The organism is Paenibacillus sp. 22594, from assembly GCF_052044425.1.
Lineage (GTDB): Bacteria > Bacillota > Bacilli > Paenibacillales > Paenibacillaceae > Paenibacillus_AQ.
This window is the reverse complement of record NZ_JBQENA010000015.1, coordinates 1-103447: the sequence shown is the minus strand read 5'-3', so window position 1 is coordinate 103447 and position 103447 is coordinate 1. Positions and strand designations below refer to the sequence as shown.

At 49.4% G+C, this 103447-nt stretch carries 80 protein-coding genes, 1 tRNA gene and 2 pseudogenes; 63 read left to right on the top strand and 20 right to left on the bottom strand.

Annotated features, from left to right (window positions below; genetic code table 11):
- The 5 genes and pseudogenes from ACTJKB_RS29140 to ACTJKB_RS29120 form a co-directional block, all read left to right on the top strand.
- A partial coding sequence (locus tag ACTJKB_RS29140) for a hypothetical protein (RefSeq protein ID WP_440837786.1) occupies window positions 1–771 on the top strand: 771 nt, incomplete at its 5' end.
- Window positions 772–773: 2 nt separating this feature from the next.
- On the top strand, window positions 774–1238 hold the full coding sequence (locus tag ACTJKB_RS29135) for a hypothetical protein (RefSeq protein ID WP_440837790.1): 465 nt from the start codon (window positions 774–776) through the stop codon (window positions 1236–1238).
- 64 nt (window positions 1239–1302) lie between these two features.
- The gene (locus tag ACTJKB_RS29130) at window positions 1303–1473 is read left to right on the top strand and encodes a hypothetical protein (protein WP_440837785.1); all 171 of its coding nucleotides are present in this window, start codon (window positions 1303–1305) and stop codon (window positions 1471–1473) included.
- Between the two features lie 291 nt (window positions 1474–1764).
- A pseudogene (locus ACTJKB_RS29125) lies at window positions 1765–2034 on the top strand (SMI1/KNR4 family protein); the annotation flags it as partial.
- Between the two features lie 419 nt (window positions 2035–2453).
- Window positions 2454–3212 (top strand): hypothetical protein, encoded by a 759-nt coding sequence (locus tag ACTJKB_RS29120; RefSeq protein WP_440837789.1) that lies wholly within the window; start codon window positions 2454–2456, stop codon window positions 3210–3212.
- A 136-nt stretch (window positions 3213–3348) separates the two neighbouring features.
- On the opposite strand, the gene ACTJKB_RS29115 is transcribed toward ACTJKB_RS29120, so the two are convergent.
- Window positions 3349–4743 carry an RsmB/NOP family class I SAM-dependent RNA methyltransferase gene (locus ACTJKB_RS29115; protein ID WP_440837784.1) on the bottom strand — a complete coding sequence of 465 codons (1395 nt, stop codon included), beginning with the start codon at window positions 4741–4743 and terminating at the stop codon, window positions 3349–3351.
- A 184-nt stretch (window positions 4744–4927) separates the two neighbouring features.
- On the opposite strand from ACTJKB_RS29115, the gene ACTJKB_RS29110 reads away from it, so the two are divergent.
- From ACTJKB_RS29110 to ACTJKB_RS29100, 3 genes are read left to right on the top strand one after another with little or no spacing between them, the layout of a single operon-like run.
- Window positions 4928–6064 carry a glycosyltransferase family 4 protein gene (locus ACTJKB_RS29110; protein ID WP_440837783.1) on the top strand — a complete coding sequence of 379 codons (1137 nt, stop codon included), beginning with the start codon at window positions 4928–4930 and terminating at the stop codon, window positions 6062–6064.
- 4 nt (window positions 6065–6068) lie between these two features.
- Complete coding sequence (locus ACTJKB_RS29105) at window positions 6069–7454, top strand: metallophosphoesterase family protein (RefSeq protein ID WP_440837782.1); 1386 nt, start codon at window positions 6069–6071, stop codon at window positions 7452–7454.
- Window positions 7451–10873, top strand: a complete 3423-nt coding sequence (locus ACTJKB_RS29100; RefSeq protein ID WP_440837781.1) for an AAA family ATPase — start codon at window positions 7451–7453, stop codon at window positions 10871–10873. Before ACTJKB_RS29105 ends, ACTJKB_RS29100 begins: the two co-directional genes overlap by 4 nt.
- A 547-nt stretch (window positions 10874–11420) precedes the next feature.
- Here the strand turns inward: ACTJKB_RS29100 and ACTJKB_RS29095 are convergent.
- Window positions 11421–12542: a YkvI family membrane protein gene (locus ACTJKB_RS29095; protein WP_440837780.1), complete on the bottom strand. Its 1122-nt coding sequence runs from the start codon at window positions 12540–12542 to the stop codon at window positions 11421–11423.
- A 180-nt stretch (window positions 12543–12722) separates the two neighbouring features.
- Here ACTJKB_RS29095 and ACTJKB_RS29090 point away from each other — a divergent pair, with 180 nt between their 5' ends.
- From ACTJKB_RS29090 to ACTJKB_RS29080, 3 genes are all read left to right on the top strand, one after another.
- Window positions 12723–13295, top strand: coding sequence for a xanthine phosphoribosyltransferase (locus ACTJKB_RS29090; protein ID WP_074085100.1), 573 nt, complete (start codon window positions 12723–12725; stop codon window positions 13293–13295).
- A 104-nt stretch (window positions 13296–13399) separates the two neighbouring features.
- Window positions 13400–13717, top strand: a complete 318-nt coding sequence (locus tag ACTJKB_RS29085) for a hypothetical protein (RefSeq protein WP_039309077.1) — start codon at window positions 13400–13402, stop codon at window positions 13715–13717.
- A gap of 116 nt (window positions 13718–13833) precedes the next feature.
- Window positions 13834–14052 carry a hypothetical protein gene (locus ACTJKB_RS29080; protein WP_440837779.1) on the top strand — a complete coding sequence of 73 codons (219 nt, stop codon included), beginning with the start codon at window positions 13834–13836 and terminating at the stop codon, window positions 14050–14052.
- Between the two features lie 75 nt (window positions 14053–14127).
- On the opposite strand, the gene ACTJKB_RS29075 is transcribed toward ACTJKB_RS29080, so the two are convergent.
- Window positions 14128–14583: a hypothetical protein gene (locus ACTJKB_RS29075; protein ID WP_440837778.1), complete on the bottom strand. Its 456-nt coding sequence runs from the start codon at window positions 14581–14583 to the stop codon at window positions 14128–14130.
- A gap of 178 nt (window positions 14584–14761) precedes the next feature.
- Between ACTJKB_RS29075 and ACTJKB_RS29070 the strand changes: the two genes are divergently transcribed.
- Window positions 14762–14845 (top strand) — tRNA-Leu (locus tag ACTJKB_RS29070).
- A gap of 72 nt (window positions 14846–14917) precedes the next feature.
- Here the strand turns inward: ACTJKB_RS29070 and ACTJKB_RS29065 are convergent.
- Entirely contained in the window at window positions 14918–15613 is a 696-nt protein-coding gene (locus ACTJKB_RS29065; RefSeq protein ID WP_440837777.1) for a DUF7002 family protein, read from the bottom strand.
- Between the two features lie 82 nt (window positions 15614–15695).
- On the opposite strand from ACTJKB_RS29065, the gene ACTJKB_RS29060 reads away from it, so the two are divergent.
- From ACTJKB_RS29060 to ACTJKB_RS29030, 7 genes are all read left to right on the top strand, one after another.
- Window positions 15696–16598 (top strand): GNAT family N-acetyltransferase, encoded by a 903-nt coding sequence (locus ACTJKB_RS29060; protein ID WP_440837776.1) that lies wholly within the window; start codon window positions 15696–15698, stop codon window positions 16596–16598.
- Window positions 16599–16768: 170 nt separating this feature from the next.
- Window positions 16769–18415, top strand: a complete 1647-nt coding sequence (locus ACTJKB_RS29055) for a response regulator (protein WP_440837775.1) — start codon at window positions 16769–16771, stop codon at window positions 18413–18415.
- 55 nt (window positions 18416–18470) lie between these two features.
- A complete protein-coding gene (locus ACTJKB_RS29050; protein WP_440837774.1) occupies window positions 18471–20324 on the top strand; it encodes a cache domain-containing sensor histidine kinase in 1854 nt (617 codons plus the stop codon).
- Between the two features lie 216 nt (window positions 20325–20540).
- Entirely contained in the window at window positions 20541–21401 is an 861-nt protein-coding gene (locus ACTJKB_RS29045) for an ABC transporter permease (protein WP_083607059.1), read from the top strand.
- 22 nt (window positions 21402–21423) lie between these two features.
- Complete coding sequence (locus tag ACTJKB_RS29040; RefSeq protein WP_440837773.1) at window positions 21424–22299, top strand: carbohydrate ABC transporter permease; 876 nt, start codon at window positions 21424–21426, stop codon at window positions 22297–22299.
- A gap of 37 nt (window positions 22300–22336) precedes the next feature.
- Window positions 22337–23875 (top strand): extracellular solute-binding protein, encoded by a 1539-nt coding sequence (locus ACTJKB_RS29035; protein ID WP_440837772.1) that lies wholly within the window; start codon window positions 22337–22339, stop codon window positions 23873–23875.
- Window positions 23876–23890: 15 nt separating this feature from the next.
- On the top strand, window positions 23891–25303 hold the full coding sequence (locus tag ACTJKB_RS29030) for an FAD-dependent oxidoreductase (RefSeq protein WP_440837771.1): 1413 nt from the start codon (window positions 23891–23893) through the stop codon (window positions 25301–25303).
- An 8-nt stretch (window positions 25304–25311) separates the two neighbouring features.
- On the opposite strand, the gene ACTJKB_RS29025 is transcribed toward ACTJKB_RS29030, so the two are convergent.
- The gene (locus ACTJKB_RS29025; RefSeq protein ID WP_440837770.1) at window positions 25312–26157 is read right to left on the bottom strand and encodes a YihY/virulence factor BrkB family protein; all 846 of its coding nucleotides are present in this window, start codon (window positions 26155–26157) and stop codon (window positions 25312–25314) included.
- Window positions 26158–26315: 158 nt separating this feature from the next.
- A complete protein-coding gene (locus tag ACTJKB_RS29020) occupies window positions 26316–26648 on the bottom strand; it encodes an HIT family protein (protein WP_440837788.1) in 333 nt (110 codons plus the stop codon).
- Between the two features lie 159 nt (window positions 26649–26807).
- On the opposite strand from ACTJKB_RS29020, the gene ACTJKB_RS29015 reads away from it, so the two are divergent.
- The gene (locus ACTJKB_RS29015) at window positions 26808–27758 is read left to right on the top strand and encodes a hypothetical protein (protein WP_440837769.1); all 951 of its coding nucleotides are present in this window, start codon (window positions 26808–26810) and stop codon (window positions 27756–27758) included.
- Here the strand turns inward: ACTJKB_RS29015 and ACTJKB_RS29010 are convergent.
- A complete protein-coding gene (locus tag ACTJKB_RS29010) occupies window positions 27725–28582 on the bottom strand; it encodes an SDR family NAD(P)-dependent oxidoreductase (protein ID WP_440837768.1) in 858 nt (285 codons plus the stop codon). The genes ACTJKB_RS29015 and ACTJKB_RS29010 overlap by 34 nt on opposite strands.
- A 198-nt stretch (window positions 28583–28780) precedes the next feature.
- Between ACTJKB_RS29010 and ACTJKB_RS29005 the strand changes: the two genes are divergently transcribed.
- From ACTJKB_RS29005 to ACTJKB_RS28995, 3 genes are all read left to right on the top strand, one after another.
- Entirely contained in the window at window positions 28781–29236 is a 456-nt protein-coding gene (locus ACTJKB_RS29005) for a MerR family transcriptional regulator (RefSeq protein WP_440837767.1), read from the top strand.
- A 111-nt stretch (window positions 29237–29347) separates the two neighbouring features.
- Window positions 29348–30451, top strand: a complete 1104-nt coding sequence (locus ACTJKB_RS29000) for a glycerol dehydrogenase (RefSeq protein WP_440837766.1) — start codon at window positions 29348–29350, stop codon at window positions 30449–30451.
- 86 nt (window positions 30452–30537) lie between these two features.
- Window positions 30538–31464, top strand: coding sequence for a divergent polysaccharide deacetylase family protein (locus tag ACTJKB_RS28995; RefSeq protein WP_440837765.1), 927 nt, complete (start codon window positions 30538–30540; stop codon window positions 31462–31464).
- Here the strand turns inward: ACTJKB_RS28995 and ACTJKB_RS28990 are convergent.
- Window positions 31451–32179, bottom strand: a complete 729-nt coding sequence (locus tag ACTJKB_RS28990) for an N-acetylmuramoyl-L-alanine amidase (RefSeq protein WP_440837764.1) — start codon at window positions 32177–32179, stop codon at window positions 31451–31453. The genes ACTJKB_RS28995 and ACTJKB_RS28990 overlap by 14 nt on opposite strands.
- A gap of 235 nt (window positions 32180–32414) precedes the next feature.
- Here ACTJKB_RS28990 and ACTJKB_RS28985 point away from each other — a divergent pair, with 235 nt between their 5' ends.
- The gene (locus tag ACTJKB_RS28985) at window positions 32415–32603 is read left to right on the top strand and encodes a YqzE family protein (protein ID WP_440837763.1); all 189 of its coding nucleotides are present in this window, start codon (window positions 32415–32417) and stop codon (window positions 32601–32603) included.
- 168 nt (window positions 32604–32771) lie between these two features.
- Here the strand turns inward: ACTJKB_RS28985 and ACTJKB_RS28980 are convergent, their stop codons facing one another.
- The 4 genes from ACTJKB_RS28980 to ACTJKB_RS28965 are packed head-to-tail and all read right to left on the bottom strand — an operon-like array spanning window position 32772 to window position 36899.
- Entirely contained in the window at window positions 32772–33854 is a 1083-nt protein-coding gene (locus ACTJKB_RS28980; RefSeq protein ID WP_440837762.1) for a hypothetical protein, read from the bottom strand.
- A gap of 60 nt (window positions 33855–33914) precedes the next feature.
- The gene (locus ACTJKB_RS28975; RefSeq protein WP_440837761.1) at window positions 33915–34088 is read right to left on the bottom strand and encodes a hypothetical protein; all 174 of its coding nucleotides are present in this window, start codon (window positions 34086–34088) and stop codon (window positions 33915–33917) included.
- Window position 34089: 1 nt separating this feature from the next.
- Window positions 34090–35157: a YqhG family protein gene (locus ACTJKB_RS28970; RefSeq protein WP_440837760.1), complete on the bottom strand. Its 1068-nt coding sequence runs from the start codon at window positions 35155–35157 to the stop codon at window positions 34090–34092.
- Window positions 35154–36899, bottom strand: a complete 1746-nt coding sequence (locus ACTJKB_RS28965) for a DEAD/DEAH box helicase (protein ID WP_440837759.1) — start codon at window positions 36897–36899, stop codon at window positions 35154–35156. The genes ACTJKB_RS28970 and ACTJKB_RS28965 overlap by 4 nt, the downstream gene beginning before the upstream one ends.
- Window positions 36900–37435: 536 nt before the next feature.
- On the opposite strand from ACTJKB_RS28965, the gene ACTJKB_RS28960 reads away from it, so the two are divergent.
- Window positions 37436–40093 carry an adenosylcobalamin-dependent ribonucleoside-diphosphate reductase gene (locus ACTJKB_RS28960; protein WP_440837758.1) on the top strand — a complete coding sequence of 886 codons (2658 nt, stop codon included), beginning with the start codon at window positions 37436–37438 and terminating at the stop codon, window positions 40091–40093.
- Window positions 40094–40281: 188 nt separating this feature from the next.
- Here ACTJKB_RS28960 and ACTJKB_RS28955 read toward each other — a convergent pair whose 3' ends face one another.
- Both ACTJKB_RS28955 and ACTJKB_RS28950 read right to left on the bottom strand, forming a co-directional pair.
- Window positions 40282–40494, bottom strand: a complete 213-nt coding sequence (locus ACTJKB_RS28955) for a hypothetical protein (protein WP_440837757.1) — start codon at window positions 40492–40494, stop codon at window positions 40282–40284.
- 72 nt (window positions 40495–40566) lie between these two features.
- Window positions 40567–40887, bottom strand: a complete 321-nt coding sequence (locus tag ACTJKB_RS28950) for a carboxymuconolactone decarboxylase family protein (RefSeq protein WP_440837756.1) — start codon at window positions 40885–40887, stop codon at window positions 40567–40569.
- A 168-nt stretch (window positions 40888–41055) separates the two neighbouring features.
- Here ACTJKB_RS28950 and ACTJKB_RS28945 point away from each other — a divergent pair, with 168 nt between their 5' ends.
- The 20 genes from ACTJKB_RS28945 to ACTJKB_RS28850 all read left to right on the top strand — a co-directional run bounded on the left by ACTJKB_RS28945 (window position 41056) and on the right by ACTJKB_RS28850 (window position 70568).
- On the top strand, window positions 41056–41904 hold the full coding sequence (locus ACTJKB_RS28945) for a DUF3737 family protein (protein WP_440837755.1): 849 nt from the start codon (window positions 41056–41058) through the stop codon (window positions 41902–41904).
- A 100-nt stretch (window positions 41905–42004) separates the two neighbouring features.
- Entirely contained in the window at window positions 42005–42820 is an 816-nt protein-coding gene (locus ACTJKB_RS28940; RefSeq protein ID WP_440837754.1) for an MBL fold metallo-hydrolase, read from the top strand.
- Between the two features lie 127 nt (window positions 42821–42947).
- Window positions 42948–43385 (top strand): MerR family transcriptional regulator, encoded by a 438-nt coding sequence (locus ACTJKB_RS28935; protein WP_440837787.1) that lies wholly within the window; start codon window positions 42948–42950, stop codon window positions 43383–43385.
- On the top strand, window positions 43345–44583 hold the full coding sequence (locus ACTJKB_RS28930) for an MFS transporter (protein ID WP_440837753.1): 1239 nt from the start codon (window positions 43345–43347) through the stop codon (window positions 44581–44583). The genes ACTJKB_RS28935 and ACTJKB_RS28930 overlap by 41 nt, the downstream gene beginning before the upstream one ends.
- A gap of 48 nt (window positions 44584–44631) precedes the next feature.
- Entirely contained in the window at window positions 44632–45375 is a 744-nt protein-coding gene (locus ACTJKB_RS28925) for an SDR family oxidoreductase (RefSeq protein WP_440837752.1), read from the top strand.
- A 14-nt stretch (window positions 45376–45389) separates the two neighbouring features.
- A complete protein-coding gene (locus ACTJKB_RS28920; RefSeq protein WP_440837751.1) occupies window positions 45390–46565 on the top strand; it encodes a MalY/PatB family protein in 1176 nt (391 codons plus the stop codon).
- A 33-nt stretch (window positions 46566–46598) separates the two neighbouring features.
- Window positions 46599–46955, top strand: coding sequence for a cyclophilin-like fold protein (locus ACTJKB_RS28915; RefSeq protein WP_440837750.1), 357 nt, complete (start codon window positions 46599–46601; stop codon window positions 46953–46955).
- 109 nt (window positions 46956–47064) lie between these two features.
- Complete coding sequence (locus ACTJKB_RS28910) at window positions 47065–47958, top strand: helix-turn-helix domain-containing protein (protein ID WP_440837749.1); 894 nt, start codon at window positions 47065–47067, stop codon at window positions 47956–47958.
- A 193-nt stretch (window positions 47959–48151) separates the two neighbouring features.
- Window positions 48152–48697: an NAD(P)H-dependent oxidoreductase gene (locus ACTJKB_RS28905; protein ID WP_440837748.1), complete on the top strand. Its 546-nt coding sequence runs from the start codon at window positions 48152–48154 to the stop codon at window positions 48695–48697.
- Window positions 48698–48765: 68 nt separating this feature from the next.
- Complete coding sequence (locus ACTJKB_RS28900; protein WP_440837747.1) at window positions 48766–49728, top strand: aldo/keto reductase; 963 nt, start codon at window positions 48766–48768, stop codon at window positions 49726–49728.
- A gap of 35 nt (window positions 49729–49763) precedes the next feature.
- The gene (dmpI, locus tag ACTJKB_RS28895; RefSeq protein ID WP_440837746.1) at window positions 49764–49946 is read left to right on the top strand and encodes a 4-oxalocrotonate tautomerase DmpI; all 183 of its coding nucleotides are present in this window, start codon (window positions 49764–49766) and stop codon (window positions 49944–49946) included.
- Window positions 49947–50154: 208 nt separating this feature from the next.
- Window positions 50155–51213, top strand: a complete 1059-nt coding sequence (gene selD, locus ACTJKB_RS28890; protein WP_440837745.1) for a selenide, water dikinase SelD — start codon at window positions 50155–50157, stop codon at window positions 51211–51213.
- 57 nt (window positions 51214–51270) lie between these two features.
- On the top strand, window positions 51271–52311 hold the full coding sequence (mnmH, locus tag ACTJKB_RS28885; protein ID WP_440837744.1) for a tRNA 2-selenouridine(34) synthase MnmH: 1041 nt from the start codon (window positions 51271–51273) through the stop codon (window positions 52309–52311).
- 576 nt (window positions 52312–52887) lie between these two features.
- Window positions 52888–61005: an S-layer homology domain-containing protein gene (locus ACTJKB_RS28880; protein ID WP_440837743.1), complete on the top strand. Its 8118-nt coding sequence runs from the start codon at window positions 52888–52890 to the stop codon at window positions 61003–61005.
- Between the two features lie 364 nt (window positions 61006–61369).
- Window positions 61370–62407, top strand: coding sequence for a LacI family DNA-binding transcriptional regulator (locus ACTJKB_RS28875; protein ID WP_440837742.1), 1038 nt, complete (start codon window positions 61370–61372; stop codon window positions 62405–62407).
- Window positions 62408–62458: 51 nt separating this feature from the next.
- The gene (locus ACTJKB_RS28870; RefSeq protein WP_440837741.1) at window positions 62459–64759 is read left to right on the top strand and encodes an AraC family transcriptional regulator; all 2301 of its coding nucleotides are present in this window, start codon (window positions 62459–62461) and stop codon (window positions 64757–64759) included.
- Window positions 64760–64985: 226 nt separating this feature from the next.
- Window positions 64986–65906, top strand: coding sequence for an ABC transporter permease (locus ACTJKB_RS28865; protein WP_440837740.1), 921 nt, complete (start codon window positions 64986–64988; stop codon window positions 65904–65906).
- A 15-nt stretch (window positions 65907–65921) separates the two neighbouring features.
- Window positions 65922–66857 (top strand): carbohydrate ABC transporter permease, encoded by a 936-nt coding sequence (locus tag ACTJKB_RS28860; RefSeq protein WP_440837739.1) that lies wholly within the window; start codon window positions 65922–65924, stop codon window positions 66855–66857.
- Between the two features lie 98 nt (window positions 66858–66955).
- Window positions 66956–68524 carry an extracellular solute-binding protein gene (locus ACTJKB_RS28855; RefSeq protein WP_440837738.1) on the top strand — a complete coding sequence of 523 codons (1569 nt, stop codon included), beginning with the start codon at window positions 66956–66958 and terminating at the stop codon, window positions 68522–68524.
- A gap of 145 nt (window positions 68525–68669) precedes the next feature.
- A complete protein-coding gene (locus tag ACTJKB_RS28850) occupies window positions 68670–70568 on the top strand; it encodes an RICIN domain-containing protein (RefSeq protein WP_440837737.1) in 1899 nt (632 codons plus the stop codon).
- Between the two features lie 108 nt (window positions 70569–70676).
- On the opposite strand, the gene ACTJKB_RS28845 is transcribed toward ACTJKB_RS28850, so the two are convergent.
- Complete coding sequence (locus ACTJKB_RS28845; RefSeq protein WP_440837736.1) at window positions 70677–73820, bottom strand: alpha-mannosidase; 3144 nt, start codon at window positions 73818–73820, stop codon at window positions 70677–70679.
- A 230-nt stretch (window positions 73821–74050) separates the two neighbouring features.
- On the opposite strand from ACTJKB_RS28845, the gene ACTJKB_RS28840 reads away from it, so the two are divergent.
- From ACTJKB_RS28840 to ACTJKB_RS28810, 7 genes are all read left to right on the top strand, one after another.
- Entirely contained in the window at window positions 74051–75877 is a 1827-nt protein-coding gene (locus ACTJKB_RS28840; protein WP_440837735.1) for a sensor histidine kinase, read from the top strand.
- A 4-nt stretch (window positions 75878–75881) separates the two neighbouring features.
- Window positions 75882–77438, top strand: a complete 1557-nt coding sequence (locus ACTJKB_RS28835; protein WP_440837734.1) for a response regulator transcription factor — start codon at window positions 75882–75884, stop codon at window positions 77436–77438.
- Between the two features lie 252 nt (window positions 77439–77690).
- On the top strand, window positions 77691–78620 hold the full coding sequence (locus ACTJKB_RS28830; protein WP_440837733.1) for an ABC transporter permease: 930 nt from the start codon (window positions 77691–77693) through the stop codon (window positions 78618–78620).
- A 24-nt stretch (window positions 78621–78644) separates the two neighbouring features.
- Window positions 78645–79598 (top strand): carbohydrate ABC transporter permease, encoded by a 954-nt coding sequence (locus tag ACTJKB_RS28825; protein WP_440837732.1) that lies wholly within the window; start codon window positions 78645–78647, stop codon window positions 79596–79598.
- Window positions 79599–79668: 70 nt separating this feature from the next.
- Window positions 79669–81201, top strand: coding sequence for an ABC transporter substrate-binding protein (locus tag ACTJKB_RS28820; RefSeq protein ID WP_440837731.1), 1533 nt, complete (start codon window positions 79669–79671; stop codon window positions 81199–81201).
- Between the two features lie 40 nt (window positions 81202–81241).
- A complete protein-coding gene (locus ACTJKB_RS28815) occupies window positions 81242–83893 on the top strand; it encodes an endo-beta-N-acetylglucosaminidase (protein ID WP_440837729.1) in 2652 nt (883 codons plus the stop codon).
- Window positions 83894–84135: 242 nt separating this feature from the next.
- On the top strand, window positions 84136–85383 hold the full coding sequence (locus tag ACTJKB_RS28810; RefSeq protein ID WP_440837728.1) for an MFS transporter: 1248 nt from the start codon (window positions 84136–84138) through the stop codon (window positions 85381–85383).
- A 168-nt stretch (window positions 85384–85551) separates the two neighbouring features.
- On the opposite strand, the gene ACTJKB_RS28805 is transcribed toward ACTJKB_RS28810, so the two are convergent.
- Window positions 85552–86391 carry a YheC/YheD family protein gene (locus tag ACTJKB_RS28805; RefSeq protein WP_440837727.1) on the bottom strand — a complete coding sequence of 280 codons (840 nt, stop codon included), beginning with the start codon at window positions 86389–86391 and terminating at the stop codon, window positions 85552–85554.
- A gap of 103 nt (window positions 86392–86494) precedes the next feature.
- Between ACTJKB_RS28805 and sbnA the strand changes: the two genes are divergently transcribed.
- Entirely contained in the window at window positions 86495–88771 is a 2277-nt protein-coding gene (gene sbnA / locus ACTJKB_RS28800) for a 2,3-diaminopropionate biosynthesis protein SbnA (protein WP_440837726.1), read from the top strand.
- Between the two features lie 24 nt (window positions 88772–88795).
- Entirely contained in the window at window positions 88796–89761 is a 966-nt protein-coding gene (locus tag ACTJKB_RS28795; protein WP_440837725.1) for a 2,3-diaminopropionate biosynthesis protein SbnB, read from the top strand.
- A 3-nt stretch (window positions 89762–89764) separates the two neighbouring features.
- On the opposite strand, the pseudogene ACTJKB_RS28790 reads toward ACTJKB_RS28795, so the two are convergent.
- Both ACTJKB_RS28790 and ACTJKB_RS28785 read right to left on the bottom strand, forming a co-directional pair.
- Window positions 89765–89930 (bottom strand): annotated as a pseudogene (locus ACTJKB_RS28790) (IS1182 family transposase); the annotation flags it as partial.
- Between the two features lie 227 nt (window positions 89931–90157).
- Window positions 90158–90634: an SAM-dependent methyltransferase gene (locus ACTJKB_RS28785; protein ID WP_440837724.1), complete on the bottom strand. Its 477-nt coding sequence runs from the start codon at window positions 90632–90634 to the stop codon at window positions 90158–90160.
- Window positions 90635–90787: 153 nt separating this feature from the next.
- Here ACTJKB_RS28785 and ACTJKB_RS28780 point away from each other — a divergent pair, with 153 nt between their 5' ends.
- The 5 genes from ACTJKB_RS28780 (at window position 90788) to ACTJKB_RS28760 (ending at window position 96633) form a co-directional block, all read left to right on the top strand.
- Window positions 90788–91039, top strand: a complete 252-nt coding sequence (locus ACTJKB_RS28780; RefSeq protein WP_440837723.1) for a hypothetical protein — start codon at window positions 90788–90790, stop codon at window positions 91037–91039.
- Window positions 91040–91263: 224 nt separating this feature from the next.
- Window positions 91264–92829 carry an acyl CoA:acetate/3-ketoacid CoA transferase gene (locus ACTJKB_RS28775; RefSeq protein WP_440837722.1) on the top strand — a complete coding sequence of 522 codons (1566 nt, stop codon included), beginning with the start codon at window positions 91264–91266 and terminating at the stop codon, window positions 92827–92829.
- A gap of 26 nt (window positions 92830–92855) precedes the next feature.
- Complete coding sequence (locus tag ACTJKB_RS28770) at window positions 92856–94091, top strand: L-lactate MFS transporter (protein ID WP_440837721.1); 1236 nt, start codon at window positions 92856–92858, stop codon at window positions 94089–94091.
- A 45-nt stretch (window positions 94092–94136) separates the two neighbouring features.
- Complete coding sequence (locus tag ACTJKB_RS28765; RefSeq protein WP_440837720.1) at window positions 94137–95081, top strand: DUF561 domain-containing protein; 945 nt, start codon at window positions 94137–94139, stop codon at window positions 95079–95081.
- A gap of 139 nt (window positions 95082–95220) precedes the next feature.
- A complete protein-coding gene (locus ACTJKB_RS28760; protein ID WP_440837719.1) occupies window positions 95221–96633 on the top strand; it encodes a sigma-54 interaction domain-containing protein in 1413 nt (470 codons plus the stop codon).
- A 20-nt stretch (window positions 96634–96653) separates the two neighbouring features.
- Here the strand turns inward: ACTJKB_RS28760 and ACTJKB_RS28755 are convergent, their stop codons facing one another.
- The gene (locus ACTJKB_RS28755; protein WP_440837718.1) at window positions 96654–97976 is read right to left on the bottom strand and encodes a sugar phosphate nucleotidyltransferase; all 1323 of its coding nucleotides are present in this window, start codon (window positions 97974–97976) and stop codon (window positions 96654–96656) included.
- Between the two features lie 14 nt (window positions 97977–97990).
- Window positions 97991–98803 carry a DUF6492 family protein gene (locus ACTJKB_RS28750; RefSeq protein ID WP_440837717.1) on the bottom strand — a complete coding sequence of 271 codons (813 nt, stop codon included), beginning with the start codon at window positions 98801–98803 and terminating at the stop codon, window positions 97991–97993.
- Between the two features lie 208 nt (window positions 98804–99011).
- Here ACTJKB_RS28750 and ACTJKB_RS28745 point away from each other — a divergent pair, with 208 nt between their 5' ends.
- The 4 genes from ACTJKB_RS28745 (at window position 99012) to ACTJKB_RS28730 (ending at window position 103284) form a co-directional block, all read left to right on the top strand.
- Window positions 99012–99767, top strand: coding sequence for a YheC/YheD family protein (locus ACTJKB_RS28745; RefSeq protein WP_440837716.1), 756 nt, complete (start codon window positions 99012–99014; stop codon window positions 99765–99767).
- A gap of 285 nt (window positions 99768–100052) precedes the next feature.
- Window positions 100053–100523, top strand: a complete 471-nt coding sequence (locus tag ACTJKB_RS28740) for a DUF6323 family protein (protein WP_440837715.1) — start codon at window positions 100053–100055, stop codon at window positions 100521–100523.
- On the top strand, window positions 100523–101959 hold the full coding sequence (locus ACTJKB_RS28735; protein ID WP_440837714.1) for a DUF6179 domain-containing protein: 1437 nt from the start codon (window positions 100523–100525) through the stop codon (window positions 101957–101959). The genes ACTJKB_RS28740 and ACTJKB_RS28735 overlap by 1 nt, the downstream gene beginning before the upstream one ends.
- A gap of 122 nt (window positions 101960–102081) precedes the next feature.
- Window positions 102082–103284, top strand: a complete 1203-nt coding sequence (locus tag ACTJKB_RS28730; RefSeq protein WP_440837713.1) for an NAD(P)-dependent malic enzyme — start codon at window positions 102082–102084, stop codon at window positions 103282–103284.
- Window positions 103285–103447: the final 163 nt, after the last annotated feature.

Below are 103447 nucleotides of genomic sequence, written 5' to 3'. Positions count from 1 at the left end.
GCCAAAAAGCTCCAGGGTCTGGTGGACCGGATTCTGCAGAAGTTCAAGTTCAAGCGGTTCAAGCTGGAGCGCAAGGGTAAGCATATCCGTCTATATGGCGAGGTTAATCCTTGGGTGCTGCTGATTGACGGGGAACTGCGGGACATCAAGGAGCAGAATCTTGAAAAGGAATTAAAGAAACTTGAACTCGATGGCAAGAAACCGATCAAGCTTAGTGATGCGGAATATAGTAAACTCAGTAAGCTAGAGGATACAGAACTTGAAAATATCTCTAAGAATGCAGATGGAGATAAAAGCAAGATTGATTTTAAAAGCGTTAAGGGGACGGGTGAAACTGCACCTGCGAAGAAAACCATTCCGGATTGGATTAAAGAGCGATGGGAAGCCGGAAATAATTTTAATAAGGAGAATCGCCCTCATTACCCCTATAATGAAGTAGAGTTGGAAGCAAAAGAAGCGGGGGGCAAAAAGTACGTAGTTGACTCATATGTTCCCAATAAGCAAATAGTATCGAGAAAGTTTACCCAACTAAGTGAAGTTAAAGAAAGTACGGCTATAGGTTATTTGAAAGAACTTACCCAAAAATATTCTTCCGGTTCAAAAATATCGAAGGGTGTTTTTAATCCAAATGCTCTTAAAGGTGGACAACTTAAAGGTCAATTGATACTGGAAGTACCTATCCAAAACAAACCAATTCCACAAACAATTCTTGATGAAGCAACGAAGAATAGGATACTAATTAAGGATATAAATGGGAAGGTGTATAATTGATTATGAAAATTTATTATTGTGACGAATGGTCGGACATCAAAAAAAAGCCTTGGAACCTTTTTGATGAACACACTGCATTTTTATATCATCAAAATAAACAATCATATACTGCAGTTATAACTGAAGACGAAAAACCCAAGTATATAGTAAATGTGACAAGTGGTTGGGTTTCGGTGGGTTTTTATGATGAAGTAATTCGCAAGTATTTAAACTATGATTTTGAAGTACTGGGTAATGGCAAACTTTTTTTAAGGACAGTCATGTTTTGGGAGTATGAAGAAGATACCGACAAAGAAGAAAGTAGTTTAATTTTAGGCTATCAAGAAGATGGCTATATAGCGATGGAAAAAAGAGATTTTAAGACTGACTCTGTTGAGGAACGTGAGAGTAGAGATAGTCTAGAAAAAAACTGGGATGTATTCCCTGAGTTTGGTCAATACCTTCATTTGTGCAAAGAGGAAAGGTAACCTATAAGGGGGAACTAGTGCCGAATAAACCCATAATTCAACCAATAACACAAGTAAAGGTGTTATGCGAAGAATAGGACTTTGTCCGTATCACGATGTATCTGCAAAGACCGTAGCGGGTGCAGGAGTCAAAGGCATCAAGAGCCTGCAAAAAGGGCTTATGAAGGGGGCCAAAAAGCTCCAGGGTCTGGTGGACCGGATTCTGCAGAAGTTCAAGTTCAAGCGGTTCAGCTAGAGCGCAAGGGAGATCATGTTCTACTCTACGGAGAAGTTAATCCGTGGGTGTTGCTGGCTAATGGGCGAATCAAAAAAGCAGACGATATGGACGGTAAAAAGGCTGGAATAAGTACTCAGGCTGAGTAAGACAAAATCAAGAGTCTGAAGCCTTCTGAGAGAAGAGAAGTTTATAACAATGCAGTAGTTAGATGAACCACCTGAAGGTTATGGATGGCACCATGTCGAGGATGGAGAGTCCATCAAGAATTTACCCGTAGTGAAGGAGTTTGAATAACCTCTCTCGGAACAGTACAGAAGTTTTTTACGCGAATATAACGAGGGACGCCCTATACCGAAAATGTTCAAAATATCGGATGAACAGGGACCAGATATCGTGAGGATTTTTGAAGATAGACTCCCTATAGGATTTGTTCCAATTGGTAGTGATCCTAGAGGTAATGTGCTCTGTATTGGAACGGATGATGAGTTTACAGGTAGAATTTATTTCTGGGATCATGAGGAAGAGCGCAGGCACGATGGAGCCAAGATGTTCGGAGCGGTCAACTACGAAACCGGATAGGTTCATCACAGAAAAAAAAGAAAAGGCCGATGTGGTCAACAAGGTTTTCTTTGAATAATCTACAAGATTAAGCTTTATGTGGGCCCATTTATATTGCATTTTAATAAAATCCCTTGAAGAGAATGTTAATTGTCTTCAAGGGATTTTTTATGCTCCATTCCTGTAATTTAGACTCTTTTTGACAAAATGCGATATTACTTTATATATAAAATATGTTACTTATTTACTATTTACAGAGATCTCAATAAAAGTTATTGTATTAAAAGGAAATGATTGTATTTCCGGAAGTTACATTTTATTTTCAAAAAACATTAAAGGAGGGATGTAAGAAGAACAACGCATACAAAGGTATGTCTTCCTTGTCGGCTCAGACTCAGGTGTAAAAATTTAAAATTCGAGGAGAGAGAACTGTGAAAGCAATGAAAAAACTTTTTGCTGGATTGATGATGTTTACTCTGATTTTTGGTGTATCTTTTGCCGGATCGGCATTTGCCAGCGGTAATGAGGTCAAGCTTATTGACTCGGATGTCGGCGTTATTTATAAACCTGGATATGTTGGATTCAGCGGCAATATTGATGTTGCTAATCTGGGACCTGTGAAGAATGTGAGTGTACATTACACGACAGATAATACAAATTGGTATGATACGACTGCATCTTATGTTGGTCCAGGGGATGTAAACCGTGAGAAATGGCATTTTGCAATTTCCAGAACGGATGCTTCAACAGATCATTTAGAGTTAAAGAATCTGAGCTTCATCAAATTTGCGATTAAATACGAAGTGAATAACCAGATCTATTGGGATAACAACGAGGGAGCGAACTATTACAATGAAGTGAATTATACAGTTCCCCTGAGATCTGTAATTTTGGGAGCACCAAATGTGCTTAACGCAAATAGTACTCTGAGTAATGGTGAATTTACCGGAAATATCTATGTGAAAAACCTGAATCCGACGAAAACAGTAAAAATACTGTACACCACGGACAACTGGGCAACGACTCGTGAGGGCTTAGCCACTTATTCTGGTTCCATGAATAATTTCAATAGTGTTGAGAACTGGAGCTACAGTTTCAATGTTCCGGGTGCAACAAATGTTAAATATTCGATTTCGTATACAACGGGCGGACAAACGTATTGGGATAATAACTATGGTCATAATTACGAGGTATTCTAATTCATTTTAATATATATTTAATGGAAGGATCTCAGGCGGCCTATTATACCGCTCTGAGATCCTTTTCTCTGTGGCGGATTTTTCATACGATTAGTAACAGCTTATGCGAAGTAACGTAGGGTGAACGGGTCAGCCGCTATTCCTCGTCGTTCTGGGATCTTAGTATACGCAGCCCCTTGGGTAGATGGTTCTTCAACTGCCCGGAGCTGGCTTTGCCCCAACTAACAGGCAATCCGTCCACGGTTACCAACGTCCATCCGTGCAGCTCAGGAGGAACAGGAAGACCTTCGCCGCGCAGCCAGGCCTGAAGATCCAGACTGTCTGCTGCCAGATCGTAGCTGCGTGCCGCCTGTTCGGGCTGGAGTGCCATGGCCAGGGCATGTGCCGGTTCAATGCGGTTTTTTTTCAGATGCGCAACGTGCAGTCCTGCACGCGGCACCTTCAGGCCATCCAAGAGGCCTGTATGCAAGCTGGTGTTGAACGCTTCCGGGAGCAGATACAGGGATTCTCCGAAGAGCAGAGGTATACCCTGCCCGGTAAACCCCGGCAGCTCGCCAGCCGCCCAGTTCATAAACTGCTGATAGGCATCGCGGACGGAGGAAGGCAGCTTGGGTCCGGTTTTGCTTCGGCCACTACCGCGTTTATTGCGGATTGGCGCAGCTTCTTCGGAAGCCTCCTTACGGAGCAAGGCGACGAAATGGCCTTCGCCTTTTTCCAGATGAGGCCAAAGACGTTTTGTTTCGATGAGTTCCATATCAGGATAGCTGTCCAGAAACCTTGATATCGTATCTTCATTCTCCTTATGGTTGAAAGTGCAGGTGGAGTAAGCCAGAATGCCCCCCGGCTTCAGCATAATGTAGGCATCCTGCAGGATATCCCATTGTCTGGACGCGCACATCTCTACATGTTCCGGGGACCATTCGCCGATGGCTGCAGGGTCTTTACGGAACATGCCTTCTCCTGAGCAGGGGGCATCCAGCATAATCCGGTCAAAAGTCCCAGGGAAACGGCGGGAGAGATCTCCCGGGGCAGCGCTCGTTACAACGGCGTGGGGAATGCCGAGGCGTTCCACATTTTCCGCAAGTATTTTAGCCCGCTCCGGGTGAATCTCATTGGAGATGAGCAGGCCTTGTCCCTTCATGAGAGCCGCGATATGGGTGGTTTTTCCTCCTGGTGCGGCAGCTAAGTCAAGTACAATTTCACCGGGCTGAGGTGCCAGCAGTTCGGCTGCGGACATTGCGGAGGGCTCCTGAATATAATATAATCCGGCGGTATGATATGCATGCCGTCCCGGCCGGGACGGTTCCTCGTAATAATATCCCGAAGAGCACCAGGGCACGGATGTCAGACCAAATTGGATTCCTGCGAGCTTCGCTGCTGCGTTGCCTGAGGCGGAGGTGCTTTTTAGCGTGTTAAACCGCAGACCCTGGGTCCGCCGCGCAGTGTAGCTCTCCAGAAAAGCGTCCGCTTCCTGCCCCAGCATCTCTCTAATGCCGGCAGTAAAAGCAGCGGGCAGCCGTTCTTCATTCATACATCATTTCTCCTCTAGTTAAAATCTAAGAATAGTTTCGGGTTCTTCTTAGTTGCTGTTTCAGGTGGATACCGATAAAATCAAGGTATGGGACCTTAACCGTACCTGTAAATCTACATATATAACTATATCATAATTGCCGGGTCTCACCGTATACAGGGCAATTGTAAAGGGGATGTGCCTTATGAACTTGCTGCAAGCGCTATTCTTCCCTCCGGAACAACCCGGCGGTGTATCTTCCATGATCCCTTATCTACAGGAACGGTTTCGTTCCAGCCGCTGGGAAATGGATTTGTTCTGGCTGCCTAAGCGCATCCGGGGCAAAGGCCACGAAGAAATTAGTTTTGAAACCTTTGACTGGACGTTCTATGGCGAAAGCCCGGTTGTGCAAAAATATATTCAAACCTACAGGGATTATATATGGTGGACCAAGCTGCGCATGACCAAAAAGTACGACCTGATTCATGCCCATCATCCGATTGCAGGGTTGGCAATGAAAAAGATTTATCCCGAGATCCCGCTTATTCAAACCTTGCATTCCAGCTATGAACGTGAGCTGATCTTGAATGGAGCGATTATTGAAGGTGGCTTGGAGCATCAATTTCTCGTTTCGATTTACCGTGAGCTGGAGCATGTCAGCGACCGGTTGATGACCGTGTCCCGCTCATTTGCCGACTACTTGGCTCCCTATATTGACCGGCCGGACGGCGTTGGAGTCATTCCGAACGGCTTTGACGAAAAAAGATTCAAGCCGGTGCCGCATGACAACGACATTCCGCAGTTGGTAACCGTAACCCGTCTCGTACCGGCCAAAGGAATCGACACGTTGTTCAGGGCGTGCGCCGAGCTGAAAAAACGCAATCATGAATATGTGCTCCATATTATCGGGGATGGCCCTTGCCGTGCAGAGCTCGAGCTGCTGGCGCAGAATCTCGGTATTTATAATGAAACTATTTTTTATGGATATACCCTGCACCCGGAAGAATTCATGCCGTTTTTTGATATTTTTGTACTGCCGTCACGGGCAGAAGCGTTCGGGTCGGTCTTTGCAGAGGCAGCACTCAGCTGTCTGGCGCTGGTAGGTACCAATGTAGGCGGGATTCCGGAACAGATTGAAGACGGGGTAAACGGGTTGCTGGTTGATCCCGATGATGAGCTGGCCTTGGCAGAAGCCCTGGAAAAGGTGATCACCGATCCGGGCTATCGTTACGAGCTGTCGCGTTCAGCCTGGGATAAAGCCAAAAGCTTGTATTCCTTGACACGGGTAGCCAATGAGCTCAAAAAAACATATCTGCAGTATCAGCCGGGATTGAAAGGGTGAGGTTATGATTCCTTTTCGTTTCCTGCATGCTGCAGACCTGCATCTGGACAGCCGTTTTGCCGGTCTGGCACAGCTTCCGCAGACGATCCGCTCCTACTTAAGGGAGTCCACCTTCGCCGCCCTCGGGCGGCTTGTTGGCGTAGCTGTTCAGGAAAAGGTTGATTTTGTGGTCATCAGCGGAGATGTCTACGATATCTCTGACGCTTCACTTCAGGGCCAGTTGCGCTTTCAGGAGGCGCTTCAGGAGCTGGGCAGACACGGTATCGCTGTATTCCTGATTCATGGCAATCATGATCCGCTCGATGGGCCGCGTCTCTCGTCGGAGCCTCCGGCTCATGTGACCGTATTTGGCAGCGGGGAACCGGGACAAGCGATTGCCTTAAGACGCAGTGACGGTCAAGAGGTGGCTGTAGTCAGTGGAATATCGTACCCTACGGCCAAAGTGACGGAGAATACGTCCCTGCAGTTTAAACGCCTGCCGGGAAGCGAGCTGTTCCACATCGCTCTTTTGCATGGAAATGTCGATGGAGATTTACAGCATGAGACCTATTCACCCTGCAGCCGTAAAGATCTGATTGGCCGGGGTTACGATTATTGGGCACTGGGACATATACATAAACGCAGTATTCTGCATGAGCAGCCGCCGATCGTATATCCCGGAAATATCCAGGGGCGCAGTGTCAAAGAGACTGGACCAAAAGGATGTTATGTCGTAGATGTGAATCAGGAAGGACGGGCGTCCCTCCAGTTTCACGAATTGGATGCTGTCCGCTGGCATGTCCGTGAGCTCTCCATTGAAGGACTTGTAGATGAAGCGCAGTGGACTGAGGCCGTGGAAAAGAGGGTTGAGGAGATCAGGGATGAGCTTCCGGAACGGATGTCAGTGGTGCGCTTCCGGCTGACAGGAAGAGGGCCCGTGCACAGAGTACTGGCGGAGAAAGGTGCCGCAGAGGATCTGCTTGCTGAGCTGCAGCGGCGGGAGGTTGTGCGTGCAGAACGCAATGAGTACGCTGGTCTGGTGTGGACGGAAGGATTTGCGCTGGAAACAGGCCTTGCTATCGACCGGGAGCGTCTGGCTCAGGAGGACAGCTTCCTTGGCGAAATGCTGCGGCTGGCAAGGCAGAGTGAACAGTCCTCAAGCATGCTGGATGAACTGATGGACCGTGCGCTTAAACCTCTAATGGAGAACCGGGAACTGCGCCGGATGCTCGCTTCTGCCTCTCAAGAGGAGAAGCTGGGCTGGCTGAGAAGTGCGGCGGAGCTCGGAATTACCCTGCTTGCCGGCATGGATGATCATGCAGAAGCTGGGATTTTAAGCGAAATCGAGATTCGGGCAGAAGGGGCAGGAGCGGAGAGGCCTTTTCAGGGAGATCGGGGGAATGCCGGATGAGGATCGAGGAGCTGCAGATTGGCGGTTACGGCCGTCTGCATAACCGGGAGTTGAAGCTGGATAGTGGTATAAGCTTGCTCTACGGGCGCAATGAAGCTGGTAAAAGTACTACCTTGCAGTTCATCCGTGCCATGCTCTTCGGCATTCCGGGGAGAGCTAATCTACTTGAACGTTATGAGCCTGCTCAAGGGGGACAACATGGCGGAATGCTGGCTGCACGTGACCGGGAAGGCTCACTTTGGAGGATCCGCCGGTATATGGCAGGTGGAGAGGTACAAGGCAGAAGTGAAAAGCTGCACATCACCGTCAGCCACCTGGACGGAACAACCGAAGAACGGAGCCAGGCAGAAATGGAGCGGCGACTTCTCGGGGGCATCTCCCGGAGCATGTTCCGTCAGCTGTTTGCTGTCTCACTAGACGAGCTGCAAGAGCTAGGTGCATTGCAATCTGAGGAAATGAGCAGCTATCTCTTCCATGCCGGGATGGGAGGCGGCGGAGAAATTATGCGGGCTGAGCGGCGCCTGCAGCAGGAGGCCGATAAGCTCTACAAGCCGCGCGGCAAGGTGCAGGAGGCAGCCAAAATCCTGAAGTCGATTGAGAAGCTGGAGAGGGAGGCGGCTGAAAGCCGTTCCTATCTGCCGCGCTATAATCAGAACACAGCGGCTCTGGAAGCCGCGGAGCTGCAACTGGCGAAGCTGGAAGAGCACCGCCGGTCGGCAGCTGGCAGACTGACTGTGACGCGCAAAGCCCAGGAGATTCGTGAGCTGTGGCTGAAGTGGAGCGAAGCCCGGCTCGAGCTTGCGGAGCTTCCGGTAATCCCTTCTTTTCCGGAGAATGGCGCTTCCCGCTGGCAGTCGCTGCAGCTGGAATTGCGCGGCGCAGAAGCTACGGTATTCCGTCTTCAGCGTCAGTACAACGAGCTTGCCGCTGAACTGGCGAAGAATCTGCCAGACGCGCTTCTTCAGTCGCAGGGACCGCGTCTTGAAGCACTGGACCGCCGTCGCAGCAGTTATGAGGACAAGAAAGCTGAAGCGGAACGTCTTGCAGCGGAAATGGAAGCACTGGAGGGGCACCTGGAACGGGTTCTGCGCGGAATCGGTGCAGGCTGGGGCACCGCCGAACTGGCCGGATTCTCTGGAACGGCGGCGGATCGTGAAGCCGCACGGCGCTTTGCGGCGGGCTTCAGCGCGTATGACCGCCGCATGGAAGCCCGGGAAGCGGAGCGGCAGACGCTGCGCTCCCGCCTAGCCGCTGCCGCTGCTTCGCTGCAGGCGGCAGAACGGGCCCTGGCGCGCGAGCACGCCGCCGGTGCCGCCGATTTTGCGGGCCTCGCTGCGCGCAGCCCGCGTGAACTGCTGCAGCTCTGGGACGAGCTGCAGCTGGCTGCCGAGCGCTGGCGCGAAGCGCAGCTCGGCGGGGAGCCGCTGCGCGGCCGCGGCGCCGCGGGCAGCGGCGCTGACGGGCGCCGGGCGCAGCGCTACCGGCGCCTCTTGCTGGCGGGCGCAGCGCTTACGCTGCTGCTGCCGCCAGCGCTGTGGCTGACCGGCGCCCCGCCGGTCAGCGCCTGGGCCGCGCTCGGCCTGCTGGCCGCAGCGGACCTGGCCCTGTGGGCTGCCCTGCGCGCGGAGCGCAGGGCAGACGTTGCCCCGCCGGAGCATGGCGGCGGGGCGGGTAATGCAGCCGCAGCGGAGATGCGGCGGCTGCGCGGGCTGTTGCTCTCCGGCGCGGAGCCGGAGAGCGGGCTTGGCCGGCCGGGACGACGGCCGGCGGAAAGCGCCAGCCCTGATGCAAGCGGGCTGGAGGCTGGAATGAAGGAGCTTCGCAGGCTCATGGAGGCCTGGAACGCCTGGCGGCAGCGTATCGAACGGCTGGCTGCCGAACGGGAGGCCTGCCGGATAGAGGTGGATTCGCTGTCGGGTCAGGAGCGTGCACTCGCCGCAGAATTAGAACAGGCCGAGGCGGATTTCACCAAGCTGGCCGGACGCTATGAAGAGTGGCTGCAGGAACGCAAGCTGCCTGAAGGGCTGTCGCCCGAAGGACTGCCCGATATCTTCGCGATGGTGGATCAGGGCAACGAGCTGCTGCGTCAGGAGCACAAACTTTCAATGCGTCTCAGAACATTGGAATCGGAGTGCTCTGTTTTTGAGCAGGAAGTGTTGGCACTGATAATTGAAGCCGGAGCTGGGCAGACGAAAGGGGCTGGAGTGGATTGGGTGGCGCCTGCTGATTCAGATCACGAGGGGGTGCCGTCAAGCAGCGATTCAATGATGGAATTAGCGCATTCTGACCCAATCTTAGACGGTTTAGTTGGCTCGAACCGGCCACATATGGCCTTTACGCCTGTATTGGCCGAATTTGAGCATTCAGACTTGGATAGTGCAGCTCCCGACATTACTGCTCTTTCGCTTTCACAACCGTTTGAAACAGGCGGATTATCCCTCCTCAGCTGGCTGGAACTGAGAAAGCGGGATTGGGATCTGCTGCATATGGAAGTCCTACGCCGGGAAGGGATGAATGCACGGCTGCTGGAGCTTCAGGAAGAGCTGGCGCTGAGCACCAGGGACCTGGAGGATTTGTCGCGGCGCTCCGGCGAACTCTTGCACGAGGGCGGTGCTGCGGACGCAGAGGATTTTCTGCGGCGGTCATCTGCTGTGCAGCAGCGCATCGAGCTGACGAAATTGATCCGTCAATGGGAGCTGGCCATGTTCGGAGGCTGGGAGACTCGATCCACGGCTGAGCTTTTGGCCCTCCTGGAGCATTACGATTCGTACACTCTGGAACAGGAAAGGAATGCTGCGGAAGAGGCTGCGGTACGCATTGAGGAAGACCGTAATGCCTTGCTTCAGCATCGCGGGAAGCTCCTGCAAGAGCGGGAATACTTGAAGGAGCGGGGGATGGAGGACTCAGTCCCCCAGCAGCTGGAAGAACAACGGGCGGCGCTGAGAGGAATAGCAGGCCAATATGCGGTGACTGCACTTACTGCCGAGCTGATGGGGAGGACGCGCCGTATCTATGAACAGGAAAAGCAGCCGCAGGTGCTGCGGCTGGCCTCTGAATATTTTGCTAAACTTACCGAAGGTGAGTACCATCGGGTAGTAATGACGCTCGGCAACAAAGAGCTGAAGGCGGAGCACAAGAACCTTGGACTGCTTGACAGCGGCTTGCTTAGCCGTGGTACGGCAGAGCAGCTGTATCTGGCCATCCGGCTTGCTCTTGCGGAGACGATGACACATCAGGCGAATCTTCCACTGCTGTTCGATGACTTGTTTGTGAATTTCGATGAACGCCGGCTGCATGCGGCGCTTAGCCTGCTTGGAGAACTGTCAGCAACCCGGCAGATCATCATGATGACCTGTCACAGACATGTGACTGAAGCGGCATCCCGGATTATTCCCGCCGCCTCGGTAATCTCCGTCTAGAGCACAGCAATGCGGATTTTACCGTCAGGCAAGCGAAGATATGCCTGTGAGGGTCTTTCGGTGGCGACGCTCGGAGCAATCAAAAGTAAAAATACCATTGAATGAGCCCCACCCGCCGGAAATGGGACAATCAAAGGTAAAAATACCTTTGATTGGGCCCTACCTGCAGGAATGTGGATATTCAAAGGTAAAAATACCTTTGATTGGGCCCTACCTGCCGGAATCGGGATATTCAAAGGTAAAAATACCTTTCAATGGACCCCACCCGCGGGAATTGGGACAATCAAAGGTAAAAATACCTTTGAATGAGCCCCACCCGCCGGAATCGGAGTAATCAAAGGTAAAAATACCTTTGAATGGGCCCTACCCGCAGGAATCGGGATATTCAAAAGTAAAAATACCTTTGAATGAGCCCCACCCGCGGGCATCCCCAATCCGCATTACCTGCCGTATTGAGCAGCCCGTCCGGTTTATTGCTCCAAAGTTCAGCATTGCAAGGTTTCCTTCGGTTCCCAATATACAACCTGCCGTTATCCACAGGCAGCAGCTATTTCCGTGTAATCCGGATCACTGGCTTAACGGCAACAATCGTGGTCCCTTTAATGTCCGTGGCAGGGGGATCACCTTTTCTTGGAGGCGGCGACATCGGAGCTCGGAGCAGCATTACGACCCATACCAGAGACACAGCACCGAAGATGGGATAGAAAATGGAGAGTAGCGAGCTGAAGCCAAACTGGCTGAACACATAGCAGATTAACATGAGGATCGGGGTCACCAGGGCGGGGGCGATGGGCAGACGCTGCTGAAGCTGTGTACCGACGCCATAAATATCAGCTACAAAGGTACTGAAGATCTCCATGAATATCAGCATCAGATAGATCCCCTGCACCACTGGACCGAGGCGGACCGCGATGCTGCCCATTGGAATCTCAAACTGAAGAATGCCCGGCATCTGTGAGCTCATGGCAAAATGTGCAGCAAGCAGCATGAAGCCGATGCCAATCCCCCCGAGAATGCCGCCTCTCCGCAGTGCAGTCTCATCATTCGTATGCCGGGCCAGCGGTACCAGTACCGCTTGTGCCATGCCCAGATTAAAGGCAGTGTAGAGAAGCGGCGACATCCAGGCGCTAAAGGGGCTGTGATCCGTCGGCAGAAACAAGAAGCGATCTGCACCCGGCACTCCCAGCGTATTAAAAATTATAATTAGCGACAGAGTAAGCATTAACGGCACAACCAGACTGTTGATCTGCAGGATGCCTGAAATCCCACGCTTCAGCAGCAGATAGGACCCGAGAATCGTCAGCAGGAGTCCCGCCTGATAGGGCATTCCGAGATGCTCCTGGAAAATAGCTCCTGCCCCGGCCAGCATAATGCTGTTGACGCCAATCAGGATGATCATCGTGAACAGGCTGATGCTTTTGCCGACGCGCTCACCGAAGAGATGGCGGTTGAAATCCTCATAAGAGTCTGCTTCGATGCGCCGGCCGATAATCATCATTTTGGTGCCGAGCCAGATGAACAGGGCTGTGGAGAGCAGGATGGTCAGCACTGCCCAGTGCCCATATCTAGTAAAGAACCGAAGGATCTCCTGACCGGTGGCGAATCCGGCACCTACAATGGTGCCAATATAGGTGAAAGCGATTTGCAGAGTACGGACATGGGATTTCATGGCTCCCCTCCTTAATTGTGCTGCAAAGATAAAAATGGCTGTGCCAAAGGATAGCCTTGTGCAGTCCATATAGTACAGGTTATGATGATGAGCAGAAGGACATGACTTCCGCCTAATGCTTATATAGGGTTATTACAGTGGAACGTCTGGAATTATAAAGGGTAATGGAGGTTCAAAGTCATGGAATTATTGAAACAACGGATTTTGCAGGAAGGGGTTGTCCTTTCCGATCAGGTGCTGAAGCTGGATGCGCTGCTCAACCACCAGGTTGATCCTATGCTGACGATGGAAATGGGACGGGAGTTTGCCGGGAGATTTGCTGATGCTGGAGTTACACGGGTGGTTACCGTGGAATCCTCGGGTATTGCCGTGGCATTTGCCACCGCTTACGAAATGAAGGTGCCTCTGGTGTTTGCCCGCCGCAAAAAAACACTGTTAGCTGATCCGGACGCACTGTGCGAGAGAGTGCCTTCGTTCACCAAAGGCATTGTTACAGACATCATGCTCTCCCGCCAATTTATCTCTGCGGACGACAAGGTGCTGTTCATTGACGATATTATCGCAAATGGCGACGCCGCACGCGGTCTCATCAAAATCATTCAGCGCTCCGGCGCCGAACTGGTCGGACTCGGTGTAGTTGTGGAGAAAAGCTTCCAGGCCGGAGCCAGAACCATTAGAGAACAGGGTATCCGTCTGGAGTCACTTGTCCGGATTATGTCTCTTAGTGAAGGAACCATTGTCTTTGACGAATAAAGGGTGACAATAAGAGGAACTTAGCCTATTTTTTTAACAACTGCTTTTCACTCTATAAGTTTTCCTTTATAATAAAAATTAGACATGAGAGAGGAGGCGTCACAATGGGGAAAGAACCGGTGACAGAGCAATTTTTTATTGATAAACTAACCGAGGCCAAGGATCATTTCGAGCGTGCGCTGGATTGCAAACATACGGAATTCGACGACCTGTATCCCTATATGATTGAACATCCTCAGTTTTTCTGGTACAAACGTTACGTCGCTTGGTCTGAACTTTTGACGATCACAAGTTTGTGTGAAGAATTGTCCTTCAATTGGAGACAGAAATTCACTGATCATCAGGTGGAATATTTGGAACAACGTGTGATGTCCGCTAAAGTTCTTGACTTCTGGTTTGAGAAGAATGAAGCGCTGATATAGAACTTCATAAGATATAAGGTTAGAACTGCAAGTAACTAGACCCGAATGATTACTCATTGGGGTCTTTTTCACGGGTGGATAAGGCTAGCAATGTGTTGAAAGGAGACTTGAACTTCATGATTAGTGACGAACAGCTGGATGCCTACCGGATTTCCGGTGAGAAGATCCGTGTTGTACGCGATGCACTGGAGAGTAATGATGTAAAAGGTATTGTGCTTGCCTGGGACGAGTCTCAGGTGATGGTACGCCGTCCCAATAAGCGGATAGTGAAGCTTGACCGTAACTATGTGTACCAGCCCTTTGCCGAACCCAGACAAGAGCCGGGGGATGTATAATGTATAATGTATAAACCTAGCAAGAACAGCCCCCTCCATAGCGGAGGGGGCTGTTTCTTATGATAAGTACAGGTCTTATATGGATAACGCCATCTGCTCCACAGCTTCTTCCCGGGGGAGAACAGTTAGCTCAGGTGTCAGGCCGAGGTAAGCACGCATCCGCAACATCATCTCATTACGGAATCCGGGCCAAGGGATATTCATCTCGCCAACGTATCCCCGGCAGGAATACTGGGCCTCTACACCCCGTTGATCTTGACGGATGGTCGTGATCTTCAGATGATGCGAGGTAAGCTCACGGGTGACCTCCTGGAGCATCAGTGAGGTCTTCTTTGTTGCACCGGATACCAGCTCCATGTACAGCTGCGGTGTCTTGAATAATCCGCTCTTGCCGATGACCCGGCAGTCGCGTTCAAATACTTTATGAATGAACGTAAGCAGCAAATAGCTTCTGACAAGGGACGTTTCGTCTTTGGTTATATCTTCGGGAATTGTTGGTGTAGTTAGTGGATTTCTCTTGGTAGTCGCCATATAAATCACCTCATTTATAGTATGCGAACCTTTGTTCTCATTATACCCCGTATTCGCAAATAAAAGCAATATTTATACAAAAATTTATGTATTAAAAATAATCGCATAAAAATATTGACTTAGTCATTTTCGAATGGTATGATCTATCTTGTGACTGCGAAAGTAAGTCATTGAATATGCGGTCATGGCGGAATTGGCAGACGCGCTGGCTTCAGGTGCCAGTGATAGCAATATCGTGGAGGTTCGAGTCCTCTTGACCGCACTACGGTTTACACAAGCATCCCTTCTTTTGAGGGGATGCTTGTTTTTTTATGCTCGAATGATCTCACATTGCTTAGGAATGCGGAGTTGCAGGCAAAACCAGAGGTTCATGGATGGCCCTCCAAGCTGCTGGCACCAGCTCCTGATTGGAACAGTACACCGTCTGCAGATAGCGGCTTAACGGAGTAAGTGAATACTCTACAAGCACCTCTTTGATCTCGGAGGGCTTTCCCGGAATCGACGGCCCACTCTCTGCCATGAACTGTCCGATGGGCAGCAGCATCTCACAGCTCTTGCGGTAGGACATCCGGTGCGGGTATCGGGGAGAGCTCCCGGAATCATATTTGGATAGACGGATATGGTCGAAGTGATCCGTTAAGAGCTTAAGGGCATCAAATTTCAGAATGGCAAAGGTCTCGCCTGGTTCCCTCCGGGAGTACATGGACGCCATAGCCATACAGTCGCGTTCGGTTGGCCACAGGAAGACATGGCGGTCCAGACAGGTGCGGAACTGTTCAGCCGTCGTTCCTGCTTTCATAGCCTCGGGGGTTATTCGAAGATGGGCATTCAGCACTGCAAGCTGGCCATTATAGACTGCCTCTCGTGTTTCAGTCCGGCGAATGCCGTTGGCATATTTAGGGTATAGCAAGGCGGATGCGAAGATCCCATCCAGGGCAGCCATACCTTGCAGGTTGCTGGCTCTGGTGAAATGATATAGTGAGGCTCTCAGCGGACTTTTGGTAATGGCAGCAATGATACAATGGTTCATAGTTGTTTTTACCCTTTTCGGTTGATTGAACTTCTGATATTTTTAGAACAGCAGTATAACAGGCTGGAAGGATGATAAGCAAATGAATATTGAAGCGTTAAGTCAGCACAGAAGAGACGAGTTTTTGGACTTTTGCCGGAAACACCGGCCGGATATTGATGATTCCTTTTTATATGAAGAGCAGCTTGCCGAGTTTGAACTGTCGGAAGAGAACCCCACCTATGTGGCGATAAATGAGCAGGGAGCACTGGTTGCGGCCGCTTCGCTAATTTTGAATGACTATAACCGCAGAGGGCGAAAAGGCCGTTTTCGGATTTTTCAGGCGGATACCGCTGAACCTGCCATTTACCAGGAGTTGCTGCAAGCCATTCTACGGCATACAGCAGGTCTGGATAAGCTGGATATATTTGTGCCAACGGTGAATGTAAAAGAGACGCAGAATATACTTGCTGCCGGATTTGCCGTGGAGCGCTATTCCTATTTGCTTGTCCGGAATGAAGAATCCATTCCTGATTTCAGCTTGCCCACCGGATACGAAATTAAGCCCTTTCGGCCTGGAACCGATGAGCTTGTCTGGTGCGAGGTGAGAAATTCAGGCTTCGCCAAACTGAAAGGGAGCGAAACACCGGCCACACCGGAAATGGTGACGAAGATGATCTCCCGCAAGGATTACATTGAAGGGGGCCTCATGATCCTTCACCATAATGGCCAAGCGGTCGGCGTTGTCCGTGGTGCAGACGATGAATACGAAGGAACTCCGATCATGAACATTGGACCACTCGCTGTATTGCCTGAGTATCAAGGGCAAGGACTGGGGAGGATTCTGCTGAGAGCGGCATTGCGGTTCGCCAAAGAACAGGCCTATACGCAGACAGTACTGTGTGTAAATGCGGAAAATGAACGTGCCAAGGCACTGTATATTGGAGAGGGCTTCAGGCAGGTGGAGGCCGCGGCTTGCTTCGCCTACGATTTGACAGCTAAATAGCAGAAATGATGAAGCGCCCGGGAAACCGGGCGTTTTCCTTTTTCCTTTTTCCTTTTTTATAAGCTGAAGTTATAAAATTCTTAGTTACAACATTTACCTTTGAGGAAGGAGAACCACTTTTTATGTAGAAGACGACAGGATAACTAACGGGTTCAGAAAGGAGCATGCCCATGAAAACACTAATCATAGTGGATGATGAGCCGTCGGTACTGAACGGTCTGTTGAACTATGTGAACTGGACAGAGCAGGGGATCGAGCTGATTGGAACAGCGGATGATGGGGATACGGGACTTGAGCTGATCAAGGAGCTGAAGCCGGATATCGTGCTGACGGATGTACAAATGCCAGCGATGGACGGAATCCGGATGGCAGCGGAAGTGCGTACGCTGCTGCCTTTTGCCAAGATTGTGTTCATCAGCGGGCATAACGATGCCGATTATTTGCGGTCTGCTCTTCAGATCCATGCGGTAGATTACCTGCTGAAGCCCATCCGCCGCAAAGAGCTTGTCTCTGTCATGAGCAAGGTTACAGAGTCGCTTGATACGGAGGACCGGGAACGAAGCCGGGTGAAGGAGATGCAGGTTAAACTGGCCCAGAGCCTGCCGCTGCTGCGCGAAAGGTTTCTCTTGTCCGTCATTAGTGACAGCATCAATCCGGCACATATCCGGGAGAAGCTGGAGTTCCTGGATTTGCCGCTATTATCTGCAAGCGATTACATGGTTGTGGTCATTATGATTGATGATGTGCCACAGGTGCTGGATACCCGGAGCGAACAGGACAAGCAGCTGCTGTCTTATACTGTGCTGAATATTATACAGGAGTTAATCGACAAGCAGATGCGGGGCGTTACCTTTGAGAAGCAGCCTGGAGAATATGTGGGTATTCTGCTGACCCCGCAGCTGGAGGACGGAAATCCGGAAGAGGCTGAGGAGGTTCAGTCTCCGGAGCAGGAGCTGCTGCTACTGGCGGAATCCATCCGCGGCAATCTGCGGCAATGGCTGAAGCTCAGTGTAACTATCGGGGTGGGTGAAGGGGTGGACAGTCTGTCGGAGCTGCCATCGTCCTATAAACAGGCGAGAGGTGCAGCTGACCAGAAATGGTATCTGGGCAAAAATCGTATCCTGACAATGGATAAGCTGGAGTCTCGAGATTATCTTCAGTACCGGTACGAAGCAGAGTGGGGTGAACGGGTGCTCTCGGCATTGAGATCCGGGGACTGGGAGCGAACGTTGAATGAGCTGGAACAGATTTTTGCACGGCTGGAGCAGAACCGGCGGCATGGCTCACGTTATGCACAGAACGTAAGTCTGCACCTGATCTTACAGTCCGGGCAGGTCATGCTTGAATTGAACGGTATGACAGAAGACTGGGAGCAGAAGGAAATGGAAGCCTGGAAACAGGTCATGCGCCAGGAAACGATGCGGGATTTGCTGCATTATACCGCTGAATATCTGCAGGAGGTATGTGAGTACTCTCTTATGAAACGCAGTGGAAAATCCAGTGAGGTTATTGAACGGGTCCGCCTGCTGATCGGGCAGAGATATGCGGAGAATTTGAGCGCATCCGACATCGCCGAAGGTGTATATCTAAGCCCGACCTACGTCCGGCTGTTGTTCAAGCAGGAAACCGGAGAAACCTTATTTGAATATCTGACCAAGGTGCGCATAGAGCAGGCCAAACATCTGCTCAGAAATCCGCAGAATAAATTATATGAGGTCTGTTATGCGGTGGGTTATACCGATCCCAGCCACTTCAGCAAGCTGTTCAAGAAAATAACCGGAAGTACACCAAGCGCATTCAGGGAGCTGCATAAATGAGTACGGCGTCGGAAGTCTTGCGGGAACAAGCCGTGAAGACCGGGAGGGGTGTACGATGAAAAAAGCCTGGGCCTATCTGACTGGCTTGGGTCAGGGAATACTTGCTGCGAGAAAATGGCTGTTTGCCTATGTACTGCTCATTCTGCTGCCGGTTTCAATTATGCTGGGCTCCTTTTATCAGCGATCCAATGACATGCTGGAGAAGGAAGTGACCCGCACAATGCAGCTCACTCTGAAGCAGGCGGGTATGAACCTGTCCTATAAGCTGAACCATATCCGCGACAGCAGCAATTCCGTCTTCATGAACCAGATTCTGTACGACAATTTGCTGCAAAAAAACAAAATTACCGACCAGTTGGGGCAGATCAAGGAGCTGCGGAACCTGGCCGAAACCGCCCAGGAGAATCAGGATATCTTCCGTCTGCGTTTTTTTGCCGATGCTTCCCGGATATATGGCGGTGACCGGATTAATCTGTATCCTTTATCGGATATGGATCAATACCCCTGGTATGAAGCAGTAAAGGAAGCTGGCGGTGGGATTGTCTGGACGGGGGTTTATCCTGAAATTTATAACGATTATGGTGAAAAAAATATTTTCTCTGCTGCCCGTCTGCTGCGCAACCCGCGGGACTACGAGGAAATCGTCGGCATTCTGGTGATGGATATATCCGAAACTATGGTTCAGGAGATTGTGTCAGAGCTTCATTTCTCGGACAAATATGCACCGTTCCTCCTTGATGGAGGGGGCAAGCTGATCTATGGAACAGATGGGCCGGATCAAGGTGTGGATCCTGATGCAAAGGCAGAGGCAGGTTCGGGACAGACTGTGAACCACCTTCCTGAAGAACTGCTTAGCGGGATCAGCCATACCCAAGAAGGCATTATAAAAAGAACCATTGGCCGAGATAACGTGAATGTGGTATTCACCACTATTGGGACGACAGGCTGGAAGCTGGTGGCGCAGGTATCGGAAGCGGAGATCTCGCACCGCGCCACGGCGCTGGGCCAGTTCACCAGTATTGCCACTCTGGCAGGTATTACGGTAATGTTTCTTGTTCTGGTGTTTGTGCTCCTGATGTTCATGATCCAAGGCATGCAGCGCCGGGTGCAGATGATCCTTCGGATGATCCGCAAGGAGGGCATCGGGTGGCTGGAGGATCGCCGGTCGATGCCGGACGGGGATTTCCGGCTGCTGGAACGCAGCGTTGACCACCTGATTCATAAGGTCAATAACCTGATGGAAGAGTCTTATCAGGCGAAGATGCAGGAACGGGAAGCCCAGCTGAGGACGCTGCAGGCACAGATCAATCCGCATTTTCTCTACAATGCCCTGGATATGATCAACTGGTCGGCCATCTCCCATGATGCGGAGGATACCAGCGAAATGATCGAGGCGCTGGCACAGTACTTCCGGTTAAGTCTGAACAAAGGCCGCGATAACGTCAGCATTACCGATGAATTAGAGCTGGCGCGGGTATTCCTGGAGATTCAGCAGAACCGTTTTCCGTCTACGTTCACGTTCTCCATTCAGGCGGAGCCGGGGCTCTTGACATATATCATTCCCAAGCTAACACTGCAGCCGTTGGTGGAGAATGCACTGCTGCACGGTATCCGTAAGACGAAAAACAAGCAGGGAACGATAGAGATCTCGGCACGTCTGGAGAATGGTGATATTGTGCTGACGGTTGCGGATGACGGAATCGGTATGGAACCGGAGCAGGCTAACCGGCTGCTGTTCGAACCTGCCGCCGGGCAGCGGGCGGATGGATTGGACGGGTCGTTCGGATTATACAATGTAAATGAAAGAATCCGTTATTTTGCCGGGAACCGCTACGGTCTATCCATCGATACGCAGCCCGGAAAGGGCACTGCTGTAAGAGTTACCGTCAAAGCGACCCTGGCGGAATAAACCCATCCGCATTTACAGTCGCCAGAGACCAGAAATAATCAGATTACCCTCTACTAGCCGTGCCCCGTTCCTCAGTATAATCAACTCACAAGCATATGGAGGTGATTGAAGTTGGGCGCAGGTGCCACGGAGTTGAACCCGAAGAGCAGAGCAGCCGCAGCCAGAAGCAGGTCTGCCAGTAAGTGGAGACTAGCCTGGAGGAACCGGGACTATTATATGCTGCTGATCCCCGGACTTTTGTTTTTGCTGCTCTTCAAATATACGCCTTTGTATGGCGTGCTGATCGCCTTTCAGGACTTTAATATTTTTGACGGCATCAGAGGCAGTGAATGGGTGGGGCTGGAGCAGTTCCACAAGCTGGTCCAGTCCGAGGAGTTCGGACAGGTATTCATGAACACGCTGCTGATCAGCGTGTATAAGATCGTGCTGCTGTTCCCCGTTCCGATTATCATAGCGCTTGTGCTGAACGAGGTCCGGCTGATGTTTTTCAAACGAACCATTCAGACGATTATCTATCTTCCGCACTTTCTGTCCTGGGTCATTATATCCGGATTGTTCGTGACGATTCTCTCTACTTCAGGAGGGCTCGTCAACAATATCATTCAGTGGTTCGGCGGAGAGCCGGTCAGTTTCTTTGTCAGCAACCAGTATTTCCGCAGTCTGGTGGTCTTCACTGCCGGATGGAAGGAGGTAGGCTGGAATGCCATCGTCTTCATTGCCGCTATCGCCGGGATTGATCAGGAACAATATGAAGCCGCTTCCATAGATGGGGCGGGCCGAATCCGCAGAATGCTGCATATCTCGCTCCCGGGGATTCTGCCTACTGTAGTGCTAATGTTCATTCTCCGCCTGGGCTCCGTGCTGGATGCCGGGACCGAACAGATTCTCACGATGTACAATCCGGTGGTCTACGAGACGGCTGATGTTATCGGAACCTTTGTATACCGGATCGGTCTTGGCAAAATGGACTACAGCTTCAGTACGGCAGTCGGATTATTCAACTCAGTCGTTGGTTTTATTCTCATTGTTTCCGGCAATTATCTCAGCCGCAAGCTGCTGAAGCGCGGGATCTGGTGAGGAGGAAAGGAGCAGGACAACCATGACCAAACGGACTAAAGGGGATCTTTTGCTGGATACCGGAGTGTATCTTTTTCTGATTGCCATCGGACTCATTATGCTGCTGCCCCTGGCAAGTGTCTTCTCCAAAGCGGTCAGCGAAGAGTGGGCAATCACCTCCGGCAAAGTCGGCATTCTGCCTGTAGGGTTCCAGCTCGATACGCTGACGCAGGTCATTTCCTCATCCATGTTCATTCGGGCCTTCTGCATCTCCGTCGGTGTTACTGCTATCGGTACGCTAATCTCCATTCTTATGACGGCGCTTACAGCCTATCCGCTATCCAAACGCAATCTGCCCGGTATTTCCTTCATTATGGTGCTGTTCATCTTCACGATGCTTTTCAGCGGCGGACTGATTCCCAATTATCTGCTGATGCGGCAGCTGCATTTGGTCAATAATCTGTGGGTGCTGATTCTCCCGGGAATGATTAGCGTGTTCAACATGCTGGTGATCAAAAGCTATTATGAAAGCCTCCCTGAAGCACTGGAGGAATCCGCACGGATCGACGGAGCGAAGACCTACACTATTTTATTCCGTATCATCCTTCCGCTTAGTATGCCGGTGATCGCTACGATTGCGCTGTTCTATGCAGTGGGTTATTGGAATGATTATTTTGGCCCGATGATTTACATTAATGAAACCGCACTGAAGACACTGCAATTGTATCTGCAGGATGTGGTAATGGATGCAAACAGTGCAAATCTCACGAATAAAAGTGTAGACGATCTCATGAATATGTCCCCCGAGGGCATCCGCGCTGCTACAGTCGTCGCGTCTACGGTGCCTATACTGCTCGTATATCCGTTTATGCAGAAGTATTTTATCAAAGGGGTGCTGATTGGCTCGGTTAAGGGCTGACCTAAGATTTCAGAACTTATGGGGAGGTTTCATTCATATGATAAATAGAAAATGGCTGACACTTATGCTGTCTGCAGGGCTTGTGGCATCGATAGCCGGCTGTGGTTCATCCGGCAATACGAACAAGGAAGGGGCAGCCGGAAGTGCAGCGGAGCAAACGGCTGGCACGCAAACGGAAAGCGCCAAACCGGAGCTGAAGACGCTTAATTTATGGTCGAAGGATGACTACAACACATACACACTGGCCAAAGTGGTGGAGGAGAAAACCGGATATAAGGTCAAATACGAGATGCTGCCAGCCGACAAGGCCATGGATAAGCTGAATCTGCTGATCTCCTCCGCGGAGCCTTACGATGTCATTACCATCACGGGGGAAAAGGCGGTCTATACGGACTATGCTAAGATGGGTGCTCTCGTGGATCTGACCCCGCTGATTGACAAGTATGGCGAGAATATCAAAGCCTCTATCTCCCCAGAATCCTTTGAGGCGATGAAGGTGGACGGCAAAATTTACGCTATTCCGAACCGGGCCGGGGAGTTTGCCGGCAGCAGTCTGATGATCCGTACGGATTGGCTGGATAAGCTTGGCCTTAAGATGCCCACAACACTGGATGAATTAACCGCAGTCCTGAAGGCTTTTAAGGAAAAAGACCCGGGCGGCAACGGTGACAAAGGTGCGCCGCTCTCCATAGATGGCGCACTGGCCACGATGGTTAATGTAACTGGCGCTTTCGGCATCGCCACGGGCTGGAATGTAATGGATGGGAAGCTGGTTGCGGCACCGGTGCATCCGGGGTTCAAGGAGTATCTGAGCTATATGGCTGATCTGTATAAGCAGGGACTGCTGGACAAAGAATTTGCAGTGAATAAAGATGCTACACTAAAGGAAAAGTTCACGAGCGGCCGGGTCGGCGTGATCCCGCTTGCCTGGTATGACATCCCGGGCATTGCAGATGCCCTGACCAAGAACTTCCCGGATGCCAAATATGCTTATGTTCCAGCTTTGAAGGGTAAGGATGGGCAGGCGGGTATAGGGATGAGTGGCGGCTTTGACCGGCTGACCTTTATTCCGAAATCCTCGAAACACCCGGAGGATGCCATCAAGTGGATCAATGCCAAGCTGGACAAAGAAACCTTCAAGCTGATCGCCATTGGCGAGGAAGGCAAGCATTTCACTTACAAAGACGGTGTGTACAGCCCGATTCTGCCCCTGTTTACCGATGAACGCGGACTGGCGAGCAACTATTTGACCGGAATTGATGAGAAGCTGTATCCCGTCTACTGGCAGGCCCGTGTGCAGAAAGACCCGCGTTTGTTCGCAGGTTTCACCTTCCTGAACAAGGAAATTCCGGCGGAATTCCGAATCTCTGATCCGCTGGCATTGGCTCCGTCCTTACCGGAGTATTCCAAGAACAACGCTTCGCTGAATCAGATGATCAATGATTTTGCTGTAAAAGTGATTGTAGGCGAGGAATCAGTGGATGCAGTGGCCGCATTCGTTGAGAAATACAATGCCGCCGGTGGTGAAGCCAGCGCCAAGGAAGTCAATGAGTGGTATGCGTCAGTGAAGAAATAGTCGGGAGGGAAATGCATGAACAGCTACAGAATGCGGAATAACGAAATTCCGCTTCAGGATTCCTGGGATGTCATTGTAGTCGGTGGAGGTCCGGCCGGATGTACTGCGGCGGCCGCGGCAGCACGGGAAGGAGCGAAAACGCTTCTGGTTGAAGCCACAAGCAGCCTTGGCGGAATGGGAACTTCGGGACTTGTGCCGGCGTGGTGTCCATTCTCTGACATGGAATCGATTATCTATAGAGGGCTGGCGATGAGGGTATTTGAAACTCTGAAGGCGAAGATGCCGCATGTAAGCAAGGACGCTATGGACTGGGTGCCTATTGAGCCTGAGAAGCTGAAGGTGGTCTACGATGAGCTGGTTCAGGGGGCGGGTGCTAAAGTCCAGTTCATGACACAGCTGGGTGCGGTAGATACGGATGAGGACGGTAATGTGACTGCACTGATTACAGCCAGTAAAAGCGGACTTCAAGCCCTGAAGGCCAAGGTGTATATTGACTGTACGGGTGATGCGGACGTTGCTGCTTGGGCGGGAGCGGAATATCTGAAAGGAGATTCGGACACCGGTGAGCTAATGCCGGCCACTCACTGCTTCACGCTGGGCAATGTGGATGAGTATGCGTACCTTCATGGCCCGATGCTCCATAACAACAACAAAACCAGCCCGATTTATGATATTCTTAGCTCCGGCCGTTATCCCCTGATCCCGGATGCGCATATCTGCAACAATATTATCGCACCCAGAACGGTTGGTTTTAATGCTGGACATTTGTGGGAAGTGGATAATACAGATGTTCTATCCATATCGGAGGCGCTGATACAGGGACGCAAGTTGGCCGCAGCCTACAGGGATGCTCTTGCTGAATATCAGCCAGCCTCCTTCGGGAACTCGTTCGTAGCCAATACGGGATCATTGATGGGTGTGCGGGAGACACGGAGAATTACTGGAGATTATGTGCTCAGTGTGGATGATTACGTCAGCCGCCGCAGCTTCGCTGATGAAATTTGCCGTAACAGCTATTTCATTGATATTCATGGAACGGAGAAGGAGGAGAAGCAGGCTGGAGGCAAGCAGGAAGTGATTAAGCGCTATGGTCCGGGGGAATCCCATGGCATTCCCTACCGCTGCCTGACCCCCCGTTCGCTCAAAAATGTGCTGGTTGCCGGGCGCTCCATTTCCTGTGTACGTGAAGTGCAGGGCAGCGTCAGAGTCATGCCTGTCTGTCTGGCAATGGGGGAGGCTGCAGGGATTGCCTCTGCCATGGCTGCCGTACAGCCCATGCCTGACGTCCATACAGTAGACACGATTTCCCTCCGCAGACGGCTGCGGGAGGAAGGCGCATATCTGCCGCTTACGGAAGCCGAGGCAGCGGCGTCAGCCACCGCAACGGCCAGGGGTGGGGAAGGCAGCGGCGGGAACCTTTACCATTAAGCTTACATTCACTTGATGGATCGCTGGAGCGTCCGGTTCATAAGGATAGCGTTGATCTCACCGCCGGCCAGGATGATGATGGAGCTGATGTAGAGCCAGATCAGCAGCACCATGACCCCGCCGAGGCTGCCATAGGTCTCAGTGAAACTGCTGAACTGATTGACATAGACGGAGAACAGGGTAGAGGTTATGATCCAGCCGAGGGTAGCAAACATCGCGCCGGGCATAACCTCTTTCAGTCTTAGCCTGCGGCTGGGGGCAATCCAGTAGAGCAGAGTGAAGACGATGAACATGATGAACAGCGGAACAGCATATTGCAGCAAGTCCCAAATTTTCTGAAAGCCATAAGGCAGATCGACCAGCAGGAAAACCTGTGTTTTCAGCCAGGAGCCAAACACCAGCAGCAAAATGCTGAGCAGTACCACTAATCCGATGAAAAGAGTGGCCAAAAAGGCAATACCGCGTATTTTCCAGAAAACCCTGCTCTCCTCAATATCGTAGGCACGGTTGAGGCCTTTGATGATCGCATTGATTCCTTTGGAGGCGGCCCATAAGGTTGCCAGCATCCCGAAGGACAGCAAGGCCTGGCTGCGGCCCTCCGCAACATCCTTCAGAATTTCCTCGATAATCGAGATCGCCTCGGCAGGCATGATCTGTTCCAAATCACGGATTTTATCCTCCACCGAAATATGGGCATAACCAATCAGCGTCATAATGAAGATTAGAAAAGGGAATAAAGACAGGATTAAGTAGTAGGTAAGCTGTGCGCTGATCCCTTGAACATCATCAAGTTTAATCTTTTGATACAGCTGTTTGGAAAAGGAAATGGCGCGTCCGATAGCAGTCTTCTTCATAAGTCCCTCCTCTGCTTATCCTATAATATGCTTATCGCATATATTTAACTCAACTTCCCAGGTTGGAATCAGTGGGTGGAGCGGCAGAGAACGTTCGGAGGAGTCAAAAACCGCTATTCTAGGCCGAGCGGATGTAAGAAAAGTGCCAGACTCGGGATCTATCGCAGGGGTTCGCCAAAACAAATATGCCAGTGCAGATGTTTGGAATCCTGATACCTTCCCAGATTGGTAGTGACTTTGCAAGCTCCGTATTGTTCAGTCACACATGCGGCCACTTGTTGGATCACTCGTATCATCTCAAGCAGTGTCTCATTGTCGCTTTCCTGCAGCGTGAGCAAAGAAGAAATATGTTTCTTGGGAACGGCGACAATGTGAACGGGATAAAAGGGCTTTGTATGATAGTAGGCTAATACGTGCTCCGTTTCGATCACCGCTTCCACAGGCGTTTTTCCGCTGAATACTTCATCGCAATAGAAATCTTCGATCAAAATAAATCCTCCTTGTCGTTCTCTGTTTCCCTTTATATTCTATTTTTAATTTATGATCCCTGTAATGAAGGATATCATAGTATTTGAGGGTGGAGTCGGGTTAAATACAGTCAGGTGCAGAGGATGTTCATGTCTAAACCTTGTGCCCAAAGGAGAATGCAGATGGATTTATCGGAACAGGAATTCAAAAGAATCCGAAATTGGGTGTACCGCAATGCCCGGCCGGTTGACCTGGCACGATGGAAGTTTCACTTCGAGAAGGGACCAGCAGATGCTGTACTTTCTGCGTTATCGGCCTATCAGAATGAGGATGGCGGGTTCGCTCATGCCCTCGAGGCGGATTCGTGGAACCCTTGTTCGGCTCCGATTCAGACCGCTAACGCAGTAGAGAAACTGTTGGAGATACATTGGGAGGATGGATCACATCCAGTGATTCAAGGGATTCTTCAGTATCTTGACAGCGGAGCTGAGGTGGAAGGGACTACGTGGAAGAATGTTGTTGAATCAAATAACATTTATCCGCATGCGCCATGGTGGCACACAAGCTCGAATAGCACGGCCCACAGTATGTTCAATCCTACAGCCATTCTGGCCGGATTTATCCTGAAGTATGCGGATAGAAGCAGCAGACTCTATCAACGAGGGATAGAGATTGCCAGAGAATTGAGTGCATTTTTCCTCACAGACCCTGGGATTGAGATGCATCCGCTTAAATGTATTGTTACTCTCATCGAGTGTATCTCGGACGCGGGGTTGCAGGAACAATTGCCCTATACCCGGCTTCAGGCAGCTGCTGTGGATCAAATTACTGTATTAATTAAGCGGGGGGCGGGAGAGTGGAGCGGCTACAGCTGCAGACCCTCGGTATTTATCCAATCACCGGAAAGCCCGGGGTATGCAGGCAATGCCGCTCTTCTCCATGAGGAGCTGGACTATCTACTTCAGACGAGAAATGAGGAAGGCGTCTGGAATTTGACCTGGAGCTGGGATGCCTTTGAGCGGGAGTTCGCCATCAGCGAAAACTGGTGGAAGACGCATATCGTGATTGAGAATGTGCTGCTGCTGCGCGCGTTTGGCCGTTATTCGCCGTCACTTACGAATTCCTGCTCATAAATGGCCCGCACCTTCGCAAGGACAGCGGCGCTGTGGTCAGCGAACTTCAGCTCGGTGATCCGATCCTTCACCAGAAAAACACCGGGCTGCTTGCTGTGCTGGCCTAAGGCTGCATTGTACAGTAGTCCGGCACCATGGCTCGGGTGAGGGAAGAAGAGCTTAATGATCGGCTTCAGCCAGAAAGGCAATCCAGATTTTTTGCCGCTTCTAATGGTGTTATTACCTCCCGGATCTGCGCTGCGGATCAGGATGCCTTCCGCAGCCAGCTGCGGTGCAAGCTCCCGGGTCCAGAGCGAGAGGGCCAGCTTGGAGGCCGCATACGGACCAAAAAGCTTTTTAAATTCAGTGGGATGCTCCAGCGAGTCCGGGTCAAATTGCTTCATGGTCATAAATGCATTGGATGAAGTGTTGACTACGGTTTTTAAATGTCCTTTCTGGAGAAGCGCTTTGAGCTCCATGGTAATCAAATACGGCGCTACGGTCTGGAGATCGAAATGCATTTCACGTCCTTGCTTGGAGTTGCCCAGTTCAGGGAAGCTGCCGCCCGCATTGTTGAACAGCAGATCGATCCTCTGTTCCTTACTTTTAATCTCATTCAAGGCACGTCTCAGCGCGGTGAAGTCACTAAGGTCGGCTTTGTAGATCCGCAGCTGCCCGCTTTTCACGGACCCGGCGATGAATGGATCTTCAATTGGAAAACCAGAACGGATCAAGGCAATAATCTGCCAGCCTTCTGTCAGCATTTTGCGGGTCAATTCAAGTCCTATGCCGTTGTTCGCACCTGTAATAAGCGCTGTTCCGCGGTACTGTTGTCCTGTAATCATTTGTCATTTCTCCTTTGGAGTGAGTCGCAGGCTGCTGAAATGAGCTGAAGGCCTGGCGGTTAATGCGCTCAGTGTATAACTTGGAGCCGACTCCAAGTCAAGCAGAGGATTTTTAAGCAAACCCGAGATTGACTTGGAGCTGACTCCAGGTTATACAATGAATAGAAACAGTTCAAAATAACCGCGGAAGGTGATTCTATGAGCGAAGCTGGAGTGAACATCAGCGTTGATATGCTGCACGGTTATTCCATTAAACAAACCTCGGAGCTTACGGGGATTACAGAGGATACGATACGGTATTACGAGAAGATTGGATTGTTGCCCCGGGCGCAGCGTAAGGAAAACAGCCACCGTATCTACAGCGACCACGATATTGAGACCATGAAGCTGATCACCTGCCTCAAAAAAACAGGAATGTCACTGGATGATATGCGCCCTTACCTGGACCTGTCACTGGATTCCAATTTGTCTGAGTTTCCGGAACTGCATGAGAGGATACTGAACCATAAGCAGAAAATACTGGATCAGATCGCATCCTTGCAACAAATTGTAGATTTGATTGATAGCAAAATAGACCAGAACTTTCTTGGGCCGCAGGAATGTGAGCTGACCGGAGATCAGAAGAAAATGCCTGTGCGCCGGACAATCCGATAATAGGCAGTAGGCTCCAGCCCATTGGTTGGGGCTTTTTTCATTGCCGGATCCGGACAGTCTGCTTAGAATGAAAGGAATTCGAAAGACTATGCATTTGGGAGGATGTTACAAATGACACAAATGATTTGCTCTCCGTCAAAATATATTCAAGGGAAAGGGGAGCTCTCGCAGCTTGGACTCTATTGTTCACAACTGGGAGCCAAAGGAGCCTATGCGATCGTAGATCCCTATATTCTCTCTGTATATGGGCAAGAGGTTGCTGGAAGTTTTGAGCGTGCGGCTCTCCCTGTGGTTCAGCATGAATTCCGGGGGGAATGTTCGATGGAGCAAGTAGAACAACTTATTGACGGACTTGATGCGGGCATTGGTGTGATTGTCGGCATTGGTGGCGGGAAAACACTGGATACGGCAAAAGCGGTCAGCCACTTCGCGGGGTTGCCTGTGGTCCTCGTGCCAACGGTGGCTTCCACCGACGCACCCTGCAGTGCCCTGTCCGTGCTATATACGGAGGATGGCCAATTGGACCGTTACCTGCATTTGCGGCGCAGTCCGGATGTGGTGGTTGCCGATGTGGATATCATCGCCAAGGCTCCGGCCAGACTGCTCGCTGCCGGAATGGGCGATGCCTTGTCAACCTATTATGAGGCTAGAGCCTGCCGCCGCTCAGGCGCGGTAACGGAGGCGGGAGGAAGCGGATCCATTGCCGCCTTCGCTCTGGCCGGTGCTTGCCGTGACACTCTGCTGGCCTATGGAGCCGAGGCACTGCGGGATTGCCGGGAAGGCAAAGGCACAGATGCGGTTGGGCGCATTGTCGAAGCTAACATTTATCTCAGCGGCATCGGTTTTGAGAGTGGCGGATTAGCTGCAGCTCATGCCATCCATAATGGGCTTACGATGCTGGAGGAATGCCGGCATGTGCTGCATGGCGAGAAGGTCGCATTCACAACACTCGTGCAGCTGATGCTTGAGCAGGCACCGGAAGATGAGATCGTGGAGGTCATTTCATTTTGCCGGATGGCTGGCCTGCCGTTCACCTTAAGCCACCTGGGGTTGTCCAGTACTCCGGAGGAGCGACTTATGACCGCTGCTGAAGCGAGCTGTGCGGAAGACAATCCGATGGGGAATATGCCTTTTACTGTGACTCCACAGCAGGTGCTGGATGCTATTCTTGCCGCAGATCGGCGGGGACAGCAGGTCTTGGCCGGCGATTGTTAATAATTGCGTAGCCGGACTGTACATATTTATCCTTTGGGTTCCAAACAATGAGAACTATGGTTGTAGAACTCGAAGGAGGATTCCTTATGAATAAGGGCTATCGTTTGGTTAAACGCACCATGATGTGTCTTATTGCGTTAGTAGTTATACTAACCACACTGTGCATTGCTGTACCACCCGCTCAAGGGAAGGAGATTACACAAGACCCTGGCAGGATGCAGAAACATCCTGGCGTTCTGCTGGCGGAGCCCGTTCCGCCCAGTGGAGGCCGAAGTACACGAGTTCAGCCGGCAGAGAACATATCGGGTCACAGCCGTGTAGCCATGATCATTGATGATTTTGGCAACGGGATGCAGGGGACGGATGAGATGTTCGCGCTGCCTGTGAAATTCACGGTGGCAGTCATGCCATTCCTCCCGACTTCGGAGAAGGATGCAAGGCGTGCGCATGAGCAGGGCCTGGATGTGTTGGTGCATTTGCCCATGGAGCCGAATAAAGGCAAACCGGAATGGCTGGGGCCTGGAGCCATAATGACACGGATGAGCGATACAGAGGTGCGCCAGCGGGTGGAGGCTGCACTGGATAATGTTCCGTTTGCCATCGGGATCAACAATCACATGGGTTCCAAAGTGACCGGGGATGAGCGGGTCATGGGCATTATTCTGAGCGTATGCAAGGAGCGTGGCTTGTTCTTTGTTGACAGTCATACCAACTACCGCTCGATTGCCGGAAGGTTGGCTAGGGAGATGGGACTTCCTCCGGTGGAAAATCACATTTTTCTGGATGATGTCCATACCTCAGGCCATGTTGCGAAGCAAATGCGGCTTGTGCAGGAAAGGGCGCAGAGTCAAAAATATTGTGTGACGATCGGACATGTAGGCATTCAGGGTAAAGAGACCGCCGCAGGTATCGTCAGCGGTATTGCCGAATTGAAGGACAGTGTTGAATTTGTAGGAATTTCGGATCTGGTCAAGGAGCAGTGGAAATGGAATACCAGTCTCACACTTCCATAAGGTAGGCAGCGATGCCGCCCGCGATGGCTTCGGCAATTTCCTCCTGCCCTTTCGGGCTGCACAGCTTGTCCCGGTCAGCTGCACTGCTAATGAATCCCGCCTCAACGATAACCGTTGTGGCGGTTATTTTGTTGAGCAGATAAAAGGGTTTGCCTGCTCTGGGGGATTCCTTTACATCGTAGAGCTGGTTCAGCTGATCCTGAATAGACCTGGCCAGCAGGAAGCTGCGGCCCTCCTGGCGGTATAGCACCAATGGCCCATGCTTCGCCGGAGAAGGCGCCCAGTTGATATGAATGCTGACCACAAGGTTCGCAGGCAGGGTCTCGGCCAGCTCCTTGCGCTGAGCCAGATCACGCAAATGCCGGGAGGAGCTGCGCAGCCAGCGGTTTTCATCACTGGGAGCATAATCCCCGGTCCGGTTCAGAATGGCGTCAAAACCGTCACTGCGCAGCAGCAGGAACAGCCGGCGAGATATCGCCAGCGTAATATCTTTTTCCAGAATGCTGCCGTGCGAGGTGCCGCCGTCAATGCCCCCATGTCCGGCATCAATCAGAATGATCCGCTGATCGTGGCCGAGCATTTGTTGGCGTTCCGGCTTCCCGTCTGCTTTTGGAGATACAGGAAGCGGTCGTGCTCCTGCAGCCGTTCCTGACAATAACGAGAGCAGCAGTCCTGCAATTGCCAGTAGCAGCCATAAACGCCGTGTCTGTCTCAAGCAGGCGCTTGCTCTCGGTAGTATTTTCAAGCGATACGAGCTTCTCAAGTGAATAACCTCCTTGTCCGGGCTGGTCAATTGGATGGACTCTTTGTTAGATTGTGCCACAGTTGTCCAAGCTATACGGAAAAAAGTGCAAAGGTTTAGCACAAGGGATTTTGGAGCAGACTAGAAATATGAAGCTTGAAGCAAGCGTAATGGGACTTCTGAATCAGGGAAACAGGAGGTGATCCGTATGGCTTCTGGGGGAGATGATCTGGTGAAGTACATCACGGAGAAGGTAGTCGTCTATATGGAAGACCCGAAGGCTAGCAGGGAACGGAGAAAGGCTGAAAAGCAGCCCTGGTCGGAAAAATGGTTCGGCATGCTCCCGCTAGGCTGGTCCATATGGCGCAGCAAGTGGTCGCGAAGCAGCAAGAAATAGCGCAGTAACTGACTCACTTCGCTGTAACGCGTCAAGCCTAGAAGGTTCACCGGAGACATATACCTTTCAGCCTTATACAGCACATCTTAAGCAAAGAACCTTCCCATGCCTGTGCATCAGGCGTCGGGGAGGTTCTTTGTGTGTACATATGGACATGTTAGCACTACCTCATTTAGGGACAGCACCTGCTGATACTGCTCCAGAAGTGAAGCCTAGTGCGGCATTGCCGGAAGAAGGAAGCTTGTGTAAGGTACCGCTATGCTGTAGCGCCCCGAAGGGGAGATACCGTCTGCCTTCCGGTCCGGAAGCGGCGTACAGGATGCTGGAGCTAGCGCTGGCCGTACCGCTGCCGGAGGCAGCTGTCCGCCAGCTCTGAAAGCCGGTAATCATAAAGGGAGCCCCCAATGCATCATTTCGGCCTCGGGATTGGAAGGCCAAACTGCCGCCTGAGGCTAGAGTCAGGGCGAGTTTGTCGGTGCTGAGATTGGCCAGTGGCGGTGCCGACAGCCAGATCAAATCAGCATAGGGATCATCCTGCCCCTCCGTCAGGTAGACGGGAAGGGGAGAAAGAGCTGTATCCAGGCTGGATAGGGTACCGCTTCCGGCAGCATTGCCATGCAGAACATCATCCGCTTGGCTGGGACTCCAAGGCAGAACCTGTAATATCGATGCATTAATATAGAATGTCTTGTTGTCTATCGTTAATTTCCATACGGGCAGCATTGGAGCATAGAGCGCGTCAAGTTCAAGCTTTCCGGAAAAATGAGAGGGAATAAGTTCTTGCTGCACCAGAAACTGGCGCAGATCCTGCATGCTGTAGGGGAGGCCGTAGCTGCCGGCTCCATACTCACTAAGCACATAACCGCCTTGTTCTGCAGCGGTGATAATCAAATAGCCGATCCGTTGCTCTCCGTTCATCACATTAACCAGCCAGCTATGGGTTCCAGGACCGAGGGGGAAATACTCGGTGCTGGCATGTTTCCAGCCCGTGAAGGGCGGATTGGCCGACAGCTTGCTAATCGTTAGACTGGCGAAATCCTGCAAGGATTCCGGTGAGGCAACGGGTGTCATCTCAAGTAAAGGCAAATCGGCTTTGGAGACTGCTTGTGTGACGGTCACCCGGGTCCCTGTGGCTGACAGCTCCGCAGGGAATGCAGAGCTGGCTGAGAACAGCATCAGACCCAGACACAGGCAGAGAAGGAGGCGTGCCCGGTGTCCGAGAGCGTCCTTCTGCCTAGCTTTTATCTTCATTTGGCGTTCACCTTTCTTAAAATATAAGGATTAATATGTTTCACGCTATAAATCATCCTTCTATTTCTCGTTGAAACGAATACCATCCATAAAAGGATGGCGAAGCCGTTTCCACTTGTCGGAAGTACTGATTGTATTGTAGAGGACAAGCTCTGAAAAGGCTGTTGCTTGCTGTCCGCGGCGGTGCGGGAATTCCTCTGTTTTTTTGCCTGCTTTTAGCGAGCTGGGTCGCATCTTATGTGCTCCGCAGATGGAACAAGCCGTAGGTGACGGCAGAAACTGCAATCTGCGGTTCATATTGCCAGGCTGTCTCCTTGCGGCGGCGGTTGTACTGCTCAAGGATCGCCAGCCGTTTCTCCTCATCCTGCTCTTTAAGCAGCTCCTCATAATAAATATCTACAATGCTCAGCTCCAGCCTCAGCCGCTCACGCGCTTCCTCGGCCCAGGTGTAGTCCAGCAGAGCCAGCTTGGAAGTAAGATAGCCCTCCAGCTTGTCGGCTCCGGCAGTAAGGCTCAGCCCGGAGGGCTCTATGTGAATGTTTTCGGGCAAGCGCGGCGTCAATTCACGTGACCCCAGCTTCGCTTCGAAGTCCGGGACAATCAGCCCGGAGGTGAGCGAGACGCCGATGAAATGCAGCTCCTCGCGCTTCAGGTCGCAGCTCATTTCCACTTTGTAGCAGACGGCGAGCCAAGGCTCGTAGGCTGCCGAGAATAAGGTCATCCGCTGCCTGCTTCCCGGATCCTCGAAGAGCTGCAGGCATTTGCCTTCCTCCCGGGCAGCCGACCAGATCTGCCCCAGCCGCTTGCTGCCGTAGGTGACGTCCTCGCGTCTGATCATGCCGGGACCGATCCGGGGGAGCGGCGGAACGAACCCGAAGAAGCGGGCAAGGATGCTGTCCTGCGGATCAGCAGAGATCCCCAGCGGTGCCGCTCCGGCTAGGGGCCCGCCGGTAGTGGTGCCGCCGGTGTCCGCCCCGGCCGCACCAGCTCCGGCCGGCAGTCCAGCCGCGACTGTGCGGTCCCCCGCTCCGCGCGGCTGTCTGGAGGGCGGTGCCGCCTGAGCGGCTGCCGCCAGATGATCGTACTTCTCCGGATCGAAGACGAAGGTGAACGACAGTGTTTCCGGCGGGGTGCCCGTCCTCTCGACGAACCCCCAATAATAAGGCCGGTCCGTGAGCATCCGGTCCGCGCGCGGCGAGAGCTTCACCGTCACATGCAGTGGCGACACTTCGATAATCGAGCACTCTGTGGCCTCCAGATAATCCATGACTTGCTTGCGTACTTCCTGTGGCGTGAGTGTCATGCCCCAGCCTCGCTTTCGTCCCGTACCCCGTGTGTCAGCTCGCTCAGCGATTCGCCGATATGGTCCAGTCCGCTGCGCAGCTCCTCGTCGCTGCGGGCTTCGAGCATGATCTTGTACAGGCTTTTCTCCAAAGATTCCTTCTTCTCAAAACGTTCCAGAATAACGTCCAGTCCGCCGATGACCATCTCAAACATATTGATCTTCTCATGCAGCAGATGAAGGATATGCTCCTCAATGGTGCCTTCCGTCGAAAGATTGTAGATCACCACATCATTCTCCTGTCCCAGCCGGTGCACACGGCCAATCCGCTGCTCCACCCGCATCGGATTCCAGGGCAGATCGAAATTGATCATATGGTGGCAGAATTGCAGGTTGATGCCTTCGCCTCCGGCTTCGGTGGCAATCATCACCTGGGCGCGGCCGCGGAAGAGATCCATCATCCAGTCTTTTTTGCCCCGGTTCATGCCGCCGGAGTAGGTTACGCACTGGAGACCATGATCGCGGAAGTACTGGAGCAGATACTCCTGAGTAGCCCGGTATTCGGTGAAAACAATCACCTTTTCGTTCATCCCCCGGATCAGCTCCATGGTTTTCTCAGCTTTTGTGTTCGTCTTGACGGTCCGGAGTGTCTGGAGCAGATCCATCATCCGCTCGCGTTTTGGCGAGTCGGCCGGGAGCTTTTTGATCAGATTGACCAGGGTGATAAATACGGCATCCCGGCTGCTGCACACCTCGCGCTGAAGCGTAACCAGAGAGAGCATGCTGCTGAGATTGCCGCCCGCTTCCTGATACTGGTCTTTGACAAAGGCGGTAACCCCGTCATATAATACTTTCTCCTCCGGTGAGAGCGTGAGCGGAATATTGCGCACTTTGCGCTTCGTGAAGTTGACCGGACCTTCGCCGCGGCGGTTGCGGATCATGACCTTGGATAGCTCACCCCGCAGCTGAACCTCATTCTTCGGCTGGCGCTTGTCCACCACGAAATTAGTGGCGAAGTCCCCCTGATTTCCGAGCTGACCCGGCTTCAACAGCGTGATTAGATTGAACAACTCACCCAGATCATTCTGAACCGGCGTAGCGGTGAGCAGGAGACAATATTTTTTGCGCAGCTGCTGGACGAACAGATAATTAGTTGATTTCTTGTTCTTGAGTTTATGGGCTTCGTCAATAATCAGCATGTCGTATTCATGATTCAGCAATATTTCCTTATGCGGATCCCGCTTGGCGGTATCCATGGAGGCGACTACAATAGAGTTATCCCAGGAGTAGGCTTTCTTCTGGGCTACAGCAGAAATGCCGAATTTGGTATTCAGCTCGCGTACCCATTGAAGCACGAGAGAAGCAGGAACGAGAATGAGGACCCTTGTCACAAGTCCCCGTACCAGATATTCCTTCAGCACGAGCCCGGCTTCAATTGTCTTGCCAAGTCCGACCTCATCGGCTAGAATGGCGCGTCCGGACATTTGGAATAGTACCTTGTGAGCGGTATCGAGCTGATGGGGGAGCGGGGAGAGCCCGGACAGATGCTTCATGCATTGCAGCTCATCAAAGCTGGTTACAAGCCCGGATTTCTCACCTTCAATGGCGAGCCGGGACAGTCTCCAGTTGCCCCAAGGGCCGCCCTTCTCCAGACTTGACTCTAATTCATCCAGCCATTTTCGCTCGAATGACAGAGGTACAGGCAGCACGCTTTCTTTGGTCGGGTCCTCTTCCGGTAATGGATTACGGAATAATTGCGTCATGTTGCAGCCTCCTCCGGCGCTTGGTTCATATCGGAATGTGTAGCAGTAGTATGCTCTTAAAAGAAAGGTTTCATAACCTGCTATTTTCGGTCCGATGTTGTAAAATAGCGAGCAAGAGGGAGTAAATGTGCCATCTTTTGCCGAAATTTCGCTGAGAGGCTCCTATTTTCGAAAAAGACCTTCCACACAATATGTGGTATAGTTGAAAAGCTGACTGACACAATATATTGTTACAAATGCTTGAAATTTTGATTACACCGGGCGATTTTCGGTTATTTTTTATTGACAAGAGGATCTTTCTGCGTCCAAGCCGGGTGCAGTCACAATCCGCCGAGTTTCGGTTGGAATATGAGGGTTATACCGCTCCGTGAGGCAGGCTGATCCTTATTTTCCTTGAAATATAAGGATTTATATGTTTCATGCTATAAATCATCCTTATATTTCTCGCTGAAACGGATTCCGTCCCTTTAAAAGGACAACGAAGCCGTTTCCACTTGGAGAGTTTTACATATCACAATATCCGGGAGGTTTTTCTATTGAGTACAGTGGAACGCAAACAGCGTCTTGAAGGTCTGAGCGAAAAAATATTTTTGGACCGTTATGCCTGGAAGGATGCAGACAACAACAATGCCAAGGTAGGCGATGTTGTGCTAGTGCTGACAAAAGACGATCCGAAGTTCCCTACCAAGGAAGTCGGGGAAATTGTTGAACGGAGCGGCCGTACGGTAACCGTAAAAACGCGCAGTGGCGAGCTCGTACAATCAGATGTGGAGAAGCTTACACTTAACATAGAGAAGACCCCGGAAGAAATGTGGGACCGGCTCGCATCCGCTATGGCTTCAGTAGAGAAAACCCCTGAGCTTCAAGAAGAATGGACAGGCAAATTCCGGTCTATTCTGGATGACTGGAAGCTTGTTCCGGGCGGACGCATTGCAGCAGGTGCCGGGGCAAGTGAAGAACTGACCCTGTTCAACTGTTATGTCGTTCCTTCGCCAAAAGACAGCCGTGGGGGCATCATGCAGACGCTGTCCGAAATGACTGAGATCATGGCACGCGGCGGCGGCGTAGGCATCAACCTGTCCTCGCTTCGCCCGCGCCGCGCTATCGTAAGAGGCGTCAATGGCTCGTCCAGCGGCTCCGTATCCTGGGGCGGATTGTTCAGCTACACCACTGGACTAATTGAACAAGGCGGAAGCCGCCGCGGCGCGCTGATGCTGATGATCAATGACTGGCACCCTGATGTGGTTGATTTCATTACCGTGAAGCAGACGATGGGTCAGGTGACGAACGCCAACCTGTCGGTATGTGTGAGCAATGCTTTTATGAAGGCAGTGAAGGAAGATCTGGACTGGGAGCTGGTATTCCCGGATACGACAGATCCGGATTACGATACCATCTGGGACGGCGATCTGGATAAATGGAAGGCCGACGGCCGGGCCGTGATTCCTTACCGCACAGTCAAGGCGCGTGAGGTATGGCACACTATTATTGAATCGGCATGGAAATCGGCGGAGCCGGGTGTTGTATTCATGGAGTACTACAACCAGATGTCCAACAGCTGGTATTTCAACCCGATCATCTGCACCAATCCATGCGGCGAGCAGGGTCTGCCGGGCTGGGGCGTATGCAATCTGTCCGCCATCAACCTCTCCAAGTTCTATGATGCGGAGAATCATGATGTGGATTGGGCCGATCTGGCGACAACCACCCGTTATTCTGTCCGTTTTCTGGACAATGTTATCGACAAGACTCCTTATCACTTCCCGGAAAATGAAGCGAACCAGAAGCTGGAACGCCGTGTAGGTCTGGGCACCATGGGTCTGGCCGAGCTGATGATCAAGCTGAACATCCGTTATGGCAGCCCGGAATCCCTGGAGTTCCTGGACAAGCTCTACGGTTTCATGGCACGCGAAGCTTACCTGGCCTCGTCCGGAATTGCCGGTGAGAAGGGTTCGTTCCAGGCCTTTGACACAGAGAAATATCTGCTCAGCGGATTCATGAAAAATATTACCGAAACCTACCCTGAAGTCGGTGAATCCATCCGTAAGCACGGCATGCGCAATGTTACCGTGATCACCCAGGCACCTACAGGCAGCACGGGTACCATGGTAGGAACATCGACCGGAATTGAGCCGTATTTCGCCTTCAAATATTTCCGTCAGAGCCGTCTCGGCTACGACGAGCAGTTCGTGCCGATTGCCCAGGAATGGCTGGAAGCCCATCCGGGTGAAGAGCTTCCTGACTACTTCGTAACTTCGATGGATCTGTCCGCGAAGGATCATATCCGCGCACAGGCGGCAATCCAGCGCTGGGTGGACAGTTCGATCTCCAAGACGGCGAACTGCCCGTCCGATTTCACCGTTGAGGAAACGGCAGAATTGTACGAAATGGCCTTCGATCTGGGTTGCAAAGGCGTAACGATCTACCGTGACGGCAGCCGCGACGTACAGATTCTGGAAACGTCGAAGAAGGAAGACAAGAAGGAAACTCCGGCAGCGGAAGCCCCAGCTCCAGCCGCAGAACCTGCTGCACCGGCTGTAACAGCCAGCGCAGTTGTAGCGGCAGCTCCTGCACCGCAAGCTAGCGCCGCAGGCAGCGAAGACAAACAATACAAAAAACGCCCGCAGGTCCTGCGCGGCGCTACCTATAAGATCAACACGCCATTCGGTATGGCGTATATCACCATTAACGACCTGGATGGCATTCCGGCTGAAATCTTCCTGAATGTCGGCAAAGCCGGCTCCGACGTCTTCGCCATGGCCGAAGCACTGGGCCGTGTCTGCTCGTTGTTCCTCCGCTACGGCGACCATGGCGAGAAGGTTGAGCTGCTGATCAAGCATCTCAAGGGCATCGGCGGCTCCGGCGCTATCGGCTTCGGCGCGAACCGTGTCGAGTCCATCGCCGACGCAGTAGCCAAAGCCCTGGAAACCCATGTGCAGAACAACGCCCATGAAGACGATGTCCCTGCTCCAATCGCGGCGACTCTGGAGCTTGATTTCAATGAAGCTTTGAATGCAGAATTGAACTCAAGCTTGCCAGCGGCAGCCTCCACGGATGACGGTCACGGCGGCCACGGTGCACATAGCCACGCCACCGCCTCCCGCGACCTCTGCCCATCCTGCGGCAGCGCCTCGCTAATTAACATCGAGGGATGTAAGACCTGCAGCAATTGTGGATATAGCCGGTGCGGGTAAGGATAAGGGTTTAGGAGATATTCTTAGATTGTTGTGAGGGATCACCAAAGCTGCAAAAACGACCACAAATGATGACAAAAGTGGATCATGAAAGATGATAATCCATTAATACATTCAATATAATGCACAATAAAAGTCCCGTTTAGGAATTTCCTATATCGGGACTTTTATTTTGTGATAAATAATGTTTATAAACTATCATACCAAGCGTCATCGACAGACTCCAACCATTCGGTTTCGCCGTCACCAGTTTTAAGCAACTTTGCAGGTTTTCTTTTTTCCTGATACCAACCCTCACCACCTGTAACTAATAAAACCCGCCTAGCTTTATGTGGATGCCAGTTATTACGGGCGCCGGGGGCAAAGGTCACGTTTCCGATCGCCTTTAAAATTAGCTTCAACTTTTTTTCCTAATGGAAAAATGGTGCTGCTCTATAATTGTTCATTTGACATCATGGACATCCTCTCTATTTTTATTCTTTATAGATTTCCTTAGCGATGTTAAAAGCGGACCAAGCTTTGGGCCAACCGGCATAGAACGATAGGTGTGTAATGATCTCTGCAATTTCTTCTTGGGTGATTCCATTTGCTTTCGCTTTATGAAGATGTGGAGTTAACTGTTCAAAGTTTCCTCCTGAGATTAGAGCTGCTACTGTAATCATGCTGCGATCGCGGGAAGAAAGTTCTTCCTCCCTTGACCAAACCTCACCAAACAATACATCATCGTTCAGTTCAGCAAATTTAGGTGCAAATTCTCCCAGCTTGTCTCTTCCTGCAGTTTGTTTCTCTGCCATTGTTACCATCCTCCATTCAAGTATTAGCTGCAACATCATCTACTGTATACCTTCAAGTGGACTTTACCGCAAGTAGGGATCACTAATTATCGATCTATTCGTGCCCGAAAATATTTGACTTCAAGTTAACTTTAAGTTGTAAGCTGATCTGAGACAGGGGGATTAGCCATGCAAACTATTGATCAACAAAAGCTAACAGGAGAACGCGCACTATTTATGAGCAAGAATCTTTTGATTAAAAACTCTACTTTTGCGGAAGGTGAATCACCGCTGAAGGAAAGTGCAGATATTACTATCCACAACAGTTTTTTTAAATGGAAGTATCCGCTATGGTATTGCCAGAACATTAGTTTAAAGAGAACAACTCTTCAGGAAATGGCACGCTCAGGAATCTGGTACAGTCATCATATTGATATGAATGACAGTGTCATTGAAGCACCCAAGACATTTCGCAGGGCAAGTGATATCCGTCTGAATCATGTGGATATGCCTAATGCAGAGGAGACGCTATGGAACTGCAAGGATATTGAATTGTTACATGTAACTGCAAGAGGAGATTATTTTGGGATGAACAGCGAAAATATCAGAGTGGATGATTTAACTTTGACCGGAAACTATGTTTTCGATGGTGCGAAAAACATAGAAATCCGTAATTCGCGGCTACTCTCAAAAGACGCATTCTGGAACTGTGAAAATGTCACCGTATATGATTCGTTAATCACCGGAGAATATTTAGGATGGAATTCTAAAAATATTACGTTTATTAACTGTACTATTGAGAGTAATCAGGGAATGTGTTACATGGAGAACGTGGTAATTGAAGATGGGAGCATAATCAATACGGATTTGGCCTTTGAATATTCCACTATTGATGTGACAACAACTACAATGATTGACAGTGTCAAAAATCCAATCTCCGGAATCATTAAAGCGAATGGAATTGGAAAAATAATACTGGACGATGAAGGAATTGCTGCTTCAAATATTATATATGAGCTGAATGATCAAATGAAATGAGCTTCTCAACAAAGCAGATTTTTATGTTTCTGATATTCTTTATAAGTACAAAGCGATTGCATTGCCCATTTCGGAAAACAAGAAAGGCAGGTGGATGTACTTGAAAGAAAATAAAACTCAAGCTGCAGCTCCAAAAACACAACCATTTGGAAAAGAAGCCTTTGAGAAAACGGAAAATACAATCATTCGCTGGTTAGGGAATTCAGGATTATTTATGAATAGCCGTGGAACATGCGTTATGATCGATCCTTTATTAATTGGTTTTGACATGCCCTTGCTAATTGAAATGCCGATCACTCCACAAAATGTTCCCCATCTGGATTCGATATTAATAACTCATTGTGATAATGATCATTTTAGCCGTGAGACATGTAAAGCGCTGAACGCGGTATGCGATAGTTATCATACGACAAATTATGTAGCCGAATTAATGACCGGTGAACAGATAAATGGCGGTTATGGTCACGATTTATATGGCACTTTTAAAATCAATCAGATTCGTGTGAAACTGACACCCGCCGACCACGCGTGGCAGAATGAGCAAAAAAATTGTAGCCGTGTCTATAAGTTTGAAGATTATTGCGGCTTTTATATAAGCACTCCGGATGGTTCTGTGTGGGTAGTGGGTGATTCGCGGCTGCTGGATGAGCAATTACACATGCCAATACCTGATGCGATACTTTTTGACTTTTCTGATCAAGCGTGGCATATCGGATTAGATAATGCGGTCAAACTAGCGAATGCTTACCCGGATACTCACCTGATTTTGTCACATTGGGGAAGTGTGGATGCTCCGGATATGGCTGCATTTAACAGTCATCCTAAATCACTATTAGGCCGTATTGTAAATCCGGAACGCATGCATGTATTGGCACCAGGTCAATCATTCGAACTTCGGCGCATAGCTAAACATTAGACCTTATTAAAGGAAAGCTCAAGGCAACATATGGTTGCCTTTTGTATTTTCATTGATCGAAGCATTAGTGCGTGATATGTACAGTGGAACAGAAATGACTGCAAATATTGATATTGAGGTGAAAAGAATGAATATTACTCAGGTTGCTAAGCTGTTTGATCTTTCGGCAGCCACATTAAGATACTACGAGAGCATTGGTTTGTTTCCGCCGGTTAACCGGAAAGAAAGCGGTGTGCGTGATTACAACGAGGAAGATATCAAATGGATTGATTTTATAAAATGTATGCGGGATTCAGGTTTGACGATAGAGGCATTAATTGAATATACGTCATTATTCGCTAGCGGTGATCACTCTTTAGAAGCCCGTAAACAGATTCTGGTCGATGAAAGGGAGAAACTGATACAGAAACGGAAAGAACTTGACGAATCCATTTGTAGATTGGCCATGAAAATTAAGGATTACGATGGAAAATTGCTTGGACGGGAGGAAAAGCTCAAAGGCACACTTGTAACAGAAGCAAAGCATGACTATATCAGAAACTCGGCGGCTAAGGAGTGGGATTAATATTAAATCTAAGGAAAAACTAAAGACGTACTCCTTATTGTCAGTAGCGTTATTAATATCTTCAGGACCAATAATTGCCGCTAATATTCCGGCGATAGCGAAAGATTTTCCTGCTATTTCTCTGACCCAGGTAGGGTTACTGACTACAATACCTTCCGTTATTTTTGGTGTTCTAATCGGGAATCGGCTTGAACTGCGGATCGGAAAGAAGAGAACCATTTTAACAGGATTAGGATTCGTATTCATTGCAGGGACATTCCCGGCAATGAAGCACGATGTTTTTTCATCGTTATTCGTTTCCCGCTGTTTGTTTGGTCTGGGTATTGGCTTATTTAACCGCTTAATCATTCAGATGATCAACGATATATACCAAAATAATCCTGGGAAACAGGCATCTTTAATTGGAATTGAGAGTGCCTTTGAGGGATTAGGAGGTATCAGTCTGACGCTAATCGTGGGTCAATTATTAAAAATTAACTGGTATACATCATTTTATGTTTATGCATTGGCACTTCCCGTTTTTGTTGCGCTCCTTTTCTTTGTTCCGGAAGATAAAAGGGAGATAGACAAAGGCGGGGCGGAACAACTAACAGTGACCTCAGACCATCCAAGTAATAAAAGGCCCTTACGAGTGATAATTGGCTTTGGCATTTTATTGTTTGTAATTGTTACTCTATTTATCAACTACAATATTCAGATTACTCCTTTGATAATGGAGAAGAATATTGGGAACGCGACGAACGGCAGCAATATGATTGCTTTTATAGGTTTAGGTGCCTTTATTGCCGGCTTCTCTTTTGGGAAATTATATAAATTGCTCAGACACTATATTGTTCCCCTGGCCATCCTTTTTCTGGGAGTATCCATGTTTGTGACGACGATCTCACAGAGTATTGTTCTGACTACATTTTGTTCGATAGTTATCGGTTTTTCATTTCGGTGTATTATGCCTTACTTACTGCATACATTTACGCAGCAAATTGCGAATATGGCAAAATTGGGCACTACTATCGTGTTGGTCGCTTATAACTTAGGAGCCACCCTTTCACCTTATGAAGGGACATTGGTCAGACAGCTATTTCATGCTCCAAGTATACAATCATTGGTTTTCACTAATGCAATGATTCTCTTATTGATTGCCATAACTGGTTTTGGTGTAGTTTACGTAAATCAAAAAAGAAGTTTGACTTCAAGTTAACTTGAAGTTGTAAACTTGGCCTGTATCAATAACTGAGGAGGAATTAACATGACTAATATTAAAGAGAAAGTTGTCATTATCATGGGGGCATCAAGCGGGATTGGTGAAGCCACAACGAAGAAACTTGCTGGGGAAGGCGCAAAATTAGTGATTGCGGCTAGACGTGAAGATCGCCTGAAATCTCTTGTTGAATCCCTGCCTAACGCTGAAATTTCTTATGCCGTTGCGGACGTAACCAAACAAGAAGAAGTTCAAGCGGTTATTGATTTAGCAGTTAAGAAGTATGGCCGTGTAGACGTTCTATACAATAATGCTGGAGTTATGCCGACAGCACCGCTGTCAGCAACCCGTTTCGATGAATGGCGTCAAATGCTTGATATCAACATTATGGGGGTTCTGAATGGGATTGCTGCAGTTTTGCCTATCATGAAAAAACAGCAATCCGGGCACATTATTGCAACGGACTCCGTGGCAGGACATGTAGTATATCCCGGTTCTGCTGTATACTGCGGAACAAAATTTGCTGTCCGTGCTATCATGGAGGGATTGCGTCAGGAAGAACGTGAGAACAATCTCCGCAGCACAATTATTTCCCCAGGATTAGTGGATACTGAGCTGTACACAACGGTCAATGACGCTGAAAACCGAGAATGGCTGAAAAATAACGCAAAAATTGCAGGTGTGGGCTTGAGTCCAAGCGATATTGCTGACGCAGTAGCCTATGTCATTAGTACACCTGAAACGGTTGCTGTAAGTGAAATTTTAATTCGTCCAACGAAGCAACTCGTTTAATTCGGAGGTAGCAGGTGAAACATTCCGTGTTTAATTTTGATAAAATGACCAACCGTTTGGGTACGAACTCTTATAAATGGGATGTTCATTCAGACGAGCTTGCGCTATGGGTGGCAGATATGGATTTCGAGACGTCTCCGGCAATTGTCGAAGCTCTGCAGAAGAGATTAGACCATAAGATCTTTGGCTACACAATGATTCCTGATGCGTACTACAATGCAGTTGCAGGATGGTGGAGTAGGAGGCATCAATTTCAGATACAACAGGAATGGATTATGTTCTGTACTGGTGTCGTCCCGGCAATTTCCTCCATTGTACGTAAAATGACCAAAGTGAATGAGAAAGTATTGTTACTGGCTCCAGTCTATAATATCTTTTATAACTCGATCGTGAATAATCAGCGAAAGGTTCTTACGAGCGAGCTGGTCTATAAGGATCAAAGGTATTCCATCGACTTCACCGATCTGGAAGAGAAATTGGCCGATCCCGAAACAACACTCCTGATTTTCTGCAATCCGCATAATCCAATAGGCAAGGTGTGGGACAAACAAACACTTGAGTCCATCGGCAACCTTTGTATTAAACATCATGTGCTGATCCTTTCGGATGAAATTCATTGTGATCTAACGCATCCAAGCTACCGCTATACTCCCTTTGCTTCGGTATCTGAAGAGATAGCCCAGAATAGTATCACGTGCGTGGCTCCAACCAAAACATTTAACCTGGCAGGACTCCAAACGTCATCTATTATCGTACCTAATCCGGAGCTGCGGGCGCTTGTAAATCGTGGGATCAATACCGATGAAGTGGCTGAACCTAATACTTTTGCCATTGAAGGAGCCCTTTCTGCTTTTACAGAAGGAGAACCTTGGCTTGACGCACTGCTGGAATATTTAATGGTCAATAAGCAATGGATCGAGTATTTTATTGCAACAGAGCTTCCAGAGCTAAAGGTCATTCATTCTGAGGCTACCTACCTGGCGTGGGTTGATTGCACAGCTGTAACTAGTGATTCGAAAGCTCTATGCGAATGTATAAGAAAAGAAGCCGGATTGTACATTTCTGAAGGAGCTATTTTTGGCAGGAATGGACAAGGATTCATTAGAATAAACTACGCCTGCCCCAAAAATCGTCTGGAAGATGGCTTGCAACGTTTGAAGCGGGGGATTGAGATTTTTCAAAGCATGTAGTCAATCCATAGGACGAATGGGAGTGAAACTAGCATGAAATTAAAAATGACAATTGGGCAGGATGAATATATAGCCACATTAATAGATAGTAAAGCAGTGGAAGGATTCATCACCCAGCTTCCTTTAAAGCTAACCTTACAGGACTATGCAGGCGCTGAGAAGATTAGTGATCTTCCAGCACGTCTATCCGCCGAGGGTTCTCCGCCAGGGACAACTGCTTCAATAGGAGACCTTGCTTATTACGCCCCTTGGGGGAACCTTGCGATATTTTACAAAAGCTCCGGATATGCTTCGGGACTAATTAAGCTTGGAAGTATAGAGTATAATGCCAAGAAACTGGCTAGCTATAATAAACCGATAGAAGCACTATTTGAGATGATTAATGATTAAGGTTTTGTATTTTGGACTAAACAGACAAAAGATTTGAGCTAAACAGCAAAGTTTCTTTTCTAGTTTTCTGTTATCCTATTGGTAAAAGCTTAAAAAGGCGGAACTGTTCATGTCCATTAGCATCGGCAAAACAATCAAGGCACCGCAAGAACTGGTCAATGCACCAGATAAAACAGGGAGCCTACAGCAAAACGGATTATCTGTAATTACTTTCTGCCTGCATACTCAAGGGAGGAAAGGGTCGTACTTTCTAAAGGATCATCTGCTGCTGTACGTGAAATCAGGCAATTACAAGGTTCGTTTCAGAGACCGGGAATATACCGTGCGGAGTAACGAAATGATGTTTGTTCACAAATCAACTCTAATTGAGTATGACAAGTCGGGAGAACCCGGTTCCGAGTATATACTGGATTATATGATGTTCTTCCTCAACGAGAAATTACTGGAGGAATTTGTGCAGTTCGCTGGGGTGAAGCCGATATATCCCGTGAGTGATATTATTCCGGTATCCATTATTCCGATTAATGATCTAACCCGAACTTATTTTGAGTCATTGCAGCCGTATTTCGATAAGCCTGGACAGGTCAGCGACGGGCTGGTTAAGATCAAACTGATGGAATTGCTGCTTCATCTAGCAGATTCAAATGAACGGTTTTTGTATCAGCTGCTGCAACCGGTCAGTAATGATAATACCAATATCAGCAGAATTATGGAGGAAAATTTCACGAATCCTGTATCCCTTCAGGATCTGGCTTATTTGTCCGGCAGAAGCCTGTCAACGTTCAAACGGGAGTTTCAGGCAACCTATCATACATCTCCCTTGAAGTGGATACGCAATCGGAGATTAGATAAGGCTGAGAAGATGTTACTGGAAACTTCGCTTTCCGTTACCGATATTTGTTACTCTACCGGCTTCGAGAATATCGCCCATTTCTCCAAAGTGTTTAAGCTGCGGTTTGAACTCGCTCCTTCAGAGTATAGATTGAAGTTTAAGCCACAGTAGAATGAAGTGAAGTTATAAGTTAAGGGTTAACGTTCCGCGGGAATTACCGTGGAACGTTTTTTTATGTGAAAAGTGAGCCGAATGAACAAACAGAATGAGCCTGTGAGCAAAGAAAGGAATGATTTTTCTTGTTATTCTTATCTCACGCAGTAGAACAAAGAGATTACTTAACAGAAATAAGGAGAGATTCTGAATGAAAACACTGGTACTCGTATTCCATCCTAACCTATCTAGTTCCCGTCTTAACCGCCGCTGGGCGGAAGAAATGGATAAGCAAGCCGATGTAACTGTGCATCGTGTTTATGAAGCTTACCCCAACGAGGAGATTGACGTTAACGCCGAGCAAGAGTTATTAGAGCAGCATGACCGCATCGTTCTGCAATTTCCTTTCTATTGGTACAGCACACCTTCGTTGCTTAAGAAATGGGAAGATGCCGTTCTTACCTATGGCTGGGCCTATGGAAGCACCGGCAACAAGCTGCATGGCAAGGAATTGCTGCTAGCAGTTAGCGTGGGGGCTTCTGAAGATTCTTATACACCTAATGGTGCATTCAGATATACTCTTGCTGAGTTATTGCGGCCTCTTCAGGCAACGAGCAACATGATCGGTACTAGCTTTCTAGCACCTTACGCAGCCTACGGAGTTATGCAGCTATCCGACGAACAAATAGAGCAAACTGCGAAAGACTATCCCGCTTATGTGCTTAATCCAGGAGCAGCATTGCTCGCTGTACGCTGATTACATCACTGCTAGTGAAGGTTGGACTATGTGGAGGTTATTCATAATATTGAAAGGCGTGAAAAGTAATGAGAATGATTAAAATGCAGAATATCAATATTCCATCCATAGCTCTTGGCACATGGTCATGGGGCATTGGTGCAAGTGGCGGTGATACCATCTTTGGAAATCATCTTAGTGAGGCAGACTTGAAACCGGTGTTTGAAGCGGCGATGAACGCAGGATTCAATCTATGGGATACAGCAGCTGTCTATGGAATGGGCGCCTCCGAAAGTATACTCGGAAGTTTCACAAATGACCGTAATGATGTATTGATTTCAGCGAAGTTCACTCCCCAAATGGCTGGGGGAAACGATAATGCTGTCGAGGAACTACTTGCGGGAAGTCTCAGCCGTCTTGGAGTAGACCATGCAGACATTTATTGGATACACAACCCGGCTGATGTAGCAAGATGGACACCAAAACTGATCCCGCTAATGAAAAGTGGAAAAGTAAAGTATGCAGGTGTCTCCAATCATAACTTGGAAGAGATTAAACTGGCAGCAAGTATTTTGGCAGAAGAAGGCCTGGGAATTTCAGCGGTACAAAACCATTACAGCCTACTGTACCGTTCTTCTGAGGAAGCAGGAATTATTGATTACTGCAAAGAGAATGATATTGTGTTCTTTTCGTACATGGTATTGGAGCAAGGTGCATTAACTGACAAATACAGTGCACAACAGCCTTTCCCTAGCGGCACGAGAAGAGGAGAAGCCTTTAAGCCAGATACACTTGGCAAGCTGGAGAGCTTAATTCACGTTATGAGAAGCATTGGAAGCAAGTACAATGCTTCTACTGCTCAGATTGCAACGGCTTGGTCCATAGCAAAAGGAACGGTACCGATAATCGGTGTTACTAAATTAGCTCATATTGAGGATGTCATAAAAGCTGCTGAGGTCGAGCTGACTGTGGAAGAAATCCGTGAGCTTGAAACGGCAGCGAAAGAAACCCATGTTGAAGTCAGAGGCTCATGGGAAAAACCGATGCATTAATAAATAAGAATGTGAAGAAATAAGGAGGAATGATCATGCCAGTAATCACCATTGAAGCAGCCAAATTAAATAAAGAACAGAAAAAGCTATTGGTCATAGAACTCACCACATCAGCTGCAACCATCATGAATGTACCCGAGTCAGCGTTTATCGTATTGGTTAAGGAGAATGACCCGGAGAATATTGGAGTTGGGGGGCAGCTAATAGCAGATCGGTAACGTTGAGAGCTTGTTTATCAAGGGATTTCATAGCAGGAATTAGCAGTATTCGTGATCCATCACAAAGATCATTACAATATCAACTTTTACACGGCAGCATAGCCTAATTGCTGCCGTTTTTTTGTGAGCCTTTGTTTTTTGTACATTAATCCATGCATCGTGTAAAATTATAGAAGTTGTTCATTTCAAGCTAAGGAGCTGTGTCTCAATGTCACAAGCGGATACCATAAAACTGACTTCATTGTCCTCGAAAGGAGGATGCGGTTGTAAAATTGGCCCTGCCGATCTTATGCAGGTAATACGCAGTCTGCCGCCTACGGTCCCTAACCCGGATCTGCTCGTGGGACTGGATACAAGTGACGATGCGGGGGTATACCGGCTTAGTGATGAGCTGGCTTTAGTGCAGACCGTCGATTTTTTCACACCGATTGTAGATGACCCGTATTCCTTTGGACAAATTGCTGCCGCTAATGCACTAAGCGATATCTATGCGATGGGCGGTAAACCGCTTACTGTACTTAATATTGTGGCTTTTCCTATCTCCGTTCTGGACAAGAGTATTCTCGCAGATATATTGCGGGGAGCTGCAGACAAGGTGCAGGAGGCTGGAGCTACGCTTGTAGGCGGGCACTCCATTGACGATAAAGAACCTAAATTTGGTTTGGCTGTAACTGGACTTATCCATCCAGACAAGGTAAGAACGAATGCAGCTGCACATGCAGGGGATAAACTTATTTTGACCAAACCAATTGGTGTAGGGATTTTAACAACTTCGATTAAAAAGGATCAGTTGTCCCTTGAAGAAACCAAGCGCCTGACTTCTGTAATGTCTACCTTGAACAAAACAGCGGCTGAAATTATGTCCTCTTACGAAGTGCATGCCTGTACCGATGTTACGGGCTTTGGGCTGCTCGGGCATGCTTCAGAAATGGCAAAAGGGAGCGGATTAGGGGTAATTATTCGTCAAGGATCTGTACCTATGCTGCCAAGAGTCAGAGAGCTTGCCGAAAAGGGATTTGTCCCTGGAGGGACTAAGAACAACTTTGCACATCTGGAAGGCAGTATTCTGTATCCGGAAGCCATGGATCAGCTTGACCGGTATATCCTTTGTGATGCCATTACATCTGGCGGGCTGTTGATTTCTGTCGCGCCTGAACAGAGTGAGCAGCTGCTTAATGAGTTGATAGATGCCGGAGTTGAAGCAGCACTTATTGGAGAAGTAACAGAAGAGCATCCCGGTCAGATTGCAGTTATTTCAGCACCATAGAATCTGATTTGAGCCTCGTTCATTCTTGACAGCAAGCTACAAGAGGAGAGAGAGCAATTGTTTCAGGATATTTCATTGGAAGAATTAAGATTGTTACAAACAAGGAAACAGATCACGGTTATCGATGTCCGTTCTCCTTCTGAATATAAAGATTCAACGCTCCCGGATAGTCTTAATATCCCTTTGTTCGATGATCAGGAAAGGGCGGAAGTGGGGACGCTATACAAGCAGGTAAGTGTTCAGGCGGCTAAAGAACGCGGTTTGGAGATTGTCTCGGCCAAGCTGCCTGCCTTCATCAAAGCGTTTGGAGCCATACAGGGAGAAAAGGCTGTGTTCTGCTGGCGGGGAGGGATGCGAAGCCGTACAACAGCAACAGTACTTTCTTTAATGGATATTCATGCCTACAGGCTGCTCGGTGGCTACAAGGCATACCGCAAATGGGTGATAGACGAGCTGGAAACCTATGATTTCAAGTTCAAGTCGTACGTAATTCACGGCAATACCGGCACAGGTAAAACCAACCTCCTAAATAAGCTAAAGAAATCAGGTCATCCTGTTTTGGATTTAGAGGGGCTAGCGGGGCACCGCGGCTCTATATTCGGACAAATCGGACTTCATGCGAACAACCAGAGAACCTTCGACAGTCTTCTGCTGGAGGATTTGATGGCACTGGAGCAATCACCTTACATTCTGTTTGAAGGAGAGAGCAAGAGAATAGGAAAAGTTGTTATGCCTCAGTTCTTGGCTCAGCACAAAGATTCGGCTACACAGCTTTGGATCGAGATGCCGTTGCAATCGAGAGTGAATCAAATTCTGGAGGATTATAAGCCGGAGCAATTTAAAGAAGAGTATATTGCTGCTTTTCGGAATATTAAATCCCGTATCCATATTCCGGTTGCCGCAGAAATTGAGCGGAACCTGCTTGCGGATAGGTTTGCAGAGGCTGTGGCACTGCTTTTAGAGCATTACTATGATCCCAAGTACGTATTTTCATCCATTCAACAACATGAGGACGTAGAAAAAGTTGTATTTAAGGTGAATAACGTGAATGAAGCTGAAACTGCTGTACTCTCTTTTTTAGCAGACCAGAGCGAGTAAAAGCCTTAGAAGGCAAGGAGCCCCACTTCTGAACGTGAAGCGGGGCTTTTCGGCGTATATACTATTGATTGTAATGGCAGGCAGTGTCATTAGAAGCAGCGATTTGATCCAATGCTCTTAAAAGGTCATGTCCATTAAACTTTGATAAAACTAACCCTTAAGGTGTTCGGCCGCCTTTTGAACACACACATAATAATGTACCAGCGCGTGGAGGGAGAATCTTATCGAAACCAGTCGACTTGACTCGGAAAGTGAAGGATAAAAAACATCAAAGAAAGCGTTGACATCTTGAATAGAGTATTCATATAATAGATTTGAAATCGATTTCATTTGTAGCCTTATTCGCTTCAGCTGGTTTATAAGGTTTCGAGAGTGGGAGGAATGAACAGGGGGGAATCTGTTTTTTTATATCAAAATGAAATCGATTTCAATGAAGTCTAATGAAATCATGCTACATTGGATGACTTAGGCACTCAAACTTTTTATACGGTTGAGAGAGGGAGGAATGAAAAATAATTCTGTTTTTTTTATTTAAATGAAATCGATTTCAAATAAAGAGAGTCGAAAGGAGTATGTATGCAGTCCATAAGCAAATCGGTAAAGCGCAAGCGGGGGCATAACAAATATTTCGCGGCGGTCATGGCACTGGTCTTGCTGTTCCCGGTAGTATTCGGGGGAATGGCACGAGATACCGCTTACGCGCAGGAGACACCACCGCAGACACCGCCACAGACGCAGACAGACAGCAAGTGGTATCAGAACTTTGAGCAGGCCGGGGAGGGGAAGACCTATGGGATTTCTGCCGTCGGTACCTCATCAACGGCGTCGGTTACAGACCGGACACCAGGAGGCGGAAGCCGGGGAAGTGTGCGCCTGACCCAGACGAACGACAATAATCCCAGCGGCGGAGCCTGGAACACCGATATTTACGGATTCACGGTAACGCCACAGAAGGACACAGTTACAGAAGGGACCTATTATGATGCTTCTGACTATAGCTATCTAAATTTTTACGTTCTGGACACCGATGTTCATAACCCGAATGTTGTCATCCGGGATGCAGACGGGAAAGAATGGAATGCCAATACAGACCAAACCCTGTCGGTGAAGGATCAGTGGACTAGGCTTTCGATTCCGCTGGATAAGACAAAACTCGATTTTTCGCGGATTGTCTCCATTTCGCTGGGCGAGTATTGGGGCTGGGGCAACATCTATTATTTTGACGAGATGTACTTTTCTAAATCTGCTGCTGCTCTGCCGCCGGCTTATCCAGATGATGGCAATGTGCCGTCGGCGCCGGTCATGTACCAGAGCTTCGAGCAATCCGGTAGTGATGGCAGCTATGGCTTGGCAGGTCAGGGAACCGCGACGGTCGCCCAGCGTGTCACTACGGATGCTGCTTATTCCTCAAGCTCCGGCAGTCTTAAAATGGTGCAGAATACCTATACGGACGGGGAAGGGAAGGAACGGAACGAAGCCTGGAACACCGGCGTTTATGGAGCCGGAATTAAACCGGAAAGCTCGACTGTATCCGGTGCAACTTATATAGATGCTTCCCCTTTCAGTTATCTGTTGTTCTACGTTAAGGATACGACAGCCGCCGCCGGATCCAATATACATGTTGTATTCAAGGATACCGAAGGCGGGGTCTGGGATACGGAAACAAGCACAGCGGTCAAGACGCAGTCGAAGCAATGGGTAAAAATGACTGTGAAGTTGGACAAGTCAAAAATTAATTTGTCCAGATTGCAGCAGATTGAGCTTGGATCGTACTGGGGTTACGGTAACTTGTATTACTACGATGATCTTTATCTGGCCCAGAACGAAACAGATGCTTCGCCTGCTGTTAAGCCAGAGCGCACGGCCTTGTTCAATGATTTCGAGAGCCAAACCGGCTACTCTGCAGGCAGCGCTACTACCGCCGAGACCTCAGCAGATATAGCCAACGCAGCGGGCATGGCCGGTGTCAAGGTCACAACTGTCAAAAATGACTGGCCTTATGCGGCTGGAAGTTACTTGAGCGTACAGCCCAAAGCAGGCGGGACGTTCGATGCGTCAGCTTATTCATATCTTGCTTTCTATCTGAAGGACACCCAGGGCAGCAATGGTGTGGAATTCCGTATCAAGGATGCCAACGGGGGCGTCTGGGACACGTGGGGAACCGCCAAATCTACCAAGAATAAATATGTCAAAATGCTGCTTCCGCTGGAAGAAGCCTCGAAGATTGACCTGACAAAAATCGTATCCGTCGATATCGGCTTTTACAATGCCGGAGTGTATTATCTCGATGATATGTATTTTGCCATGGCCGAAGACGATGTACTGGCCGGCTTCATCAGCGGAAACCAGAATATCGGAGCGGTCTGGTATCAGAATTTCGAGACGAAAGGGCAGGACGGACAATACGGGATTACGGCAGGTACAGGGGTGAGTACCACACTCAGTATGGATAAGTCAGCCAATCCATACAACTCTGCGAGCATTCGGGCTATGCTGTCCCAGGATTCGACCAACCCTGCCACGAGTGGCATAAACGTCAAGCCGCAGGCGCTCGAAGAGTCTCCGGACAAGAACCAGCCTTACGACTATAAGGCGGAGTTCGATGCCACAAATTTCAGCCATCTGGTCTTTTATGTGTGGGATGAGCAGGGCGGTCAAACGCTGTCCGTACAGTTGAAGGATGCTGGCGGTAAAACGGTAGACTGGCAGACCGGAAAGACGACAGCAGCCGGCTGGAACCGGATCGCCATGCCTTTGGACAAGAGTCTGAACTTCCAATTTGCACGCCTAAGCACTGTGACGGTAACGCCTGCGAAAGCGGGGACCTATTATCTGGATGAGTTTTATTTCGCTAAAAAAGAAAGTGCAGGTTTCCCGAATGCCGGCTTTACGCAATTGGTGCTGAAGGATGTGGACGGCGAAGCGATGCCTTATTCAGGCAGTCTGCCGTTGGGTTCTTTCGAGAAGCAGAAGGACAGAACGTACCTTTCCTTAAACGGAGACTGGAAAAAAGAAAGAACCACGCTCGATTCCAATCTGTCAGCAGCACCACGGGACAGTGCCAGAACTGCCGGCCTTGAAGATGAGGCGGGCGGCAGACAGGAGACTGGCTACAACGATTCCGGCTGGGCCGGTAAGACACTCCCTCTCCCGGAGGATGAGAGCACAGCTTACGAATCGCTGACCGGACCGGAGAACAAGAGTGACAAGTCGGGTTATCAGGGCGGGGTATGGTACCGCAAGCATTTTGAGGTGAATAGCTCTCTTGCGGGGCAGCCTGCACAGCTTACTTTCCTCGGCGTCAACTATTTCGCGGATGTATGGATTAATGGCAAATATGCGGGCGGGCATCAGGGCGGCTACACGCCGTTCGCACTGGACGCATCCAATCTACTCAATTATGGCGGCGACAATGTGATCGCTGTGCGTGTTGACAATCCGAAATGGGATAAGTTCAATAACGGGGAAATCGTGCCGTACGCGACGTCCGACTGGTTCAACTACACAGGAATCCTGCGGGACGCCTACGTTGAATTTATGCCGGACACCTATGTGGTGCGCAGTGATGTGCGTACGCTGGGTACGGATGGAGATCTGTCAGTCCGAACCTTTCTGAATCATACGGGTAAAACAGCTGAACAGGTTCAGCTGTCCTATACCATCTATGAAGCGAAGATCGGAGAGAGTAACCAGCTCAGCGAATATGCGCAGGAGCTGACGGGTACGGAAGCGGCAGCGGCCCAAGGAAGCGCATTAACGGTTCCAGCCAGCGGGCAGGCGGTACAAACACTCAAGGTAAAAGTACCTAAACCGAAGCTGTGGAGTCCGTCTGAACCGAATCTGTATATTTTAAAGGTAGAGCAGAAGACCGGCGGAGCAGTAACTGACACCTTCTATACCCAGTTCGGTATCCGTACACTGGAAGCGGATGGTGTACAGCTTAAGCTGAACGGAGAGTTGGCCCCGTTCCTCACCGGGGTAGGTTATACGGAGGACAGCAGCGACAAAGGACCTTCACTGAATGATGCAACCCGGTACAGCGACCTGCTGAAGATCAAGGAGGAGCTGAAGGCTAATTTCGTCCGGACCGGGCATTTTCCGCACAGCCTGCCGACCTATCAATTTGCCGACCGGATCGGTCTGGCCATCTGGCAGGAAATTCCGGCTTATTGGTTCAGCGGAGAAGCCTTCGACCTGCAGCGTCAGCGGGGTCAGGCCAAGCAAATGATGGAGGAAATGATTTTCAGTAATTACAACCGACCTTCCGTCTGGTTTGACGGGGTCAGCAATGAGTCAGGCGGGCAGCTGGAGCGTGTCAACTTTATCCAGGAGCTGCGGGATGCTGCACATGCCATCGATGGAACAAGACTGGTCGGCCAGTCCGCCGTGGCGAATCCGTACAAAGGGGTGAGCGACCATTCGCATTCCCCGGCCGATATCATCGGAATGACCATGTATTTCGGCGCTTTTTACGGTGCGAATCCTGACTTGGAGACACAGGAGGAAATTGAGGCCATCCATGCACTGCATCCGGGTAAGCCGATTATCGCTACAGAGTACGGCTACTGGTCAGGGGATGAAACCGCCTCGGACACAAGGCAGACGACGCTGTTCACTGGTACGTTCAATGCATTTGCACGGACAGCTACACGGGCGGAAGACGGAACGCCGAACCCGGGTGGACTGTTGAGCGGTGCAGCCTGGTGGACTGCATATAACTGGTATACCAATATTACAGGCCTGCAAACGATGGGCTTGTATCATATGGACCGGACAACGCCGAAGCAAGTGAAGGATATTCTGGCCGAGCGGTATAACCGGTATAACCGGATTTCAGCCGGAACGCAGCCGAACCCGACCGGTATCTCGGCTTGGTTCCAGAGCTTTGAGTCAGGCCGGGGGTATTTATCTTCCTCCCCTCAGCTGCAGCTGGAATCAGCAGCAGACAGTGCAGCCGGCAACGGTACGAAGAGTCTTAAGATCACAGCGGGCTCCGGCGCCGACGGGACATATGCCGCATTTGTTCCGCAGGGCGGCGCGATCAACAGTGATCTGACAGGTTACAATTACCTGAACTTCTACGCTAAGGACAGCGTGGGGGACAGACCTCTTTCCGTTACGCTTGTGGATGCCGAAGGGCATTCCTGGACAACGGAGACGGAGGGGAAGACGGTGAAAAACGCATGGACACGGCTGAGTGTTTCGCTTCTGAAGTCGCAGGGCGTTCCACTGTCCAGCCGTCAGCTGAATACGCTGGCGATTACCCAGATCAGAATCGGCATGAACGCTTCTGAACAGCTATGGGTCGACAACTTCTTCGCGGCCACCTACAAGACCGGCGTGGAGCCTGCTTCGTATCCTGTTGGTTCCAGCGGCTGGTTCCAATCCTTTGAGGAGCCAGATGTGCAGGTCGGCCAGGGTGTGAATGCCACCGCGACGGTGGTCCGGACATTCGGGGTCAATCCTGGAGGAACAGGAAGTGTGAAGCTGGAAGTCACTGGAGACGCCGGCTCACCAGGTGCGGATAAGCAATCTGTCATCATTAAGCCACAGGGCGGCGCAGCTTCCATAGATGCTTCCGGCTTCAATTATCTGGCCTTCTATGTAAAGGATATGCAGGGATCAAACACCGTCCACGTTACCTTTGTGGATGCGGACGGCACGGTCTCCGTGAACAACTGGACCGATGTCAGTTCAGTCAAGGGGCAGTGGACAAAAGTGTATCTTCCGCTGATGAAGACCTCTGCGGATATCAGCGCTCTGAAGGAAATCCGATTGTCGGAGTGGAATCCCGGCACCTATTATTTTGACGATCTGTACTTCGCTGAGTATCCGTCGGATGAAATTCCCGCCACATATACGGAAAAGATTCCAGAGAAGAACCGTCCGGAAGGTCAAATCAAGGTAGCAGCGGTCGGGGATAGTATCACAGCGGGAGCCGGGCTGAAATATGCCGGGGTAACGAGTTATCCGGCGCAGCTCCAGTCGCTGCTCGGCAGCAACTTTGCCGTCAAGAACTTCGGCGTCAGCGGCCGCACGCTGCAAAAGGATGGCGACGATCCGTACTGGAATGAAGCCGCATTTGCGGCCAGCAAGACCTATGCTCCTGACGTCGTGGTTATCCAGCTGGGTACCAATGATACGAAAGCCTGGAACTGGAAGGAGGGACAGAACCATTTCCTGAGTGATTATACAGAGCTGATACAATTGTATCAGGCGCTGCCAAGTCATCCGAAGGTCTTTGTCAATCTGCCGCCGGCAATATTCAACGACGATCCGAACCAGGCTTATGGCATTGTCAACTCTGTCCTGCAAAACGGGGTCATTCCTCTGATCCGGAAGGCGGCCGAAGCGACAGGCGCAACCCTGATCGACGTGAATGCGGCCACAACCGGAAGCAGCAGCGACTTCCCGGATAAGATTCATCCGAATCCGAAAGGTGCCTGGACTTTAGCTGATACAGTGGCCAAAGCGATCCGGGGCAAACTTTTCAACATCGGGGATACGGAGGTCACCACCTGGAAAGACGGCAAGGCCGGCGCGTATTCGATTATGTATGATGATGGTATCTACGAATCTGATTTACGGTTTGCCGGATTGCATGAAAAATACAAGCTGAAAGGAACGCTCGCGCTGATCAGCGGCTGGATCGACAATGCCTATAATGACACTGGCGCTTCCACGGGCACATGGGAGCAGTGGAAAGCGCTGCTGGATAAAGGGATTTTCGATGTAGCCAGCCATACGGTTACTCACCGCAATCTGACCACGCTCAGCGCGTCAGAGATGTCCTCCGAGTTCAAGGATTCTGTCGCCCGGATCAAGGAGAAGACCGGTTATAAGCCGGAATCGCTGGCGCTCCCGTACAATACGGGCAATGCAGTGGTTGCGGCAGAAGCAGCCAAGTATTTCGTTGCTGCACGCCAGGGAGGTAACAATGCCGGCAACGCCAGCAGCACAGAGCAGTATTACAATCTGAGCAGTACAATGGTTGAAAGTACGACAACAGCTGTCCAACTGGATGATTGGACCGACTTTGGTATCGCCAAGGGCAACTGGCTGATTCTGACCGGCCATGGCAATGATGGTGAAGGCTGGTCCTCACCTCCGCTCAGCCTGTATGACAACCATTACGGATATGTAGCCCAGCGGAAAGATGCTCTTTGGAACGGTACCTTTGCTGAGGTGGGCAAATATTTGCGTGAAAGACAGAACGCTACAACTAAGGTTACAAAAGCCGCTTCCGGTGCAATCGAGGTTAAGCTGGAGGGTACACTGGACCCGGCAGTTTTCAATGAGCCGCTAACCCTGAGAACGAAGGTTCCGGCCGAATGGAACGAGGTTACACTCACACGGGGAGCCACTTCTTATAACCTGAAGCCGGTCCGGGAAGGTGAAGGTGCATTCGTCTATTACGAAGCCGTGCCTGGAACGCAACTGCTGGTTATCAGTAAGAAGGGAACGGACATTCCGACTCCGACTCCGACTCCGACTCCGACTCCGACTCCCACTCCTGATGCCGGAACCCCAACAGCGACCCCTTCCGTTTCCGTAGGCGCAACAGACAGTACGAAGTCTGTTCTTGCTCCCGGCACAGCGGAGCTTACGAAGGCGCTCGCCGCCGCTCAGGCAGATGCCAATGGAGTGCGGACGCTTACGTTTAAGGCTGGATCAGCTGCGGGTAAAACAACATTCGAACTGCAGCTGCCTGCCTCATATCTGGCTTCGATGAAGCAGGTGCGGATCCAATACATTACCCCTGCAGGAAGTCTGCTACTTCCGGGGGATATGTTTGCAGGTATGGCTAAAGACGCGAAGCAGATTGGTGTGTCCGTTAAGCTCGCGGATCTGTCCGGTGCGGATGGGGACGTCAAGCAGGCTGCGGGCAGCCGTCCGGTTGTCGAGCTGGGCGCAGCCGTAGACGGCAGCCCTGTTAGCTGGAAGAACAATCTAGCAACGGTTACGTTCCGCACGCCTTACCAGCTTTCCGCCGCCGAAGCGCTCAACCCGTCTCAGCTGACGTTCTGGCAGATCGGTGCAAACGGCAAAGGACAGCCGGTAGTCAGCGGACGATATGACAGCACAGGCAGTGAGATGCAATTCACTACACATCACTTCAGCCGCTATGCCGTTGTCTCTGTAGCCAAGAGTTTCAGCGATCTGGGCCGCTACGGCTGGGCGCAGGCAGCGGTGGAAGCTCTTGCCTCTAAGGGAGCTATTCAGGGAGTCTCAGAGCAATCGTATTCGCCTGCTCAAACGATTACCCGCGCAGATGCTGTGGTCATGATTATGCGGCTGTTTGATCTGCAGGCGCAAGCCTCCCATTCCTTTACGGATATAGCGCAGGCTGATTATTACTATGAAGATGTGAATGCTGCCCGGACGCTGGGCATCATTCGCGGTACGGGCAGTGATGAGTTCCGGCCGAAGCTGCCGGTAACCCGTCAGGAAATGATGATGATGCTGGACAACGCCATGCTTGCGGCAGGCAAGGAGCACTCCGTGGGCAGCGGGGAGGCATTGCCGGAATTCAGGGATGCTTCTAAGGTATCCGCTTATGCCAGGGAAAGTGTAGCCCGTGCGGTTTCGGCTGGTTTGTTCCAGGGCTATAACGGTTACTTGCAGCCCGTTTCGCCGATCACAAGAGCGGAAGCTGCTGTCACCCTGTACCGGTTGTATGGAATCATGTATTAGTTGAATTGGCGGGCCGTTTCTGCGAAAGTTTTGCAGTGACAGACCACCTTCTAGTTTAAAATATAAAAGTTAATAAGAGCAGCGCTCCTCCAGTTAGTGGGGGAGCGCTGCTCCATTTTTTGGTCCATGAGCGGAGAGGACGGAACGACCCGCGTAAAAGCGACAGCGGTCGCCTTTGTCCCCGGATTTTCACCGCGAAGGAGAATAGATAAAATCTGGACAACAACGATTGGAACAAAGGTCCGTTCACGGAGCGTCTACCCAAGTAGCTTACGTATCTCCTACGTATAAAAAACGGCTGAAGAAAGGGAGCGAAAGGTTATTGAAATCGATTTCATTGATGTTATAATGGGTTTATCAAACCTTGAAAGTATGTGAACTGATGAAGGATAGCAAAATTATCGATGTTGCCCGGATTGCCAATGTCTCACCTGCGACGGTATCCCGCGTATTAAACGGCAGTCCTCTGGTAACCAAGGAAACGCAAAATAAGGTATTGAAGGCCATTCAGGAATTGAATTACACACCGAACGCCATGGGCAAGCAACTCCGATCCCGAAAGACCATGACGCTCGGCGTCGTCGTACTCGATATCGGGATATCTTATCATGCTGAGATTATCAAGGGGATAGAACAAAAGGCAAACGCAATGAATTACAAAATCCTCATCTGCAACTCACAAAATGAGAAGATGAAGGAACTGGAGTATTTGTCGCTGCTTCAGAACCGGACTGTGGACGGCATTATCCTGGTGTCGCCAATGCTGAGCGACGGGGAGATCGCATCCTTCGCAGGTGAAGGCTATGCCATCGGGGTTATCGGACGGCGCCTGGGACATCTTAACATTCCTTGCTCCACTACGGATAACTGGAAAATCGGCCATGATGTTGTCACTCACCTGGTGGCAAACGGGCACCGGCGGATTGCTTATCTGAACGGCTACGAGGACGCGCTGGACAGCATCGACCGGCTGGAAGGGTTCAAGGCAGGGCTGGCTGAGGCTGGACTCCCTTTTTTGCCAACTCTGGTTGACAAAGGGGATTTCTCCGAGGATGGCGGATACGCGGCTTTCCGTCGTTTATGGGAAGAGAGCAGCGATTTTACCGCGGTATTTGCCGCCAATGACGAAATGGCACTCGGAGTATACAAAGCTTGTTCTGAATACGGCATTGCAATTCCGGACCGCATGGCGGTGGTGGGTGTCGACAATATCCGGATCACCAACTATGTATCGCCTAAGATTAGCTCCGTAGAACAACCGCTGTATGAGTTGGGGGGGCTACTCGCGGACAAGGTTATCGATCAGATCAACGGTGATCTCCAGCCGGGTCAAAAGGATTTTGTGATCAATTCCAGGCTGATTATCAAAGGTTCTTCGCAAAAAGGGGCTGATTCGATATGAATGCCTACTCACGCAGCTGAAACAACACTATCCTTTGAGGGGGGATCATACATGAAAATGCCGCACAGAAAAGTAGATCGCTACTTCGGGAAGTTTTTTTCTGTAATGGTAGTTACGATATTTCTGACTATTTCCATACTGTCCATCATTCTGTATATGAATTTTGAGAAAATCGCGCTCAGCCAGTCCTACGATCAGACGATGGACAATCTGGCGCAGACGACTCAGGAAGCCTCCGTGATGGCTGTGACCGCCGCCACGTTCGCCAAGCAGATTCACAGCGATCAGAATGTCGCCAATCTGCTTAATTTTCCCGACCTCAGCGCTCAGGACATCGATAGTTCCATCCGCCAGTTAACCAATTACCGTGAAACCTCGCCGTTTATCGATTCCATCTATGTTTATAATGCCGAGTCACGCACCTTCTATATCACTTCGGATATGAGCGTGCCCTCGGTGTTCAGCGAGGCGGAATTTTACGACCAGGAACTGAGCAGCATGCTCCAGCATGTGAATGATTACAAAACACTGATGCCGATTCCCCGTAAGCTGAAGATCGACGGGCTCGTTGGAAACATCGCGGAGCGGGAAAGAGATACGTATACTTTTTTGCTGTATGACACGCTCAGCAAGAAGCCGCGGAAGAATGCGGTTGTCGTCAACATCAAGGAGACGCAGCTGCAAAAACATATCGACGGTTCGCTGACGAATGATCCGACGAATACTTTTCTGATCGACGAGAACGGCACGCTTGTCACGAACAGCTGGAAGACACCGATGCTGACCAACCTTAAGGGAACGCCGTATATTGACCGGATCTTGCGCGGACCGGACGATTCCGGGTATTTTGCCGCTGAGGTGGATCATGTCAAAAGTCTAGTCACCTACAGCAGTCCGGACTATTTGGGCTGGAGATATATCCGCATTGTGCCTTATTCAGTGATCAGCCGGAATATCGATAGTATGCGGATCAAAACGCTGATCGTTGCGGGGGCTATCCTGTTCGCCGGACTCGCGATGTCCTCACTGCTGTCCCAGCGGATCTTCAGCGGGCTGAATCATAAGCTTTCCCGGCTGGGTAAGCTGGAAACAGAACAGCGGGAGAGCGTCCAGGCGATGCGCTCGGAATATTTACGCAGCCTGTTGAACGGGTATACACAGATGAACGCCGGGCATGCAGCCGCGCGGTTTGAACGGTACGGCATTCCGCTGGATCCTGCACAGCCGGTCCGTGTCCTGCTGATTTTGGTGGACGATCACCTGCTGTTCGTGAACCGGTACAAAGCGGAGGACCGCAAGCTGCTGCTCTACGGAGTGCTCAACATTGCCCAGGAGCTGTTCGCCGCTGCTGGCATTCCAGCCGCTGCGGCGGATATCGGGGATGAACAGGCGGCGGTGCTGCTTCAGATGTCCGGCGAAGCCGAAGTTGACCGGGAGCGGTGCAGAGATTATGCCGCTTGGATTCAAACTGCGGTCAGCGAATATTTAAAGCTGTCGGTTACTGTATCCTCCAGCCTGAGCGGTCCGGGGATCGAAGCAGTGCACGCCCTGTATCAGCAAGCAGTGGAAGCCTCATACAGCTGGGTATTCAGCGGAGCCGGCAGCCATATCGAAGCCGAAGAGGTGGAACAGAACAAGACCAAACGTTATGAATATCCGCTGCAGAAAGAGAAGCAGATGATTGATGAGCTGATGCTGGGGCGGATAGCTGATGTAAGGCAGCTGTTCCGTGAGATCATTATAGATACGGCTGATTATACCTATATATCCTACCAGTTTGCTGTTTCACACCTGACCTTTGCGCTGCAGAACGCACTGCGGATTATCCGGCAGCATTCTCCATTGAACGAGGACTGGGAATTCATTAACCTGCACCTGTATATGCCTCACTCCCGGGCAGAGACGATGGGGCAGTTCATTGAACGTTGTATGTCCCTGTTTGATCAGCTGGAGAATCAGATGAATGAACGGAAGAAGAGCCGGCAGGATGAATTGCCGTGCCGGATCAAAAAAATTCTCGATGAACGTTATGCCGATCCGAATCTGTCTCTGGACATGCTGGCAGACGAGCTCGGCATGTCCGCCACCTATCTCGGGCGCGTGTTCAAACAGCATACGCTGCAGACGATACTCGGTTATATCCAGGAGGTGCGGATGAGCAGAGTGCGTGAGCTGCTCCTGCATACGGATGCCCCTGTCGGAGAAATCGCAGAACGCGCCGGCTTCTCGAACAGCCCGTATTTTTTTAAAGCGTTCAAGAAGTACAACGGTGTAACGCCTGCGGAATACCGCAGAACGGGCCGGGACCGAACGGATGAGGACGGTGTAGAGTCAGGCATTGCAGCTGAATAGAAGGGAAGGCGTTCCTTGGCGGAAAATCGCATAGGAACGCCTTTTTTTAACGGATAGAGGTAGCAATTAAGCAGTCAGTTCGGGAAAAATTAGTCTGCTTTTTAAGCGGAAAGTGAGTCATATCGCATATGGTAAGTTGCCCGGAAATAGTCTCTCTCCTAGTATAGAGTTTGTAGCCGGGAGTACCGGCGGAACATACAAACAGAAGGAGAAGGAGGCCGATTCGATGTCCGGAAAGGGCGGGATCATCCGGGAGCTGCGTCAGAGCAAGACGCTTCTGCTAATGATTGCACCAACCATTGTGTTTTTCATTGTGTTTAGTTACATCCCGATGATAGGCGTGTATTACGCCTTTACGAAGTTTGATTTTGACGGAGGGCTTTTTGGAAGCCAGTTTGTCGGGATGGAGAATTTTAAGTTCTTATTTAATACTGGAGTGCTGTGGAATCTGACCAAGAATACCGTGCTGTATAATCTGGCGTTCATTTTACTGGGTAATATCATGCAGATTATTTGTGCCGTATTCCTTGCTCAGCTGTCCGGCAAGCTGTTTAAGAAGACAGCCCAGTCGCTGATGTTTCTTCCCTATTTTCTGTCCTGGGTGCTGGTAGGCGCGTTCGTCTATAACCTGTTCTCAGATCTTGGGGTAGTCAATAGCGTACTTAAGCAGCTTGGACTTCATTCCTATGATTTCTACCTGCACACGGCACCGTGGAAGTTCATTATTGTGTTCTTTAGTGTATGGAAAGGGCTTGGCTATGGCACTGTCATTTATTTGGCGGCCATTATGGCGATCAGCGATGAATATTACGAAGCAGCGAAAATCGACGGGGCGACTATCTTTCAGCAAATCCGCAATATTACGCTGCCGTTGCTGAAGCCTACATTCATTCTGCTGATTCTGTTCAGTCTAGGCGGCATTATGAAGGGGCAATTCGATCTGTTCTATCAGATTATCGGCAACAACGGTATGCTCTACGATGCCACAGATATTATCGACACATTTGTGTTCCGTTCCCTGACAGTCAATTTTGACATCGGTATGGGTACGGCAGCCGGCCTGTATCAATCATTCTTCGGCTTTGCTTTAATCATGATTGTCAATTACATCATCCGTAAGACGAACAAGGACTACTCCTTGTTTTAGAAAGGAGGTATACGCATGAGTACCCAAGTCAAACAACTAGCCAAAGCGGATGCCTCCAAAGGCAGCCGGATCAAGCAGGACAAGGAAACCATCGTTTTTAATATCATCGGCTACACGCTGTTGACACTCGTTTCACTGATCTGTCTCATCCCCTTCTGGCTAATCGTCGTCGGTTCTTTTACCGATGAGATGGAGATTATCTCAAAAGGCTTTCAATTGTTCCCGGACACGGTCTCGTTCGAGGCGTATAAGTCCTTATTCAGTACGCCGGAGCAAATATACCGGGCTTATGGTGTAACGATCGGTGTGACCATCGCCGGTTCGCTGCTGGGCATTTTCCTGACCTCGATGGCAGGGTATGTCCTTTCCCGCAAGGATTTCGCGATGCGCAACAGTATTTCGTTCTTTATTTACTTCACAACGCTGTTCAGCGGCGGCCTGATTCCCTGGTATATTCTCATGACCAAAAATCTGGGGCTCAAAGACAGCTATTGGGCGCTGATTCTGCCTCCGCTGCTGAGTGCCTGGAACATTATCCTGATGCGCAGCTTCATGAAGTCGATCCCTGAATCCATTGTAGAGTCCGCCAAAATTGATGGCGCCGGTGATTTCAAAATCTACCAGAGGCTGATTCTGCCGCTGTCGACGCCGGGACTCGCCACAATCGGGCTGTTTCTAGCACTCGGCTACTGGAACGACTGGTTCAATGCCAATATGTTCATTACAACGGATAGTAAATATCCGCTACAATTCCTGCTCTATAAAATCCTGTCCAGCGCAGCGGTGCTGCAGACGAATAACGGGGCCTATCTGGCCGCTAATGTCGTGCCGCCGACAGAAACACTCAAAATGGCCGTTGCTGTGGTGGCGACAGGGCCAATTATCCTGCTGTATCCTTTCGTTCAGCGCTACTTCGTGAAAGGGCTTACGGTTGGAGCGGTCAAAGGTTAGAACCGGCTTGCCGGCTAACATAGTATTTTTTGTAAGTAATAAAGGGCAAGGTCAGACAGGCTCGAAGCATTTAGCACATTAATTGAGGAGGAATCAAGTTGGGAAAAATCAAAAAAAGATGGACGTTGCTCGTCTCGCTCTCCATGCTGGCATCGCTGCTGGCAGGCTGTGGCGGATCGAATAACAATGCGGCGGAAAAGAACAATCCGGATCCGTCTGGAAGCAATGCCAGCCCTTCGGCAAGTGAGGCTACAGCAAAAAAGGTAAAGCTGACCTGGTATCTGGTCGGCGATACACACAAGGATATGGACAAGGTGATGGCCGAATGGAACAAGATGCTGGAAAAGGATCTGAATACTACGGTCGATCTCAAGTTTACTACCTGGAACGACTGGCAGACTAAATATAATCTGCTGCTAACCTCCGGTGAGAAGATTGACATGATCTTCGCATCAAGCTGGGCAGATTTCTACAAGCTGTCCAAGCAGGGAGCGTTCCTGGATCTGACGAAGCTGCTCCCTGAATATGCGCCGGTAACCTGGGGCAATGTGCCGAAGGATGACTGGGGCTCCGTCACGGTCGGCGGCGGTATTTACGCAGTGCCGAATACGAATCCGGAATACACGCCATCCGGCTACGTCTACCGGGAGGACTGGCGCAAGGAATTGGGTCTGCCGGAGTTCAGCGACCTGAATTCGATTGAGGCTTACATGGATGCCGTGAAGACGAAGAAGCATGTTACCCCGATCAATGGCTTGGTCTATGATAACGTGAACGTCCTGTTCAAATCCTGGAATGATTTCCAGATGATTGGTGGAACCGAGCTAATCGGAGCCACTTCTTACGATACTCCGCGTGACATTCAAATCGTACCGTTTACCGACAAGTACGAAGCCTGGGTCAAGAAGATGAAGGAGTGGGCAGAGAAGGGCTACTGGAACAAAAACTCGCTGTCCTCGAAGCAGGAAGCCGGCGATTTCATCAAGACCGGACAAGGAGCGATCTACTGGCGCAACCCGTCCAGCGCTGGCGGCTTTATTAATGAGGTGAAGGCCAAAAAACTGAATATGGACATTGGCTACTTCCCGTTCACCCGGTTCCACAATTATGTAATGCCGACACTGCCAAGCTCGAACGCGATGGCTATTCCGAAGAGCTCGGAGAATCCGGAACGCTCGCTGATGGTGCTAGACAAGCTTCGCAACGACCCTGTTTACTTTGATCTGATGACCTACGGGATCGAAGGCAAGCACTGGGCCAAGGGCAAAGATCCTAAATCGATTGTCATTCCGGCACCGGGTGTCGATCTTAATGTGACGCCTCGTTTCGATATCGCAAGCTGGGGCTGGCGCTATGAGCCCAACATGCTGAAAGAAGAAGGAGGCTGGGACGGTCTCGATAAGCTGAAGGAAGAATTCAAGCCAATCAGCAAGCCGGATATTTTCGGACCTATTTATATGGATTATGATCCGGTCAAAACCGAGCTTGCAGCGGTTAACCAGGTGTTTGAGCAATACGGCAAACCGCTGATGCTCGGACTGATTCCTGATGTGGACGCTGCACTCAAGACCTACCGCGACAAGCTGAAAAAGGCCGGGATCGAAAAACTCCTGGCTTATGTGAAGGAACAATCGTATCAGTATTTTGACGAAAAAGGAATTAAATAAAACTTGGAATGATTAGGAACAGCGGCGGAGGCAATTTCGCCGCTGTTCCGTTCATAATCAGAGAAGAAAGGGTCAAGTCATCCAAACTGTTAGCACTATAAGGGCATTTTGAGAAGTTCATATTATTCAGGGAGAGTGAACTGTTATGGCAATCAAAAAAATGCTGACTCTGGCAGTTGTTCTGGCTATTTCCGTGCCCATGGGGGCGGTGTCCTCACCGCAGCAGGCGCAGGCTGCAGGTGAAAACGTACAGGTATGGTTGTCCAATCCCAATACAAATACTTGGTTGGCAAGACAATCGGATGTCAGCTTCTCTGCATCCAGCGCAGGTGCCGACTATACGATTAGTGTCAATGAGGGAAGAACGTATCAGACGATGGACGGTTTCGGAGCTTCACTCACAGATTCATCCAGCTGGCTGCTGCAAAATAAACTGTCTGCAGCCAAAAGAACCGAGGTCATGAACCAGCTGTTCAGCGCTGGCGGCATCAACATCAGCGCCCTCCGCCAGCCGATCGGCGCTACTGACTTCAACTGGGAAATGTGGACTTATGATGATACGTACGGGAATAGTGATGATATGAACCTGAGCGCTTTCTCCCTCTGGAGGGATGAAGCCTATATCCGCCCTATGCTTAATCAGGCCTATAACGTTAATCCGGGCCGCATCAAGCTGTTCGCCGCCCCATGGAGTCCTCCCGCCTGGATGAAGAAGACACCAAAAAGCCTCTACGGTGATATGGGCGGCACCTTGCGTGAGGAATGCTATGATGCCTATGCCAATTATCTGGTGAAATATCTGCAGCAGTATGCCGCACTTGGAACGCCTATCTATGCCCTCTCCCTACAGAATGAACCGAAAAATGCCCCACACTATCCCGGACTGCTAATGTCAGCCGGTGAACAAAGCAATCTGATCAAAGTGCTGGGACCGAAGCTGGCACAGAACGGACTTAACACTCAAATTATGGCTTATGACCATAACTATGACGATATTAGCTATGCCAAGTCAGTGCTGGAATCTGACGCATCTGTCTATACGCAGGGCAGTGCTTTTCATTATTATTCAGACCTCAGCCATCCCAACCTGACCACGCTGCATAACCTGTTTCCGACCAAACGGATCTGGTTCACGGAAGGCGGCAGCGGAACGTGGATTGGCGGCGGGACGAACGCAGGAATGTTCCAGGATCTGATGATGCATATGATCCGCTTCCCCAGAAACTGGGCAAAGTCCTATATCATGTGGAATGTCGCGCTGGATCAGAATGGCGGCCCTGCGCTCGCCGGAATTGATACGGCCAACCGCGGCCTGCTGACCATCCGCTCTGACACTACGGACTCAGTAACCTACAATCCGCAATTTTACGGTTTGGGGCACAGCAGTAAATTTGTCGACCTGAATGCGTCCCGTATTGATTCGAATACGTTTGAGAACAGCATGGAGGACGTAGCCTATAAAAATCCGGACGGCTCCATTGCGCTTGTGTTGTCCAACCGGCTGTCCAGCACTAAAACCGTCAAGATTCAGTGGAATTCCCAGTCATTCACGTACACGGTTCCTGCCGGTGGTGCGATCACATTCAAATGGTGGTCCAACTCGGCCCCGGTGACCGGCGGCACCTATAAGATTTTGAGCAAAGCAAGCGAAATGGCCCTGGATGTGACTGATGGTTCTACGGAGAATGGCGCGCTTGTCCAGCAATGGGAATATGCAGGCGGAAATAACCAGCGGTGGACGATCAGCGATGCAGGAAGCGGGTATGTCAACATCGTTAACACAGCCAGCGGTAAAGGCCTGGATGTGATAGATGGCTCCACCGCGGATCGTGCGGGCGTTCAGCAGTGGGCGCTTACGGGTACAGGAGGATATAATCAGCAGTGGAAGCTTGAAGCAGTTGGCGGCGGCTATTATAAGGTTGTGAACAGACAAAGCGGCAAAGTGCTGGATATTCCAAGCTCTTCAACCATGAACGGTACCAAAATCCAGCAGTGGTCCTATTTCGGAGCGGACAATCAGCTATTCTTCTTTGTGGCACCGTAAGGTTTGATTTGTACGCCAAAAAGCCCGCACAAACGCGGGCTTTTTGGCGTGTGGTGCGCCCGGCATGGGCGATAACCCGGCGGTGAAAGTTCGTTACAGGCTTGACAGTTAGCGCCGCAAGTCGATTTCAAAAGTCTTAATCTCATAAGGTTCCAGGACAAAGCAGATGTCAGCATCGTTATGCATTTCGCCATCTGATTGTTCCATCAGGTTCGTTTCTCTCCATCCATGAATCTGCAGACCGCTCTTCAGCTCCAGCGTGTTGGAGCTTCCGGAGTAATCGTGAATACGCACGATGATGCAGTCTGAATCCTCTGCTTTTTTGACTGCCGAGATCATAGCAGTATCGCCTGACAAGGCGAACATGGAGCGGCTTGGCTGTTCTGCATGCCCCTTCGTATAGCGAATTGGGGCATTCAGGAACCAGGCTTGCTTGACGGTCTGTCCGGCCAGCCAGTCCCCCTGATGCGGTAGAAGGGCATAGGTGAAGCGGTGCAGCCCCTGATCCGCATGCGGATCAGGATGTGTAGCGCTTTTGATCAGCGACAGCCGCAGGACATTGTTTTTAATATCATAACCGTACTTGGAGTCATTCAACAGGCTGACACCGTACCCTTTGTCGGACAGATCAGCCCATTGATGCCCGACCGATTCGAAGCGCGCCCAATCCCAGCTCGTATTCCAATGAGTCGGCCGTTTCACGTTGCCAAACTGAATGTCATAGGTTGCCTCTGTAGACCGGATGCCAACCGGAAAAGCTGCCTTCAGCAATTGCTGCTTCTCGTGCCAATCGACTTCGGTCACATAATCAATACGCCGGTTCGCGGCATAGACAATCAGGTTCTGCGTAATTGTGGAATTCCGGTACTGCCAATGGAACCGGATGACGGCCCGAAGCGAACCGGTCTCAATTACTTCGATTGCCGAACAATCTCGAATCTCAGTCATTTTTTCCTGATAGAAGATATCAATATCCCAAGCTTCATGTGCCAGAGGCTTGTCCTCAAACACCTGCAACAGATTACCGTTAGCTCCCTTAGCCAGTACTTCCCGCCGTGCTGCTTTATCGTAAATGCGGGTTAACTGCCCGGCTTCGTTCCATGCCAATTGATAAAAAGGGGTTTCGATCCCACGTTCTGTATGGATGAATGGTGCCAGCCCAGAATGGACGGATTCAGCATCGTCATGGAAATGTATCGTTGTATACCCGAGCGAAGGTATATCTTTCACCTCAATATACCAAATGCCAGTATCCAGCTGTGCATTCAAGCGCAGCCCTGCATCGCTTAACCAGTAGCCCTGCTCCATGCCCGTAGAAGCGGGAATAGCCACAAGCTCTGTAATACACCATGGTGAGGAATTCCATACTGAGAAGCTGCCTGCTGTTATCCCTGTAGCGATCGCCGCCCGGGACTGTGTGTCGATCTGACTGCCGATCTGCCACGCTTCTTCGTATTCGACTCTGCTGTCTTCGTACACCTCTTGGATGGAGGAGCCGGGAATGATGTCATGGAACTGATTGCGCAGAATGATTTTCCAGCCTGAAATCAGCGGTTTGGCTTGATACAGGTTCCAGTCTTCCTGCAAAATGCTCTGCAGAGCATTCAGCCACTCGGCTTCACGATAGGCCAGTTCGAGCTTACGGTTCATCTGTTTGTTATAAGCTTGGCTGGTATACGTTCCGCGGTGATACTCCAGATACAATTCGCCGTCCCAGGTATGGATGTATGAATCGGTATCCGCCACCGTCTGCTGCAGCTTGTCGAAATAGGCATCGGCACGTCCGGTAGTTACCTTTGGGAGCCCGGGCAACTGATCCAGCCGCCGCCGCATCTCGAGCATTTCACGGTTCACGCCGCCACCGCCGTCACCATAGCCATAGGACAGCAGCAGTTCCTGATTCATCTCCTTGTCGCGGTAGGCATCCCATATTCCTTTGACCGTCTTGGGGATGATTTTCCCGTTATAGGTGTAGAACCATGACCCTGGCTCCGACCACGGTTCAGGTGTTGTGATGAAATGGGTCAATACCTCCGAGCCGTCGATGCCACGCCAATGGAACGTATCGAAAGGCATACGGTTATACTGGTTCCAGCTGATTTTTGTGGTCATGAAGGTATGAATGCCCGATTTTTTCAAAATTTGCGGCAGGGACCAGCTGTAGCCGAACACGTCCGGCAACCATAAGTATCTGCATTCGGAACCGAACTCCTCCTTAAGGAAACGTGTACCGATCAGCAATTGCCGAACTAGCGATTCGCCCGAGGTCAGATTGCAGTCCGCTTCAAGCCACATGCCGCCACCAGCTTCCCAGCGTCCTTCCGCAATTCGCTCCTTGATGGATTCGTATAACTCCGGGTAATCTTCTTTCACATATTCATATAGCTGGGGCTGTGTCTGCAAAAAAACATACTCCGGGAACATCTCCATCAGCCGCATCACCGTAGAGAAGGACCTCGCACATTTCTCGCGTGTATGCTTAAGCCGCCACAGCCAGGCAACGTCAATATGGGTATGGCCAATACAGGTGATGGTCACATCGGATAGTTTGTCCATAGCTTCCAGGCAGGCGGTAAGATGGTCTCTGGCTTCGTAGACAGATTTGAAAAACACCTCTGATTCGGGGTCTGCCCAGTCGATCATACGGAAGGATTGCTGGAGCACTTGCAGCAGCTTGGTCCGCTCCGGCGCATTTGGGTCCAGGATTTTTACGGTTTCGAGAATGGCCGTCCCGGTGAACACAAGATCGTCTATTTTCTCATCCAGCCAACATAACTCCGCCTGTTTGAGGGTATGGGTCAGATTGCGCGGTTGTCCGCCTCCTTCAAGACCCGACCATAGACGGAAGACCAGCTCAGCAGAGTGGCCTGCCACCGAAGCTGGAAGAAACACTTCCTTATGATTGGAATCGACGCCTTGAAATGGTTTGCCTTCCCAATAGAAAAGGGATTCAAATCCGGAGTTGTTTCCACCCCCGGTATCGCCAAAATCAAACAACCCGACGACGCGCTTATGTTCCCATGATAAAGGGATTTCAGCATGAGTATGTAGCCACAAATAGAGATCCCGGCCACTCCAGGTCTCGTTAATATGCATTGTCTGCCAATGGGCTTCGGCACCTGGCACCGTAGGATTAATATCTTCCCGGTGGTCTTCGCAAGCAAGAAATACGCTCAGCGTCTTCCGGTCCCGGTAACGGAGTGTGGATAATTCATGAATACGTGCCTGCAGCTTGTTTTCGGTAAGGAACATCGTGTGGACCTCCAATTCATATAATCGGAGGGTGAATAGTATATAGGGATAGATCCAAATTGGGGTAAAAGTGAATAACTTAGGGGAATGCGCTCATTATAGCGGGTTCTTTTCCTTTTGACAATTGAAAGTTGAATGGAAGGCACTGCATGTTCTATTTATTGCCTAAATTTAACGAACGGTGATACACTGAGTTGAAAATTGGCTCCGAAGGAGGCGGTCAAGCGCGAATGTCCAAGATACGGATCTTTTATCAAAATCATCTGAAGAAAAAAATGTTTAACAAGATCCTCCTCTTCTACTCCATGGTCATGGTTCTCTTGTTTATTAGTGTCTCTATCCTGGCTTACCGCTATTACGAGCAGCGGCTCGTACGGGAGCAGATGGATGCGAGTCTCCAGGAACTGGACATCATCAGCATCAGTCTGAATCAGCAGAACGAACGGATGTATGGTGCGGTACAGCAGATTTATACGGATGCGATGATTGGGGACGATCTGAAGTATTTTTTGACTCATGAGTATGAGAACTTTCTCAAGTGGCGTCTGAATCAATACGCAAACAGCTACAGGACAGAACGTAACAGCTTTGATTATCATTTACGACAGCTGCTGAAGGAGGAGGCATCCATCTCGAACATTGTCCTGTACAGCTCGGATCAGGACTTTTTTTACGTTCTGAACCGGGAAACACAGCATTTTTACGATCAGCCGCCGTTATCCGCTGAGCATCAGTACTGGTACGAACGGTTCCGGAATCAGCCATGGCAGTATCTGGGCAACGAGCCGCTGTTCAAGGGAAAAGTCATCGGGGAATCTACACCTTACAGCTACGTGAATGTGCTTAAAGATCCTGTGACGCTGAAAGAATACGGTGCCATTCTGTTCGAACTCAACACCGACCGTATTAAAGGGCTGCTGCAGGAAAAATTGAAAAATACGAGCAGCCGGATCATGCTGATCACATCGCAGGGGCAAGTGATTTTTGACTCGCAGGGGCGATACGATAATACTGTCTATCCATACTGGAAGCAGATGACGAAGCCTGGAGATTGGGTGAAACTGGAGGAACGTTCAAAAGTACAGTTGCTGAATATCGGGAATACAGGGATGGTTGCTGCTGCCATTATTCCGGAGTCTCAAATCGTACAGAGCCTTCAGACCTTACGGTTTAGTCTTACAGGGATTGTGATCTTATGCATCATGATCAGCATCTCCGTGACGTTCACCGTTATCCGCCGCTACTCCAAAAAAATCCACAGAATTATCGTCTACATGCGGCGCTGGCAGGAGGGTGATTTGAGCAAGCGGATCAAAATGGAAGGGGAGGACGAACTGCAGCAGATCTCGCAAAGCTTTAACCATATGTGTGACCGGCTGGAGTCCTATATCCAGACCGTCTACATCTCTGAGATCAAGCAGAAGAATGCACAGCTCGTGGCATTGCAGGCGCAGATTAATCCGCATTTCCTGTACAATACGCTCGAGAGTATACGCATGAAGGCCATCAGTTCAGGCGCCAGGGATGTCGGTCAAATGATTTATATTCTCGCCACAATGTTCAGGCATTTGGTCAAAAAACAGACCCATGTCACATTGGCCGAAGAAATCGAACTGTGCGGGATGTATTTGGCCTTAATCCAATACCGGTACGAGAATAAGCTGCAGGTGGAAACGAACATCGAGATGGCGGTCGCCGGCAGCATCGTAGTGAAATTGCTGATACAGCCGATTATCGAAAATTACATCGTTCACGGCTTTCGGGCGGATGACGACGATAACCGGATTTCCATATCGGCTGCAGAACAGGGGGGACACATCATTATTCGTGTGCAGGATAACGGCAAGGGCATTGCGCCTGAGAAAATGATCGAGCTGCGCAAGGCGCTGCGGAGTGAGGGGGGGGCACCCTTGCTATCCAGTGATTCTCTGGGTCTAAAAAATGTACATGAACGTGTTCGTTTGAATTATGGCAGCGAGTATGGAATAAGTGTGATCAGCGAGCAGGGTAAAGGTTGTGAAGTCATCATCGAAATTCCATTCACAAGGGAGGACTAACCGAATGAGGAACGTATTGCTGGTGGATGATGAGCCACTCATTGTCCAAGGGATGCAGTCCATCATCGATTGGAATGCGAATCAAATGCAAATAGCAGGTACAGCGCGAAATGGCGTGGAAGCGCTAGCAACGCTGGACGGGTTATCCGTAGATTTAATTATCACGGACATCATGATGCCCCGGATGACAGGACTTGAGCTGATCCGGGAAGTCAAAGTACGCAGTCCCCTCACTAAGTTCATCATTCTGAGCGGTTACGAGGAATTCAATTACGTGCGGGAAGGCATCACGCTGGGTGTCGAGAACTATTTGCTCAAGCCGGTCAATATCGGCGAATTAGAAGCGACGATTAAGCATATGCAGCACGATTGGGAGCGGGAGGAAGTCAGACAAATCCATATAGATCAGAGCTGGCGGATTCTGAGAACCAATATATTGCAGCGGTGGGCGAACGAAACCATTGATGCCCAAGAGTTCCGGGAGCGTGCGCAGCTGCTGGAAATCCCCTTAACCAAGTCACGTTACAGTGCTGCTGCGCTGCGGATTGTAACTGGTCTCGATATGGAGGAACCGCAGTTGTACAGACCCATTATCGCTGAGCAATGTGAAATCATAGGTGGGGAATATGTACCGGACGGCTGTGAGATCATCTGTTTCCCTGATCAGGAAGGAGATATCATTGTGCTGTTCGCTTCAACCGGCAGGGAAGAAGAAGAATGGGAATATCATGCGCTTTGCGGGATGAAGCAGTGGATCGTCTCTGATACAGGAGCCTGTGTATGGGGGGTGAAGGGACAGTCCGAGCAATCCTATCTGGGATTTCCGCAAAGCTGCAGACAAGTGAAGCTGTGGTTTCAGAATCATTTGTTAGGCGATACAGAGACTGTCTTAGTGACAGCGGACGACAGAAATGAAGCTGCTTATACGTATGAAAAGAGGGAGCCCGCTATGGATCAATTCCATAAGTTGCTCCGGGACGGGCAGCGTCTTGAGGTTGACGGGTTCATCGACGACTTCTTTGATGTTCAGGCAGAGGCCGGGCACTCCGCAAGAACGCCATTCTTCAACTCCGCAATTCAGCTTATGCTGGCGGCCAAGACTCTGGAAAAGACACCGGATTACGGAGAGGTATTCGGTCCTTTATCCAGAATTCATACTCGCAGCGGGCTGAAGCAGCTGGTGAAAAGTGTGGTCCATCAAACCCTCGATACTTATCATGCGGCAGAAAGAGACTATAGCCCCCATGTGTTGGCTGTACTGGATTTCGTAAAAAACACCTACAAAGAGGAGCTTTCGCTGAAGACGCTCAGCCAGAAATTGGACCTTCATCCCAACTATCTGGGGCAGTTGTTTCAACAGGAGGCGGGCACGAGCTTTTCCGATTATGTCAATCAGTACCGGATTGAACGTGCCACCCATCTGCTGCTGTACTCGGACAAAAAGACGGCGGAGGTGGCAACGGAGGTTGGCTATTGGGATACTTCCTACTTTTACAGGCAGTTCAAGAAATATGCCGGCGTTTCACCTACGGAGCTGCGTTCGATGTATATGAAAAAGTAGGCGGCGACCTGCCTTCTACCAAAACACACCTTGAGGAGGTGTGTTTTTTTGTGAAATGAAGGCGCTATCTTTAATTAATCCATCATTTTATTGTATTTTTCAACTTTCACGGCGGCTGCCCGGCTTTCATAATAAAGACAGGGGTGAACGGGAAGATCCAAAACACTGAGTGAGCTGAAGTTAACCATTGTTGATTATAGGGGATGAACAGTGGATGAACTCAGCTGCAAGTGAATCAAAGGAGGGACAGCCGTGCAAGGCATCTTGAAGAAACTGATGAAGAATAGGGCGTTTCTTCTGCTGGTATTACCGGGAGCAGCGTGGTTTATTATTTTTGCATATTTGCCGATGTTTGGGACGATTATTGCCTTTAAGGATTTCCGGATTCATCCGGGAGGATTTTTTGAAAGCGTTTTAAAGAGCGAGTGGGTCGGTTTCAAAAATTTCGAGTTTCTGTTCTCGACAGATGATGCTTATATCATAACGCGCAATACGATTCTGTATAACGTCGGTTTGATCATGCTTGGACTGGTGCTCGCGGTTACGCTTGCCATCATTATGAATGAGCTGTTAAACAAACGGCTGGCGAAATTTTACCAAACTGCGATGTTTATGCCGTATTTCCTCTCATGGGTTATTATTAGCTATTTTGTATTCTCGTTCCTCAATGTAGAAAAGGGCGTGTTCAACCAGCTCCTTGTTTTCTTTGGTGAAGACCCGGTCAGCTGGTATAGTGAGACGAAATTTTGGCCGTATTTTCTTATCTTTCTGGGTCTCTGGAAAAATGCCGGATACGGGAGCGTCGTTTATCTTGCAGCAATCGCCGGCATTGACCGCTCTTATTATGAGGCGGCAATGATCGACGGTGCTACCAAATGGAATCAGATACGGTTTATTACACTGCCGATGCTAAAGCCGCTTATGATCATTTTGACAGTTCTGGCACTCGGCGGCATCTTCCGCTCGGATTTCGGCTTATTCTACCAGGTTCCGCGGGATTCAGGCGCACTGTATCCGGTCACTAACGTTATTGACACATTCGTGTATCGGGGACTGACGATCATGGGCGATACAGGAATGAGTACGGCTACGGGCCTATATCAATCCGTTGTCGGTCTGATTCTGGTACTGCTAGCGAATTACGCGGTACGCAAAATTGAAAAGGATTATGCCGTATTCTAAAAAATCGGCAAGGGGGTGCCTGCAATGAATGACTTAAGCAAATCTATGGAGAGAACAGTGTTCTCTGCTCCCAGGAAAAGAAAAAACAGGGACATCAATGCGATTAGTCCATTATGGAATTTTATATTTAATGTGGGTGTGTGCTTATTCGCCCTATCCTGTATCTTCCCGTTTATTTTTATCATTATCATTTCGTTTACGGACGAGAAGACGTTGGCTCTCAACGGCTTCAGCATTCTGCCCGAGGTGCTCAGTCTGGACGCCTACCGGTTTCTGATGCGGTCCGGTGAGCAAATGGTTCAATCCTTGGGTGTGACCCTGGCCGTAACGGTCATTGGAACCGTTCTGACGCTGTATCTCGTTTCTACATATGCGTACGCAATCTCACGCAAAAACTTTGACCAGCGCCGGTTCTTCAGCTTTCTCGCTTTCTTCACCATGCTGTTCTCCGGGGGGCTGGTCCCGGGATATATCGTCGTTACGCAAGTACTCCATTTGCGGGATACCCTTTGGGCGCTGATCTTCCCATCTATACTGAACGCCTTCTATATTATCGTCATGCGCACCTTTTTTACGACAACTGTACCGGATGCGATCATCGAATCGGCCAAGATCGACGGAGCAACCGAATTCGGCATTTACACACGTATCGTGCTGCCAATCTCGCTGCCGGGTATTGCGACTATCGGGCTTTTCAGTACACTTGGCTTCTGGAATGACTGGTTCAATGCGCTTCTGTATATTGATAATCCCAATTTAATACCACTGCAGACACTTTTAATCCGGATTCAGAACAATATGGATTTCATCGTACAAAACAGTAGTCAGGTAGTATCCTACGATATTGCTGCGACCTTGCCGACAGAGACCGTACGTATGGCTATGGTTGTGCTGGCTACGCTGCCAATCGCACTGGCGTATCCTTTTTTCCAAAAGTATTTTATCCAAGGGCTTACGATTGGTTCGGTTAAAGAATAAGTTGGATAAGTTGTATCTGCCCGATCCAGGGCAGTAACAATAGATATTTATATTGATTAGGGGGAGACATATGAAGTCCAAGAAAATGGTATTGCTGATGGTTGTGTTTCTGTTTGCACTCGCTTCCACATTGGCTGGCTGTGGCAGCAACAACACGAAGGAGAACAGTAATGGGAATAAGCCGTCCGAGACCCAATCGGCCAACTCAACTGAATCCGGCGGTCAGGCCGGGGATAAGCTGGAACCGGTGAAGCTCAAGGTATACCTGATTGGTGGTCCACAGCGTGACCTGCCAACGGTTCAAGAGGAAATGAATAAATATTTGACGGACAAAATCAATGCAACCGTCGACATCACAATGATTGACTGGGGCGACTACTCGAAACGGTTGCCGGTAATCACTGCTTCCGGGGAGAATTACGATATCGCATTTACCTCCTCCTGGGCTTTTGACTACCTGCCGAACGCGACTCGGGGTGCGTTTTTGCCAATCAATGATTTACTGGAAAAATACGGTCAGGATATCATAAAAGAGCTCGACCCGCGCTTCCTGGCTGGATCGCAGGTGAATGGCAAAAATTATGCCGTGCCGGTGAACAAGGAACTGGCCTCACAGTGGGTATGGCGTTTTAACAAACAGTATGTTGATAAGTATAAGATGGATATTACCAAAATCCGTAACCTAGAGGACCTCGAACCTTATTTGAAACAAATCAAGGAAGGCGAGCCGGCTGACATTACGCCACTGGCCGTACCGAAAGGCTTCAAGCCATATATGCCGTTTGACTTCCTCCTGGGCGATGAATTCCCGGTTGGGATGAATATGAATTCAACGGATGGCAAATACGTCAATATCCTTGAATCCGACGAACTGAAAAGCTCGCTCAAAACCATTCGGAAATACTATCAAGCTGGTTATCTGCGCAAAGATGTTGCAACTCTGGAAGGCATTGATAACATCAAGACAGGCAAATGGTTCGCGGACCGCGAGCAAACGCAGCCTTATGCAGAATTGGGCTGGTCGAGAAGTGCGGGCTATGACATCGTGACCTCACCTATGCAGGATCCGGTTATCTTCACAGGCTCCGCTACTGGTTCTATGCACGCAATTTCGGCGAATTCCAAAAATCCGGAACGTGCGATGATGTTCTTGAACCTGCTCAATTCGGACAAATATTTGCGCAACCTGATCAACTACGGTATCGAAGGCACACATTACAAGAAGATCTCTGAAGACGTCATTGAAGATCTGCCGGCTATGAAAGACGGTTACCAGATGCCGGGATTCGCACTAGGCAATCTCTTCCTGACCTACAGCCACAAGGAAGATCCTGCTGATAAATGGGAAGCGTTCAAGGAGTTCAACAATTCCGCCAAGGTGGCACCAAGCTTTGGCTTCAACTTCAACCCTGATCCAGTGAAGACAGAAGTGGCGTCCATCTCGGCGATCGTAAAAGAATTTTATCCGCCCATCATGACAGGTGCAGTCGACCCGGATGAACATCTGCCGAAGGCAATCGCCAAGATGAAGGATGCCGGTCTGGATAAAGTCATTGCCGAAGCACAGAAGCAATATGACGAGTGGAAAGCAGCCCATAAATAGGCTGACATTCACATCAATTGATCCATTGGAGGAGGATGGCATGAAAAAGATAGGTGCAGGTTTTATCTTCTTAATTGTGATATGTGCTGCATTATCCACTTCTGCGTTCGCAAAACAGCCTTATTCATCCTATTGGTTTCCAGAGCAATTGCTTCAGTGGAGCCCGGCATCAGACCCGGACGCCGCTTTCAACCGCAGTACTATCCCGCTGCAGGACCGTTTTGTGGGAGCAGGGGTCAACTCTCATGCGACTAAAGCGCCAAAAGTCATGGCTTTATCAGCACTGAATCCGGGAACAAGCGGAGTCCCCTCCCAGGGCTCGGACAAATTCGGGGCAAACACGTTTACCTATTGGCAATATGTTGACAAACTGGTCTATTGGGGCGGCTCGGCTGGCGAAGGGATCATCGTGCCTCCAAGTGCCGATACGATCGACGCTGCTCATAAGAATGGCGTGCCGATCCTCGGAACGGTGTTCTTCCCGCCAGCCGTGTATGGCGGTAAATATGAATGGGTGAAGGAAATGCTGGAGCAGAAGAGTGACGGCTCCTTTCCTGCCGCTGACAAGCTGATCCAGGTTGCGGAGTATTACGGATTTGACGGCTGGTTCATTAACCAGGAGACAGAGGGTGGAACACCGGCTGATGCACAGCAAATGAAGGCTTTCCTGAGTTATCTTGAATCGCACCAATCTGCATCTCTGCACATCGTATGGTACGATTCAATGACCAAGGAAGGCAATATCAGTTGGCAGAATGCCCTAAATGATAAGAATGCGATGTTCTTGCAGGACAATGGAAAGCAGATAACAGACAGTATGTTCCTGAACTTCTGGTGGAAGGATCTTGGAAGCTCGGCGGAAAAGGCCAAAGGCTTGGGCAGAAGCCCATTTGACCTGTATGCAGGCATTGACGTTGAAGCCAAAGGTTATGATACGAAGGTGAACTGGAATCTGCTGTTCCCGGAAGGGAAGCCTGCAGTCACTTCTCTGGGGATTTACCGCCCGGACTGGGCTTTTAACAGTGCAGAGAGTATGGAGGATTTCTTCATCCGCGAGAACAAGTTCTGGGTGGGCCCTAACGGAAATCCTGGCAACACTGCGAGCAGCCAGACCTGGAAAGGAATCGCGAACGATGTGGTTGAAGCATCACCTGTAAATAAGCTGCCCTTCATCACCAGCTTCAACACTGGAAGCGGACAGAAGTATTACGTTCACGGGAAGCAGGTACGGGATAAAGGATGGAATAACCGGAGCCTGCAGGATATCCTGCCGACATGGCGCTGGATCGCAGACAGCAAAGGAACACCGCTCACACCGGTGCTGGATTGGTCCGATGCGTATTACGGCGGCAGCTCGCTGAAGGTATCAGGTGTGCTGAGCCATGATAATGCGACACATCTGAAGCTCTATAAAACAGATCTGAAGATCGAAGCAAGTACGAAGCTGTCGGTTACGTACAAAACGCAGAACAAGCCGAGCCTGAAGGTTGGCCTTGCTTTCGCAGACCATCCCGACCAGATTGTCTTTCTTAACGTGAAGGATAAAACATCACCAGGCTGGACTACAGAAACACTGAATTTGACCCCTTATAAAGGGAAACGGATCGTGGCGTTGTCACTGTATTTTGATACCAGGGATACGATAAGTGATTATGCCATACACATTGGCCAGCTCGCCATCCAAAATGCCAATGACCCGATTCAGCCGCTCCCGGCGGTTAGTGAGCTGAAAGCCACTTCATCTGATTTCCGCAATGGAATCTATGGGGATGCCAGATTGCAGTGGAAGCCGCTTGATCAGCAGGTGAAGCAGTATGAAATCTACCGGGTATTGCCCGATGGCAATGAGGTGCTAATGGGGGCAACGCCGAATCATGTGTTTTACGTCCCTGAGATCAGAAGAATAGACAAGGAAGCAGTAACGGTATTGAAGGTCGTTGCGGTCAATGGAAGATACGGGCAAGGTCAGGCCTCCAGCGTGAAGATCAGCTGGCCGGCTTATCCGAAGCCGACTGCGGACTTCAAGGCCGACCGGACGCTGGTTGCTCCAGGTGAGAGTGTAAACTTCACCGACCTGTCGACTGAAGTGACGGAAGGCTGGTCATGGACCTTCGACGGTGGAAGCCCGGCTGTCAGCACCGCGAAGAACCCGGTGGCAACGTTCAATCAGGAAGGTGTGTATAGCGTTACACTGACTGCAACTAACAGCTCGGGCCAAGACACAATATCGAAAAAGGCATTAATCACAGTAAGCAAGGAAGCCGGTTCGGTGAAGAATCTGGCACTTGGCAAAGCTGTAACAGCCGATCAAGCCTGCGGGGAAAAGGAAGGAGCGCCTAATGCCGTAGACGGTAAAGTGACGGACAACAGTAAATGGTGCGCGCTTGGCAATCTGCCTCACTGGCTTCAAGTCGATCTGGGCGCCGATCATTCAATCAGTGCCTTTGTCATCAAGCATGCTGAGAGCGGAGGAGAATGGTCCGGGTTCAATACCAGCGATTATACCATTCAGGTGAGCAGTGACGGTACGAATTGGGCCGATGCTGTCAAGGTCCAAGGAAACACGGCAGCTGAGACGACTGAGGCGATTGCATTAGTTAAAGCCCGCTATGTAAAACTGATCATTACTAAGCCCTCACAGGGGGCCGATACAGCCGCGCGAATCTATGAGTTTGAAGTCAAGGGACTGTAATAGTATACAAAACAGCGTTTCTACCGTTAATGGAGAAGCGCTGTTTTGCGTTTTTATATATAATGGACAGGCGAACAAAAAAGTTACTCAACTTAGCAAAAAAAAAAGAAATAAAGAGTATTTAAGTATATTATAATTGACAAGTATGATTTAGATTAAATGAAAAGGTGAGACTAGTGAAAAGGGAGTTATACCATTTAATCAAATGGGCATCTTTGTAAACAATTGGAGGTTGAATAAGATTGAATAGGCATGAAAAAAACAATGCACCAAGCCTGCTTCGCAATCGGTTCCTGCAGACCATTCTATTATCAAGCGTGCTGCTGCAGATCGGCATTTGGGTCCGTAATTTCGCTATTCTCCTGTATGTTGCGGAAAAAACAAACAATGATCCCTACGCCATTTCACTGATCAGCGTAGCAGAGTTCGCACCTATTTTTGTTTTTTCGTTCATCGGAGGTACCTTTGCAGACCGCTGGAAGCCGAAGAAAACGATGATCTGGTGCGATTTATTATCTGCGGTATCTGTATTCGCTGTACTTTTGACCATACATTTCGGTTCATGGCATTCTGTCTATCTTGTAGCATTCATCTCAGCGATTCTATCGCAGTTCTCACAGCCCTCAAGCATGCGATTGTTTAAGTATCATGTACCGGAAGAACAGTTGCAGCAAGGGATGGCGCTATTCCAATCGCTCATGGCTATCTTCATGGTGCTCGGCCCTATGCTCGGCACCTTCGTGTACAGCACGTTTGGCCTTGAAACGTCGATTGCTATAATGGGCGTGGTCTTTCTGCTGTCCGCACTCGTCCTTATTCGCCTGCCTGAGGATCATTTGAAACCTCAAACGGCCGCTGGAAAAGGGCAATTCCGTAAGGATTTCAATGAAGGCTTCCGCTATGTCTGGCACAGTAAAGTGCTGCGCATGCTCGGACTCGCGTTTATTCTCGCCGGACTCGCAGTTGGGGTTGCCCAAGCGCTCAACTTGTTTATCGTAACGGAGCGGCTGGGCAAAAGTAAGGAGTTCCTGCAATATCTGCTGATGGTGAATGGCGCAGCCATGCTGATCGGTGGCGGGATCGTAGCCGTCTTCGCGAAACGGGTTCCGCCGCAGCTTCTGCTGGCAATAGGTATGCTGGCAGGCGCAATTTGCACTGTCATTGTCGGATATTCGACTAGTGTTCCGCTCACGCTGACCGTTCAATTCCTGAATGGGCTTGTGTTCCCTTGCATTCATATCGGGATCAGCACAATGATCCTGAAATGGTCACATAGCTCCATTGTCGGCCGGGTAAATGGGGTTCTGAATCCGATGTTCGTAGGCATGATGGTCATTTCCATGTCTTTCGCTGGCGCGTTAAAGGATGCCTTTTCGCTAGGTACGATCTATAGCGGGGCAGGATTATTATTTTTTCTTGGTGCACTGGTCATGGTGCCGATTATGAACCAAAAAGCACCGGATCACTCACATGTTGCACAAGAGGCATAATATTGCGATGTGTATAAGGTTGTATACAGAAGAGCCCGTGTACGGTTCTTTCGCGATAGGGATTCTAACGTAACCAATAGACTGCTCCCCCGGGGCGGTCTATTGGTTGTTCCAATCTCTATTTCTTCATATTAATCTGAAAAGCCATCCCCTGCCTCTCCGCTCGAGTCACACCACGCCCTGCTTTGCCTTCATACATTTCAGATTGTAAGTCCGTCCATAGGCCTTGCCATATCTAACGATTCGGTTGATCATACTATGGTCCTGCAGCTTGGTGAACGGGCAGGGATCGGGGGCTGTATTCACTTCCAGGATCCAGGGCTTCAGATGCCGGTCCAAGGCAATATCTGCACCGATTTCCTGAAGGCCGGGGAAGGCAGTGCTTAACTGACGGGCGGACTTTACTCCAATCTCCTTCATTGCCGCGATCAATGCTGCACGCTTTTCTAGGTTTGTGTAGGCGTTCAACAACACCTCAACCGGATAGATGGTCCCTCCTTGACTGCCGTTGGTCACCACCTTGTGAGGATGCGCCACACGTCCTGCAATCCCCGTAGCCTCCCACTCCCTCTTAAGATTACGCTGCACCATCACCCGGATATCGAAGGGCCGGCCATCATAGGTAAGCAGCCGGATTCCCTTTTGTACTAAATAGGATTTCTCCTTGGTTTCCCTATAGATTGCGCGATAGGCGGTGTCGTAATCGGAGAATCTATGCACTTGCGTACCGGCCTGATAGCGGTAGGACATCTTTTGCCTCGGGTCATGATCTCTTCCGCTGTTGCTTTTCAAGCGATTGACCGGAAATTTGTCTACCCGAATCACGCCCTGCCCCAATGAACCGCAGCATGGCTTAATGTACACCATGTGATATTTTTGCAGCATCTCTTTTAGCACGCTTGGCTTCATTTTTCTCGTTACCGGAATATGCATCCTTAACTCTTGGCTTCCAGCCAGTACCTTAGTCTTCGTCAGCTTGTTGGATATACGTGTGATTTGTTCCTTCATTACGTCCCTCCGTCGCAATAAGCCTATAGGCCATCTTACGGGAATCGTTGAACTTTTGATTGGGCAGCAGACGATAAAAGAACACACCCCGAGCGTGCTACATATGATTATTGAAGATGTGTATCTAAAGAGGCTGCAGGTTGCAGCAGAGCGGGAGGCGGCGAAGATGCTGCTGGACAATTTACAGGATAAGGTGCTTGAGGTTATCGGGGTATTTCCTTGGTACAAGGGGCTGATCGGTGGTGTGCAAACGAATTATAGCCTCAAGAAGCTTCCGCTGCTGACGTCGGAAATTCTTGAAACCTATTATTATACAGAGCCAGCCGATCCTACTCTTGCCGTTTACAGGACATCGGGTACAAGCACTGGACACCGGAAGGCAATTCTCTACTCCGAGGAAGATGACCAGCACTATATAGATATAAAAACAAAGCTGTTCGGTGAGCTTATCGCAGGAAGCGGATGCACAAGAGCTTTGGCAGACATGGGTACCGGACATGCAGCGAACACTGCGCTAACCATATTTGAACGGCTGGGCCTGGAAAATAGAGCAATCCCCTTTGAACTGCCGATTCAGCAGCATATTGAACAGCTTGGGGCTTTCCAGCCGGACCTGCTGTATACGATGCCGTCTATCCTCGACCATATCGTATATGCTACGGACAATCCGCTTGCCTTCGGAATCCGCAAGATCATTCTGGTCGGAGAAATCGCCACACCTGAGTGGCAGTGTAACATGGCCCGCCTGTTCGGTCTGGAGCCGCGTGACATCATTGATACGTACGGCTCCATTGAAATCGGGACGATTGCTTATTACTCTCATGATCTTGGCCGGTATATTCTTGCCGACGGCATTTATGCGGAAGGGATCGGGACACAGGAGTTAGGCGAGGAATGGAGACCGCTGGCTGATGACGAGAGTATCCTGGTACTTACCTCAAGCGTACGTAAGATGCTGCCTGCCATCCGTTTTGTTACCTATGACGTTGTAAGAGACTTCAGGCCTGTGATGGTAGGCGGTGTAGAGAAGCAAAGCTTTGCGTCTATTGTCAAACGGGTTGGCCGGGAATTGAAGCACGGGGAAAAAATCAGCCTGTACGATATTGAACGGGTTGTATACCGTCATCTTGAGGATGCGATCATCCGCGTTAGCGTAGAGGACAATGCGCTGACTGTATATATTCAGAGCAAATCTGCGGAAAACTGCGCTATTCCGGCCATCCGGGAGGAAATCGGGGAGTGCATTCCCGAAATCGGCAGGATGATTCGTAACCATCTGCTTGATGCGATTGAGGTCATTATCGTAGCTGCGGAGGAGCCACTGGAGCGCGGGCAGGTGAAGAACAAAAAACTGTATTACCAGAAAGACAAAGATAATAGCAGACCTGATATATACCTGAATGGCGGCATTTTGTCGGCGATCGGAAACACACCATTAATCAAGCTGAATCACTTGTTCCAGAAAAGCGGATTTGAGGTTTACGCGAAAATGGAGCTGCTGAACCCCGGAGGAAGTGCGAAAGACCGTCCGGCTCTGCGGATGATCCGGGAAGCCTGGAAGGAAGGGATTATTGGGCCGGGAACTTCCATCATTGAATCGAGCTCGGGAAATATGGCGATCAGCCTGGCGATGATTTGCAAGGTTTTGGGGATGCGTTTTATCAGTGTGGTCGACCCCAGAACAACAGACACGAATCTGCAAATCCTGAAGGCATTGGACGCAAAAATAGACCTGGTCCCGGGTCCCGACCCCGAAACAGGCGAGTTTTTGCCCGCCAGGCTGAACCGTGTGCAGCAGCTGCTGGCAGAAATACCAGGCAGTTACTGGCCGAATCAGTATGCAAATCCCCATAATTATCTCTCCCACTACCATACGACCATGAAAGAAATTGTGGCTGAGCTTGGGCGGGTGGATTATTTGTTCTGCAGCGTCAGTACCTGCGGCACGATTCGGGGCCTTGCGGAATACGCAAGGGATCATGGGCTTAAGACTAAGATCGTGGCTGTTGACGCAGAGGGGAGCATTATTTTTGGCGGAAATAAGGGGGAAAGGCGGTTCCCGGGACTAGGTGCCGGGATCGTACCGCCCTTCTGCAGAACCGATCTGATCGACCGTATCATCCATGTCTCGGACTCGGATATTGTCAAAGGCTGCCGGGCACTCGCCCGAAGTGAATCGGTTCTGGCTGGCGCATCCTCCGGGGGAATTATTGCAGCCGTTAAGAAGATGGAGCCGGAATTGACACCGGGATCGGTTTGTGGGGTCATTCTGCATGACAAGGGAGAACGTTACCTCGATACTGTATATTCAGACGCCTGGATTCAGAGCCAATTCAGCCTGGATCATTCAGCTGTAGACAGAACCGACCTTGGAATATAAGAAAGGATATGAGGAGGAAGCGGCATGCTGTACTTAAACGACAGGGACCTTCGGGAAGTTGGCCTGGATTGGCCTGCCCTTGTGGAGTCGGTAGAGTCTGCTGTGCGTATTATGGATTCAGGTGATTACGCCCAGCCGGTAAAGCCTTATCTAAGGTATAACAATCCCCGGAACCGCATTATTGCCATGCCCGCATACGCCGGGGGAGAGGTGAATGCAGCAGGGATCAAGTGGATCTCCAGCTTCCCGGATAATATAAAGGCTGGTCTTCCCCGCGCGCATAGCATTATCGTAATCAATAATCCCGCTACGGGCGAACCCTCAGCCATCCTCAACTCGCCGATCCCCAGCATTGTAAGAACGGCCTCCATCAGCGGGCTGATGATTCGTTATTTTATGGAGGCACGCCCGCTGGACCGAATTCATCTCGGTATTATCGGCTGGGGGCCGATTGGACAGTATCATTTTCAAATGGCTGCAGCATTGTATGGAGACCGGATCGAATCTATCCGTATCTTTGACATAAGGGGAGCAGATTTGTCAGGAATCCCGCCTATATATAGGGACAGGATGGAAGTAGCAAGGACTTGGGCGGACGTCTACCGGCATTCCAATATCTTCATCACTTGTACCGTATCCAACCATCGGTATATTGATCTTCCCCCTGCAAAAGGTAGTCTTTTGCTGAATGTTTCACTGCGTGATTATAAGCCGGAGGCGTTAGCTTCAGTGAAAGCCATCATCGTCGACGATTGGGATGAAGTGTGCCGTGAGAATACCGACATTGAGCGGCTCCATCTGGAGCAGGGGCTGACTTGTGAAGGTACGCGAACGATTACCGATGTCGTCAGCCGCCGCTGCTTTGCGGATTTCGCCGCAGATGAGCCGATTCTTTTCTGCCCGATGGGGATGGCTGTCTTCGATATCGCTACAGCGGTGTACTACGCAAAGATTGCAAGGGAAAAAGGGATTGGGAGCGAGCTTGTGTAGGGGAGGGTCTGTCTTTCTGAAGCTGTTTCGCTCCCCAAGCAGGTGTCGATATTGCTCATACTTCAGCAGCCGTGGCAGTAAAATCCTTGGGAAGCTTCCGGACGGCCTTTTTCAGCGTTTTGTCCTTGGGCTTTTCAAGAAGTTGCGACTCCAGCGCCTGAGTCATGTGAAACCTCTCCTTTTGAAATGGTTGGCCGCACTTCCATTTCCCGCTTAAACCACGGTCCGTTCGCGGAGTGTCCACCCAAGCGAAAACATACATCCTAATCAAAACCAAGGGGCGTCCCAAGAAGCCATTCATGGCTTTTGGGACGCCCCCGTTTTTTTGCATGATGAGAGATGTATCTGAAATGCATTCATAAAGGTAAGTATCAAATAGCCCAGACCTTTTTATTGCTAGAAGTTAAAGACTTTACTCCAGTCATAATCTCCTGAAGTCTCCACGTTTTTTGGCCAGCTAGCACACCACTGAGGCATAGAAGGATTTTCTACCCGGTCAAGACTTGGTGTGTAGGGCTTAATATCCAAAATGGGGGTTCCATGCTCGGCATCAATATAGGTTAACCCGATAACACCATTTTCTGCCTCAATGTACGTAATATTAGCGCAAGTTAGTGCAATAGGGTTTGGTCGTTCTGGAGAGCGTGTTGCAAATGTTCCCAACATCTCCGGTGAGTCTTTGTATGGGCTTTTTTCAATTAGTTTTGAGCGAGAGTCTGAATGGTCACATTGATCAAACCACCAGAGAATATTGATATAGCTGAATCCCTCAAGATTGGTAAGAGCCGGGATATATTCTTTATCCAGTTCTAATCGAGTTCCCTTTTTATCTACGCAAACTTTTCCAATTGAATTAACTGTAAATAACTCCATGAGTAAAACTCCTATTCGGTTTATTACGGCGCCGTTAAATTAATTATATCTTTGTGTTTTAACACTACAAACGTTATTTTTGATGATCCCCAATGTGTTGTGAACCATGGACCAAATGGACAATAAAGGAATTTATTAGTGTGATCAGCTGTTGTGAAAATGCAAAATCAGCAGAATAAGAAAAATATTTTATTTTTTATTGTTAGATTTATTAAAAAAACTGTGTTCATTCTGGCGGGATCTGTAAGATTTATTGAACGTGAAGGATCACTTCCCCGGTTATTTTTATCTCTGCCCAATATAGGATGTTCGGGTGTTGCTATTTTGCGACTGTTGCTGAAAGCGATAGCGGGAAAAGCGGGATTCATATTACCTGTCTATACTGCCTGGGGTAGACATTATTAGGGGGGGAATGCTCCTCATAAGGTTGCTTTCAACAAGGGGAGTCGCAATTTATCTACAGAAAAATGGCTCGATTTTAAGCTATTTTGGGAGCCTTGACCCTATATATTTTCTGTAATACTATGACGGTGTGAAATGTTTCACAATCACTTTTGACCTTAGGCATACTACAGATTTATTGACTTCGTTATGAATGTGAAAATGTTCACGAAAGAGGGAGTGGGGAAATGACAAAAGTAATTTCAGCCGCAAAAGCTGCAGAGCTGATTCAAGATGGAAGTACAGTTGCAGCAAGCGGTTTTGGATTATCCTGTTGGGCAGAAGAAATGGGTATTGCGATTGAAGAGCGGTTCTTGCAAACCGGACATCCGAAGAACTTGACGGTGATGCATGCTAGTGCAGTAGGCAACCGCCGTGATAAAGGAATGTCCCACCTGGGTCATGAGGGGTTAATTAAACGCTGGATCGGCGGGATTGCAATCGCTTCCCCTGGCATGGCAAAGCTCATCGAAGAAGACAAATGTGAGGCATACAATTTGCCCCAAGGCGTAATCACTCAGCTGTATCGTGAAATTGCAGGTAAACGTCCAGGGGTCATTACTAAAGTGGGTATGGAGACGTTTGTGGATCCCCGGGTTGAGGGCGGAAAAATGTCTCCATCTACAAAGGAAGACATTGTAAAGGTCATTGAACTCGAAGGTGAAGAGTGGTTATTCTATAAATCTTTTCCGATTCAGGTTGGATTGATCCGCGGAACCGTGGCTGATGAAAAGGGGAACTTAACGCTTGAAAAGGAAGGTCTTCATATGGAGGTTCTTCCCATTGCACAGGCTGTGCGGAACTCCGGAGGCATCGTCATCGCTCAAGTGGAGACGGTTGCCAAGAATGGCACACTGAATCCGAAAGATGTAAAGGTGCCGGGGATTTTAGTGGATTATATTGTGGTTTCTAAACCGGAAAATCACTTCCAGACTGAAAACACCTATTATAATCCGGCATTCTCCGGTCATGTAAAGGTACCTATTGAGAACATAGATACCATACCTTTAGATGAGCGTAAAATCATTTCCCGACGGACTGCAGTTGAACTTGTACCGAACACGATCTTGAACCTTGGCGTAGGGATTCCGGTTAATGTTGCAACCATAGCTGCAGAAGAAGGAGTAAGTGACCAGCTTATTCTAACCACAGAGGCAGGATCCATTGGCGGTGTGCCTGCCAGTCTGAAGGACTTTGGACATGCCTTTAACTCCGAGGCCATTGTAGATCATGATGCACAGTTTGATTTTTATGATGGCGGCGGGATTGATCTATCCGTGCTTGGCCTAGCTCAGACAGACGAATTTGGCAATGTGAATGTCAGCAAATTTGGAACTCGTGTTGCTGGATGCGGTGGGTTTATCAACATTTCTCAAGCAGCCAAAAAACTTGTTTTTGCCGGTACATTTACCGCAGGTGGTCTTGAGATCAAAGTGGAGAATGGAAAACTGCAAATTGTTCAAGAAGGAAAAGCAAAGAAGTTTATTAAAAAGGTGCAACAAATCACATTTAGTGGTTCATATGCCGCGAAAGTACAACAACCGGTTGTTTACGTGACTGAACGGGCAGTGTTCGAACTGCTGGACGGAAAAGTTACGTTAACTGAGATCGCACCAGGGATTGACCTTCAAACGCATATTTTAGACCAAATGGAATTTGAACCGAATATCTCGCCAAACCTCAAAGAAATGGACTCTGCCATGTTCGAGGAACACTGGGGAAAACTGAAGTCTATTATTAACGAGAAAAACTAAAATATACAATAGAGAGGGAAGATGATATGAACGTAGTGTTGAATCGGTGGAGGATCTTGATCGCGTCGGTGATCATTAATATCTGTGTGGGTGCAGTGTACGCGTTTAGTATTTTTGCATTGCCTTTAACCAAAGTATTCGATGTTACAATGCCGGATATTATGTTGGCATTTACCATTAACGCGGCAATCGCTCCAATTCCAATGATTTTAGGCGGGAAATTGGTGGACAAGGGGGGAGCCAAAAAAGCTATATTCATTGGCGGTGCTATGTTTGGGCTTGGATTTATTCTATCCGGTTTGGCAACCGCACCATGGATGCTGTACATCACCTATGGAGTAATTACCGGAGTGGGCCAGGGGATTGTGTATTCCGCTACCATTGGTAACACAGTTAAGCTATTCCCGGATAAAAGAGGGCTGGCTACAGGGATTGTAACAGCGGGATATGGCGGTGGAACCATCGTTATTGCTCCCATAGCGAATGCGTTAATTTCCAGCAATGGTGTCCAGTCTGCACTCATTACGCTCGGTATTGCCTTTTTAGCTCTTATTTTAAGCCTGGGTCTATTGGTTAAACCAACCCCAGTCGGTTATATCCCTCAGGGTTGGACGCCTCCAGCTGCTGGAACTTCTAAGGGCGGGGTTAATATCCCATGGTACGAAATGATCAAGAAGCCGATATTTTATGTAATCGCCTGCCTATTCCTGATCGGTGCATTGTCAGGAATGATGGTAACCGCTAATGCTTCCGTAATCGGCCAGAAAATGTTTGGTCTTTCAGCCGCAGCCGCAGCTCTATATGTAAGTTTATACGCTTTCAGTAACTGCATGGGCCGTATTTTCTGGGGGGCTGTGTCAGACAAAATCGGACGTGTAAAATGTCTGCTCATGATCTATCTGGTCATTGCCGGCATGATGTTGACCATAGCTTTATCTAACTCAGTAGTCGGATTTGGAATAGCAATCGTAGGAATTGGCTTATGCTTTGGAGGAACGATGGGGATCTTCCCGTCTATTGTTGGTGAGAAATTTGGTATGAAATACTACGGCGTCAACTATGGTGTAACATTTATCGGTTATTCAGGAGCTGCGTTCTTCGGACCGAGAATTGCCAATAAGGTTGCAGCAGCGAACGATGGAATGTTCACGAATGCTTTTTACATCGCTTTGGTGATCTCCTTGGTTGGTTTTGCCTTAACCTTTGTTTTCAAAGCAATGGAAAAACAACAACCCAAACAGGAGTCAACAAAGGCAGCATAGTACTCTTCAATAGGTTTACATTAAAAAAAATGGAGGATTTCAAAAATGTCTATTACCAAATTATTAGGGATTAAATATCCAATATTCCAAGGAGGTATGGCTCAAATTGCCGTCTCTCCTCTAGTAGGCGCTGTTTCGAATGCGGGAGGACTCGGCGTCATCGGCTCAGGCGGATTTACAGCGGAACGACTTCGTGAAGAGATCCGAAAGGCCAAAGCAAGTACGAACAAACCCTTTGCTGTTAACTTGATGTTAATGATGAACAATATCCCGGAACTGATTGAAGTCATTATTGAAGAAGGCGTGAAAATTGTTACCACAGGCGCAGGCACTCCTGCCCCATACATGAAAACCTTTAAAGAAAATGGAATTATCGTTATTCCAGTAGTGCCATCTGTAAAAATCGCTAAGAAGATGGAAGCCTTAGGGGTGGACGCAATTGTAGCTGAGGGGACTGAAGCTGGCGGACATGTAGGTGAAACAACGACGATGGCCCTGCTTCCTCAAGTGGTTAGTGCGGTTTCCATTCCGGTTATCGGCGCCGGAGGGATTGCGGATGGCCGTGGAGTCGCAGCAGCCTTTGCTCTGGGAGCTCAGGGAGTTCAAGTGGGTACCCGATTCTTGGCTACCGTTGAATGCCCTACCCACGAGAACTTCAAGCAAGCCGTAATTGCAGCAGATGATACCAGCACAACGGTTACTGGACGCAGTTTAGGCGGGCCTGTAAGAAGTATCAAAAATAGTATGATTGCGGAATTTCTTAAACTTGAAAACGAAAATGCTTCCCGTGAAGAGTTAGAGAAATTAAGCTTGGGATCTTTGCGTAAAGCGGTGTTTGAAGGCGATACTGAACATGGTTCAGTAATGGCCGGACAAATCTGCGGGATGTGTAATGAAATTACAACGGTTGAAGAAATGATTACCACGATGTTTGAAGAAGCTCAAGGCGTTCTGCAGAACCTGAGTAAAATATCTGTTATTGGCGCATAATTAATTTCTGTATAATAGAAGCTGAGTGGTATCTGTACATGATGATACCACTTGGCTTTTTTTCTAAGCGGTATCATAAATGAAAGCGGTATTTTATAATGGAGTGAGCATTTAATATAACTATATGGGACTGATAACTATGACTAAAAAAAACAAAAAGACAGCTAAACGTCCTGTAGACGAAATGAATCAGGAATTACCCTCTACTTTATTTGTCACTGATGCCAATGGAAATATATTAATTTCAAATGAATTTACGGCGTTGACCATTGGGGTTCCGCTGGAAGAGCTGCTCAAAGCCAATGTTCAGGATTTGGTGAAGGCAGGCTTTTATAATCCATCCATTACGATGGAAGCCATTCAAACGAAACAAAAAGTGTCGCGGAATGTGAACACAGCCAGAGGGTTTCATGTATTTTCTACAGCTATTCCTATTCTGGACAAGGATGGTGAAGTACAGCTTGTAGTGACCTCTTCCAATGAATTTAAGAAGGAAAATATAAATTTAGAAGCAAATGCCCTTGCAGCCCTCCAAATTAGAAAGAAATTAGAAGAAACATCAGCTGCGGGAAAAACGACAGGAATTATTGCTGAGAGCTTAGCCATGAAGCAAATTATTAAAGTCTGCAATCAAATTGCCTCTTACGACAGTAAAGTATTAATTTATGGTGAATCCGGAACGGGTAAAGAGGTCATAGCGAAATATATCCACCGGAAAAGTGAAAAGTGGAAGGGGCCCTTTATTGCCATTAACTGTGCGGCCATTCCTTCTGCTGTATTTGAGTATGAATTATTTGGCTATGAAAAGGGTGCTTTTGCAGGCCAGACTGAAGAGAAAAAGGGCATGATCGAAATTGCCAATGACGGGGTTCTTTTTCTGGATGAAATTGCTGAAATGCCCTTGGATATGCAAGTCAAATTGTTGCGTGTTCTGGAGAACAATGAAGTGAGAAGAGTCGGCGGGATTAGTAATATTCCCATCAATTGCCGAATCATCTCGGCGACGAACCGGGATTTATGGGCATTGGTGAAAAAAGGCCTGTTTCGGGAAGATTTATATTACCGGATTAATGTGATTCCGATTCATATTCCACCGCTTCGCAACCGGAAATTAGACCTTGTGGGATTAATCTCAAGTTTTATCGCTAACTTCAACCAAATGTACGGGAAAAAATTCAAGTTAAGTGCAGAAGAATTCCAAAACATGTTAGTACAGCCTTGGCAAGGAAATGCAAGAGAGTTAAGAAATTATGTGGAGAGGCTTGTTGTTACGGAACCCATAGATTTCAACCCGCAGGCTGAGGAGAATGTGGCAGATTGGTTTTCAATCGACCATTTTATAGATAAAAATCAACATAACCTCTCGAATCTAAAAGACTTTACAGCAGTAGTAGAGGGTCGTTACATCAGACAAGTACTGAAAGAATGTAAGGGTAACGGCACCGAGGCGGCTAAAAAACTGGGTGTGGACCGATCGGTTATCTACAGAAAGTTAAAGAAGATGGAGGAAGTGCTCGATTCAAATGGTGATTCATCCCCACAACAAAGTTAGATTTAATGTTATAAACAAACTTACGAGCTGTAGATCGGCTGATCATCCTCTTCTTCAAGTGTCCGTATCTCAATCAGCTTCATAGCGGTAACAGCTGTGATTCCATGGCTGTCTCCCCTGGAGATAGTAAATATTCCGCCTGACTGTGCTTCAGTGGTCAAGCCGTTCAGAATGACTGCTCCGTCGCCGGACAAGATCATCCAGCGTTTGCTGGAAGGGTCGCAGAGCTGTTCGGGCAGGGTCTGGCCTGGCAGCAGGGACAATTTCAGCGTTACAACCTTGTGCACACCGCTTGAAGTCCGGTCGAGAACGGTATAGCTTCCCCATTCGGTTTCCCCATATCTGGATGTAGCGGAAACGTCTTGAATGATTTCTTTTATCCCGTTTGCGTCCTCTTTTCGCGCAAGCAGGATCCCCTCGGGACCACTTACAGCAACAACGCCGGATACACCGATTACATGCAGCGGAATGTCCAGTTCGTTAACAATGTGGGTATTCCGGCATTCCCCCCAAATTCCGCCTGCTCCAACAACCGGCTCAGCAAGCTGGGCAGTGAGTGATCCCCAGCTTCCCAGATCCAGCCATTCCCCTTCATGCCGAAGTACGACGGCTTTGCTGCTGCGCTCAGCAATCTCCTTGTCAAAGCTGCGGACCGGGAATCCGGGATACTGTTCTGTAAATGCAGCCAGTTCTACGGGCAGACCCATCTGCTGCAAATGGGAGAGCATGAAACGTAACGGAAAAGCAAAAACTCCACAGTTCCATAAGGCGTTTCTCCGGATCAGCTCCTCAGCCTTGGCGGTATCCGGTTTTTCTGCAAAAGAGATCACCGGAGAATATCGCATGCCAGCGGCGTTTCCCGGGATAATATAGCCATACTGGTCTGAGGGGTGGGCGGGCCTTGTCCCAAGCAACACAAGGTCGGCCTTAGATTCAGCCAAAACATCTGAAAATAAATGAAATAACCGGAAGAATCCGTCATCCGCATACATATCCGCCGGCGCCACACACAAGGTGTCTTCCGGTTTAGCTGTTCCTGAGGAATATAAATAGAGGGCCCCCAGCGCGGCAGCCGTGAATGTACCGCGTTTAAAGGGCTCACCAATCACCGGATATCCACCACGGGTATGCCGCTGCATCAGAGCCATCTGATCCTTATGCGTGACGAACAAGGCCGATTGATCCAGTCCGGCCTGGTCGAGCTGGCGGCATACCCGCCCGATCATGGACTCCGTACCTCCAGCCGGAGCAGGAAGCAGCTCCAGAAACATCTTGGAACGGATGCTGCCCGAGAGCGGCCATAGACGCTGTCCGGAACCGCCGCACAAAAAAATGGTATGCAAGGCTGTCTGCCTCCTTAGCGCTTGGCTGGAATGGAATAACCCTTTCGCTGATGGAAGGAAAGCGAGCGGTAGGTTCGGGCCAGTTTTTGCAGCCGCGCGGTACCCAGGGCGGCTGCAGATGTTGACAGAGATTTATTATTGGCCTTCTTAAGCAGCACTGAGGTGCTATCCCCGCTGTAAACATAATTGGCATAGGTTTCAAATTCGGAGAAGCCGAACTGTTTCTTCCTGTCGATGCTGCGTAGAATGGCGGCATGCCACGACACCCCGTGCCGGGCTTCGATTTTTCGTTTTAACCCCGCAAGCTTTACCCTTTCAAACAGCATGTAATGGGTGACAAAGGATTTGGGAGAGGGGGCGGCAACGCCCAGTAGCTTCCGGTACGTGCGGAAATATTCCGGCTGGCTCCAGCTGCGGCAGTAAAAGATGCTTTTGCCCCCGGAACGGAAATGGTGGGGACGGATTAACACCGTGTCGGCATCAATGACCAGGAAAAAGTTCTCCCGGCAGATCTGATCGCCGTTCATCTTCAACAGCTGCTGATACAGCCAGCCGGAGCGGTTCCAGCGGGAGGAGGAATAGTGAATATCTTTTTTGGTAAAGGGAAGAACGGTGGTCTCATTGACAAAAATACAGCCTTTGCGTGCACATAGATTCCTGATTCTGCTGCTGTTCGGCGAGACAATGTAGATATGGCTGATGGGATGCCGTACACAGCGGCGAAGACTATCGATGACATAGGGGAGGGTCGCCAGATCCTTTTCAATGGCCGGGATAAGGACATCAATCGCGGGACCGCTGGTCGTTAAACCTGTAATTGCTGACATAGGTTCATCTCCGTGCACGTATTGACACTTAGGGCGTCTGAACTAATGTATGCTGCATACGCACTTCATGACCGGGCAAAGAACCCTGTAAAGTTAATCTTCCCGCAAGGGATATTTGCTTCATTCAGCCGGAGCTGATCCTGCATACAATGCAGTGACTATGTAACTCAGCGAGGGCGGAACCCCTCTCAGACAGGAGAGTGAAAGAGTGAAGACAAAACCGGTGAACGCTGTACAAAGCAAATGGATTAAGACCAAATTGCTGCTCCGCAATGCGTCGATCAGGCCTTTTATCCCCGATACCCGGAAATTTAACAAAGGAAATCTGGAGCAGATGATTCACAGCTACGGAATGATCTATGTGAAGCCGGAACGGGGCACCTATGGAAACGGGGTCATTCGGGCTGAGCGGGAGGAACGGCAAGGATTCACGTACCAATATGAGGAAAAGGTCCGTCACTTTGACACCTTTGAAGCCTTTCACAAGAGCCTGGCCAAGAAGACAGGTGGAAGAAGTTATTTGATTCAAAAAGGCATTCATCTGCTTAAGCATAACCGGCGCCGCTTCGATATCCGGGTGATGGTTCAGCTAAGCCCCAAGGGGGTCTGGGAAGCTACGGGAATCATTGGAAGACTGGGGCATCCGCAGAAAATTGTTACGAACTACCACAGCGGAGGCAAACCGATGGCTATTGAAACTCTGCTCTCCACTCATTTGACTTCGCACCGGCTGGGGCTGCTGACAGAGGAATTGAATAGACTGGGTACCCGGATGGCTGCTCATATGCAGAAAACCTATCCCCGTATCCGCCAAATCGGCGTGGATGTCGGTCTGGACCGGTCCCTGACGCCATGGATTATTGAAGTGAACATGAATCCGGACCCTTATATCTTCAATCAGCTTAAGGATAAATCCATGTACAGAAAAGTAATGAGGTACCGGCGGTTTGGCATGAAAAAATGAAGCTGTCACCCTGGATCCACCTGCCGCTTGAAGTGGCTTTATAAGAATTCCAAGCCATAACCCCACCCCGTGGGGTTATTTGGGCATGTATCTAGCTCCGCTTCCATTGACAGAGGCGGAGTTAGAGATTAAAATATAAATGCTAAATTAAAATAAATATTATAACACATAATTAAAGTTAAGTCAAGTGTTTATTTATTTTAATTTTTTCTGGGATGTGCCGTGTGGGAGAAAGATGTCTTATATGTTGCATTTGATCAATGTAATCTAAAGGAGGTAAACCGCATGTATTTTCCTGTCGTGTTCCATGCGCTGAACGTATCCATTCAAGAGCATTATGTGGCTGAATTCCTGGAATTGAACAGGAAGTCCGAGGCATACGGAGTGATTCTGACTCCACAGGACGCAGAACGGATAATGACGGTGAGAAACCAGGTTCTCCACAATTACGGGCGTGTGGAGTTGAGTATCGAAGTGACCAAAGCGCTTATTGAGGCTTTCGCATCTTCTTCCTTCATTCAGCAGGAGAACTATGCTGATACGCTCATTGAGCTGCATGAAATTTTTTATGCGCTCAAGAATGATACTGAAGACAGAATTAGTGATATGAAGCTGCTCCACAGGATGAAGGAGATGTTCGAAGGGGAATGTGAAGGCTCACTGGCCCTGCTCAGGGGCAGAATCGAGGAATATGCCGAAGGAGTTAGAGTGGAATTGCAGAAGAATGAGTCCTTCTTGGAAGGAGAGGATGACTAATGGGAACTGAACATTTGAATAACCATCAAGAATTGACCGTTCAGGGCAGCATCCGCAAATCCCGGCTTCAACGGAATCAATATACGATCTCATTGATGAATGAAGGCTTGCGGAACGGGCTGCTGACCACTCGGGAAGCTGCTCATATTCAGAGAGGATTCATGGAAATTCTGCAGGAGCTGATCCTTAAGTACACCCGCGGGGAGAGTACCTCAGTCACCACTGAAACCGCAGAAAGCCTGCTGTCCTCTATTATGTACGCGGCAGATGCCTGGTTGCTTGACTGCGGGGAACCGGAGCAGGCGATGTTATCCTTACAAACTAAGGAAGTCCGCCAAATCTATGAAACAGGCGTGCAAAAGGTTAGTCAGTGCTTCGAAGAAACCAAGCAGCTGTATCAAGAGATCACTGCACATAAGCTGGATGTACCTGTCGACGCCTATAACTTAACCATCGATGAATCCTTGCCTGTTTTTTTTCGGAAATACGGTATCCTCTTCGATGCCCACAATTCAATGGCCAGTATCGATTACCCGCTGGCTTCCGATGACATGCGGCTTCTGGGTGTTTTCTATATCAGGCAGTACCTGGAGCGGTTGAAGCTGGAGAACGAATTTTGTGCGATGTTCAATCAGCAGGAGCTACTGAATTTACTGGCCTGCTACGGAAGAGAGTGCAGATTCAACTACAGGATTGAGCTGTTCAATATTTTTGAGCTGGTGCTGAATAATGCCGTTTTTTCGGTGTTGTCTGATGGAAAACCCGATAGTATCAGAATATCCGGGAACCAGTTCAAGCGGTTGGAAGAGCAGCTCATGAGCCTCACCGACCGGCAAATCAGGGCAGCCATATCCGGCGCATTGGAAAGGCTCCAGCAAGAATTGATGGTTCATCCACAATTGAAGGAGTATATGGACGGCTGCCGGGAAACGCTCGTTCAGCGAGTGGTCAATACCACGAATTACGGTGGCTTACAGGCTGTCATTATTGTCGAAAAGGATACGAAAATGGAGCCAGGTGTGATGTACTTCAGTGCTGAAGAAAGAATAAGCGATGTAGAGTTAAGAAGATTGCTCCATGAAATTCTGGCCACCGGGGAGAAGACGGACAAAGTCGGGCTGATTCTGTCGAGTATTCATGCCTTTCATGACTTTCTTGATATGCTTGAAGCAGAGTGTTTATACGGGGACGAGTATGATGCCCTTTTTGATGCGTTAGGTGATACGGAGCTGGCGATTTTGGGGAAAATCATTTTCTATGAAGAGTTACGTGATGAGTCTCAGGATTTGTTGTCTATTCTGTTAATAGACAATGAAAATCCGATGGATTGGCAAATGCACTTTGTCCGTTATTTACAGTCCATGAGCCGGGAGCGGTTGCTGGTCTTGGGAAAGGTTATCGATCATCTGGACTATGAGCAAATGACATTTTATTGAATGAAAATAGGCTGTCCATGCAATAGATTAGAACGATTATCTTGCGAATCTGGTGTGTATTGCCGATAACTATTAGGAATACATACAGAGGCTCAAAAACGGGATGGAGAATCAGTGGATTAATGGGGGGAGATATTGTGGAATTATTGGAAGAAATCATGTTCCTGCACAAAGGGGGAAAACTTGAAACAACCTTAAAGAATCCGATCCGGACGAAAGAGGATTTGTCGAAGGTATACACACCCGGTGTAGCGAAGGTTTGTCAGGCGATTGCTGCGGATCAGGCCCAGGCTTATGAATTGACGACAAAGAAAAACACGGTAGCCGTGATATCCGATGGAACCGCAGTGCTCGGTCTGGGAGATATAGGCCCGAGAGCGGCCATGCCCGTTATGGAAGGCAAAGCGGCGCTGTTCAAGCAGTTCGCCAATGTGGATGCTGTACCTATCTGCCTTGATTCGAAAGATACGGAAGAAATTATTACGATTGTAAAAGCACTCGCCCCTACATTCGGAGGCATTAATCTTGAGGATATTTCTTCGCCCCGTTGTTTTGAAATCGAAAAGAGACTGCGTAATGAACTGGATATCCCGGTATTTCATGATGACCAGCACGGTACAGCCATCGTTGTGCTTGCCGGGCTGCTGAACGCCCTGAAGGTATGTGGCAAGCAGATCAAGGATGTCAAAATCGTGGTGAATGGCGTAGGTGCAGCCGGCATCTCTGTTTCTAAAATGCTGCTGCAAGCCGGGGCTGTGAACCTGATCGGTGTGGACCGGGAAGGTGCCATCAACCGGACGGTTTCCTATAGCCGCACACATTGGAGCGAATTTGCCCAAATTACGAATCCCAACCTTGAGAGCGGCCAGCTGTCGGATGTAATCAAAGGTGCGGACGTCTTTGTCGGAGTTTCTGCACCGGATGTGCTGAAGCTGGAAGATGTGCTGAACATGGCTAAGGATTCCATCGTGTTCGCCATGGCAAATCCTACGCCGGAGATTGATCCCGCAATCGCTGCACCGCATGTAAGAGTAATGGCGACGGGCCGTTCAGATTACCCGAACCAGATTAACAACGTGCTGTGCTTTCCCGGTATTTTTAGAGGGGCACTGGATTGTGAAGCTACTGACATTAATGATGAGATGAAGCTGGCGGCGGCTGAAGCGATTTCCTCGGTTATTGATCCTGCGGATCTTCATGAGGAATATATTATCCCGGATGCCTTTGACCCGCGGGTGGTGGAGAGAATCCGCGTGGCCGTTGCTGAAGCGGCGTTCAAAAGCGGCGTATCCAAAAAAGACCTGCAGATCGGCGTCCATTCATGAAATAAGTAAATAAACAGGGGCTGTCTCAAAAGCCATGAAATAGCTACTTGAGACAGCCCCGCTGTTTTTGAGTTGGATGGACTTGCGCACTTGGTGCGGACGCTCCGCGAACGGACCGTTGCTACAATCGCTGTGCTCTCCAGATTTTATTTATTTCCCGTAG

Coding starts and splice junctions, on each gene's coding strand:
- ACTJKB_RS28880 (WP_440837743.1), top strand. CDS start 52,888: ATGCAGTCCATAAGCAAATCGGTAAAGCGCAAGCGGGGGCATAACAAA.
- ACTJKB_RS28820 (WP_440837731.1), top strand. CDS start 79,669: ATGAAGTCCAAGAAAATGGTATTGCTGATGGTTGTGTTTCTGTTTGCA.
- ACTJKB_RS28980 (WP_440837762.1), bottom strand. CDS start 33,854: ATGAAGATAAAAGCTAGGCAGAAGGACGCTCTCGGACACCGGGCACGC.
- ACTJKB_RS29075 (WP_440837778.1), bottom strand. CDS start 14,583: ATGGCGACTACCAAGAGAAATCCACTAACTACACCAACAATTCCCGAA.
- ACTJKB_RS29135 (WP_440837790.1), top strand. CDS start 774: ATGAAAATTTATTATTGTGACGAATGGTCGGACATCAAAAAAAAGCCT.
- ACTJKB_RS29085 (WP_039309077.1), top strand. CDS start 13,400: ATGGGGAAAGAACCGGTGACAGAGCAATTTTTTATTGATAAACTAACC.
- ACTJKB_RS28860 (WP_440837739.1), top strand. CDS start 65,922: ATGAGTACCCAAGTCAAACAACTAGCCAAAGCGGATGCCTCCAAAGGC.
- ACTJKB_RS28935 (WP_440837787.1), top strand. CDS start 42,948: ATGAATATTACTCAGGTTGCTAAGCTGTTTGATCTTTCGGCAGCCACA.
- ACTJKB_RS29040 (WP_440837773.1), top strand. CDS start 21,424: ATGACCAAACGGACTAAAGGGGATCTTTTGCTGGATACCGGAGTGTAT.
- ACTJKB_RS29105 (WP_440837782.1), top strand. CDS start 6,069: ATGATTCCTTTTCGTTTCCTGCATGCTGCAGACCTGCATCTGGACAGC.
- ACTJKB_RS28985 (WP_440837763.1), top strand. CDS start 32,415: ATGGCTTCTGGGGGAGATGATCTGGTGAAGTACATCACGGAGAAGGTA.
- ACTJKB_RS28795 (WP_440837725.1), top strand. CDS start 88,796: ATGCTGTACTTAAACGACAGGGACCTTCGGGAAGTTGGCCTGGATTGG.
- ACTJKB_RS28740 (WP_440837715.1), top strand. CDS start 100,053: ATGTATTTTCCTGTCGTGTTCCATGCGCTGAACGTATCCATTCAAGAG.
- ACTJKB_RS28750 (WP_440837717.1), bottom strand. CDS start 98,803: ATGTCAGCAATTACAGGTTTAACGACCAGCGGTCCCGCGATTGATGTC.
- ACTJKB_RS28965 (WP_440837759.1), bottom strand. CDS start 36,899: ATGACGCAATTATTCCGTAATCCATTACCGGAAGAGGACCCGACCAAA.
- sbnA (WP_440837726.1), top strand. CDS start 86,495: ATGATTATTGAAGATGTGTATCTAAAGAGGCTGCAGGTTGCAGCAGAG.
- ACTJKB_RS29000 (WP_440837766.1), top strand. CDS start 29,348: ATGACACAAATGATTTGCTCTCCGTCAAAATATATTCAAGGGAAAGGG.
- ACTJKB_RS29035 (WP_440837772.1), top strand. CDS start 22,337: ATGATAAATAGAAAATGGCTGACACTTATGCTGTCTGCAGGGCTTGTG.
- ACTJKB_RS29030 (WP_440837771.1), top strand. CDS start 23,891: ATGAACAGCTACAGAATGCGGAATAACGAAATTCCGCTTCAGGATTCC.
- ACTJKB_RS29010 (WP_440837768.1), bottom strand. CDS start 28,582: ATGATTACAGGACAACAGTACCGCGGAACAGCGCTTATTACAGGTGCG.
- ACTJKB_RS28865 (WP_440837740.1), top strand. CDS start 64,986: ATGTCCGGAAAGGGCGGGATCATCCGGGAGCTGCGTCAGAGCAAGACG.
- ACTJKB_RS28900 (WP_440837747.1), top strand. CDS start 48,766: ATGAGAATGATTAAAATGCAGAATATCAATATTCCATCCATAGCTCTT.
- ACTJKB_RS28850 (WP_440837737.1), top strand. CDS start 68,670: ATGGCAATCAAAAAAATGCTGACTCTGGCAGTTGTTCTGGCTATTTCC.
- ACTJKB_RS29130 (WP_440837785.1), top strand. CDS start 1,303: ATGCGAAGAATAGGACTTTGTCCGTATCACGATGTATCTGCAAAGACC.
- ACTJKB_RS28770 (WP_440837721.1), top strand. CDS start 92,856: ATGAACGTAGTGTTGAATCGGTGGAGGATCTTGATCGCGTCGGTGATC.
- ACTJKB_RS29055 (WP_440837775.1), top strand. CDS start 16,769: ATGAAAACACTAATCATAGTGGATGATGAGCCGTCGGTACTGAACGGT.
- ACTJKB_RS28915 (WP_440837750.1), top strand. CDS start 46,599: ATGAAATTAAAAATGACAATTGGGCAGGATGAATATATAGCCACATTA.
- ACTJKB_RS29120 (WP_440837789.1), top strand. CDS start 2,454: ATGAAAAAACTTTTTGCTGGATTGATGATGTTTACTCTGATTTTTGGT.
- ACTJKB_RS28835 (WP_440837734.1), top strand. CDS start 75,882: ATGAGGAACGTATTGCTGGTGGATGATGAGCCACTCATTGTCCAAGGG.
- ACTJKB_RS29025 (WP_440837770.1), bottom strand. CDS start 26,157: ATGAAGAAGACTGCTATCGGACGCGCCATTTCCTTTTCCAAACAGCTG.
- ACTJKB_RS28910 (WP_440837749.1), top strand. CDS start 47,065: ATGTCCATTAGCATCGGCAAAACAATCAAGGCACCGCAAGAACTGGTC.
- ACTJKB_RS28925 (WP_440837752.1), top strand. CDS start 44,632: ATGACTAATATTAAAGAGAAAGTTGTCATTATCATGGGGGCATCAAGC.
- ACTJKB_RS29050 (WP_440837774.1), top strand. CDS start 18,471: ATGAAAAAAGCCTGGGCCTATCTGACTGGCTTGGGTCAGGGAATACTT.
- ACTJKB_RS29005 (WP_440837767.1), top strand. CDS start 28,781: ATGAGCGAAGCTGGAGTGAACATCAGCGTTGATATGCTGCACGGTTAT.
- ACTJKB_RS29080 (WP_440837779.1), top strand. CDS start 13,834: ATGATTAGTGACGAACAGCTGGATGCCTACCGGATTTCCGGTGAGAAG.
- ACTJKB_RS28870 (WP_440837741.1), top strand. CDS start 62,459: ATGAAAATGCCGCACAGAAAAGTAGATCGCTACTTCGGGAAGTTTTTT.
- ACTJKB_RS29100 (WP_440837781.1), top strand. CDS start 7,451: ATGAGGATCGAGGAGCTGCAGATTGGCGGTTACGGCCGTCTGCATAAC.
- ACTJKB_RS29015 (WP_440837769.1), top strand. CDS start 26,808: ATGGATTTATCGGAACAGGAATTCAAAAGAATCCGAAATTGGGTGTAC.
- ACTJKB_RS28840 (WP_440837735.1), top strand. CDS start 74,051: ATGTCCAAGATACGGATCTTTTATCAAAATCATCTGAAGAAAAAAATG.
- ACTJKB_RS29060 (WP_440837776.1), top strand. CDS start 15,696: ATGAATATTGAAGCGTTAAGTCAGCACAGAAGAGACGAGTTTTTGGAC.
- ACTJKB_RS28730 (WP_440837713.1), top strand. CDS start 102,082: ATGGGGGGAGATATTGTGGAATTATTGGAAGAAATCATGTTCCTGCAC.
- ACTJKB_RS29045 (WP_083607059.1), top strand. CDS start 20,541: ATGCTGCTGATCCCCGGACTTTTGTTTTTGCTGCTCTTCAAATATACG.
- dmpI (WP_440837746.1), top strand. CDS start 49,764: ATGCCAGTAATCACCATTGAAGCAGCCAAATTAAATAAAGAACAGAAA.
- ACTJKB_RS28760 (WP_440837719.1), top strand. CDS start 95,221: ATGACTAAAAAAAACAAAAAGACAGCTAAACGTCCTGTAGACGAAATG.
- ACTJKB_RS28785 (WP_440837724.1), bottom strand. CDS start 90,634: ATGGAGTTATTTACAGTTAATTCAATTGGAAAAGTTTGCGTAGATAAA.
- ACTJKB_RS28765 (WP_440837720.1), top strand. CDS start 94,137: ATGTCTATTACCAAATTATTAGGGATTAAATATCCAATATTCCAAGGA.
- ACTJKB_RS28845 (WP_440837736.1), bottom strand. CDS start 73,820: ATGTTCCTTACCGAAAACAAGCTGCAGGCACGTATTCATGAATTATCC.
- ACTJKB_RS28825 (WP_440837732.1), top strand. CDS start 78,645: ATGAATGACTTAAGCAAATCTATGGAGAGAACAGTGTTCTCTGCTCCC.
- ACTJKB_RS28945 (WP_440837755.1), top strand. CDS start 41,056: ATGCAAACTATTGATCAACAAAAGCTAACAGGAGAACGCGCACTATTT.
- ACTJKB_RS28995 (WP_440837765.1), top strand. CDS start 30,538: ATGAATAAGGGCTATCGTTTGGTTAAACGCACCATGATGTGTCTTATT.
- ACTJKB_RS29090 (WP_074085100.1), top strand. CDS start 12,723: ATGGAATTATTGAAACAACGGATTTTGCAGGAAGGGGTTGTCCTTTCC.
- ACTJKB_RS28775 (WP_440837722.1), top strand. CDS start 91,264: ATGACAAAAGTAATTTCAGCCGCAAAAGCTGCAGAGCTGATTCAAGAT.
- ACTJKB_RS29115 (WP_440837784.1), bottom strand. CDS start 4,743: ATGAATGAAGAACGGCTGCCCGCTGCTTTTACTGCCGGCATTAGAGAG.
- ACTJKB_RS28975 (WP_440837761.1), bottom strand. CDS start 34,088: ATGCGACCCAGCTCGCTAAAAGCAGGCAAAAAAACAGAGGAATTCCCG.
- ACTJKB_RS28950 (WP_440837756.1), bottom strand. CDS start 40,887: ATGGCAGAGAAACAAACTGCAGGAAGAGACAAGCTGGGAGAATTTGCA.
- ACTJKB_RS29095 (WP_440837780.1), bottom strand. CDS start 12,542: ATGAAATCCCATGTCCGTACTCTGCAAATCGCTTTCACCTATATTGGC.
- ACTJKB_RS28805 (WP_440837727.1), bottom strand. CDS start 86,391: ATGAAGGAACAAATCACACGTATATCCAACAAGCTGACGAAGACTAAG.
- ACTJKB_RS29110 (WP_440837783.1), top strand. CDS start 4,928: ATGAACTTGCTGCAAGCGCTATTCTTCCCTCCGGAACAACCCGGCGGT.
- ACTJKB_RS28735 (WP_440837714.1), top strand. CDS start 100,523: ATGGGAACTGAACATTTGAATAACCATCAAGAATTGACCGTTCAGGGC.
- ACTJKB_RS29065 (WP_440837777.1), bottom strand. CDS start 15,613: ATGAACCATTGTATCATTGCTGCCATTACCAAAAGTCCGCTGAGAGCC.
- ACTJKB_RS28905 (WP_440837748.1), top strand. CDS start 48,152: ATGAAAACACTGGTACTCGTATTCCATCCTAACCTATCTAGTTCCCGT.
- ACTJKB_RS28815 (WP_440837729.1), top strand. CDS start 81,242: ATGAAAAAGATAGGTGCAGGTTTTATCTTCTTAATTGTGATATGTGCT.
- ACTJKB_RS28970 (WP_440837760.1), bottom strand. CDS start 35,157: ATGACACTCACGCCACAGGAAGTACGCAAGCAAGTCATGGATTATCTG.
- selD (WP_440837745.1), top strand. CDS start 50,155: ATGTCACAAGCGGATACCATAAAACTGACTTCATTGTCCTCGAAAGGA.
- ACTJKB_RS28930 (WP_440837753.1), top strand. CDS start 43,345: ATGACTATATCAGAAACTCGGCGGCTAAGGAGTGGGATTAATATTAAA.